The sequence below is a fragment of the Mesorhizobium sp. M0106 genome (assembly GCF_040322715.1).
Taxonomy (GTDB): Bacteria; Pseudomonadota; Alphaproteobacteria; order Rhizobiales; family Rhizobiaceae; genus Mesorhizobium.
The window spans coordinates 57,672-156,669 of sequence record NZ_JAMYUA010000013.1 but is presented as its reverse complement, the minus strand read 5'-3'; the positions used below and the strand labels follow the sequence as shown (position 1 = coordinate 156,669).

Below are 98,998 nucleotides of genomic sequence, written 5' to 3'. Positions count from 1 at the left end.
CTTCGAGGTCGACCTCCATGATCTGCAGCGGCTTTCCGGCGGCAACGGCGACAGCGGCGCGCGTTTTCATCAGGCAATCCTCCCATGACGACCCATAGAGTTTCTCATTCCGCCATTGCTGCGGATGAGACCGCAATACGCTCATTCATCGCCGTATCCCCGCGAAAAGGAATAGGACTAAAGCAGACACGTAAGTCCACTTGCAGGGCTTTGATAAATCTTGTGGCGTCCGCTAAGCTCATTGTGGGCACCTTGAATTCGCGCTGGTCCGGGAACAATCGGACTTTAGTGCAAGAATAGGCAGTTTTATCGATGACGAGCGCGGTGCCAGGCACTCTCGCGGCCTTTTTGTGCTTTTTTTTCCAGACCGCCAACGTTACAGGCGTGATGGCCCAGGAAGTGACGGGCAAGCAACCGCTCGCTGCCGACAGGCCGGAAAGAAAGATAGCCGAAATCAGAATAGGTTATTTGCGGGCCTACGCGCCGCAACTGGCGCTTTCCCTGCTGGACCTGCCGCCACGCGACGAAGGTGTCGCCGGCGCCAATGTGGCGATCGGCGACAACAACACGACAGGAAAGTTCCTCAGCCAGAAATTCAGCCTCGACATAGCCGAGGTCAAGCCGGACGCCGACGCGGTTCAGGCGTTCAACGATCTGATTGCCAAAGGTGACCGCTATGTTGTCGCTGACCTCTCGGCCAGGCAATTGCTGTCGATCGCCGACATCGCCCGCGACAAGGGCGTTCTGGTCTTCAATGTCGGTGCCACAGACGACAGCCTGCGCGAGGAAGACTGCCGCATAAACATTTTCCATGTGGCGCCGACACGAAGCATGCTGGCTGACGCGCTGGCGCAGTATCTCGTGATAAAGAAATGGCCGAATTGGGTGCTGCTCTATGGTTCGCATGAGCGGGATCATCTCTATGCGGCCGCGTTGCGCCGCGCGGCGGCTCGCTTCGGCGGTCAGATCGTCGCCGAGAAGGAGTTCAAAGACACCGGCACGGCGCGCCGCACCGACACCGGCGCCACGCAGATACAGCAGCAGATTTCCGTGTTCACGCAGGATCTGCCGGAGCATGACGTGGTGCTTGTCGCCGATGAGAGCGAGGTGTTCGGAACCTATGTGCCCTACCGCACCTGGACACCGCGGCTGGTCGCCGGCACGGCCGGTCTTGTCGCATCGTCCTGGCATCCCGCGAGCGAGCAATGGGGTGGCATTCAAATGCAAAGCCGTTTCCTGAGGACGACCGGCCGGCGAATGCTGTCCAAGGATATGTCGGCCTGGACGGCGGTGCGGGCGGTGGGCGAAGCGAGCACACGGACCAATGGCGACGATCCGAAGAAGATCAGCGACTACATCCGCTCGGACGATTTCTCGGTCGCCGCCTTCAAGGGACAGAAGCTGACCTTCCGCAAGTGGAACCATCAGCTTCGCCAGCCAATCCTGCTCGGCGACACCAAATCCGTGGTCTCGACATCGCCACAGGAGGGTTATCTCCACCAGATCTCCGAGCTCGATACGCTCGGCGTCGATCAGCCGGAAACGAAATGCGTCCTTAAGTAGAACCAATCGGGAGGAATTTTCGTGCAGAGACGAGCTTGCGCACTCACCATTCTCGGCTTCATGGCCAATCCGGCGTGGGCTTACACCGTTTATGTCTCCAACGAGAAAGACAATACGATAACGGTCGTCGACACGGCGACGATGCAAGTGGTGAAGACCGTCGAAGTCGGCCAGAGGCCGCGCGGTATCACCATCTCGCATGACGGCAAGTTCATCTATTTGTGCGCCAGCGATGACGATACGATCGAAATCATCGATACCGCGACGCTGCAGATCGTTGGCACGCTGCCATCGGGCCCCGATCCCGAACTGTTCGTGCTTTCGCCCGACGGCAAGACGCTCTACGTCGCCAACGAGGACGACAATCTCGTCACCGCGATCAATGTCGAGAGCAAGCAGGTCATGACCGAGATTCCCGTTGGGGTGGAGCCTGAAGGCATGGCCGTCAGTCCCGATGGCAAAACCATGGTCAACACCTCCGAAACCACCAGCATGGCGCATTTCATCGACACCGACAGCCATGAGGTGACCGACAACGTCCTGGTCGACACGCGTCCGCGCTTTGCGCAATTCAAGCCCGACGGATCACAGATCTGGGTCAGTGCCGAAATCGGCGGTACCGTCAGCGTCATCGACAGTCTCAAACGCGAGGTGGTGAAGAAGATCCAGTTCGCGATTGCGGGACTGCGGCCCGAAACCATCCAGCCGGTCGGCATCGCAATCAGCGCGGACGGCAAGAAAGCCTATGTCGCGCTCGGCCCAGCGAACCACGTCGCCGTCATCAACACCGAAACCTACGAGGTGGAAAAATACATCCTGGTCGGCCAGCGCGTCTGGCATCTCGACTTCACCCCCGATCAGAAGACGCTGATCACCACCAACGGCAATTCCAACGACATCACCTTCATCGACACGGCGACGGACGAGCCGGTTCAATCGGTTACGGTGGGCCAGCAGCCTTGGGGCGTGGCCATATCGCCCCACTAGACCGCAGCAATGATCAGGGAGGCCGACGTGATGAATATATGCCGCGGGGATGTTGCAAGTGCACTAGATAAGCAGCGCGCCCCGAAGGAGCCAGCGGCATGCAGCATGTGAGGACAAGCGGAGCTGGAGAGGAGGTGGCAGCGCTCGATGTTGCCGGCATCAGCCATTCCTATGGTCCGAAGCGAGCGCTCCAGGACGTCTCATTCTCGATCGCGCCGGGAACTTTCACCGTTCTGCTCGGCCTCAATGGGGCCGGCAAGACAACTTTGTTTTCACTGATCAGCCATCTTTACGGCACCCGCCGCGGATCGATCCGCATCTTCGGCCATGACGTCGGCCGCGCTTCGGGCGAAGCGCTCAGGCGTGTCGGCATCGTATTCCAGGCACGCACGCTCGACCTCGACCTCAGCGTCCACCAGAACCTCTCCTACCACGCCTCGCTGCATGGCATTGGCGGACACCAAGCCCGGCAGCGCATTGCCGCGCTGCTCGATACAGTCAACATGCAGGGCCGTCAGCATGACAAGGCACGCAGTCTTTCCGGCGGCCAAATGCGGCGCATCGAGATCGCGCGGGCGCTGCTCCACCGCCCTTCCCTGCTGCTGCTCGACGAGGCGACGGTCGGTCTCGACATCCAGTCGCGTGCGGGCATTTTGGCCACCATCCGCAAACTCGTCGAAACCGAGGGCATCGGTGTGCTGTGGGCGACGCATCTGATCGATGAGGTCGAAGACGGCGACCATGTCGTCGTGCTGCGGCAGGGCGACCTGGTTGCCAAGGGTAAGGTGGCCGATGTCGTTGCGACGAGCGGTGCCAGTTCGATCCGCGACGCCTTTTCCAGGCTCAACCGCATCGAAACAAGCGGCATCGCGGAGATGTCGCCATGAGCGCTCCCGCAATGCCGGCAAAAGTCGCCACCCTCACGCCGGTGAAGTTCGAACAGTTTGGGCTCCACCACTACCTCGTTTGCCTCAAAGGGATCGTCGTGCGGGAGTGCCTGCGCTTCCTGCATCAGCGCGAGCGCTTTATATCCTCGCTGGTTCGGCCGCTCGTCTGGCTGTTCATTTTTGCCGCCGGATTCCGGCAGGTGCTCGGCGTATCGATCATCCCACCCTACAAGACCTACGTGCTCTACGAGGTCTACATCACGCCGGGCCTGTGCGGCATGATTCTGCTGTTTTCGGGCATGCAGTCTTCGCTGTCGATGGTCTATGACCGCGAAATGGGCAACATGCGCACTCTGCTGGTCAGCCCCTTCCCGCGTTGGTTTTTACTGATCTCGAAGATGCTCGCCGGTGTCGCCGTGTCGATCGCGCAGGTTTACGCGTTCCTGATCGTTGCCTGGTTCTGGGGCGTCAAGGCGCCGCCGCTTGGCTATCTCACCGTGCTGCCGGCGCTGTTCCTGTCAGGCATGATGCTGTGCGCGCTCGGCATGCTTCTGTCCTCAATGATCAAGCAGCTCGAGAACTTCGCTGGCATCATGAACTTCGTCATCTTTCCCGGCTATTTCGCTTCTCCGGCACTCTATCCCTTGTGGCGTATCCAGGAGGCTAGCCCCCTGCTCTACAAAATCTGCCTCGCCAATCCATTTACTTACGCCGTCGAACTGATCCGCTTCGCCTTCTACGGCCAGGTTGACTGGCTGTCGCTGGGCGTCGTTGCCGGCTGCACGCTGCTGTTCCTTGCCGCCGCCATCATCGCCTACGACCCTTCGCGCGGCCTGATGACCCGCAAACAGGACACGGGAGGAAATGCCTGATGGCGCGAATAATCCATGTTCGCAGCCTGGCTGTGATTGCCATGCTCGCGCCGGGCGTCAACGCCATGGCAGCCAACCCCGATCCGGACTGGCCCTGCATGCAGCGCAAGGTGCCGCAACTCTCGCTCGGCCAGATCTGGAGCGGACCGGATCTTCCTTCAGCCGCCAAGGACTGGTCGAAGGACCCCACCATCTCCGCCCTGATCGAGGAAGTGGCAGCTCGCCGGATGCCGATTGCGGAAGCTCAAAAGAAGATCAGGGATTTCGCGGCCTCCTTGCCGGCCGAGCAACTTGCACCCAAAATGGCGATGATGGTGCAAGGCATGTTCGACCACCTGGACGCCGAGCGCTCGCAGGTGATCTCCGGCATTTCCCGCTACGCCCACAAGCAGCTCGAAATGGCCGCCGCGTTGCGCAAGGAAGCGTCCGATGTCGATGCATTGCGGGCAAAGCCGGATGCAGATCCCGAAGAGATCGATCGGCGAACCGAACAGCTGAAATTCGCAACGCGAATTTTCAATGAACGCGTCCAATCACTGACCTACGTCTGTGAAGTGCCGACGATAATCGAGCAGCGGCTTTATCAATTGTCCAAGGCCGTCTCGGAAACGCTCGCCGCGAAGAAATAGAACCTCATTCGATCTTCGCGGCGGATATCACGATCCACGGCCGGGCAGCACGCGCCAGCGCTGAACGAAATAACCGGGATGCGTCTCGATCCACTGGGCTACCAGCGATTGCGCCTGCATGAAGGCGGTCCCGGGATTCATCGCCAGGCCGTCCACCATCTGTTCGCGTTGTTCACAGGTCTGCGGCACATCCGTCAGGCAGACCATCATAACGAGCGTGTAGAGCATTACCCCTTGTCCCCTTCGATTCCCGAACCCCATGCCCGGGAGTTTCCGTGATACCGACCAGTCTGCAGGGATCGCACATACGGATCACTTACGGGTCTGAAAGGAACGTGGCCCCCGCTCTTTCGCGCCGCAATATAACATGGCGCTAATCTAACGCCAACGACCGCAGGGCTCGGTCGCGGACGCGCGCGCATCGAAGATGCGCGTCCGGCTGTGCCAGTGCCAAAAAATGTGAACTCCTGGAACGCGCTCTCGCATGGGCTCGACCGAAACAGGAATATCATTGTTGTCGACCTCAGACCGGCAGTCCGTTCTGCTTTCGCAGGCTCTTGTCGAAAGCGGATGCGGGGACGAAACGGCGCAGGAAACTGACCTGGCGCGCCATTTTTCCAGCCGCATAGCGCCTCTTCGGAGCGGGATCGGTCGCAGCTACCAAAACGGTCCTGGCCACCACTTCCGGCGCATCGCCTTTTTCCATCGCTTTCCGCACAGCTGCATTCATGCCGGCGCGCGCAGAGTCATAGATGTCAAGCAACTGATCCGGCCTGGCGAGATTTTCTTCAAATGAGGTGCGGGTATAGGCGGGCTCCACCAACACGACGCGAATTCCGAAAGTACGCAGTTCGTGGTCGAGCGATTCGGAATAGCCCTCAACGGCATGCTTGGTCGACGAATAAAGCGCGAAATAGGGAGCTGGAATGAACCCCTGCACCGAGCTCAAATTGACGATTCTGCCCTCGCCTTGGCGGCGCATTGTCGGCAACACCGCTTTGGTTACTCGCATAACGCCAAAGACGTTCACGTCAAACAACGACTTGGCCTGGGCCATCGAGGACTCCTCCGCGCCACCAAGCAGGCCAACGCCGGCATTATTGACAAGCAGGTCGATGCGCCCGGTCTCGGCCAGCACGTCGTGGACAAGTTTCGCCACGGATGTGTCATCGGTCACGTCACAGGCCAGCATGGTAATGCCATCGGATCGGTCGAGGACCGCGCGACGGCTGGTTCCGAACACGCGAAAGCCCGCGTTCTGCAGGGCTTTGGCCGTTGTGTGCCCGATACCGCTGGATGCCCCCGTCACCAGGGCGACGCCTAGATTGGTCTTGTTCATGGAGGTCACTTCTTTCTTCGTTTTGGATTGGCGTGGGAGAAGCACGACAGATCAGAGCGAAAGGCGTCAATCATGAGCGCCTCCGGTACTCGCGCCGGCCAGATCATCCGTCCAGCGCCGGAACAGCGCGCTGGCATTAACGCCTCCGAAGCCGAAGCCATTGGCGATTGCATAGCCCATCGCCATCGGCCGGGCCCGGTTTGCGACAAAGTCGATCCCGTCGCCGGCCGGATCGGGAGCGCCCAGATTGAGGGTCGGCGGTGCGATCTGATCCCTGAGCGCCAGGATTGCGAAGATTGCTCCGAGCCCGCCGGCGGCTCCGAGCAGGTGTCCGGTTGCCGATTTCGTTGCACTGACAGCTATCGCGAAATCGCGCCCGAACACGCTCTTGATCGCTTCGATCTCACCCAGGTCGCCCACCGGCGTGGAGGTCGCATGGGCATTGAGATGACGAACCTCGCGGGGCGAAATCCCTGCTTGGGCGATTGCGATCTCCATGGCCCGGCGCGCACCGTCGCCGTCCTCGGGACCGGAGGTGACGTGATGAGCATCCGCCGTCGTGCCGTAGCCGACAAGCTCGGCCAGCGGTCTTGCGCCGCGCGCCAGCGCGTGGCTCAATTCCTCGATGACCAGCATGCCCGCTCCTTCGCCCATGACGAAGCCGTCCCGCGACTTGTCGAACGGTCGGGAGGCCTCATCAGGACGGTGATTAAAGGACGTCGAGAGAGAGCGTGCCGCGGCAAATCCACCGAGGCTGACAAGATTCATGCATGCTTCCGTCCCGCCGCACACGGCAATATCGGCCTCGTTGGCGCGGATTAGGCGAGCCGCATCGCCGATCGCCTGAATGCCGGCCGCGCACGCCGTCACGGGTGCACCGAGCGGACCTTTGAAGCCATAGCGGATCGAGACGTGGCCTGCCGCGAGGTTCACCAGGAAGGACGGCACCGTAAAAGGTGATAGACGGCGGACGCCGCGCCGGTCGACCGTGCGCACCGCCTCGGTTATGGCCGGGAACCCGCCGACGCCCGAGGCGATGATCGTGGCCGTGCGCAAGCGATCCGCTTCCGAGACGGGGGCCCATCTTGCTTGGGCGAGCGCCTCTTGTGCCGCGGCCAGCGCAAAGAGAATGAACCGGTCTACCTTGCGCTGATCCTTCGGCGGAAGGATGGCTTCCGGATCGAAACCAGCGTCCGGATCTTCTTCTGTGGAGGGCACCACCCCGCCGACCTTCGCCGGCAGGTCGCCCACCACATCATCCGCAAGCCTCCGGATGCCCGAGCGGCCGGCCAGGAGACGCGACCAGGACGTTTCAACATCGGCAGCAAGGGGCGTAACCGCTCCCATGCCCGTAACCACAATCCGTCGCATCTATTTTCCTGTCAGCTTGGGCGCGCCGCAGGCGCCGCGACGCCGTTCAAGTGCCGGCTGATTCACGAACCTGATTGGCCGCCGCATCCAGAAAGGCCTGCGCGAGGTCAGGATCGTTGATGAGGCGCGATAACATCAGCGCACCGACCATCGTCGAGAGAATGGCCATGGCCCTGCCATCGAACTCCCCGCCACTGGTCTCAGCAATGAAACGGCCGAGGATCTCGAGATGCTCCTTGATCCCGGCTTCGAACGGCGCTTTCACGTCCTTGCCCTGTCTGGCGGCATCCGAGCCGAGCGCCACGATCGGGCAGCCGTCCATCTTTTCTCCGCGATGGTCCATACTGAGGTAGAACGCGATCACCGCGCCAAGCGGATCATCAGGGTTTGCCGCAGTCGCGGCCGACCATCGACGGGTGGCGCTCTCCATCGCCCGCCTGGACGCCTGCGCCGCCAGGTCGTCCTTGGATGCGAACTGCTTGTAAAACGCGCCTTGGGTCAGTCCGGCACCCTTCATCAGATCCTTAAGGCCGATACCATCAAAGCCGCGCTCCCGAAAAAGGCGGCTTGCCACGTTGATTACGGTTTCTCGGTTTTCCGCGGCCTGGGTACGACTTACGCGCATTTTTGACCTCTTTTTTAGATTGCGTTCGTAATCTATAGCCTATATAGAGTTCGAACGCAATCTAAAAAAGGAGATATGAAATGATCCGCAAAACCCTGAGCGCATCGCTCCTGGCCGCGCTGTTTCTTGCGACCCCGGCTTTTGCCGAGGAAGCCACCATCGGACGCCCGATCGAGGGCGGCAGCCTGCACGAGGGACACCTTGACATGGTTGTCTACTACGTCCCGGTCGACGGCGGCCTCCTGGAGGTCACCGCCACCTTCGCGCCGAAGACGGGGGGCGATCCGCTGCGCATCGTCATGGGTCTCGCCGACGATGACTCCGTGGCTTTTTCCATGCCGGGCCACCGAGGCTCGCTCTACGCGTTCTCAAGGTCCGGGGATGAGGTGACGGTGTCGACCGAGACTGACATGCATCTGCGGGCCGACGCGACAATACGCTGAGCCAGAGTTCAGACCGCAGCCGGCGTGCTGCTGGCCGTGGGCTCTCGCGTCCGCTCGGCTCGCCGCACGGTGCCTCGATCACGCCATCGAATAAGCTTGAGGAGAGGTCAATGCTATACAGTTATTTTGTCGAGAAATCGATCCGAGAGAGCTTCGACCACGTCAACGACCATCGCTGGGATGAGGCGGTGAAGGCACTCGCGCTGCATGTCCATCACCGCGTTTCCGGCGCCCACGCGCTTGGTGATGAGCGCCGCGACAAAGAAGCCATGCGCCGCTGGTTTGAGCGCCTCGGCCGCGTCCTGCCCAATCTCCATCTCACGGTCATCCACATCTGGGTGAAGGGCTGGCCGTGGCATACCACCGTGTTTGCCCAGTGGGACGGCACCGCAACGCTGCTCAATGGCGACGCGTCGTACGTCAACCGTGGTCTCCACGTGTTCACCCTGCGGTGGGGCAGAGTCTATGCACTTGAGGAATTTTACGATTCACAAGCAGCGGCCCGCGGTCTTGCCGCCCAAGCGGCAGCTGGCCTCGAAGAAGCTGTCGCCGAACCAATTGTAGGCTAGCAGACGCTCAGTCAAAGCCCACCCGTTCCGTGAACGCGGGGGCGCTACCCCGTGGCCCAGCGCTTGGAGGGCGGTCGCCTCGGCTCCGCAAATGCGTGCCACCAGCGATGCCTCGGCTCGTGAACATCGGTCAGGAGGTCACAGCCGATCAGCCGCTGATACACACCATCGTTTGTCTGAAGCGTTTGCCTGGACCGCGCGCCCTAACTCGCGCGACCTCTACTGTTCAGTTCCTCGTGCGGATAGAGCTTGCCGAACAGTGGCAGGTACATCGCGCCCTTGCGCATCAGGAAATCGTGGAAGGTCGCCATCGCCGGCGAGATCGCGTGATCGCTGCGCATCACCGAAAACCATTGCCGGCGGATCGGCATGCCGACGACGTCGAGGATGACCAGCCGGCCAGCCTCGATTTCCGCGGCGATGGTGTGGGCAGAGATGAAGGCGATGCCGAGCCCGGCCATCACCGCCTGTTTGATCGTCTCGTTCGAGCCCATCTCGACGCCGAGATCGTCGATGCGGCCAGGCACGTCGCTCAAAAATATTTCCAGCGAGATGCGCGTGCCGGAGCCGGACTCGCGAATGAGGAAATGCTCCTCGGCGATCCGCTCCTTGGAAATGTCGCGTGCCGACGCCAGCGGGTGGTCGGGCGGTGCGATGATGACCAGCGGGTGATCGCCGAAGACCGAAGCACGCACCGGGACTTCCTTGGCCGGGCGTCCCATCAGCGCGATATCGATGTCGTGGTTCTTCAGATTGTCGATCGTCTCGGCGCGGTTGCCGATGGCAAGGCGCATGTCGATATCGGGATGTTCCTTCATGAAGGCGGCCATCAGCCGCGGTGCGAAATATTTGGCCGTGGAAACGACGCCGAGCCGCAAGCTGCCGGCGCGCACGCCCTTGATTGCATCCATCTTGTCTTCGAGCAGACGAAGCCGCTCCTCGATGGCCTGTGCCGTCTCGACGAAGGCCAGACCTGCGGCAGTGGGACGCATGCCGTCCGACGTCCGGTCGAACAAGGCCAGTTGGAACTCCTCCTCCACCTGCCGCAACTGGATCGTTACCGCTGGAGGAGACAGGCCTAACACCTTGGCCGCGCTGACGATTTTTCCGTGGCTGATGATTGCCTGAACGGTCTTGAACTGCTTGAGCGTGAGGTTTCTCATTGGGCATACTAAAATTTTTTTATTGCCTGAGTAAAGTTATTGAATTTTACTTATCCAGCGTCGTTTGTTCTCCTTTCCCAATCCGGCCGACCCGAGGAGAGGCGGCTGGATCGGGAGGTTACGATGCCAGCGGCAACGCTCGACGCTTTTCTGAACTCCTATCTTGGCGAGCCGGACGAACTGCGCTCCGCCGTCGTAGCGACCATCCGTCAGCTGACGCAGGCGGCCACCACGATCCGCAACACCATCAATCAAGGGGTGCTCGGCACGGCCTTTGCCGGAGCCCGCGGCGCCAATGCTGACGGCGACATCCAGAAGGATCTCGATGTCTTCGCCGATGACATCTTCCTCGACGCCATGCGCCGCGCTCCGGTCGCGCTCTACGCTTCCGAGGAACTGGAGCAGCCGGTGCTGCTCGACAGGCAAGCGCCTCTTGCCATCGCCATCGACCCGCTCGACGGCTCATCCAACATCGACACCAACGTGTCGATCGGAACGGTCTTCTCGCTCCTCCCTGCAATTGGTGCGCCGGATGCGAATCCGGCCGCCTCGTTTTTGCAGGCAGGCGTGAACCAGCTGGGCGCCGGTTTCTGCATCTACGGCCCGCAGCTGGCGCTGGTTCTGTCGCTCGGCAGCGGCACCCATGTCTTCGTTCTCTCGACCAGGCTCGGCACCTTCGTCCAGGCCTATGAGAGCCGGATCATCCCACAGCGAACCCAGGAGTTCGCCATCAACGCCGCCAACTACCGGCATTGGGACGAGGCGGTGCGGCTCTACATCGACGACTGCCTTGAAGGCACCGAAGGCCCACGCGAGAAGGACTTCAACATGCGCTGGATCGCCTCCCTGGTCGCGGACTGCTACCGCATATTGATGCGCGGCGGCGTATTCCTGTATCCAGGCGACAAGCGCAAGACTTACCGCCAGGGACGGCTGCGCCTCGTCTATGAGGCAAACCCGATCGCCTATCTCGTCGAACAGGCGGGCGGTGCCGCCACCGATACGATCACCCGCATCCTCGAAATCGAGCCCGAGAGCCTGCACCAGCGCGTGCCCATGGTTTTCGGATCGGCGCGGGAAGTCGCGCGCATCACCCGCTACCACACCGAGCCGAGCGCCATCGGCGAGCGCGCGCCGCTGTTCAGCCGCCGCGGCCTTTTCAGGGCCTGAAGACCATGTCGGCAAAGCACCCCATCATTACCATCACCGGGTCGTCGGGCGCAGGCACCACCTCTGTCAAGCGCATCTTCGAACTGATCTTCCGGCGCGAGAACATCGGGGCCGCCTTCATCGAAGGCGATGCTTTCCATCGCTACGACCGCGCCACGATGAAGGCGAAGGTGGCCGAGGAGGAAAAGGCGGGCAATCCGAACTTCACCCACTTCCACGCCGAGGCCAATGAATTGGCAATCCTCGAAGAGGTATTCGAGGAATATGGCCGCCGGGGAACCGGAAAGACCCGCACCTACATCCATGATGAGGATGAGGAGAAGCAGTACGGCACGCCGCCGGGACATTTCACCGAATGGCGCGAATTTCCTCCGAGCGACCTGCTCTTCTACGAGGGCCTGCATGGCTGCGTCGTCACCGACAAGATCAACCTGGCCAGGCACGCGGACCTCAAGATCGGCGTGGTGCCGGTCATAAATCTCGAATGGATCCAGAAGATCCATCGCGACCGCGCAACGCGCGGCTATTCCACCGAGGCGGTGATGGACGTGATCCTGCGCCGTATGCCGGACTATGTCCGCTACATCGTCCCGCAGTTTTCGCAGACCGCCATCAACTTCCAGCGCGTGCCGATCGTCGACACGTCCAATCCATTCATCGCGCGCTGGATTCCGACGCCCGACGAATCGATGCTGGTTATCCGCTTCGCCAATCCCCGCGGCATCGATTTCCCCTACCTGCTTTCGATGATCCACGACTCGTTCATGTCGCGGCCGAATTCCATAGTGGTGCCCGGCAACAAGCTCGACCTTGCCATGCAGCTGATCCTGACGCCGCTCATCCTGCAATTGATCGAACGCAAGAACCGTGTGTCGTGAGGAGGACGCCATGAACAGCCAAGCAGCAGCACTGAAGCCCGTCGCCGCCGTCTCGGAACGGGACATGGCCAACGCCATTCGCGCACTGGCGATGGACAGCGTCCAAAAGGCCAATTCCGGTCATCCGGGCATGCCGATGGGCATGGCCGATGTCGCAACGGTGCTGTTCAGCCGCTTCATCAATATCGATCCGTCGGCCCCCAACTGGCCCGATCGTGACCGCTTCGTGCTGTCGGCCGGGCACGGCTCGATGCTGCAGTATGCGCTGCATTACCTGCTAGGCTTTGAAGACATGCCTATCGAAGAATTGCAGCGGTTTCGCCAGCTGGGCAGCCGCACCGCCGGACATCCGGAATATGGCCATGCGCTTGGCATCGAGACGACGACCGGCCCGCTTGGACAAGGCATTTCGACTGCTGTCGGCATGGCGCTGGCGGAGCGCATGCTGGCGGCCCGCCACGGCGCCGATCTCGTCGACCATTTCACCTACGCGATCGCCGGCGACGGCTGCCTGCAGGAAGGCATCAGCCACGAGGCGATCGATCTTGCCGGTCACCTGAAGCTCTCCCGGCTGATCGTCTTTTGGGACGACAATGCGATCTCGATCGACGGGCCCACTTCCCTGTCGACATCGATGGACCAGCCGGCGCGGTTCAAAGCCGCTGGATGGCATGTCCAGTCGGTGAACGGCCACGACACCGAAACCGTTGCGGCGGCAATCGAAGCGGCGCAGCAATCGGACCAGCCGTCTCTGATCGCCTGCCGCACGGTGATCGGCAAGGGAGCGCCCAATCTGGGCGGTTCGGAAAAGACGCATGGCGCGCCGCTGGGCGATGCGGAGATCGCCGCGACGCGCGAAAACATCGGCTGGGCCTTCGCGCCGTTCGAGGTGCCGGACGATACCCTTTTCGCCTGGCGCGAGATTGCCGGCCGCGGTCAAGCGGCACGCCGCGCCTGGGAGCAGCGGCTTGCCGCCTCGCCGCGGCGCCAGGCCTTCGAGGGCGCGGTCGCCGGCGCCCTGCCCGACGCGGTATTCGAAGCACTCGGCGCCTTCCGCAAGGAGCATGTCGGGAAGGCGACCAAGGTTGCAACGCGAAAAGCCTCGGAAATGGCACTCGCTGCGATCAATGGCGCAACCGAACTGACCGTCGGCGGCTCCGCCGATCTGACGCATTCGAACCTGACGATCACCAAGGGTATGAACCGCATCGCGCCGGGCGACTACGCCGGCCGCTACATCCACTATGGAATCCGCGAGCACGGCATGGCCGCAGCCATGAACGGCATCGCACTGCATGGCGGCTTCGTGCCTTATGGCGGCACGTTCCTGTGCTTCGCCGACTATGCGCGCGGCGCGATGCGGCTCTCGGCGCTCATGGGCCAGCGCGTCATCTATGTGATGACGCATGATTCCATTGGTCTCGGCGAAGACGGCCCGACCCACCAGCCGGTCGAGCACCTGGCGATGCTGCGGGCGACGCCAAACCTCAACGTCTTCCGTCCGGCCGACATCATCGAAACGGCGGAATGCTGGGAACTGGCACTGAGAAGCCAGAAGCGGCCGAGCGTGCTGGTGCTCTCGCGCCAGAACCTGCCGATGCTGCGCCAGGGGCACGGCGACGAGAACCGGTCGAGCCGGGGCGCCTACATCCTGCGCGAGCCAGCCCGGCACCGCGCGGTGACGCTGATCGCCACCGGCTCGGAGGTCGAGATCGCTATTGCCGCCGCCGAACGGCTGGAGACCGAGCACGGCATCGCCGCCGCGGTCGTCTCGATGCCGTGCTGGGAGCTCTTTGAGGAACAGGATGCGGACTTCCGCAAAGCCGTCCTCGGCCTGGCGCCGCGCATCGCCATCGAAGCCGCAGCACGGCTCGGCTGGGACCGCTGGATCGGCGACACCGGCGCTTTCGTCGGCATGGCTGGTTTCGGCGCCAGCGCCCCTGCCCCGGATCTCTACCGGCATTTCGACATCACGCCCGAAGCCGTCGCCGCAGCGGCGCTGAAGCTCACCATCTAGGAGAAACCGACAATGGCCCGCATCACCCTTCGCCAGCTTCTCGACCATGCCGCCGAGCACGGCTACGGGGTGCCGGCATTCAACATCAACAACATGGAACAGGGCCTCGCCATCATGGAGGCCGCCAGGGCCTGCGATGCGCCGGTTATCATCCAGGCCTCGCGCGGCGCCCGTTCCTATGCCAATGACATCATGCTGGCCAAGATGATGGAGGCGTTGACCGAAATCCATCCGGCCATTCCGCTCTGCATCCATCAGGATCACGGCAACAACGAGGCCACCTGCCTGTCGGCGATCCGCCACGGCTTCACCTCGGTGATGATGGACGGGTCATTGATGGCGGACGCCAAGACGCCGGCGAGCTACGATTACAACGTCGCCATCACCGAACGTGTCACACGCATGGCGCATTGGGTCGGCGCTTCGGTCGAAGGCGAGCTCGGCGTGCTCGGCTCGCTGGAAACCGGCCAGGGCGAGGCCGAGGACGGGCACGGCGCTGAAGGTGCGCTTTCCAACGACCAGCTTTTGACCGATCCCGACCAGGCGGTCGACTTCGTCACCGCCACCCGGGTCGACGCGCTGGCGATCGCCTGCGGTACCTCCCACGGCGCCTATAAATTCAGCCGCAAGCCTGACGGCGGCATCCTGGCCATGCAGGTGATCGAGGCGATCCACGAAAAGCTGCCCAACACGCATCTGGTCATGCACGGGTCTTCCTCCGTGCCGCAGGAACTGCAGGACATCATCAACAACTATGGCGGCGAGATGCCCCAGACCTTTGGCGTCCCGGTCGAGGAAATCGAGCGCGGCATCCGCTACGGCGTGCGCAAGGTCAACATCGACACCGATTGCCGAATGGCCATGGCCGGGCAGTTCCGCCGCGTTGCGACGGAGGACCCGCGCGAATTCGATCCGCGTAAATTCCTGAAACCCGCCATGGACGCCCTGCGCGACCTTTGCCGCGATCGCTTCGAACGCTTCGGCACCGCAGGCCACGCGTCGAAGATCAGGGTGATCGCCATGGATGAGATGGCGAAACGTTACGCCGCAGGAAAGCTCGACCCCCAAATCGCAACCGCGAAAGCCGCCTGAGCGGCAAACAGGAGACCTGCCATGAACAAGATCGACATGCCCTCAGCAGGCACGCTCAAGGAAGGCAAGGAACGCTACAGGTCGGGCGTCATCCCCTACAAGAAGATGGGCTACTGGGAGCCGGACTACCGGCCCAAGGAGACCGACCTGATCGCGATGTTTCGGATCACGCCCCAGCCCGGCGTCGACCACGAGGAGGCGGCCGCCGCCATCGCCGGTGAATCCTCTACCGCGACATGGACCGTGGTGTGGACCGACAGGCTGACCGCCTGCGAGCTCTACCGCGCCAAGGCATTCAAATCCGAGCCGGTGCCGAACACAGGTCCAGGCACCAGGATCGAGCAACAATACTTCGCCTATATCGCCTACGATCTCGACCTGTTCGAGCCCGGCTCCATCGCCAACCTGACTGCATCGATCATCGGCAACGTGTTCGGCTTCAAGGCCGTCAAGGCCTTGCGGCTCGAGGACATGCGCATCCCGGTGGCTTACCTCAAGACCTTCCAGGGCCCGGCGACCGGCATCGTGGTGGAACGCGAGCGGCTCGACAAGTTCGGCCGGCCGCTGCTCGGCGCGACGACGAAGCCCAAGCTTGGCCTGTCCGGCCGCAACTACGGCCGCGTCGTCTACGAGGCGCTGAAGGGTGGCCTCGACTTCGTCAAGGACGACGAGAACATCAACTCACAGCCCTTCATGCATTGGCGCGACCGCTTCCTCTACTGCATGGAGGCTGTGAACAAGGCGTCGGCCGCCACCGGCGAAGTCAAGGGCCATTATCTCAACGTCACCGCCGGCACGATGGAGGACATGTACGAGCGCGCCGAATTTGCAAAACAGCTTGGCTCCTGCATCGTCATGATCGACCTCGTCATTGGCTACACGGCGATCCAGTCGATGGCCAAGTGGGCACGCCGCAACGACATGATCCTGCACCTCCACCGGGCCGGCAACTCGACCTATTCGCGCCAGAAGAACCACGGCATGAATTTTCGCGTCATCTGCAAATGGATGCGGATGGCCGGCGTCGATCACATCCATGCCGGCACGGTGGTCGGCAAGCTGGAAGGCGACCCGCTTATGATCAAGGGGTTTTATGACACGCTGCGCGAGGAGCGCACGCCGCAGAACCTCGAAACCGGGCTGTTCTTCGATCAGGACTGGGCCTCGCTCAACAAGGTGATGCCCGTCGCCTCCGGTGGCATCCATGCCGGCCAGATGCACCAGTTGATCCATTATCTCGGCGAGGACGTCATCCTGCAGTTCGGCGGCGGCACGATCGGCCATCCGGACGGCATCCAGGCCGGCGCGACGGCCAATCGCGTCGCGTTGGAGGCGATGATCCTCGCCCGCAACGAGGGCCGCGACTATCTGCGCGAAGGGACCAAAATCCTCGAACAGGCGGCCAGATGGTGCACGCCGCTCAAGGCGGCCCTGGAGACGTGGAAGGACGTCACCTTCAACTACGAATCGACCGACACGGCCGACTTTGTGCCAACCGCAACGCCGAGCTTCTAGACGAAAGGAACCGTCGCCATGATGACCAATCCCGGAAACAAGGTCACGCAGGGACAGTTTTCGTTCCTGCCCGAGCTAACCGATGAGCAGATTTCGGCGCAGATCAAATACGCACTGAAAAACCACTGGGCGGTCAGCGTCGAGTACACGGACGATCCACATCCGCGAAACACCTATTGGGAAATGTACGGCAACCCGATGTTCGACCTGCGGGACCCGGCGGGCATCCTGCTTGAAGTCAACAATTGCCGGAAAGCCATGCCCAACATGTATGTCCGGGTCACCGCCTTCGATTCGACCAAGGGCTGGGAAGCACCGCGCATGTCATTCATCGTCAACCGGCCACCCAATGAACCCGGGTTCCGGCTGCTGCGCCAAGAGCGTGACGGCCGCAGTCAGGGCTATTCGATCGTGCCTTATGCGACCGACAGGCCCGAAGGCGAACGGAGCTAGGCGAACCATGCTGGACGCGATAGCTAAGAGCGCTGCCGCGCAGGGCGAATCGGTTGATCTACAGGCCGAGTTCGAGGCGTCCAACATCGACGAGGTGATGGACAAGCTCGACCGCGAACTCGTCGGCCTGAAGCCCATCAAGACCCGCATCCGCGAGATCGCGGCGCTGCTTCTGGTCGACCGGCTTCGCCGCAAGTTCGGGCTGACCTCTGGCGCGCCGACGCTGCACATGAACTTTACGGGGAATCCCGGTACCGGAAAGACCACCGTGGCGCTCAGAATGGCCGAAATCCTGCATCGTCTCGGCTATGTCCGCGAAGGGCACATGGTCGCGGTGACGCGCGACGATCTCGTCGGCCAGTATGTGGGCCACACCGCGCCCAAAACCCGCGAAGTGATCAAGCGCGCCATGGGCGGGGTGCTTTTCATCGACGAGGCCTACTATCTCTACAAGCCCGAGAACGAACGCGACTACGGCCAGGAATCGATCGAAATCCTGCTGCAATGCATGGAAAACAACCGTGACGATCTGGTTGTGATCCTTGCCGGCTATAAGGACAAGATGGACCGCTTCTTCGACAGCAATCCCGGCATGCGCTCGCGCATCGCCCATCACCTCGATTTTCCGGACTACGGCGTCAGCGAACTCAAATCAATCGCCGAGATCATGCTGGCGGAACAGAATTACCGTCTCAGCGAAGCAGCGGCCAAGGCGCTCGAAGAGTATCTCCCGATCCGCATGCGGCTGCCGCATTTCTCCAACGCCCGCTCCGTTCGCAATAGCCTCGACCGGGCGCGGCTTCGCCAGGCCAGCCGGCTTTTCGCATGGCGCGACCGGGCGTTGACGAAAATCGATCTTATCACCATCGAGGAATCCGATATTCGCGGCAGCCGCGTGTTCGCGGAAGGTAAGCTCGAAGGCGAACCGGAGACGAAGGCGCGCTGACAAGATGACTGCGGTTGGTGTGCAGCGACCGGAAACGGACGACAGAATGGGAGCCGACGACCATGGATACCAAGACAATCATCGCGCCCTCGGTGCTTTCCGCGGACTTCTCGCGGCTCGGCGACGAGGTCGAAGCGGTCGTCCGGGCGGGTGCCGATTGGATCCATCTCGATGTGATGGATGGCCATTTCGTGCCCAACATCACCTTCGGTCCGCCGGTGGTCAAGGCGATCCGTAATCGAACGGACAAGATCTTCGACTGCCACCTGATGATCGCGCCGGTCGACGCCTATCTCGGCGCCTTCGCCGATGCCGGCTGCGACATCATTACGGTGCATGCCGAGGCCGGACCGCATCTCGACCGTTCGCTGCAGGCAATCAGAAATCTCGGCAAGAAGGCCGGCGTGTCGCTGAATCCGTCAACGCCGGAAAGCGTCATCGAATATGTACTTGACCGGCTCGATCTGGTGCTTCTGATGACGGTCAATCCGGGCTTCGGCGGCCAGGCCTTCATTGCGGCGGTCGTCGACAAGGTCAGGCGGGTCAAGGCGCTGGTCGGCCATCGTCCGATCGACATAGAGATCGACGGCGGCGTCACGCCCGAAACCGCTCCGCTTGTCACCGCGGCCGGTGCCAATGTGCTGGTCGCCGGCTCGGCCATCTTTAAGGGCGGCACCGAGGCGGCCTACCGCGCCAATATCGGCACCATCAGGCAGGCGGCCGACGGGGCGATCCGGAAAGCGGCGTAAACCATTTCATCGGAGGAAATCTTGGCGGCAATCCCACCTGTCTGCGATTTCGGCTGGCGAGCCATCGACGCCGTTTTGCCCGGTGTCGACGGCACATCGCATTCGATCTTAAGCCACGCCGGCCCGAACGGGCTGGTGGTGGCCTTCATCTGCAACCACTGCCCCTATGTGAAGGCGGCGATTTCACGGATGGTGCGCGACGCCAATGACCTCAAGGCCGAAGGCATCGGCTTTGTCGCGATCAATTCAAACGATGCCGGGGCCTATCCGGATGATTCCTTCGACAACATGAAGCTCTTCGCCAGGACGAACGGCTTCACTTTCCCCTATCTCCATGACGAGCACCAGACGGTGGCGCGTGCCTACGGAGCCGTTTGCACCCCGGATTTCTTCGGGCTCAACAGCGAGTTGACGCTGCAATATCGCGGCCGGCTGGACGCGTCGCGACGCGACGCCGACTTGCCCGGGCTGAGGCGCGACCTGTTCGAGGCGATGAAGCAGGTTGCCCGAACCGGCGACGGACCGCTTGACCAGATCGCTTCGATCGGCTGTTCGATCAAGTGGAAGGATGCTGCATGAACGTCGGCGCAGGCAGGCCGTTTCGCTCGCCCAAGGCGATCCTGTTCGATCTCGACGGCACACTGGTCGATTCGGCGCCTGATATAGCGGCCGCCGTCAACGAATTGCTGGCCGGACGCGATCTGCCGCCGCTGCGGCTGGATCAGGTCAAGGCCATGATCGGCGGCGGCATCAGGAAACTGGTCGAACGAGCCTTCGCGGCTTCCGGCACGCAGCTCCTCGGCATCGCGCTCGATGAGGCCAACCGGGTCATGGCGCCGATCTATCGCAGGCATCTGACCGGCCGCACGAGGCTGATGCCTGGCGTCAGGGAGGTTCTCACGCACTTGCATTTGAGCGGAATAGCCATGGCCGTGGTGACCAACAAGCCGCAACTGGCGGCTCGCGAAATCCTGCTGCATTTTCGGCTGACGGAATATCTCGGCGCGATCGTCGGCGGAGACGCGGTGACATACTTGAAACCGGCGCCAGACGCGCTGTTGCTGGCGCTCGACCTGCTTCAGGTCGAACCTCGTGACACGCTGATGGTCGGAGACAGCAGCGCCGACGTGGCCGCCGCCCGCGCCGCCGGCATGGCAGTCATTCTGCTGCGTGGCGGATACAGCCAAATTCCCGTTGAAGAGCTTGGCGCCGACCTCGTTTGCGACAGCCTGTTCGATCTGCCGTCCGCGATGCAGAGGCTGCAAGACGCTGCGTGACCCCAAGCGCAGCCCAGCCAACGCCGGCCGAGCGCAGTCCAACGGCCGGCAGTACCGCGTTATTTTGAGAATTGTTTCAGATAAGCAATGACGTTGGCGATGTCCTCGTCTTTCTTGAGGCCGACAAACGCCATCTTGGTTCCTTTGACCATCGCCTTGGGATCGCGAAGGTAGGTCGTCAGCGTGGCCTCATCCCATTTGACGCCGGACTTGCCGGCCTCGGTCATGGCCTTGGAATAGCTGAACCCCGGATGCGTCCCGGCCGTTCGGCCGATAACGCCGTTCAAGGACGGACCGACCTTGTTCTGGTCCTTGTCTGCGACGTGGCAGACCTTGCATTTGGCGAAGACCTTCTCACCCGCCGCGGCATCCTGTGCCTGAGACTGGGTAGTGACAAAGGTGGCGACGGACACGGCGGCGAAAAATGCGACTGCGCGCATGGCATTTCCTCATTGATCGTGTGAGTGCCCGGGACACTTTACACGTGTCGATGCCTTGATCGCCGGCATTCGTGTTTAAGCGGGAGAGCGAACTATTCGTCCTTCCTCCCCGGACTGGCAGCACCTGCACGCCTCGAAAAGCTAGACTGCCGATGAAGGAAGTCAATCGTACAAAGGTCCTGTTTCGTTTCCCGACTGCGCGAAGGGAGGTGTGTAGCGACACGCGGTCCACATCATTGACGCCTGTTGGCCGAACGCGTAGCCTCACTCCAACCGGTTTGCTGTTTGGGCACCTTCAGGAATCCGCGCAACTCCAAAGCACGAACTCTGGAGAGTTCGCCGCGCAGGCGACGATAAGTGCCAAATGGACATGGTCGATCTCATATTAACGGTGTGCCTTAGCGCCAATCCGGGCAATTGCCGAGATGAACATCTCTATTTCGAGAGCCGCGGCTCTCTGTTCCAATGCATGTTCCTGGCGCCCGCCGAGATCGCAAAATGGTCTCAGGAACATCCGAGTCTCAAGGTCGTGCGCTGGAAATATGCCCTTCCGAGCAGGGAACGAGCGATTTGATCGACATTCCTGGTTCGTCCACGACCCTAAAAGAGGAGACGCCATGATGATTTCGCGGCGCACGACGCTGCGCTTGGCGGCTCTGGGGGCCATCCTCGCCTCAAAGCCGGTTGCCGTCTTTGCGGCCGCTAAGGTCCGAATTGGTGTCCTGAAGTTCGGCACCGTGAGTTGGGAACTCGATACGTTGAAACGCCACAAGCTCGACGAGGCCAACAGGATCGATCTGGAAATTGTCTACTTCGCCGGGGAGGATGCGACCAACGTTGCGCTGCTGGCCGGCGCGATCGACATGATCGTGACCGACTGGCTGTGGGTCTCGCGCCAGCGCTCCGAGGGCGGCGACCTTACATTGGCCCCTTATTCGACCGCCGTGGGGGCAATCATGGTGAAGGAGGAATCGCCGATCCGGACGCTCGCCGACCTCAAGGAAAAGAAAATCGGTGTCGCCGGCGGCCCGCTCGACAAGAGCTGGCTACTGGTCCAGGCGCTTGCCAGACGCGATCACGGCCTCGACCTGCCGACAGCCTGTGACGTCGTCTTTGGCGCGCCGCCGCTGATTTCTGAAAAGGCGATGCAAGGCGAACTCGATGCCGTGCTCAATTTCTGGCATTTCTGCGCCCGGCTCGAGGCCAATGGCTTTCGTCGGTTGATCGGTGCGGATGACGCGACGAAAGCGCTTGGTGCCTCGGGCCCCGTGTCGGCACTCGGCTACGTCTTCCACGACCAATGGGCGAGCGACAATCCGGATGCCGCCCGGGGCTTTTTGAAGGCATCCAAGCAGGCCAAGGACTTGCTGGCCAGATCCGATGATGAATGGCTGCGCCTGGCGCCGCTCATTCGCGCAGAAGGCAAGGAGCTGGAAAAACTGCGCGACCGCTATCGCCAGGGCATCCCCAGACGGCCGGTCGCCGAAGAAGCGGCCGATGCGGGCAAACTCTATCACGTGCTGGCCGCGATAGGCGGCGAGAAGCTGGTTGGCAGGGCACCCGAGATGGCGCCCGGCACGTTCTGGCCGGAACTCGCGAAATGACCGCAACGGAAGGCAAGTCGCGTCGATCCGGCTTTGCGACGGCGCTGAGGCCAGCGCTGACGGTAACGCTTTCCCTGCTGGGACTTTGCCTGCTGTGGAGCCTCGCGGCCAATCTGTGGCAAAGCCGCGCTTTCCCCTCACCAGGGCAGGTCTGGCAGGTGCTGCTCAGGGAAGCGGCGAGCGGCGACCTTTTTTATCACCTTGGCGCGACGCTCGGACGGGTTGCTGCGGCGTACGTCGTCGCAATGATTGTCGGCTCGGTCATCGGCGTCATCCTCGGCAGCTACCGCGGTGCGGACCGGTTCTTCAGTCCATGGGTGGTCCTGTTTCTCAACATTCCCGCGCTGGTGGTCATCGTGCTCGCCTATATCTGGTTCGGCCTCAACGAGGCGGCGGCGATTGGCGCGGTTGCCGTGAACAAGATCCCGAATGTCGTGGTGACGATGCGCGAAGGCGCCAGGGCATTTGATCCGCGTTATGCCGAAATGGCCGCCGTCTACCGCTTCGGCCCACTCGAGCGCATCCGCCATGTCCTGCTGCCGCAACTGCAGCCCTATTTTGCCGCGGCCTCGCGGTCCGGCATCGCTCTCATCTGGAAGATCGTCCTGGTGGTCGAACTGCTCGGCCGCTCCAATGGTGTCGGCTTCCAGATCTATCTCTATTTCCAGCTCTTCGACGTCGCCGCCATTCTTGCCTACACGCTGGCTTTCGTGGCGGTGATGCTTGTCATCGAACTCCTCCTGGTGCAGCCCGTTGAACGACATGCAACCCGTTGGCGCGGCCGTCCCGCTTAGGGTCGACATCGCTGAAAAGACCTTCAGGTCCGCGCAAGGCGTGTCGATCACGGCGCTTCAGGGTCTGTCCTTCGAGGTCCGGCCGGGCGAATTCGCTTGCCTGTTTGGGCCGTCGGGCTGCGGCAAGACCACGACGTTGCGCATCCTGCTTGGACTGGACAAAGACTTTTCCGGCTCTTTCCAACTGCCGCAAGGCGGCTCGAACCGCATCGCCGCCGTGTTCCAGGAGCCGACTTTGCTGCCATGGCGGACGGTGGAGCAGAATGTCAGGCTGGCGCTGCCGAAAAGCCTAAGAGCGAAGAGTCTCGACGAGCTGTTTGACACTCTCGGCCTCGCCGGCATGCGCTCGCTCTATCCGGCGGAGCTTTCGCTCGGCCTTGCGCGCAGGGCAGCGCTTGCCAGGGCCTTCGCCACCGAACCGGCGGTACTTTTCCTGGACGAACCCTTTGCCTCCCTCGACGAACAGACCGCCGAGCGGCTTCGGCAATTGCTTTTGACCGTCTGGTCAGCGCGGCCTACGACCGCCTTGATGGTAACGCACAATCTGCGCGAGGCACTGATGCTGTCGGACCGCATCATCGTGCTTGAGCAGCGCCCAGCCCACGTGCTCGGCATGTTCGACGTAAGCCTGCCGCGACAACATCGCAATCCACAGGTGATGAGCGACCTTTTGCGGTCATTCCAGCAAAAATTTCCGGGTGTGGCCTGATCGCCTTACGGCTCGAATACGGATGGCAAGGTATTTCGCAGCCAATGGCCAATAGAAACGGCGGGACTGTGAGGCGCACGGCCACGCGTGCCTGTTCCGCCTGACTAAAAGCAACGTACGTCGGCTTCAGCCTGCGCGCGTTTCAGTTCCGTGCGCGCCGCCTTCGCTGGCGCGCTTTCGCGAAACAACCCTGCCGCCTCCCCTGTCGTCAGCGACATGCTTTTGAAGGTCTCCGCCCTCTCATAGTGATCGTAAGGAAGGATCGAGGCGATAACATCGATCGAGCAGGAACAGCTTTCAAGCGCCTGACGTGTCTGGCCATTTGTTTGCATGCAGCCGAGCACGTAGTCGGCAATCGTTGCCGTCGGGTAGTCTCCCGCGGCGTTGGCCAAGTTCGCAAAGGCCAGCGTCGCCGCAAAGGCCACCGGCAAGGTGAGAGATCCAACAGACCTTATCATGAGGAACCTCCAGTTGGCCTGGACACCATGCATCCAGACGGGATCATCGCTCCAATTGGCGACGTGCCGCAAAGCCAGTCAAGCTCCCATGGCCTGCGTATAGGACCAAAGGAGGAATGCCCTATCGACCGACAAGAGCCCGCTTCATGACCCGCTGCGCACCCTCCTTCATGCGTTCATTTCATGCTTCGCTCACTATCGGCAACGAGCGATAAGCACGCATACTTACTCAGAGGTGCCCGGCAGAATATATCGAAATAAAGTCAAATGTGTATCACCTCGAGAATACCTGAACAATATGGTTGCTATATATATCGCTGCTGGCGGTCATCCTCTTATTAGTTTTTCATACGGTTCTTATTTTACTTGTTTCTAAATATTGCATCGCACCATATCGATATTGCAGCGCAGCGACCCATTGTAGGTTTTTGCTTGCCTGGCCTTTTACGATGACATAGCTTTTTCCTGTTTCCGGCTTCAAGAGCGCCACCGTCATCAGGGAGCGGCGGCAGTCTTTCGAAGACCAAGGGGGGCGGGCGGTAACGGTGCCCTCTGCTTCGGGGTAGGTCGTGACAGCTGCCGGAAAATAACTTCCCAACATGAATTGCTTGGGCAAGCCCTTGTGGGGCTTGACGGTCGATTCTTCACTGCGAACCCGGGAGGATTTTGGATGCGTGTACTTGCGAAAACTACCTACATTCTGACGACCGCGGCGTTTTTATCGCTCGGCGCTGCCTATACGGCTTCGGCCAATGAAGACCTTGCAAAGCTCGCATCGGATGCGAAGAACTGGGCGATGCAGACGGGTGACTACGCCAACACCCGCTATTCCAAACTCAACCAGATCACTGCCGACAATGTGAAGAACCTGCAGGTCAAATGGAGCTTTTCCACCGGCGTGCTGCGCGGTCACGAAGGCGGGCCGCTGGTCATCGGCGACGTGATGTATGTCCACACGCCTTTCCCAAACAACGTCTATGCTCTGGACCTCAAGAATGACGGCAAGATCCTGTGGAAATACGAGCCCAAGCAGGACACGAACGTCATTCCGATCATGTGCTGCGACACGGTCAATCGCGGTGTTGCCTATGGCGACGGCAAGATCATTCTCAACCAGGCCGACACCACCGTCGTCGCGCTCGATGCCAAGACCGGCAAGGTCGTCTGGTCTGTCAAGAACGGAGACCAGACCGACGGCGGAAAGGGCGAATCCGGCACGTCGGCACCCGTAGTCATCAAGGACAAGGTGCTCGTGGGCGTCTCCGGTGCTGAATTCGGTGTTCGCGGCTGGCTGGCCGCCTACAATCTGAAAGACGGCAAGCTCGCCTGGAAAGCCTATTCGGAAGGTCCTGATGCAGACACCCTTCTCGATCCCGAGAAGACCACCCATCTCGGCAAGCCTGTCGGAAAAGATTCCGGCACGAACACCTGGGAAGGCGAACAGTGGAAGACGGGCGGCGGCACGACATGGGGATGGTATTCCTATGATCCCAAGCTGAACCTGGTCTATTACGGCACCGGCAATCCCTCGACGTGGAACCCGGTCCAGCGCCCAGGCGACAATCGCTGGTCCATGACAATCATGGCTCGCGATGCGGATACCGGTGTTGCCAAATGGCTCTACCAAATGACCCCGCATGATGAGTGGGACTATGACGGCATCAACGAGATGATTCTCGTCGATGGCATGGAGGTCAACGGCGCCAAGCACGACGTGCTGGTGCATTTCGACCGCAACGGCTTTGCCTACACAATGGATCGAGCCACCGGCGAACTTCTCGTCGCCAAGAAATACGATCCGGCAGTGAACTGGGCGACGGAAGTCAACATGGATCCCAAGAGCGACCAGTATGGCCGCCCGCAGGTCGTCGCCAAGTATTCGACCCAGCAGAACGGCGAAGACACCAACTCGACCGGTATCTGCCCGGCCGCGCTTGGAACCAAGGACCAGCAGCCGGCTGCCTACTCGCCGAAGACCGGGTTGTTCTACGTGCCGACCAACCATGTCTGCATGGACTATGAGCCTTACAAAGTGAGCTACACCGCCGGTCAGCCCTATGTGGGCGCCACCGTGTCGATGTATGCGGCGCCCGGCGGTGACGGCAACATGGGCAACTTCATTGCCTGGGATGCAGCCAAGGGTGAGATCGTCTGGTCGAAGCCCGAGCAGTTCTCGGTGTGGTCGGGCGCATTGGCGACAGATGGCGACGTCGTCTTCTACGGTACCCTCGAAGGCTACATCAAGGCGGTCGATAAGGACGGCAAGGAACTTTACAAGTTCAAGACCCCGTCCGGCATCATCGGCAACATCACGACCTATGAGCATGACGGCAAGCAGTACGTCGCCGTTCTGTCCGGCGTCGGTGGATGGGCGGGTATCGGTCTGGCAGGGGGGCTGCTTTCGCCCGATAACGCCGCTGCCTGGCATGGCGCCGTCGATCAGGGCCGTGCGCAGGGCGACGAGACCGCGGTCGTTGGAACCGCTGGTCTGGGTGCCGTCGGCGGTTACGCGGCACTTGCCGACTATACGACGCTGGGCGGCCAGCTCACCGTCTTCGGCCTCCCGGACTGATAACCGGGAAGAGCCTTACGACTAGGTTCGAAAACGAGAGCCCGGGTCACCCGAAGCCGGGAACCGGGCTCTCGATTGCGCGCCCACCCAACACCGATTAATGCCGAGCACGACGGCAGCCAGTGTCCCTGGCAAATGAAGGAAGAGTCTGAATGATCGTTCGCATTGCAGTTTCCGCTCTCGCCCTGGTCCTGCTGCCTCTGGCCAGCTCAAGTCTGGTACGGGCCGAAGACAGCATGGAGAAAGCCAAGGCGGTGAAGCAAGAAGGAGGCAAATATTTAGATGCGGACGGAAATCCGACCTACAAGATCGAAAACGGAACCGTCGATTGGTACACCTTCAGCGGGTACCGCCGGTATCACTCAGATTGCCATGTCTGTCACGGACAGGACGCCACAGGTTCGAGCTATGCGCCTGCCCTAGCTAATAGCCTGAAGAACATGGATTACGCCACGTTCCTGTCGATCGTCGCCGAGGGCCGCAAGAATGTCGGCGGCGGCAAGGAAAACGTCATGCCTGCCTTTGGCGACAACAAGAACGTCTATTGTTACCTTGACGATCTCTACGTCTATCTGCGCGCGCGCGCCGATGGCGCGGCACCCCGCGGCAGGCCGCCCAAGCACGAAAACAAGGCTCAGGCAGCCAAGGATGCCGAAGCATCCTGCATGGGTGGATGATATGACCGGCTGCACTGCATCGAAGCTGCGCGTCGTTCTGCCGATCCTCGGCGCGCTCGCCTTGCTGCCGTCGAATGTTCTGGCGCAAAATGCCGGGCTTGGCGCTGCGGGCGAACTGGTCGATCCCGACATTCTGCGCGTCTGCGCCGATCCCTCGAACATGCCCTTTACCGACAAGAACGGCCAAGGCTTCGAAAACAAGCTGGCTGAACTGGTTGCCAAGAAGACGGGTCGGAAATCAGTCGCTTACACGTGGTTTCCCACTGTCACCGGCTTTGTGCGCAACACGCTGGGGGCCAATCGATGCGACATCATCATGGGCTACGCCCAAGGCGATGAACTGGTGCAGAACACCAACGCCTACTACCGCTCCGCCTATGTGCTCGTATACCCCAAAGGCAACGGCATGGAAGGCATCGAGACGATCGAAGACCCGAAACTTTCCGGCAAGAGAATCGGCGTCGTCGAAAGCACGCCGCCAACCGCCAACATGGCCGCCAACAAGCTTCTGCGGACCGCCAAGATCTACCCGCTGGCGGTGGATACGCGCGTCACCCCTTCCATGGGGGAGGTCATGATCAAGGACATGCTCGCCGGCAAGATCGACGCGGCGGTCCTGTGGGGGCCGATGGCGGGTTACTATGCCAGGGAACTCGGAGCCGACGTCACCATTGTTCCGCTGCTGAAGGAAAAAACCGGCTCGCGCATGTCTTATCGCATCACCATGGGCGTACGTCCGTCCGACCAGGAATGGAAACGGACGCTCAACCGGGTGATCAGGGAAAACCAGGCGGAGATCACCAAGCTTCTGCTGGGTTACAACGTGCCGCTGATCGACGAGCACGACAATCCGATCACGCAATAGTCGGGATGGGTCAGGAGGAGGAAAAACCTACGCGATGAACAATTGAAGAGAAGACTACAGCTACTTTCGATAGTTTTGTTTTTCGGTCTTTCAAAACCTTGCGTTCATTTGTCCATTTTGAGAACGTGATGGACGAGCCATTGCTTCGGTGCCCTGCAATGGTTGGCTAACCACCGGATCGGCCCCTTCGGGCTGGTAGAAGAGGAGAAATGTTATGAAGAAGAGCTGGACTAAACCGACCATGTGTCAGGTTGCTGCGGGCTTTGAAATTTCGCGCTATCTGCCTGCTGAAATTACTCCCAAGAAGTAGGCCGCAGAGGTGCGTGTCCCTGGCAACAGGGGCACGCATCCCCTTGCCGTATGGGATTTTCGTGAAAGAGTTTGAGGCGCGCAAAGTGGGCGGGCCGTTTTTTGCGGCTGCAAATTGGCTGTTGGTCAGAGAAGCCGCGGGGCGGGCGTTTTCATGCGCTTGAAAATCATCGGATCGGCGGCCGGCGGCGGCTTTCCGCAATGGAACTGCAATTATCGTCTGAGCCGTGCGGCTCGCTCCGGGGTAGCTGGTGTGCATTCACGAACCCAATCGAGTGTCGCCGCGTCGGCGGATGGGCTTGGCTGGGTTCTGTTCAACGCCTCGCCCGACATTCGCCAGCAGATCGCGGCAACGCCTGAATTGCAGCCCGCGCACGATGCGCCGCTGCGCTCGACACCTATTCGCGCGGTGGTGCTGACCAATGCCGATGTCGATCATGTGGCCGGCCTGCTCAGCCTGCGTGAGAGGCAGCCTTTCGCTATCTATGCAACGACACAGGTTCTGGCGACGCTGAAGGCGAATTCGATTTTCAATGTCCTCGATCCGGCGCTCGTGCCGCGACGCATCTTGCCGCCGGCGCAAGAACTGTCGATCTGCGACGCAGACGGCCACGACACCGGGGTGGCTGTCGAGAGCTTTCCCGTGCCCGGGAAGATAGCCCTCTATCTCGAAGAAAGAGGCCAGCCGGATGCCAATTTCAGCTCCGATGCCGGCGACACGATCGGCGTCCGTATCGCCGGTGCCGGCAGTCGCGGCTCCGTCTTCTACATCCCCGGCTGCGCCCGCATCGATGCGACCCTGCGCACGCGTCTAGCCGATGCCGCATGCCTTCTGTTCGACGGCACGGTCTTCGCCGACGACGAGATGATTGCTGCCGGCGTCGGCCAAAAGACCGGTGCGCGCATGGGGCATCTGGCAATGTCGGGAGACGCAGGGTCGATCGCCGGCTTGGCCGATGTGAGGATTGGCCGCCGTGTCTTCGTCCACATCAACAACACCAATCCTGTTCTGGACGAGAATTCTGCCGAGCATGCAGCAGTCGAAGCGGCTGGCTGGGAAGTGGCCCGCGACGGGATGGAGATGGACCTTTGAGTGATTTCCACGACGCAGCCAGCAACGGCCTGTCCTCAAGCGAGCTCGAAGCCGTGCTGCGGCAGGTCGGTGCCGAGCGCTATCACAACCGCCATCCTTTCCATCACAGGATGACCAGCGGTGCGCTGTCGAGGACCGAGATGCAGGCCTGGGCGCTGAACCGCTATTGCTATCAGGCTGTCATTCCGCGCAAGGACGCCATGATCCTCGCTCATGCCGAGGATCCGGCGTTTCGCGCCGCCTGGCGCAAACGCATCGAGGATCATGACGGCGAGGACGGCTGGAGCGGCGGTATTGCGCGCTGGTTGCACCTGGCGACCTCGCTCGGTCTCGATGCCGACGCGGTGAAGAGCGAGAGGCTGGCCCTGCCGGCGACACGTTTTGCGGTTGGCGCTTACCTCTCCTTTTGCACGAACCGGACCCTGCTGGAGGCGGTCGCGTCGTCGCTGACCGAGATGTTCTCGCCGCTCATCATCGGCGAGCGGGTACCCGCGATGCTGGCCAGATACGATTATATCACCAAGGACACGCTGGCCTATTTCACCCGACGGCCCGAACAGGCCTCGCGCGACGCCGACTTCGCCCTCGCCTATGTGCTCGAACGTGCCGACACGGCAGAACGCCAGCAGCAGGCGATCGATGCACTGGTGTTCAAATGCGATATACTCTGGGCCATGCTCGACGCGCTTCAACACGCCTATGGCGAGCCGGGCAATATCCCGCCCGGCGCCTTCCGCCCGGAGGCAACCCAATGATGGCACTGCGCGAAAGAGCCATAGTGTCGCTGCAGTCGGTTCCATCGCTGCCGAAGCACGTGCGCATACAGTATGACCCCGTGCGCCAGGCGTTCGCCGTGCTGTCGCCCGAAAAGGTGTTCTGGCCAAACGACATCAGCCTCGACATATTGCGCCGCTGCGATGGGCGGTCCACGGTCGGCCACATCATTGCCGGCCTTGCCGCAGATTATGATGCCGAACAGGAGGCTGTGGCAGCCGATGTCATCGCCTTCCTGCAGGAATGGTCTGACAAGCTGCTGGTGAAGCTATGAGCGAGCCCCCTCTCCCCCCGATCGGCATGCTTGCGGAACTGACGCATCGCTGCCCGCTGCAATGCCCCTATTGCTCCAATCCGCTCGAATTGCTGAAGGCTAATTGCGAACTCGACACGCAGAGCTGGCTCGACTTGTTCTCGCAGGCGGCCGACCTTGGCGTTCTCCAGGTGCATCTGTCCGGCGGTGAACCGACGCTGCGTCGCGATCTCGAGCAATTGATCGCCGGGCTTTCGGCGCGCGGCGTCTACACCAACCTGATCACCGCCGGTGTCGGCATTGCGGATGGCCGCATCGAGGCATTTGCCGAAGCCGGGCTCGACCATCTGCAACTGAGCTTTCAAGGTGCACGGCCGGCGACCACCGAGCGCATCGGCAATCACAGGGGCAGCCACGAAAAGAAGCTGGAAACGGCACGCCGCACTCGCGCGGCCGGCTTGCCGCTTACCATCAACGCGCCGATCCATCGCCACAATATCGAGGAGGTACCGGAATTCATCGATCTGGCCCTTTCGCTGGGTGCGGAGCGTCTCGAGATCGCCAACGTGCAGTACGCCGGCTGGGCGCTGACCAATCGCGATCAACTGATGCCCGAGCGTGCTGCCGTCGACCGCCAGGCGGAGATCGTCGCGGCGGCGCGCGAACGGCTCACCGGCATCATGAACATCGATTTCGTCACGCCGGATTATTTCGCCATCTATCCCAAGCCGTGCATGGGCGGCTGGGCGCGCGACGCCTTCATGGTGACGCCAGACGGCACCGTACTGCCATGCCATGCCGCCCAGACCATACCGTCGCTCGGCTTCGAGCGTTTTGGATCAGGCAGCCTGGCCGCGATCTGGACCGATTCCCCGGCATTTAATGCCTTTCGAGGCACGGACTGGATGCAGGAGCCCTGCCGCAACTGTGAGCGGCGCGAGATCGACTGGGGCGGCTGTCGCTGCCAGGCGATGGCAATCGCCGGCGATGCCGCCGCGACGGACCCGGCTTGCGCGAAATCGCCGATCCATGCGCGCATGGCAATGCTGATCGACGAGGCCCAGCGCGCTGCGACGGTTCCTTCGAAGGACGAACCATTCGTCTACCGGCGCATCGGCGTCGTCACCGAGCCCGCCTGACTGCCGACCTATTCCTACGGCCTACCCTCGTGAAAGCCGTTCGGCATGCCACGTCATATGGTCATGCATGAATGTCGAAATGAAAAAATAGGAGTGATCGTATTCGTCCTGCATCCGCAATTTCAACGGAATGCCTGCCTTGGAGCAGGCGTCTTCGAGCAGCCAAGGCCTGAGGCCCTCCTGGAGGAAACCGTCTGACGTTCCCTGATCGACCAGGAATTCCGGGAAACGGTGTCCATCCTCGATGAGCGAAGTGGCATCGTAGCGCCGCCACGAGGCCTCATCCAGGCCGAGATATTTTTCGAAAGCCGGCTTCGACCAGCCGGCTGTGCTTGGCTGCACGATCGGCGCAAAGGCCGAGCAACTTCTGAAACGCGCGGGATTGTTCAGTGCGATCGTCAGCGCGCCATGCCCGCCCATCGAATGGCCGAAGATCGACTGGCGCGCCATATCGGCGGGAAATTCGCGCCCGATCACGGCTGGCAGCTCCTCGACGATATAGGAATACATGCGATAGTTCTTGGCATACGGCTCTTGCGTCGCGTCGAGGTAGAAACCGGCGCCGCTGCCGAACTGCCAATTGTCCTTTTCATCCGGAATGTCGGCACCACGCGGGCTGGTGTCGGGACAGACAACGATCAAGCCAAGTTCGGCGGCAATACGTCTGTATTCGCCTTTTTCCATTACATTCGCATGGGTGCAGCTGAGCCCGGAGAGGTACCACACCACGGGGCAACGGCTTTCCCGTGCCTGCGGAGGCACGAAAATGGCAAACGTCATTTCGCACGAGCAGCTCGTCGAAAGATGAGAGTAAACATGCTGGGCGCCGCCATGCGACTTGGCAGTCGAGACGAGTTTCGGGTGCTCTGGCATATATTCTTCTCCACCAATTTAACCGCCGACCGTAGGCTCTACGACATCAAGGGTGATCGCGGCAACCTTGGTGGGCCGGCTGGCGCGCGGGGCTCTTGATCGGAGCCGGGATGGCCTGCCTTCGCCGACCTTCTTGGCGCAGCAAGGCGCGAGAGGCCACTCGGTGGCGCAGCGTTGCCCAGCAAGCCATACGGGCCAGGCTGGGCGATTGTTGACGATGCTGGCTATAACAAGGACGCAGTCACTGCGCAGGCATCGGCGATGCTTCCGGGACGCCGAACTCTGCGCAAATGCACTTGCCCTGGCTTTCAGTGGCGACAGCCGCTTCGACGCGGCTATGGCGGACGAGCACGCACGCGTCATCGCGTGGGCTCGCAGCAAGCGCGCCAGGGTACCGAGCAAGAACTTGTGAGCCGACGGCTATTCCCGACCGTCGAAAGCCACGGACAGGCCCAGGGCCTAGAAATAGCCGAGTATGGATTTTACCTCGAGATACTCCAACATGCCCTCGATCCCATATTCGCGTCCGTTTCCGGACTGCTTGAAACCGCCAAACGGGGCGTGCGGATCCCAGGCCGGGTAGTTGAGATGCACCTGACCGGAGCGGATCCGCGAGGCCACGTCCCTGACGGCGTCCACATCCTGGCCCTGCACATGGGCCCCCAGACCGTAGACCGTGTCGTTGGCGATGGTGACGGCCTCCTCGATTGTGTCGTAGGGGATGATGCAGAGAACTGGCCCGAAGACCTCTTCCTGGGCAATGCGCATGGTCGTGCGCACGTCGGAAAAGATGGTCGGCCTCACATAGAACCCGACGTTCAGATCGTGCGCACGGCCCGGTCCGCCGGTGAGAAGCCTGGCGCCCTCAGAAATGCCGACGCCGATCATGGTTTGGATGCGGTCGAATTGGGCACGGTTTGCGATTGCACCATGAGTTGTGGCTTCGCAAAGCGGATCGCCAATGACGATCTGGGCTGCGGCCCTTTTGGCGATTGCCTCGATCTCGGAGAGCAGCGCGCGTGGCACGATCATGCGCGTCGGGGCGCTGCATGACTGGCCGAGATTGCGGAAGGCGGCGGCTACGCCCAGAGAAACGGCGCGATCGAGATCTGCGTCCGGCAGGATCACGTTCGGCGACTTGCCGCCGAGCTCCTGCGCGACACGCTTGACCGTCGTCGCTGCCGCCTGGGCCACCGCAATGCCCGCGCGGGTGGACCCGGTAATGGAGATCATGTCGACATCCGGATGGGAGGCGAGACCCATACCCACGCCTGGACCATCACCTTGCAGGAGGTTGAAAACCCCGGCAGGGAAGCCGGCTTCCTCGATTGCCTCGGCGAACAGCAGGGCGTCCAAGGGAGAAAGCTCACTCGGCTTCAGCACGACCGTGCAGCCTGCAGCGAGCGCCGGCGAAACCTTGGCGGTGATCTGGTAAAGTGGCCAGTTCCACGGAGTGATCAAGGCACAGACACCGATCGGTTCGTGGGTGACGGCGGTTTGCCCCCGTTGCTTGACGAAGCGAAAGTCTGTCAGCACATCGCGAGCGACCTTAACATGCGTGATCGCCAGCGGCACCTGGGCGCTGCGCGCATAGCCGATCGCCGCGCCCATTTCGAGGCTCAGGCATTGAGCCAGCAGTTCGCCGCGCGCCTCGAGCAGCGCTTGCAGGCGATCGAGCAGACCCGCGCGGTCTTCTGGCGTGGTCCGACTCCAGGAGGCGAATGCCCTGCGAGCCGCTGCAACGGCCGCGTCAACGTCCTCGCCATTTCCTAGCGGAAACTGGCTCACAACCTCTTCTGTGGCGGGATTGACGACGACGCCCGTCGCGGTGCCGCTCGGCTCAACCCATTGACCGTCGAAGAAGAACTTGTCCAGGTGGCCGTTGCGGGCCAGGTGTTCGAGGGGCGTCATCACCCTACAAGGTCCTTCATGCGGTAATAGGCGCCGAGAATCGGTAGGAACCAGGGGCGCCCGAAATAACCGGGGATCGCTGGCCAGTCGAAATCCTTCCAGGGATTGAGCTCGGGGCGCCCGTCCATGACGTCGGCCATGATGGTGCCCATCAACGTCGACATCTGGGTCCCGTGTCCGCTATAGCCCATCGAGTAATAGATGCCATCGCGCTCTCCGGCGCGCGGCAGGCGATCGCGGGTCATATCGACCATGCCGCCCCAGCAGTAGTCGATGCTGGTGCCGGCCAGTTCCGGAAAGACCTCGACCATCGCCGCCTTGAGTATCCGGCCGCTTTTTTCGTCGGATTGAGGGTTGGACACGGCAAAGCGCGCCCTCCCGCCGAACAGAAGGCGATTGTCCGGCGTGAGCCGCCAGTAGACAACGAGATTGCGCGTGTCGACGACCATGCGCCCAGTCGGCATGAGACGCCTAAGGTGGTCGGGCGACAGCGGCTCGGTCACGATCAGAAATGCGCCGACCGGGATCATGCGCCGGCGGATCCAGCCGAGCGGGCCAACCTGGGAAATGCCGCTTGCCAACAGGACCTGCCGCGCGACGATCTTGCCCTTTGGCGTCGTTACCTCATGCACGCCTGAAACCTTGCGCATCGCCATGACGGGCGAGCGTTCATGGACCTCTGCGCCACGCCGGGCAGCGGCGGTCGCGAGGCCCCGGACGAACCGGCCGACATGCATGCCCGCGCTCTTGGGAAAGAGCAGCCCGCCATGGTAGCGGTTGGTGCCGACTTCGGTTCGCAGGTCCTCACGCGCAATCATCCTGGTGTCGGGATCGACATTGGCAGCCAGTAGTTCCTGGCTGCGCGCCAGCACGTCGTAGTGCTCGGGCTTGGCGGCAAGCTTGAGCTTGCCGACGCGGGAGAAGCTGCAGTCGATCTTCTCTTCCTGCACCAGCCGCTCGACCATATCGACGCCGGTGTCAAAAGCCTTGTAGAGCGCATTTGCGGCCGGCTTGCCGTGCTTGCCAGCCATGATTGCATAGTTCTGGGCAAAGCCGTTGTTGCACATGCCGCCATTGCGGCCGGACGCGGCATTGCCGATCGTTTCGGCCTCCAACATGGCAACCCGGGCGCCCTTTTTGGCAAGGGCCAGCGCGGCGGAGGAGCCGGTCAAGCCGCCGCCCACAATCGCCACGTCGTAGTGGCCTTCGAGCGGTCTGGACGACCCTTCATTGAACGGCTGAGACGTATCCAGCCAGTAAGAGGTAAACTTCATTTTCTTGACCACCAGTGTTGATTGAGTGGGGCGACATCCGAGCGTAGTCGCGCGCCTACCAGCCGCGCATCCGCTCCCAACGCGCTTCAATCTTGGGGCTGTCCCCGTTGACAACGCTGTAGAAATCATGCTGGGCGGCCATCGCACACGCATGGTTGGGCAGAATGCGGACCCGAGTCCCGAGCGGCAACTCGGGCATGGACTTTCCAGAGCCGGCACGAATGGCGAGAATACCGTGTTCCTGGCTGGCCTGGGCCACGATCACATCTTCAAGCACCCGCCCCTTTTCGTCGCAGACCACGCCGTAACCCTGGTCGATCTGCTGGTTTGCGGTTCCCCGGTCGCGCGAAAGCGCCATCCATCCAGCGTCAACCAGCACCCATCCCTTTTCCGGCTTGGACCCGATCACCGTGGCCAATACGGAAATCGCGATGTCGTCGAGTTCGCACACCCCAACGCCGTGCTGGACCAGGTCGAAGAACATGTAGACCCCGGCGCGCAGCTCCGTGACCCCCTCAAGATTGCTGGCGAAATGCGCTGTCGGCGTTGAGCCGACGCTGACGATCGGGCAGGCATGGCCATGGGCGCGCAGGATTTCAGCGGCGCGCACCGTGGCTGAACGCTCGTTCTCGCCTGCCTTGACCAGCGCATCGGGCGTGTTCAAGCCATAGGATTCGCCTGCATGGGCGAGAACGCCGACGAGTTTGGCACTGGCCGCGACGACACTGCCGGCCACGTCGAGCAACTTCGGGTCGTCTGGCCTCAAGCCACCGCGATGGTCATCGCAGTCCAGTTCGATGAAAACAGATGGGGTCATACCGGTGGCTTCGCGGACGCTGGCCAGGGCATCGGCCTGCCCGACCGAATCGAGCAACAGCTTCACATCAGCGCCGGTGCGGCGACAAAGCTCCATGGCCCGCTTGGCCGAGGCCGGCGAGATGCCGACCGCGTAGGTCATGTCTCGAAAGCCATGGCCCGCGAAATACTCTGCCTCGGCGATGGTCGAGACCGTGATCGGACCGCGTTCGTGATGGAACGCGTATCGGGCGACATCGATGCTCTTGGCCGTCTTCATATGCGGGCGCAGCACCACGCCAAGCTTCCTGGCGCGCTCAGCCAGACCCTTGATGTTGCGCTCGAGCCGCCCACGGTCGAGAAGCAGCGCCGGGGTGACCAAGGCGTCGATCGTCCTAGCCGTCTCGCTCACCGCCAGGTTTGCCGCCATCTTATTCATAGTCTCGTTTCCTAAGTGAACGACTGGTTTGCCAACGCATACATATGGGCTGGCCCCTCGGCGACGGGTCGTTGTCCTTTGACCATGGCGGTCGCAGTGCCGGACCGCTGCAGGCCAAGGCTCGCAAGCCAGTCGCCCAATCCATCCTCGGCATAGACGTCGATGCGAACGAATTGATTGTGAAGCTTCGAAAGCTGGGCCAGGATCAGAAGCCGCGCGTCGTGGTCGCTCTCGGCTGCACAAGGGCCGACGACATAGCCGCGGCCAAACCTCCTCGCGACAGCGTAGCCTGCAATCCGTCCCCTGCGCTCAATGACCAATGCGTTGCCCACATCGGCGAGCGCAGCCACCATCGGCAGCCGGGGCATGCCCGTGGCCCGTTCGTCGAAGGCCTGGATTGCCGCGAGGTCAGAGGCTGTCGCTTGACGGATGTCGTCGCGGGTACTCCGCGTCACGGCGACAGCCAGCGAGCCCTGGTGCTGAAGCACCGTGCCCCAGGCAGTGAAGCCGCGTCGCTTGTAGAGCGCCAGCCCCTCCTCGGTTGAGTTGAGCAGCAGGTTGCGACCGTGTGTCGCCTCAAGCAATCCATCAAAGAGCCGGGCGCCGTTGCCACCGCCTTGCGCGGACCCAGTAACTATGATCATCCCGGCCGAGGCATAGGACTGTCCGTAATACCAGGACATGGCCGTGCCAATCACCTGTCCTGCCCGCTCAAGGACCAGGCCATTGCCGACCATCAGGGCAAATTCCCAATCCTCCTGACGGTAGGGCCAGGCGATCTCCTGCGACAGCTTCAGTGCGCCCGGCAAATGGCGGGTTTCCAATTTCATCAGCTCGATCGGGGCGCTGACGACATCTCTGTCATGCTCAAAAGCCATAAGGTGCAACGCTGTCAGTTGATCCAGAATCGGATTGAAGTCGGATCTTAGAGTCGCGCCCGGCGGACAGATTTCGCTGCTGTTTTGCCCCTGCAAATCAGCGGTATTATTCGTTTTATGCAGTTCCTCGGCATGCCAAATCGTGCAAATCGGGCGAGGAATACCTGGCACCTTGAATCGCCGCTTCGTGGTTGCCCGCGATCGCCGATGCCCAGGAGGAATTTTGGATGATCTACATCAGCGAAGAGGAGACAGCCGACCTCGTCACGCATGAACTTGCTTTCGAGGCGGCGCGCGAGGCTCTCGTGGCGGCAGCATCGCGGCAGAGCTGGGTCTTTCCGGCCGTTCTCGGGCGCACACAGGAGGTGACCAATACCTTCTCAATCAAATCCGGTTCGTCGGGCGAGCTGACCGGCGTGAAAATTGGCTCCTTCTGGTCGGGCAACCCGACACGTGGCCTTCCCCGCCACAACTCGACCATCGTGCTGCTCGATCAGCATACAGGTCGGCTCGGCGCCGTAGTCGAGGCCGGGAAGGTCAACGCCTACAGGACGGCCGCCGCCGACGCGGTTGCGGCCGATCTTCTTGCGCGCAAGCAAGCCAAGGTTCTGGCGATCTTCGGGGCCGGCAACCAGGCGAGCTTCGAAGTGATGGCGCTGGCACGCATCCGCCCAATCGAAACCGTGCTGGTCGTGGCCCGGCCTTCGCCGCGGCGCGACGCTTTTGTCGATCAGATCGGCGAAAGGGGACTGAAGGCGCGCGCTGCCTTGCCGGAAGAAGCCGTGCGCACGGCCGACATCGTGGTGACGGCGACACCCGCACGCGAACCGCTGTTCGATGCCGCTTGGGTGGGACCCGGAACCCATATCGTCAGCATCGGGTCGGATGCTCCGGGTAAACGCGAATTGCCGAGCGAATTATTTCCGAAGGCACGTCTGTTTTGTGATCTGCTTTCCCAGTCCGTCCAGATCGGCGAGTTCCAATACGTGCGCGACGAAATCGACGCCGGCGTGCTCGCGGTAACACCAATCGGCGACGTTATTGAAAGGCGTGCGCTCGGCCGCCGCTTCGACAATGAGATCACGGTCTTCGACAGTTCCGGCATCTCCCTGCAGGACCTCTACATGGCCGACGCGCTGATCCGCGCAAAGGCGTCCCACCGCTGATCAGTTTCGCACCAGGCCCAGTCCCGACGGATTTTTCGACACTCTCCGGCAACAAGGTGACCTCGCGCGATCCTGCAGTCGTGTCAGCGGCGGGCGCGCCAAAGGGTTGCCCGCATGAACCACGGATCGCCCCGGATGTCGGCGACTAGCGTCTGGCGCGCCAGAAGGCGATACGGTCCTGCAACCGATAGCCCTGGATAATCGCCGGCATGAACCACGGATTGCCACGATAGAGCGGGACGGCCGAAGGCGGTCGAAAGTCGAACGCAGTGCGCGACTGCTCGCCATGCCCCATCAACTTGTGGGCCGCACGCATGCCAATCCATGGCGCCCAGACCACGCCCGAACCGCAGAAGCCGGAGGCATAGACCACACCGCCCTTCTCGAAGATGCGGGGCAGCATGTCTCGGTTCATCGCCACGTTGCCGAACCAGCAATGCGAAAGGCGCACGTTCTCCAACTCCGGGAAAAGGTTCACCAGGCCCTTGCGAAGGAGAAGTTTCGGCGCCGCCGGATCGCCGACGCGGGAACTGTCACGGCCCCCCAGCAGGATACGTTTCCCGTCGGGCGAGGGACGATAATAGAAACCGAGTTGCCGGTTCTCGGTGATCGTCATCAGCTTCGGCATCAGCCGCGCCATGATATCGCGCGCAAGTTCTTCGGTCACGATGATCCGGCTGCGAACCGGAACCAGGCGGCGGCGCAGGAAGGGAGCGGCGCCGTCGGTATAGCCGTTGGTACAGACCAGAACCTGCCGTGCATCCACCGTCCCTGCCGAAGTCGCGACACGGAACCCCGAACCGTTCCTCTCGATCGACTTGACCACTGTATGCGAATGAACCGTCAACCCGGATGCGAGCGCCACCCGCAGGAGCTCAGCATGGAATTTTGCGGGGTGCAGCCCGCCAATGTCCATCCGAACAGTCCCGCCGCGGTAGAAGTCGGTGCCGATATAATTTCGCTGCTCGGCATGCGGAACCGCGTAGGACTCGATCCCCAGTTTCTTCGCCAGCGTCTCGGCGCCCCGTGCCATCTTCTCATACTGTTCATATCCGAAAGCGCCTTTGAACTGGCCAACCAGTCGGAAGTCGCAGTCGAGCCCTTCGGTCTTGATGAAGTCGTAGAGGAATTCGCGTGCGACCTTGCCCTCGGCCTCGATCGCCATGGCCTTCTCTTCCCCAAAGCGCCGGGTGATCGTGGCATAGTCCGGCCGGATGGTCCCGCTCGTAATCCCGCCGTTGCGGGTGGAAGCACCCTCGCCCGGATTCATCGCATCAAAGGCTGCGACCGAGCGTCCTTCGCGCGCCAGCGCAAGCCCGGCCGAAAGCCCGGCATAACCGGCGCCGACAATTGCCACGTCAAGGTTCTTTGCGACCGGCTGCCGCGGCAGCGGCATGACGGGCGCTGCTTCCCACCAGTAGGGTGTGTTCTTGTCGGCGATATGAGGCTCTTGCACGTGGCTGACTTCTCGCTGCATTGCAGGGGTAATCTACGGTCGGTGAAACTTCAGATGTGGTCGTCTCGGACGTCGAGCGCATCACGCAGCCCGTCACCGATGAAATTGAAACTGGTTACGGCGATGGTGATTGCAGCTCCGGGAATGATTGCCAGCCAAGGTGCGCTGCCCAGATATTGCTGGGCGCCATTGAGCATGTTGCCCCAGCTGGGCAGTGGCGGCTGGATCCCGTAGCCGAGGAAACTGATGTAGGCTTCCATGAGAATGGCGCGCGCGACCGTCAAGGTGGAAGCGACGATAATCGGCCCCATGGCGTTGGGCAGTATCTCGCGGAACATGATGTGGGTGCCGCTCAATCCCAGCATTCGCCCGGCTAGGACGAACTCGCGTTCGCGTAACGAGCGGACTTCCGCTTCGACTATGCGGGCAACCTCCATCCAACTGGTGAGAGCGATAATGACGGTGATCATCACAGGACTGGGCTTCAGTGCGGCAGCCAGCGCCAGCAGCAGAAAGATCGATGGGAATGACAGGAATCCATCGACCGTGCGCATCAGCGTGGCCCCGACCCAGCCGCCGCGATAGCCGGCAATTACGCCGACCAGGGTGCCGATGAGTGTCGACAAAACCATGGCAAAGAAACCGACCAGCAGCGAGATTCGTCCCGCCATCAAAAGCCTTGCCGCCACGTCGCGGCCAAGCGGATCGGTACCTAGAAAGTGGTAGCCCGTCAGCGGAGGGGCAAAGCGGGCCCGCAGATCGATGTACAGTGAGTTATAAGGCAGGAGATGGGGGCCGAGGACGCAAGCGAGGCTCAGGAAGATGATCATCGCTAACCCGAGCAGCGCCAAGCGATGCCGCATGAAACGACGTGCCGCGCGGTTGTTTCCCCATCGGCTTGGAGCTGCATTTGCGGTGAAAGCGGTCATATCGGCTGTCTCCTGTCGGGGAAGTTGCGCGCTCAAGCCAGACGAATGCGCGGATCGACAATAGCGACGACAATGTCGGCGATCAGGTTTCCAATCAGAACGAGAATGGCGGAGAACATCAGCAGCCCCATCACAACCGGATAGTCGCTGTAACCAAGGCTATCGAGGAACAACCGTCCCATTCCTGGCCAGGTAAAGACGGTTTCGGTCACGAGCGCGCCAGTGAGGACACTGGGAAGCTGCATCCCGGCCAAGGTAATCATCGGCAAAAGTGCGTTGCCGACGACATGCTTCATCAGAATCCGGCGTTCACTCAACCCCTTGGCCCGAGCGGTCTTGACGAAGTCCTGGCTAATGGCGTCGAGAGTGGCCGTCCGCATGTAGCGGCTCCAGATCGCGACATGGACCAGCGACAGCACGATACTTGGCAGGATCAGATGGTGGAGGTAGCCCAGGATCGAGGCGTCGCCGATCTCGGACATATTACCCGCAGGCAGCCAACCCAACTTCAGGGAAAAGACGTAGATGCCGACGAGTCCGAACCAGAAGGTGGGGACCGACAACGCAACCATGGCCCCGACAGTTGCAAGATAATCGAACAGCGAGTAGCGGCGCGTGGCGCCTCGGATCCCAATCCAGGCGCCAATGGAGATCGCAATTGCGGTTGAGGACCCCATCAGCAGCAGCGTGGCAAAGAGATGGCTGCCGATCACCTCCAATACCGGCGCTCCGTCGCGGAAGGAGTGACCCCAGTCGCCCCGCACCAGCCGCCATGCCCAGTCCAGATATTGGATCCATATGGGTCGATCGAGGCCCAGCAGCCCCTTGAGACGCTCGATATCCTGCTGGGTCATTCCGGGATCGAGCCCGAATTGCGCCAGCGGGCCGCCGGGAAGGAGGTTCAGAATGCCGAAGCCGATGATCGAAACGATCACAAGCAGCACCAGGCTCTGCGAGAGGCGATTGAGCAGGAAGCCGCGCATTCGAGTCCCTCCATTGTGGGTTGATGATTTTAGTCTGTTGCCGCCGCCGCGGCGGAATCGGCGGGGCGGCGGCAACTGCGTGGATTAGGCCTTCCACTGCCAGGCTGCGGCATCCCACGACGCGGTGCGGGTGTTGGCGTTGGGCTCGAAGCCGTCCAACCCTTTCTTGCGCCCGAGGACGATTGTGTACGCGAACAGCGGCAGGAAGGGCAGATCATGGCGCACCACTTCCTGCACGCGATTATAGATCCCGCGTCGTTCTTCCGGATCGAAGCTGCGAGCGCCCTTTTCGAGCAGGGCATCGACCTCAGGGTTGGAATATTGCCCGGTGTTCGAACCGTGTCCGCCTTGAGCGGCGATTGCCTTCGTATGGAGCCGGTTTGTGGCGTCGGGGTCCGCTGCAATCAGATAGGTGACGCCCACCATTGCGGTGTCGAATTGCGACTTCAGCCAGAACTCGCCCCACATAACTGCAGCCGGCAAATTCGAGATCGTCATCTCGACGCCGATCTCGGCAAACGTCTGCTGCAGGAACTGCTGCGTCTGCTCGCGGAGGTTGTTGCCAGAAGTTGTCGAGTTGGAGAAGGACAGTCGCACCCCATCCTTGGCGCGGATTCCATCCGGCCCCGGCGCCCAGCCGGCCTCATCAAGGATTTGGCGCGCCCGGTCCAGATTGAACTCCTGAACCGGCAGGTTCGGGTCGTAGTAGTAGGACTCCTTCGGCATGAAGGTCTCGGTGAGAGTGCCCACGCCGTAATAGATCGTGTCGACGATCGCTTTCCTGTCCAAGGCGGCGTAGAGCGCCTGGCGCACTGCCAACTCCTTGAACTGCGGGCGGCCCAAATTGAGGTAGATCGACTCCAGGGATGACCCGGTCTCAAGTGTCACCACGCGGTCTGCTAGTTCGCGGGCTTCAGTATAATGGTCGGCGGTGATGTACGACTGATCGACCAGGTCCACGTCGCCGCTCTTGAACTGCGTGTAGAGCACCGTCATGTCGGGGATGTATTTGAAGATGAGCTGCTCGACATAGGGGCCTTCGCCCGCGTACTCAGGATTGGCGACGAGCTCGATGTGATCACCTGCGACGCGCTGGCTCCATTTGAATGCGCCGGTGCCGACCGGCGCCTGGTTGAAGGCGGCTGTATTCGGATCGGCCTCTTTCTCCAGAATGTGCTTGGGCACGATGAACGTTTCGGCCAAGAACGAAAGATAGGGCGCAAAAGCCTCCTTCATCCGCCATGTGATCTCGGTGGGCGAAACCACTGTGATGTCCTGCACGAGCGAATGGCCGCTCGTGCGCCAAGCGCGAAACTTCGGGTTCGTGATGAGTTCAAGGGTGAATTTCACGTCCTCGGCCGTGAAGGGCTCACCGTCGTGCCAGCGGGCATTGTCACGCAACCGGATGCGCCAGTTGAGACCGTCCTCCGAAATGCCGCCGTTCTTTTGGCTTGGCACCTCGGCTGCGAGGTTTGGATGTAGGCCACCTTGGGGATCCATGCGGACCAGCGCGTCGAAAACCGAGAAATGGACCGCGTCATCGACTTCGATATGCGCCATCAGCGGATTGAACACGGTCGGCTCTTGGGAGAGGCCGACGATGACGCGACCGGCCGGGCCTGCAGGAGGGGTCTTGGCAAAGGCGGGCTTGCCCAACAGATTGGGCGCGATGAGGCCTGCAGCCCCACCTATCGCCATCAGTCGCAGCGCTTCGCGCCTCGAGTAGTTGGACGTAGTCGATGAATTTTTGGTCATGGTAGTTCCTCTCTTGTTATTTCTTATGCGTTTGCTGCTACTGGACGGGCATTGCCCGGCCGCTCTCCTGGAATTGCCGCTACCAGTTGGCGCGTGTAGGTTGCTTGCGGGTTCAGGAATATTTGCGAGGGCGGTCCGCGCTCGACGATCCGGCCCTTCTGCATCACCGCGATTTCGTCGCAGATCTGGCTGGCGACGCGCAGGTCGTGCGTGATGAAGACCATCGACACGCCCGTCTCGCGCTGGATCTGGTCCAGAAGCTGCAGGATCTGCGCCTGAATCGACACGTCGAGTGCGGAGACCGCCTCGTCGGCAATCAACAGCTTCGGCTTGAACATCAGCGCACGAGCGATGCCGATGCGCTGGCGTTGCCCACCCGAGAACTCGTGCGGGTAGCGGCCAAAAGCGCCGGCATCGAGACCGACATGTGCCAGAAGTGCACGCGCTTTATCGCGCGCTTGAGCATAAGGCATCCCGTGCGCCACCGGACCTACCGTCATGATGTGGCCGACCGTCGAGCGTGGATTCAGAGAAGCGAAGGGATCCTGGAAGATCATCTGGATCCGCGGTCGAAGCGGGCGGAACTTCGCTTCGGAAAGCTTGGCTATGTCACAGCCCTCGAACAAGATCCCGCCGCCGTCACTGTCCAGCAGCTTGATCAGGAGCCGGCCCAGCGACGATTTCCCCGAACCGCTCTCGCCTACGACCCCTAGCGTGCGGCCGGGCGCCAGTTCGAACGACACCTCGTTGACCGCTGTCACAATTCGTTGCGCGCCGAACAGCGCGCTGCCGCCGCGATAGGTCTTCACCAGACCCTCAACCTTCAGGATCGGCTCCTTGCTGACAGCCTCCGGACGAGGGCGATCTTCGCCGGTCAAATGCGGTACGGCTGCAATCAGGCGCTGGGTATAAGGGTGCTTGGGCGACTTCAGCACCTGTTCGGCGCTGCCCTGTTCGACGACATTGCCCTTTTCCATCACCACGACGCTGTCGGCGATCTCGGCCACCACGCCGAAATCGTGGGTGATGAACATCACGCTCATGCCCTTGCGCCGCTGAATGTCCCGGATCAGTTGCAGGATCTGAGCCTGGGTGGTGACGTCGAGCGCGGTGGTTGGCTCATCCGCAATCAGCACCGTCGGCTCGAGCGCCAGGGCCATGGCGATCATGACGCGCTGCCGCTGCCCGCCCGAAAGCCGGAAAGGGTACTGGTGATACATGAGTTCGGGATCTGGCAGGCCTACTTCAGTGAGCAGTTCGATTGCGCGGCTTCGACAGATTTGTGGCGTGCCGAAGCCATGCGCTGCCATGACCTCGTCAATCTGCGCGCCCACCGTCATCAGGGGATTGAGCGCCGAGAGCGGGTCCTGAAAGATCATCGACACGACCCGTCCACGCAGGTTGCGCAGCTTGTCGGGCGACATGCCGATGATGTTCATCCCCTCCAGCTGGATTATTCCCGATGAGAGGCGGATCACCTTGGGCAGTAGCCCCATGATCGCGTTCGCCGTGACCGACTTACCCGATCCGGACTCGCCTATGATGCAGAGGATCTGGCCGCGTTTCAGATCGAAGGAAATGTCCTTGACAGCATGGGTCCGTTCCATGCCTTGCGGCAAATTCACCGTGAGATCGCGCACCGAAAGCGCCACATCGTGGGGGGCTACAGCCTGGATGCTTGCGACCATCGAGATCACCTCCCCTTTCAACCGAGCGCGTCCACCCTATTGCGGACTGCATCATCGCCCTTTGAGCAGAAGCGCCTCACCGTAGCGGCCGCAGTCTGGCCTTCTCGACGCTTCGCGCGCTGAGGCTGCGAGAGACGGGTTCTGCTCATCCTGGCGGCTCCCTTATGAAATCCGGTCCGTGTACCGGACTCTGTTCCCTTTTTTTCTTGGAGAACTCTCCGACGGGGCAAGCCCTGCCTGTCGGATGTCCTCTGGAGCCTGCCTGCCATAAGGAAGGGTGGCTCCGTTCTTCCAGCCAGTTTGACTGTTCTGTTTCCGCAGAGTCTTCGAAACTTGGCCCTCGCGCGGCAGGAACTTCTGAAAAGAACATCCAGTTCGGCATTTCACTCTGTTCCCGTTTCGGCGCGGAAACCGGGATCAGGCAACCATATCCTTCATCCGGCAATATGCGCCCATGAGGGATAGGACCAAGGCTTTCCGGTGTACATCGGCACATGTGCAGGCCATGCCGCCGAGCGGATTGGTGACCGTGCGGCCCATCACAATGTCGGCCAAGGCGCTGCCGATCAAGCTCGACGACTGCGCCGTGTGCCGCCCATGCCGCAGATGACGCGACTGCATGAAGTTTACTCCCGCTTGCTCCGCGCAGCGAGCTTATCGCGCAATAATTGCCTGTCCTGGGGACTGCCAAACGCAGGAAATTCCGTCCAGGCACAAACTCCGCAGCCTGCCTCTGCGGGCTGCAGGTTAGGATGCTTCAAACTACCGGAGTCCCATCCATGCCCGCGCCGCTCATGCACATCGACTGCAGCCATTCCCTCCCTCGCGAGGCGGACGTCGTCGTTATCGGCGGCGGCGTGGTGGGCGTGTTCAGCGCATACTATCTGGCGCGCCGCGGCCTCAAGGTCGCCCTGGTCGAGAAGGGGCGTATCGCGGCCGAGCAGTCCAGCCGCAACTGGGGCTGGTGCCGCCAGCAGAACCGCGATGCGCGCGAGCTGCCAATGGCAACCAAGAGCCTCGATCTCTGGGAGAAGGTGGCACAGGAGACTGGCGAGGATACTGGATTTCGCCGTTGCGGTCTCCTCTATCTCTCTCAGGACGAAAATGAGCTGGCAGGCTGGGCGAAGTGGCGCGAATTTGCGAGAACGGTCGGGATCACCACGCACATGCTGAGCGCGGAAGAAGCCACCGAACGGGGCAAAGCGACGGGCCGCAAATGGAAAGGTGGCGTGTTCTCGCCAACTGACGGAACGGCGGACCCTTCCAAGGCAGTGCCGGTTGCCGCGCGCGGCATCATGGCAGCGGGCGGCACCGTACATCAGCATTGCGCGGCGCGCGGGCTGGAGCTAAGCGCCGGCCGGGTGAGCGCTGTGGTGACCGAAGCCGGCACCATCCAGACAAAGACTGTTGTCATGGCCGGGGGCGCGTGGGCTTCTTCCTTCTGCAACCAGCTTGGTGTGCGTTTCCCGCAAGCTGCCGTGCGTTCGTCCATTCTGGCCGTGGCACCCGGCGCAAACAGCCTGCCGGATGCGCTGCATACCACGCGCGTCTCTCTGACGCGGCGTAGCAACGGTGGATACGCGCTGGCGATCAGCGGGCGGGCGCGTGTCGATCCAACGCCGCAGCAGTTCAGGTTCGGCCGCGAGTTTGTACCTATGTTCGCCCGCCGCTGGCGCAATCTCGCCCCGGGCGCCTTAGAGGGCTGGCGTCAAGGCCATGAAAGTCTGCGCAAATGGGCCCTCGACGACATCACGCCAATGGAACGGAATCGCATTCTCGACCCGAAGCCCGACATGGGACAGATTCGGCTGACATATCGAAGAGCCTGCGAATTGATCCCCGAACTCCAACGCGTCGCGATCTCCGATGTGTGGGCGGGTTATATCGACAGTACACCCGATGGCATTCCCGCAGTCGGCGAAGTGGAGGGGATTCCGGGCTTCATCCTGGCGGCGGGATTCAGCGGTCACGGCTTCGGGATTGGCCCCGGCGCGGGGCATATGATCGCCGACATCATTACAGGCAGCGAGCCTATCGTCGATCCGCGTCCTTATAGGCCCGAGCGCCTGAAGACTGCTGCGTGGGGCAAGGTCGCTGAATTCTGAGAAGACCGTCTTGCCAACATACAATCGATCGCACACGAGATTGAGGTCACCAGGCGGCCAGCACCAAAAAACAGGGAAGTGACGATGCGCGAATATGAGATTGCCGCCATTCCGGCCGACGGGATCGGCCCGGAGGTGATTGCCGCAGGTCTCCAGGCGCTTGAGGCGCTGCAGCAGCGCTGCGGCGACTTCAAGCTCCGCGTCCAGCACTTCGACTGGGGCTCAGACTATTACAAGGCCCATGGTCGGATGATGCCCGAAGATGGGGTGGCGCAACTGAAGCGCTTCGACGCCATCTTCTTTGGCGCGGTGGGCGCCCCCGATCTGCCTGACGACATCACGCTCTGGGGCCTCCGGCTGCCGATCTGCCAAGGCTTTGATCAGTACGCCAATGTGCGGCCGACCAGGATATTGCCCGGGATTGTTTCGCCGCTGGCGGGCGTTGGCCCTGGCGATCTGGATTGGGTGATGGTGCGGGAGAATTCCGAGGGCGAGTATTCAGGCCACGGCGGCCGCGCCCATCGCGGACTCCCCGAGGAGGTCGGAACCGAGGTCGCGATCTTCACGCGCGTCGGCGTCACACGCATCATGCGCTATGCATTCCGGCTGGCGCAGTCACGGCCGCGAAAGCTCCTGACAGTAGTTACGAAATCCAACGCGCAGCGTCACGGCATGGTAATGTGGGACGAAATCGCAGCCGAGGTGGCGCGGGAATTCCCGGACGTCGCGTGGGACAAGATGCTAGTCGATGCTATGACAGTGCGTATGACGTTGAAACCTCGGAGCCTCGATACGATCGTCGCCACCAATCTTCACGCCGACATATTGTCGGACCTTGCAGGCGCGCTCGCGGGCAGTCTCGGCGTTGCACCGACCGCCAACATTGATCCCGAGCGGCGCTATCCCTCGATGTTCGAGCCAATTCACGGCTCGGCATTCGACATCGCTGGCAAAGGTATTGCCAACCCGGTCGCCACCTTGTGGACCGCTGCCCAGATGCTCGAACATCTGGGCGAGAGCGCAGCTGCCGTGCGGTTGATGAGCGCTGTGGAAGCGGTGACGAGTGAAGGCGTGCTGACGCCGGACGTAGGAGGGACAGCGACCACGCAGGAGGTGACGGACGCCGTCTGTCGGGCGATCCGCGGTTCGAACGTGTGACAGGTTTCCAATGAAGCTCGACAGGATCGACATCAAGATCTTATCCCAACTGCAAAAGAACGGGCGGGTCACGAATGTCGAGCTTGCCGACCTGGTCAACCTTTCGCCGAGCCCTTGCCTGATGCGGGTGAAGAAGCTTCAGGCGGAAGGCTTCATCACCGGCTATTCCGCCCAGATCGATGTGTCCAAGCTCGGACAGACTCTAACGATCTTCACCGAAGTCACGCTCAAGCACCATCAACAGAACGACTTCGCGAGATTTCTCACCGCAATTCAGAAAGTCGATTCTGTCATCGAATGCCATCTGGTTTCAGGCGGCTACGACTATCTTGTGAAGTTTGTCACAGCGGGCATCAGCGAGTACCAGACGATCATGGAGCGCATGATCGAATTGGATATCGGAATCGACAAATATTTCAGCTTCGTCGTGCTGAAGTCACCGATCGTGAAATCCCATTTGCCTCTCGACATCATTTTCGACAAATGAGAAAGCTGCTCCGGCTCGGTCCTCAAGCGGCGGCGCTCGTGCCAAGCTCCATCTTGTTGCGCGCGCGGCATTTGTCGAATGACGTGTCACGATTCGGCGGAGGCCGTCATTGCCACTCGCCTGAACGGCGCTTAGCCTAAAACTTCGACTGCATCTGGACATTTCCAGCGAACGCCTGTTTTCGCCTTGTCCTCGTCAAATGGCTTGAATATATCATACGATGATATATAGGCAGGTAGCACGCACAGCTTGCGGAGTTGCGACAATCTCGCCTCGGGTCACCAAAGGCAACAGGCGAAAAGATGAACAAGATCAACACTTTGATCCACCGAAGAGCTGACGATCGCCGGAAGACCGCGCGAGCCTGTGTATCGCGTATTCTCCGGAACGCCAAAGCCCGCGGCGTCGATATCTCCGTTGTCGGATCCCTCGCGAAAAACCGTTTCCGCGTCCACTCGGACGTAGATCTGCTGGTGCACGGACGCACTGATCCCGCGCGCCGGGCCATGGTAGAGCGCTTGGTCGCAGACCAGCTTCGGGGAACGAACATTCCTTGTGACCTGATCTTTGCCTCAGACGTTTCGTCCGAACGAGTGCAGGAATTGCTTAATGACAGCGTTTAAGCATCCGGCATTCGCAAAACTGTCGCCAAAAATCGACCGCGCTGCGAAGGAACTGCAGCAAATCGAGGAATATCTGGCGGCTCATCGGAGTGAGCTGTCACGCGGCGAATGGGGCGCGGTCGCAGCAGTTTCGCTGGGAGTCCACAATGTCTACAATGGCATCGAGGACATCCTGCTCAGCCTCTCCAACGACATAGACGGCCTCGTTCCCCAAGGGCCTACGATGCACCAGGACGTCCTCGATCAGATGTCGGCGGAAATTGCAGGCATCCGGCCGGCTGTGCTCGACCCCGAGCTTTGTCAGTCCTTGAGTGAGCTAAAGGGATTCCGTTACCTGGTGAGGCATCGGTACGGTTTTGACCTGAAAACAGACAAGGTGCAGGAAAGCCTCGACAGGGTAAAAGAGGCATTTCCGTCTTTCGTCGAGGCCATTGTTTACTTGGAAAGCACCCTTACTGAGGAAAACACGCACGACAGTGATGGCGGCGGCGACGGCTCAGGCGGCGGGGCATCTGGTGGTCCCTGAACCAATGGCTCAGTCGTGCGCGCCGGAAGAGGTTCTGCGGGCGTTGACCCCTGAGAATTGTCGGCTGGTGGCGCTGATCCATCGGTATCGACCGCAAAGCATCACGGAACTGTGCAGGTTGGCGGCGCGTCCGCAGCCGAACGTATCCCGCTCCTTGGCGGCCCTTGAGCGAGCGGGAATTGTCTCAATGGCGGGCTCCAGGCCGAAGAGACCCGAACTCGCCGTGCAACGAGTCACGATCGACCTCGCTGAGCTTCAGAATGGCCGATGCGAGGTCGACGATTCGTGGAGACAAATCGCCGGACCATCATCTTTGCTGCGCGATGGATGACAGGGGCAAAAGTCGATCAGTGGGATGCGAAACCGCCGCTGACCAGGTTTGGCAAGTATTGGACGTGAAGCCTCGGTGACGCCGAGCCGATCGCCAAGCTAGTCCCAAAAGGAGGGCCGGAGGTTTTAGCGGTTTTCATTTGGCCAGGAAGATATCACGACAGGTGCGTCCTGCCTGTAAGCGGGTTTCGCCGGAAATCTGGGGCCGGGCCACATGGCGTTGAATGTCGTTCTCGGAGCCGTTCGTATAGCGGAGAAAGAAGCGTCTGGGCCGATACTTAGGCGGGGGAAACATGCGAAAGACCCGGACGGCGTGAGTTTAGCCTTGGTCGATACAATGCGGCCGCTGATCAGCCCTTCATCGCTGCCCGCACATCCTTATCTTCGAGGGTTTGGTCCAGCGTCATCCGGGTGCGTTCGAGGATTCCATCAATATCGTCGTCCGTGCAGCAGAGCGGCGGCGCATAGCCGAGAATGCCGCTGTTGAAGGCGCGGATGACAAGGCCGTTCGCCCACGCGCGCTCGAAGATGCGGCGCCCCGGATCGGCCGCCGTGGGCAGCGGCGTTTTGCGCTCCTTGTCGACGACCAACTCGATTGCTGCCAGCATACCGCGACCGCGGACGTCGCCAACCAGCGGGTGGTCGGCGAGCGAGCGAAGGCCTTCCATCAAGCGCTTGCCCGCCTTGCGCCCATTCTCGAGCAAGCCATCTTCATAAAGACGCAGGCATTCGAGCCCAACTGCCGCGCTCACGGGATGGGCCGAATAGGTATAGCCATGGCCGACGGCCGCTTTGCCGGCTCCGTCCGCGATCGTATTGTACACGTGGTCCGACATGAAGACGGCGCCCATGGGCACGTAGCCCGAGGTCAGTCCCTTCGCCGTGGTCATGAAATCCGGCACGACCTCGTCTTCCTCACACGCGAAGAGGGGGCCGGTACGGCCAAAGGCAGTGATAACTTCGTCGGCAACGAACAGAATGGCGTGTTCCTTGCACACGGCGTGCAGAGCCTTCAGCCAACCTGTCGGTGGAACGAGGACACCGCCCGAACCCTGGATCGGTTCGGCGTAGAAGGCCGCAACGCGGCCGGCGCCGAGTTCCGCGATTTTGGCCCGCAGGGCCGCGACCGATGCATCGATGATCGCCTGCGGGTCGGAACCGACAGGATTGCGATAGGCGTAGTGCGAAGGAATTTTGTGCTGCCAGTCGTATGGCACGCCGAAACCCGCATGGAAGGCCGGGATCGCTGTCAGACCTGACCCTGCCGTCGAGGATCCATGGTAGCCATACTCAGCCGAGATGAACTGGTCCTTTTGCGGCGTACCCTTGGCATGGTAGTAATAGCGAATAAATCGGATCGTACTGTCCACTGCGTCGGAACCGCCAAGCGTGAAATAGACATGGTTCAAATCGCCGGGCGCCAGTTCGGCAAGCCTGGCAGCAAAGCGAATTGCAGGCTCGGATCCCAGCCCGAAATATCCCGTCGCATAGGGAAGCTCTCTTAGCTGCTTTGCGGCCGCCTCAACGACGCTTTCCTGGCCGTATCCGATGTTGACACACCATAGACCGGCGAACCCGTCCAGCAGGGTTTTCCCACTTGCATCGGTCACGGTTGCGCCTTTGGCGGATTTGAGCACCCGTACGCCCGTCTCCTCGTGGCTCCGATAGCATGAAAACGGGTGAACCAGATGTGCGCGATCGAGTTCGATCAGTGAGTGTGCCAGCATTTCTTCCTCCGATTCAGCGCAGTGCCTGACTGACGAGAGCATAAGTCCGGTGTGGTGTGGTTTCGTCCTTCAGCTCGTTTTCCAGCGTGATCTGCTGCGCGGTCATGGTTCATTCCGGGCCTGAATTCTCTAAGTCCAAGATAGGCTGCCGCGGGCAGCAGTTCCTCCCGACCAGAACCTGAGCGATAGGCGTTTTGACTTTCCTTTGCCGCTGGCACCGCATCTTATGCCACGCACGGCTGAGAGATCGCGCGCCCGCCGAAGCTCGAAACGAACTCAGGCGCAACTCTCTGCCAAAGCTCTCACGCAATACAAAACAATCTGCTTCAGGGCGCATCGAATGCGGCGACTAGTCTTCTCCGGTCCTCATTATGATCCTTGCTGTTAAAGGCACGCAGTGCCGACAGGATTGGAAGGATCGACGCTCATGACCCAGTTCAGACCGAAATACATCACCTTCGACTGCTACGGTACACTGACCAACTTCGACATGGCCGGCGCGGCGAGACGCGCATACGGCGCGCAGCTCTCCCCAGCTATGATGGCGCAGTTCATCAAGGATTTCTCGGCCTATCGCCTCGATGAGGTTCTTGGCGCCTGGAAGCCGTACAGCGAGGTCGTGCACAATTCCGTGGAACGGACCTGCAAGCGCAACGGCGTCGCATTCCGGCCCGAGGATGCCCAGCGCATCTATGCGGAAGTGCCGACATGGGGTCCGCACCCGGATGTCCCGGCGGGCCTGGCCAAGGTCGCCAACGAGATTCCGCTGGTGATCCTGTCGAACTCCATGAAGAGCCTGATCATGTCGAACGTGGAGAAACTCGGCGCACCCTTTCACATAGTCATCACGGCCGAAGAGACGGGCGCCTACAAGCCGCAGATGAAGAGCTTCGAATATATGTTCGACAAACTAGGCTGCGGCCCGGAGGACATTACGCACGTGTCGTCCTCATTTCGCTACGATCTCATGACCGCCTATGATCTCGGTATCAAGAGCAAGGTCTGGGTGAACCGCGGCCACGAGCCTGCGAACCCCTTCTACGAATATACCGAAATCAAGGATATCGGCGGTCTGGCCGGCGCCGTCGGACTGGAGCCCGTTCGGGAATTCGCCTGAACGTTTGTTTGCTGGCGCAGTCGCACCAGACTGAGGCGCTCCCAAAACGTTAATGCTCACTGATCGCAATAGAGAAAGGGACGGTTTTCACCGCCCCTTTCTTTGTTGTTCCAACGCTTTAGGGGCTGCAAGTGTTTCCACCTGCTTGCACGATAACTAGTGGTTAATATCTAACCATTGGACCCGATCGTAAGCGCGGCCACATCGCGAGCGCCTCCGTCTTCCTATCGGAAGAAATGTCTGACGCCATCTTGCCGCAAATGTTATCTCTAGCGATCCGTCCTCGATCGAAGAAGGATCACATCAATGGACGATTGGAGAATCGGGAATATCTGGGTAACCAGAATTCTGGAGATGTGCGACCCTCTGGGGACGCCGTCGGAATGGTTCCCCGACTGCACCGACGAAGCACTCGAACCGCATCGTCATTGGCTCACGCCCCGATTGATATCGCCGGCAACCGGCCGGCTTATTCTTCCCATCCAGAGTTTTCTGGTTCGTACCGGCCACCACACCATTCTGGTCGACAGTTGCGTCGGCAACGACAAGACGTGCGCATACTTCCCGCATTGGCATCGCCGCAATGACGGCACCTTTTTGGCGCGCCTGGCGAATGCAGGTGTTGCTCCCGAGCAGATCGACTATGTGCTGTGCACCCATCTTCATATCGACCATTGCGGCTGGAACACACGATTGGTGGACGGGCGTTGGATACCGACATTCCCGAACGCCCGCTACATCATGGCGCGGCGCGAGTTCGAGGCCGCACAGGCCGCCTCCGGCGATGCCGACGAACGGACCTATCAGGACAATGTGCTGCCAATCGTCGAGGCTGGTCGGGCTGTGCTTGTCGATATGGATTATGAACTCGATGGCGAAGTGTGGCTGGAGCCGACGCCGGGCCACACCTCGGGGCACGTAGCCATCGGCCTGAGATCTCGAGGCGTAGGGGCAGTGTTTTCCGGCGATCTCATGCATTGGCCGATGCAATGCATATACCCCGACTGGAGCTTTCGGTACGACACGGACCCTGACCAGGCACGTCGGACGCGGTGGGCATTCCTGGAGGCTTGCTCGGACAATGGACGTATCGTCATGACATCGCATTTTCCCTTGCCGTCGGTGGGAACTATCTCGCGACGCCAGTCATCATTCTGGTTCGAGGATCATCAGCCGCCGTAATCGCCGAGGACGCCGACCACGCGAACCCGAACGGCGGGGGCGATCGCGCTCGGCATGTCCGGCGCGCGGATCGCCGGGAGGGGCCGCGCTGGAGGCTTAGCAAATGCAAGGCTGGCTCGGGCTCGCCACGATGTGCATCGGCGTCGGACAGGGCGTGACATAAGAGTGGGGTGGGATTCCTTTTCACGAGTGCGCATGCGAGTCTGTTGCATGCGCGCAGGAATATCGTTCACCGTTTCGCCAACCGATCGCCAGCGACTGACGGCGCTCATCCGGGATCGCAATACATGTCTGGCGCGCCGAGATCATCCTGCTGAGCGTCAACGGCACCGGCACCGTCGAGATCATGCGGCAAACCGGCAAATCGAAGACCCTGCGTGTGGCGCGGGCAGGAGCGCTTCGCCACTGAAGGCTTCGAGGGGCTGTTGCGCGACAAGACGCGGCCCTCGCGCATTCCGCCTCTCGGACCCGAGGTGGCCGAGCGCGTGGTGGGCTGACGCTTGCCAATCTGCCGGGCGAGACGACGCACTGGACCGCCGACATGATGGCGCAAGCGGCTGGCATCAGCGCAAGCGCTGTGCGTCGCATCTGGAAGGCGCACGGGCTGCAGCCCAACCGCTGGCGCCAGTTCAAGCTCTCCAACGATCCCCAGTTCGTCAACAAAGCTGCGCGACGTCGTCGGCCTCTATGTCGATCCGCCGGCTCACGCCATCGTGCTGTCGGTCGACGAGAAGAGCCAGATCCAGGCGCTCGACCGCACCCAGCCCGGCCTGCCCATGAAGAAGGGAAGGCTCGGCACCATGACCCACGACTACAAGCGGCATGGCACGACCACCCTGTTTGCCGCCCTCAACGTGCTCGACGGCACCGTTATCGGCAAGAAACATGCAGCGGCATCGCCATCAGGAGTTCATCCGCTTCCTCAACGCCATCGAGACGCAAATGCCGGCCAGCAAGGCCGTCCACGTCGTCCTCGACAACTACGCCGCCCACAAGCACCCCAAGGTGCGCGCTTGGCTCGACCGCCATCAGCGCTTCACCTTCCACTTCACGCCGACGTCGTGCTCGTGGCTCAACGCGGTCGAGGGTTTCTTCGCCAAGTTGTCGAAGCGTCGCCTCAAGCGCGGCGTCTTCCATTCCGTTGTCGACCTCCAAGCGGCAATCAACCGCTTCCTCGCAGAGCACAACCAGCAACCCAAACCCTTCTCTTGGATCGCCGACCCCGACAAGATCATTGCCGCCGTCAAACGCGGGCACCAAGCGTTAGATTCCATCCACTAGTTAAGCCCGCCAACATGAAGCGCCTTGACCTCGAGATATTCCTCGATGCCGAGCTGCGATCCTTCGCGCCCCACTCCGGACTGCTTGACACCGCCGAAAGGCGCAACCTCGGTCGAGATCATGCCTGTGTTGAGCCCGACCATACCGAACTCCAGCGCCTCGGCAACACGCCATGAGCGCTTGAGGTTGTCGGTGTAGAAGTAAGCGGCAAGGCCGAACGGCGTACCGTTCGCGATGGCGATGGCCTCTTCCTCCGTCTCGAAGCGAAAAAGCGGCGCCACCGGACCGAACGTCTCTTCCGATGCCAGGAGCATCCCGGTAGTAGCCCCTCCCAGCACGACGGGCCGTGCATATTGCTTACCCTCCGGCACCGTCTCGCTTTGAGCGATGATCTGCGCACCTTTCGCCTGTGCATCCGCGATGTGACGCTCGATCTTGTCGATCGCGGCCGCGTTGATCATCGGGCCGATCTCAGTGCCCTCGTCGGTCCCTGCGCCAACCTTCATCCGCGTGACGCGCCGGCTCAGCTTTTCGGCGAACGCGTCGTAAACGCCTTCCTGCACAAGAATCCGGTTCGCGCAGACGCAGGTTTGACCGCCATTGCGGAACTTGGATGCGATCACCCCTTCAACTGCCTTATCCAGATCGGCGTCGTCAAAGACGATAAAGGGTGCGTTGCCGCCAAGCTCCAGGCTCAGCCGCTTGATACTATCGGCCGCACCACGCATGAGCAGCGCACCGACGCGGGTCGAACCGGTGAACGAGATCTTGCGCACCGTCTGATTGGCCATCAGTTCGTTGCCGATTTCGACGGGCATGCCCGTCACAATGTTGATCACGCCTGCAGGGATACCTGCCCGTTCCGCCAGAACGCCGAGCGCCAGCGCCGAGAATGGCGTAAATTCCGACGGCTTGATGACAACCGTACAACCTGCGGCCAGCGCCGGTGCTACTTTGCGTGCGATCATCGCGTTGGGGAAATTCCACGGCGTGATGATGGCGCAGACGCCGACGGGTTCTTTCAGCACCAGAATGCGGCGATCGGCCGTGGGTGACGGAATGGTCGAGCCACCGATCCGGCGCGCCTCCTCCGCAAACCATTTCACAAAAGATGCGCCGTAGCGGATTTCCGCCACCGCCTCGGCAAGCGGCTTGCCCTGTTCCAGCGTCAGCAGGAGCGCGAGATCCTGTTCGTGCTGGCGGATGAGGTCGTGCCAGCGCTCCAGAAATTCTGCACGCTCGGCATGGGTCCTTTTCCTCCAGCCTTTGAAGGCCTCGGCCGCGGCAGCGATTGCGGCTCTCGTCTCGTTCTCCCCCATTGCGGGAACGGTGCCGAGAACACTTTGGCTGGCAGGGTCAATGACATCGACCACGCCTTTGGTTTCGCCATCCCGCCAGACACCGCCAATCAGCGCCTGCTGGCGGAAAAGGTCGGAGTCGTTGAACATGCCAATCTTCGTCATCGCATTCATGGTCTTTCCTCTGCTCTTTCAGCTCAATCCTGCCAGCACGGCCTGCGTGATTGTTTCAGTCCTGTCCTTGCCCGCGATCGTGCCAATCCCCCGCGCGGTTGCGGACTCGATTGCCGACATCACTTCGACCGCAGCCTGCCCCTCGCCCAGATGCTCGAGCATCATCGCACCGGACCAGATCGCGGCGATCGGATTGGCGACACCGAGATGCGCGATGTCGGGCGCCGAACCATGGACCGGCTCGAACATGGAAGGCCCGCTGCGATCGGGATTGATATTGGCGGAGGCGGCGTAACCCAGCCCGCCCTGAATGGCCGCTCCAATATCCGTGAGGATGTCGCCGAAAAGGTTCGATGCGACGATTACGTCGAGGCTTTCCGGCGCCAGGACCATACGGGCGGCAATGGCGTCGATGTGGTAGTGCGAGACCTCCACATCGGCATAGTCTTTCGCCACCTCGCGCGTGACCTCATCCCAGAAAACCATGGAGTGTTTTTGCGCGTTGGATTTGGTGACAGATGCGAGCTTCTTGCGACGCGCCCGCGCCTGTTCGAAACCGAAACGGATGATCCGTTCGACACCCGTACGCGTAAAGATCGCAGTCTCAACCGCGACCTCATCGGCCGTGCCAGAATGAACGCGCCCACCGGCGCCGGAATATTCGCCTTCCGTATTCTCGCGGATGCACAGGATATCGAAAGCATCGGAGCGGAGGGGCCCCTGAACGCCCGGCAACAGCCGGTGCGGTCGTATGTTGGCGTACTGCGTGAACCCTTTCCGGATCGGCAGGAGCAGTCCGTGAAGCGATACTGAGTCGGGCACTTCCGCGGACCAGCCCACAGCGCCGAGATAGATCGCATCGAATTTTCGAAGTGTCTCGATGCCGTCTGACGGCATCATTGCACCGGTCTCCAGGTAGTAGGCGCACGACCACGGGAATCTTGTGTCATCAAGGGCGAAACCGCCCTGCTTAGCCGCCGCCTGCAGCACCTGCCATGCCGCCTGCGTGACGTCCTTGCCGATGCCGTCGCCGGGGATCAGCGCTATCTTGTAGGTCTTCATTGATGGAGGTCCTCATTCGCACTGGCGTCACCGGAACAGTAGTCGACCGCCCGCCGCATTTTCCGTCGAGGTTGAGCTCTCCGACGGCGTCGAATCGCGTCAGGCGGAACCTGGAAAGCCGATTGTTCTGGAACCGCCGCGCGCTATTCGGCCGGACCTTGAGCACTGAACTCAGTCATAAACGCAGACGTAGATTTTGCGCACGGTCTCGATAGTGCGCCAGACGCCGACGAAACCAGGCTTCATCACGAAACTGTCGCCGGCGCGGTAGGTCTTGGTCTCACCGCCCTTCTCCTCGATTTCGACGAGACCCGAAACGATGTGGCAGAACTCGTAGATCGTGCCCTTGATCGAATGCGTCTCGCCGGGCGTCGCCTCCCAGACACCGGTGAGCACCTTTTCTCCCTTCGAGGCATCCTGCGCCCAGGTCTTGAAGGATGGATTGCCGGAAATGAGCCGCTCCGGAGCCGGTAGTGCCTCCTTCGGCGCGAAGTCTGGAACTGTGTCGATCGTGATCAGAAGTGACATGTGATGTTTCCTGGTTAGTAGCCGAGTGTCCGATCGACGAGGCCGATCAGTTCTTCTCCGGCGCGGTGGCGCCGGATGTTGTCAACGACAGATTGTGCCGCCGTATGCGGTTGCGTCACCGAGGCGATGTGCGGCGTTATCATCACCTTCGGATGCGACCACAGCGGATGGTCTTCCGGGAGCGGTTCTGGATCGGTGACATCAAGCATCGCCGCAGATACGTGACCGGTGTCGAGCGCGTTGATCAGCGCGGCCTGGTCCAGTTGCGGACCCCTGCCGACATGCAGCAGCTGCGCCCCGACGGGCAGTAAGTCGAAGAACTCTGCATCGAGCATGCCGTGCGTTTGTTCCGTGAGCGGAAGCAGGCAGACGAGAATATCCGTTTGCTTCAAAAAGCCCGCGAGTTGGTCCGTGCCGTGAAAACAGGCGACGTCCTCTATCCGCTTTTCGCTGCGGCTCCACCCGGCAAGCGGAAACTGGAAGGGCTTCAAGCGCTCGATAGCCGCCTGGGCCAGCATGCCAAGGCCGAGGAAGCCAACCCGGCGTTCGGCCGCCTGTCGAGCGGCAATCGGTTGCCAGAGGCATCTTTTCTGCTGCTCAAGATAGGCGGGCATCTCGCGGTGGAGAGTCAACACGCCGAGCGCGATGTATTCCTGCATCATGCGTATGATGCCGTCCTCGACCATGCGCACAAGCTTCACATGGCTTGGCACCACGTCCTGCTCGAACTGGTCGACGCCCGCTCCGATGGAAAACAGCACTTCCAGATTGCGGTAGCGCGAGATCTCGTCCGGCACCGTCCAGGTGATGAGATAGCGCACCTTCTCCGGCTCCATCTCGTCGCCGGAATGGACGAATTCCAGATCCGGGAGCTGGCGCGCGAAGATCTCGCGGAAGACCGCAGCACGCGCCGCATCGGAATTGAAAAGAAACGCCATGGTGACCGCCCTTCCTTCAGGCCGCAAGACGCGCGCCGAGCCCATCGATCATCTTCCGGCAAGCGGCGAGTTCACCGATCTCGATATATTCGTCGGGACGATGGGCACGGCCGATATCGCCGGGTCCGCAAACGACCGCATCGATGCCGGCCTGCTGATAAAGTCCGGCCTCCGTGCCGTAACTCACAGCTGTCAGCGGCTCCTGCCCCGTCAGCTCCGTCAGAACGGCCGCTAGCTCGCTCCCGTTGGCGGGCGCAAGAGCGGGATAGGTACTCAACTCATGCCACGCCACATCGAAGCCGCTGTCTCGCAGAGCGAAAAGCCGGGCCTTGACCGGCTCAAGCAGGGAGGCTGGAGAAACGCCGGGCACGGCACGCGCCTCGATATCGGCTGTGCAGTGGCCAGCGATGATGTTGACCGCCTGTCCACCGGCGATGACGCCCACCTGCAAGGAAGAATAAGGGGGCTCGAAATTGTCATCGAGCGGCCCGTCGGCGAGGGATCGGCCGTAGGCCACGGCGTGCGTGATGACGCCGGCCATGGCATGCACGGCATTGAGTCCGAGATCGGGGCGTGAGGAATGGCCGGATCGCCCGATCACCTCGAGCCGCGCGGCGGCCTTCCCCTTGTGCGCGCGCACAGGCTGCATCCGGCTCGGCTCGCCGACAATCGCGCCAAGCGGCCTCTCGCATAAGCTCGGCAACGCGGCTAGGAGATGCGGCACGCCACGGCACCCCGCCTCTTCGTCATATGAGAATGCGAGATGAACCGGCTGCCGCAGGTTCATCGCCGCAAGTCCTGGGAGCGCCGCCAATGCGCAGGCGAGGAAGCCCTTCATGTCGGAGGTGCCGCGGCCGTAAAGCCTGCCGCCCTCGCGGCGCAGAACGAACGGGTCCGAGCTCCATTCCGGCTCGCCGGCCGGGACGACATCCATATGCCCGGAGATGATGTAGCCCCGACCCTGGCGCGGGCCGATCGTGAGGAAAAGGTTGGACCGGTCGCCCTCGGGACCGGGGAGAACCGTCACCTCGGCTCCGGCTGCCTGACAGTAGTCGCGGATCCAATCGACGATCGCGCCGTTTGGCGTGCCCACAACAGAGGGAAATGCAACCAGGGTCGCGAGGATTTCTTCCACGTTCATGGCGGTCCGCTCTGCTTGCACACTATCACCGGGTGCAACCAGCCTATCCGCAGGCAGCAGTGTTCCCTGCCGAATTGCATCGTGCTTTGGCCGAAGATTGCGAAAAAGCACCTCGAACCAGCGAAACCTGCTGGCTTTCCCGTATAATGCTGCGGCAAAAGAGGTATGTCGCGACATGGCGATCGATGACAGGATCAACACCGCTTGCCTTGCGCATTCGTTGAAGGAGCGGATCGATTGAGATGCAGAGATCAGTACGCCTGAAATCCTTCGAACTGGTCGCGCGGGACATTGATGATGTCGACGTCAAGCTACTGCACGCGCTGTCGATCTCAGTCCGCTGGCCTCATCGGCCGAAGGATTGGGACTTTCTGCGCCGTGCCGGCCGCGGCATTGTTGCCGTTGATGGTATTGGACGCGTTTTCGGGAGCGCGATGTGGTTTCCCCACGGGGGCGACTTTGCCACCATTGGCCTGGTGATCACAACGCCACGCACACAAGCGCAAGGAGGCGGCCGATGGCTCATGGACCTAGTCCTTGAGCAGTGCGGCGATCGCAATTTGGCACTCAACGCGACCCATGCTGCCTACCCCCTCTACGTTTCACTCGGCTTCACGACCGAGGCGATCGTATACCAGCGCCAGGGGGAGGTCCCACAAACACTCCCGACTATGCCGGCCTTGAACGGGGAATTGCAGGCGCTGTCGAGCGACAGGCTTAAGGACATCACGCCGCTGGATACGCGCGCGTTAGGGATAAACCGCGAGAGGCTGCTCGCGTTGCTCGCAGCGGATGCCTCAATCTGCACTTTGAGCCGCGGCGGCGAAATCGTCGGCTATTCCATGTGTCGCGAGTTCGGACGTGGCCATGTGATCGGCCCCATGGTCGCGCGCAGCGATCTCGACGCGGTCCACCTCACAGCCGTGCATCTGAAGGAACTGGCAGGACGATTCGCCCGCGTCGACACCCGCGAGAAGGATGGCGTGTTTGCCGCGTTTCTCCAGCAGAGCGGCCTCGGCATTGCCGAGACCGTTACGACCATGTCCAAAGGGCGCCGCTTCCTGAACCGCCAAGACAATGGGCCTTGGGTCTATGGATTGGCCGGCCACGCCTTGAGCTGAATGCAAGCATACTGTCGCCTTCAACCAGCGGTCAGAGAATCAGGTCGATCAGTGCGCGCGTCGATCAACCGGCATAATGCGGTTGCCGTCACGCGGCCGGAACGGCTGCCGCTTCGAATCTGCTCCTAATCCCGGATTCGGCTTCCGCTGCCGACATAATGGCCGTCCGGCGCCCATCCGCCACGCCATCCACGATGACATGGCCGATGCCGCGCGAGCACGGCTCGATGCGCGCGTTGAGGTGATAAATGTCCCGCAGCAGATCGGATGTGATGACGTCCGGCGATGACCCGCATGCGACCAGCCGGCCGTCCGCGATGACCATTGTCTGATCGCTGAAGCGCAGGGCGTGATTGAGGTCGTGCAGGGCGATCAGCACGACCATGCCTCGCGCCTGAGCAAGTTGCCGCATGAGACCGAGCACTTCCACCTGCCGCGATAGATCGAGTGCTGATGTCGGTTCGTCCATCAGCAGGAAATCGGCGATTGTCGGCTCTCACCGCGCCATTCTTGATCTGACATCCGTACCGCAGACAGAATCCGATTGCTCGCAGCGGCCTCTAAAGGCAGCACAGGGCGAAAGACCACCGCGGAAAGACTTAGAAAAGAAGCTGTACGGATTGTCCCCGCGCCGAGAGCAGTTTGACGGCCCTCCGGTCAAACGAGACGAAAGTCTCCCCGCCAACCAGCCGCAGTCAAAAGCGATCACGCCGTCCGCGAAATCGCCGCCGGCATCGAGGACTGGCAGCCCTGCCTCAACTGCCGGCCGGCTGACGACAACATTCGCGGTGTTCAGCAACGCCCGGATCGCCGCGGCAATATCTTCGCGCTCTGTCTGGTACTGCCGGGCCAGAACCCAGGCGAACTCGCACAAGGCCTGCAAGCTCACCGCCACGATGTCCGCTTTGGCCAGCAGGTCGACGGCAATGGCCGCCTGCCCCTCATCATCGGCGACAGAGGCGCGCAGCAGCACATTCGTGTCGGCCGTAACCCTCATTCCTCGCCGGACCCGGCCACAGCGCCCGCTTCCGATATCGCCTCGTTGATCTCCTCGATGCTGAGCACCCGGCCGTTCGTCTTGCCTCTGAGGAACCCGTGGAGGTCCCGGAACGACCCCTTCGACCGTGCAGCCCTCAATTCCGCCCGACCGTCGGGCAGCAGATCAAGCTCGATCTTCTCGCCCGGTTTGATGCCCAGATGTTGCAGCACGTCCTTGCGGAACGTCACCTGTCCCCTTGTCGTCACTGTCAACGTTGTCATCTTAAACATTCCTGTTCATCGCGATAAGACAATGCAAATCTGCATTATTATCAATGCAGATGGGTCGGGGCCAAGCTTGGCGTCCATGCGGCGACTGAATCGCGACCAGCGCTCTGCCAGAGTGAAGTCGCCAAACATCACCTGGAGGTCAGCATGCAAGCCAACACCACGGCCGCTATCCGCGTCGATCTTGCCGCAATGTTTGTCTCGTTAGAACTGTCTCGTTCAAAATCGCTCGTCACTTCGCTTCGGCTGGTGTCGGGAATGGCGCGACCGCCGCCGGGAAGCGAGGGAAGGCAGCGTCAAGTTCGAGCCAGAGATTAATAAGAACGAAGCCATCGCCGCATAGGCGTCTGCCTGCGTGGGTATGGACGGACTCACTCGTGCGCAATATGAATTATGAATGGAGATGAGGCCTGCCGTGGCGCTCACGCGTCGCTGAGGCAGGTGACGCTCGTGCAATGACGCTGCGCAGGGCGGGTTGGCCTTCTGGTCTAACGCCGCCCGCAGAAGTGTCGATATCAGGGGAACTGGTCAATGACCGACAACAAGCCAGACGTTACCAAGGATTGGCAAGCGACGCAGGGCCAGAAGTCCTCCGCCACGCGTCTTCGCCTTTTCGCCGCACTCTCGTGGGTCGTCGCCATTGGCGGCGAGATCTACGGAATTATGCTGCTTCGCCAGAACAAGTTCGACCAGGGACACCTGCCGCTGGTCATCGGCCTTCTGGTCGGCATCGCGATTTTCGCAATCGCCGGCAACTTGCTATGGAAGGCGGCCAACAGGCACGATCCGGCTCGTGCATCCGACGCGGCCAGGTTCTTCTTCCAAAACCAGCTCGGCGCAATTATCACACTGATTGCCTTCCTCCCGCTGGTTTTCCTGATTCTCACCGACAAGAACATGGATCCGCGGACCAAGAAGGTTGCTGGCGGCGTCGGCGCTGCGCTGGCCGTGCTCGCGACGGTCATGGGGATCAGTTTAAAACCCCCGTCGGTCGAACAGTACACCCAGGATATGAACGCATGCGCAGCCCAGATCAAGTCGGGGCAGCCCACCACCGCCTGTTCGCCCGATGTCGCCGCTCAGGCGCAGGCGATCGCGACGGACACCGCCGCCGTGGCGGCGGCGACGCGGGACGCGAGCCACCCCGGCGGTCAGGATGTCGTCTACTGGATCGCGCCCGAAAACGGAGCCGCGAAATCCACCGAGCCGCATGTTTTCCACCTCTGCGCCGGCGTGAGCCCGCTGAAGGACAAGACTGTGAATAGTGGCTCCGTGACGGAGGCCTACGCACAGAACGCCGTCCGCATCACGAAGCAGATCGATATGGAACAGAAGCAGTGCGGGTTCACCGCCACAACCAGCACCAACTGAACCCGTCTGCACCCGATCGGGTCCAGCCGTTGGTCTTTTGTCGAGAAGGATGGCGCGTAAGCGCAGCCTCAGTATTGACTCGCCGAAGCAACGCCAAATGCCGGGATCGCCCGGCTGGCCAATATTGTCCAGCTGCAAATTTATCGGCGGCGAGCAATGACCTGGCGTCTTACGCACGGCAGCTTCCGGCCTGAGCGCTTCGAATGGAGAATGACGTTAATGAAGCGCATTGCCGCCCGGCAGCATTATGGGCGGGAAGCGAACCGGGAACTTCTGGCGCCCAAAAAACGATAGCGGATATTTCTCCTGGTGGGCCGCATCGACCAGAAGCGGATTGGGCAAGCGTTCCATGGTATGTAGCGTCGGGTATCGCGCACCTGCTGGACCCCTGTTGATGACTGACCGATGCCGGCCTGCTGGCTTGGAGTTTGGGGAGTGGGGAGTCTCGGCGCGAACGACTATTTCATTCCGCCGAGGGCATTCGGCAGCGGCACGGCCGGCCTTCAAAGTCCTTTGGCCGGGAAGTTGGTACGGATAGTCGGAATCAGGCAACACCCCTGTTTTCCGAGCTGGATTTTGAAGCCGTGAACGAGCGGCTATGATGAACGCGCCGAGTGCAAGTAAGGTCACGAAGGCCCTACAATAAGCTTTAGAGGAGACTACGTCGATGACGAACGTGCGCGCCCTTGTCCTTGAACGCCAACACGAACTCAAGCTGCGTGACATCGATCTGCCACAGACCGTCGGCCCGGGCGAAGTTCGCCTCAAGATCCATACGGTGGGCATCTGCGGCTCCGACGTGCACTACTACACGCATGGCCGCATCGGCCCGTTCGTGGTCGAAGCGCCGATGGTCTTGGGCCATGAAGCCGCCGGCAGCGTCGTCGAAACGGGGGAAGGTATCGAGCATCTGAAGGTCGGCGACCGCGTCTGCATGGAGCCGGGTATCCCCGATCCCAATTCGCGGGCGAGCCGGCTCGGCCTCTACAACATCGATCCAGCGGTCAGGTTCTGGGCAACGCCGCCGATCCACGGCGTGCTGACGCCCTATGTCGTCCACCCCGCCAACTACACTTTCAAACTGCCCGACAATGTCAGCTTCGCCGAAGGCGCCATGGTGGAGCCCTTCGCCGTCGGAATGCAGGCGGCTGCCAAAGCAAAGATCGCGCCGGGCGACACGGCGGTGGTGATTGGCGCAGGGCCGATCGGCACGATGGTGGCGATCGCGGCGCTCGCCGGCGGCTGCGCCCGCGCCGTTGTTGCAGATCTCGCCCAACCCAAGCTCGACATTGCCGGCGGCTATCAAGGCGTGATCCCGGTCAACGTCCGCGACAAGAACCTGGCGGCGGAGGTAAAGCGCCTGACCGATGGCTGGGGCGCCGACGTGGTGTTTGAATGCTCGGGCTCGTCCAAGGCATGGGAGACCCTGCTCGATCTGCCGCGGCCCGGCGGCGCGGTAGTGGTGGTCGGTCTGCCGGTGGCGCCGATCGCATTCGATGTCGCCACCGCCTCGACCAAGGAAGTTCGCATCGAAACGGTGTTCCGATATGCCCACCAATATGAGCGGGCAATCGCGCTGATGGGGTCGGGCCGGGTCGACCTAAAGCCACTCATTTCGGCGACCTTCCCCTTCGAAGATTCCATCACCGCCTTCGACCGCGCAGTCGAAGCCCGGCCCGCGGACGTAAAGCTTCAGATCCTGTTGCCGGATTAAGGGGAGTTCCAAAAGCGCCCGGGTTGTCCTCCCGATCTCCTCGATGCTTTCGTAGGCTTCCGAGCTGCCAAAATTGGCGGCGGCCCTGAGCGCGTTTGAGGCTGGTGCACGGCATTTGCCGGCGGCGTTTCCTCCAAAAACAACTCCATACCCGGCGATCACGGCATCCTCTGGGACCACGAGCAAATCCCTTGAGCACTGACGGAACCGACTTGACAAATCGGCGGGCGTCCGACACGTTCTTAACAAAAGGCACAACAAACTTACAAAAGTTCAAGTTGGCACAATCTGGCCGATAGGGAGAAGGCCGATGCGTCTGTGTGACCGAGCGGAGATTTGCGCGTGAGCGCGGTGACCGTGACCCGCGAAACGCCCAGATGGGCCCTGCCCCGGTTCATGACGGCCGAGCATCCTTTCCCCTGGCTCGCGCCGATCACTGTGATGCTTCTCGTTTTCGGCATCTATCCCCTCGCCTATTCAGTCTGGCTGTCGTTTCACAAACGCAATGTCGTTTCCCGGCAGCTCGACTTCGCCGGGCTCCACCAATGGACGCGCGCCTTCTCGGATGCTCGTATGTGGCATTCGCTGGAAACCACGCTGATCTATACCTTCGTCGCGCTTGCGGTTCAGCTTGCGCTCGGCATCCTCATCGCGCTTCTGCTTGACACCGATCGCAAAGGTTACGGCGTGCTGCGGGCGCTGATGACACTGCCGCTGGTGGTGCCGCCGGCGGTGACCGGAATGATGTTCCTGCTGATGCAGGACGGTTCTTTCGGTGTCCTGTCGTTCTACCTGTATGCCCTCGACCTGATCTCGCCGGCACAGCCGATCCTGACGCAGCCCGGAACCGCATTGGCGGCGATCCTGCTGGCAGACATATGGCAGTGGACGCCGTTCATGGTGCTCATCATCCTGGCAGGGCTCAGGGCGCTGCCGAAGGAGCCTTTCGAGGCAGCCGCGATCGACGGCGCCAACGGCATCCAGACGTTCTGGCGCCTCACATTGCCGATGCTGCGCAAGGTGATAGCGGTCGCGGTGCTGATCCGCGGCGTCGATCTCTTTCGCATCTACGACTACGTCTACATCATCACCGCCGGCGGGCCTGGCACGGCCACCGAGACGCTTTCGTTCTACGCTGGCCGTATCTACTTCACCGGAGACTTCCCCTATGCCGCGACCCTGTCGCTGATCGTGCTTGTCGTCTTGATCGTCGTGTCGAACCTCTTCGTCAGGCTGTTCAAGGTGAGGTTCTGATGGAACCGTCGCGCGCCCAAACGATCGCCCGCGACGTCCTCGCCGTCCTGGTGGTGGCGATCTTCATGTTCCCGATCGCGTGGTGGGCGCTGTCGTCTATCAAACCTTATTCGGCGATCTTCGACCGCAGCGGACCGGTCTACGTCGGATTCGCACCGACGCCGGACAATTACCGCGTGACGTTGCTTGGCGTCTCACGCGTCGACATCGGCATGGAACAGGGCGGCGAGGCGGCCGGGGTGATCAAGGGTGGCGCCAGTTCCTACGATTCCCGTCAGTCGTTGCTCGATAGCGCCATCATAGCCGTCGGATCGACGGCGCTGACGCTGCTGCTGGCAACTCTGGCCGCCTATTGCCTGTCGCGAATGCAGTTCAGCGGCCAGCAGTCCTTCCTGTTCTGGATTCTCTCGCAACGCTTCATGCCGCCAATCGCGATCGTCATTCCGATCGTTTTCATGTTCCGCGATCTCGGCTTGCGCGATACCTATACGGGGCTCATCCTCGTTCACAGTTTGATTAACCTGCCGCTGGCGGTTTTGCTTTTGAAGTCGTTCTTCGACGATGTTCCGCGCGAGGTTGACGAGGCGGCGCTGATTGACGGCGCGACGCGCTGGCAGACGTTTCGACGCGTCGTCCTTCCCATGGTCAAGGGCGGCATCGCTGCGACGGCCGTGCTGTGTTTCATCTTTTCGTGGACCGAGTTCCTGCTCTCACTGTTCCTGACAACGTCGATCCGCACTGTGCCGGTGAAGATCTCGACCTTTGTCACCTCGACGGCGACCGAGTGGGGCTACATCACAGCGCTCGGCACATCCGCGATCATACCCAGCTTCATCTTTATCCTGCTGGTTCAACGACATCTGGTCCGCGGCCTCACCCTCGGATCGCTGAAGGAGTGAGGCGCAGACGAGAAGAACGACGACAAAAACGCAATGGAGGAACGATCATGAGCTTCAGTGAACACGACAAGAAGACATTCGTCGCCGATACCTGCAATGACTTTACGGCGCGCCGGATAACCAAACGCGACTTCATGAGGAAGATGGCGCTCGCTGGTGTCGGCTTTTCGGCCTTCGGATCGGCCATGCTAGGTGGTGGCCGCACCAATCGGGGGATGCTGGGCCTCGGGGTTGAAGAAGCCCGCGCCCAGGACGCCGATATGCTGAAGTGGCTGGCCGACGTCGGCAAACCATATGCCGGCACCAAAATCCGCTACACCTCGGAGGCGACGCCGCCAACGATTGTTGCCAACCAGCTAGTCGCGGGTGAATTCACCAAGGCAACCGGCATTGAGGTGGAAGTCGAGATCGTGCCGCTGGAGCAGGTTCTCGCCAAGGCGACGCAAGACGTACAGGGCCAGCTTGGCACCTACGACGTCTACTATCTCGACCAGTCCTGGATGGCGACGTTTGCCCAGGATGTCGTCGATCCTCGCGAGTATTATGACCAGAACAAAGACCTGGCGATGCCCAACTTCGACTGGGACGATTTCTCCAAGCCGCTGGTCGACGGCATCGCCATGTACAACGGCAAACAGTGCGGAATTCCATTCGATATTCCGATCTTCATCCTGATGTACCGCAAGGATCTTTTCGACAAACACAACATTGCCCTGCCGACAGACCTCGACGCCTACCTCAAGGCCGTGCAGGCGCTCACAGAGGCAGAAAAAAGCAACGGCATCTTCGGCACAGCATGCCAGGCGAAGTCCGGCCACTATTCGCTGGAATGCGACTGGACTTTCGCATTGTGGGGCCATGGCGGTTCTGTCTTCAACAAAGACAAGAAGTTTGTCGGCAATGACGAGCGCGGCGTGGCCGGGCTCAAATTCTATCAGGAGCTGGTCAAGAACTCGCCGCCGTCGGCGACGACGTGGACCTGGGACGGGCAGGGACAGGCACTGACGCAGGGTCAGGCCGCCATGGCAATCACCTGGGGCGAAGATTTCCCCGGCTTCGACGCCAACGATTCCAAGGTCAAAGGCCTGTTCGAGGCCCTGCCCGCGCCCAAGGAGGTTCCTGGTCGTCGCGCCGCCGCCGATTGCGGCTTCAACGAGATCCCGGCCGTCGGTCACCAGGGCGGCTCGACGATTTCGCTGTCGCAATATTCCAAGAACAAGGAAGCGGCATGGCTGTTCATGCAGTGGGTCTGCTCGAAGGATGTCATGGCGCGGGTATCGACGCTCGGCGGCGGCGCCTCGCCGATGCGCAATTCCTCTTTTACAGATCCTCGGGTCAAGGCAAAGGCCGTTGTCGGGCCCGGAACGACACGCCATTTCGATGCGATCAAATACACGATCGACAACCAGATGGGATCGGAGCCGGACATGCCGATCTGGGCGGATTTGTCGAACAACGACATTCCGGTTGAACTCGGCAAATTGCTTACGGGCCAAGACTATGGCGGCGATGCCAAGGCATGCCTCGATGCCATTGCCGGCATTGTCGACGGCAAAGTCAAGGACGCCGGTCTTTAGCGGCTAGTCGGTGATTTGGGCGAAGGCGGCTTCGGCCGCCCTCGCCGTTTGGCAACGTGGCGGCAATGGTTCCGGATCTCGTCATCGGCATTGATTCCTCGACCTCGGCAACCAAGGCGATCGCCTGGGACCGCAATGGTCTGGCCGTGGCTGAAGGTCGTGCACCGCTTGCAATGTCCAACCCGCGTTCGGGCTATTTCGAGCAGGATCCGGCCGAGTGGTGGACCTCGACGGTCGCAGCGCTGCGCGCCGTGACCTCAACGGTTTCGCCGGCACGCATTGCCGCCCTTGCGATTGCCAACCAGCGCGAAAGCTTCGGACTTTTCGACGAGCAAGGCGAAGCGGTCGGGCCGGCGACGCTCTGGCTCGATGAGCGCGCCCGTGGGAAAGCACGCCGCTTCGGCGAGAGTTTCGGTGCGGCACGCGTCCACGCAATATCCGGCAAGCCGCTGGACGTCATTCCTTGCCTTTACCGCATGATCTGGTTCCGCGAGCAAGAGCCCGAGATTTTCGCCCGGGTGGAGCGGATGGCCGAAGTCCACGGCTATCTGGTCTTTCGCTTGAGCGGCCGGTGGGTGACGTCCACCGCATCCGCCGACCCGATGGGCATACTCGATATGCGGGCTATGGACTGGTCGAACGATATACTGGAGGCAGCGGGCGTTGCCCGGCGCATGATGCCGGACCTGGCGCGGCCCGGCACCGTTCTGGGCCAACTAACTTCGGAAGCGGCCATTTCGACGGGCCTGCGCGAGGGCACGCCGATCGTCGCCGGCGGCGGCGACGGTCAATGCGCCGGCACGGGCGCTGGTGTGTTGCAGCCGCGATGCGCTTACATCAACCTCGGCACGGCGGTCGTCTCCGGCAGCTTCGGCACGGACTACGTCCACGACCAGGCCTTCCGCACCGAAACGGCGGTCGCCGACAATGGCTATATCTATGAGACGTGCCTTCGCGCCGGCACTTTTCTTGTCGACTGGATGGCACGCGAAATGCTTGGCGTCGATCTGCATGGCGCAAGCGATGCCCTGGAGGCGCTCGAGGCCGAAGCCGCTGCCAGCCCGATCGGCGCAGGCGGCATAATGCTCCTGCCCTACTGGCAGGGCGTCATGGACCCACACTGGGATAGTGCGGCCCGTGGTGTGGTTGCCGGGCTTTCGGGCTCGAGCCGCCGCGGCGACATCTATCGCGCCGTGCTGGAAGGCATAGCGCTGCATCAGGCCGCGACAAGTCAGCGGGCGGTTGCGGCTGCCGCCCAGACCATCGACCAGTTCATAGCGATCGGCGGAGGAGCGAAGTCCGACCTGTGGATGCAAATTCTGGCGGATGCACTCGATCGTCCCATAAAGCGTTCGACGACCGTCGAAGCCTCCTCGCTAGGCGCGGCGATGGCGGCGGCAAAGGGGGTGGGCTGGTTTTCCACCATCGCCGAAGCGTCGCTCGCAATGGCCAGCGAGCCGGCCAAAACCTTCGAACCGGACACGAAACGGGCCGCGCTCTACGCCGAACTTCTTGCGATCCATGCTGATCTTTGGCCAACGCTTGCAGCCTGGAACCAACGCCTCGCGGCCTTCATGGAGGCCGATCATGGCTGAAACGACCAACTGGAACGCGTTGATCGAGGACGTTGTCGCTGGACGCTGGACAGATCCCAAGACAGGCGCGGCCGCGGTCCTGCCGTTCCAGACGATCGAATTGCTGGAGACGACGGAAGGCCGCGAGGCGGATCTCGTTGCGCCGCTGAAGCTAGGCAGCCGCATCGCCGTGGTCTCCGATATCAACACCGTCGATGTGATGGGCAGGCGCGTCGCGAAGGCGCTGCGTGCCATCGCCGACATCGACGAAATCGTGCTGCCTGACGGCCTCGACTGTGATGAGGCGACGATCCAGATGGTCAGGGAGAAGACACGTCACGCCGAAGGGGTCGTGGCCGTCGGGTCGGGCGTCCTCAATGACAGCTGCAAGCATGCAACCTTCCTCGACGAGCGACCCTATGCCGTCTTCGGCACGGCCGCCTCGATGAATGGCTACGGCGCCTCGACAGCGTCGGTGACCTTGGCCTCCGGGCTCAAGATCTCGCTGCCTTCACACGCGCCCCGGGGCATCTTCCTGGACCTTGGCGTGTCGGCCGCAGCGCCCGCCTGGCTCAGCGCCGCCGGGCTTGGCGACAGCCTCTGCCGCTCCACGGCCCAGATCGACTGGTGGGCTTCGCATCGGCTGTTCGACACTTACTATTCCGAGGTGCCCTACCAGCTGCAGGCGGGCGATGAGGAGCCGATGCTGGCCCATGCGCCTGGCCTTGCCAGGCATGACGTCACCGCTGTCGGGCATCTCCAGCGCGTCCTGACGCTGTGCTCGATGGGCGTGTGCTTTGCCGGCGTTTCCCATCCCGGGTCCATGGGAGAGCACCAGATTTCCCATTGGGTCGACATGTTCGCGCAAGACCATCATCCCGGCACCACGCACGGCCAGCAGGTGGGGGTTGCCTCGTTGGTTATGGCGCGGCTGCAAGCGCGGCTGCTGGACATGAAAGAGCCGCCGCAGGTGAAGCCGACCGCCATCGACGAGGCGGCGATGCTGGCCCGTTATGGCGCGCAACTTGGACCACTTTGCATTGCCGAGATGAAGAAGACGGCACTCGACGCCAGCCAGTCGGAAATCTTCAACCGCAGGCTTGCGGAAATCTGGCCGGCGCTGCGCCAGGAGGTTCGGCCCATGGCAATGCCGGTCGCCCGCATGGAGGCAGCACTCAAGGCTGCGGGAGGGCCGGTCACCGGCGCGGAACTAGACCTGCCGCGCGCGCTTTGGCACGACGCCATTCGCTATTCGCGAGAAATCCGCGGCCGATGGTCCTTTGTCAACCTGGCCGCCGATGCGGGACTCTTGGAAGAGTTTCTGGAGAGCGAATGGTGAGAGCGCATCCGATCGCCAATCGCTCGCATGGCGAAAATGCGATCCAACCGGCAAGGGCAATCGAAGGGTAGCAATTTATGGCGTCTGTCACCATCAGCAGCATAAAGAAGGACTATGGCGCCCTCTCGATTATCGATGGACTCGATCTCTCGATCGAGGATGGCCAGTTCGTCGTTCTGTTGGGGCCGTCCGGCTGCGGCAAATCCACGCTGTTGCGCATGATAGCCGGTCTCGAGCCCATCACATCCGGTGAGATCGCCATAGGCGACAGGGTCGTCAACACGCTCCATCCCAAAGACCGCAACATCGCGATGGTCTTCCAGAATTACGCGCTTTATGCGCACATGACCGTCTTCGACAACATGGCCTTTTCCATGCAGTTGAAGAAACGCCCAACCGAAGAAATCAAACAGAAGGTCGGATGGGCGGCATCGATCCTCAATCTGACCCCCTATCTGGAACGGTACCCTCGCCAGCTTTCGGGCGGTCAGCGGCAGCGCGTCGCCATGGGCCGCGCCATCGTGCGGGACCCAACTGTGTTCCTGTTCGACGAACCGCTGTCCAATCTCGATGCCAAGCTGCGGGTGCAGATGCGCACCGAAATCAAGGAGCTCCACCAGCGGCTGAAGACCACCACCGTCTATGTCACGCATGACCAGATCGAGGCCATGACCATGGCCGATGTCATCGTCATTATGCGCGACGGCCATATTGAGCAGATCGGGCGCCCGCTCGATGTCTACGATCGCCCGGCAAACCTCTTCGTCGCCTCCTTCATCGGCTCGCCCGCAATGAACATGTTCCATGGCGAGGTGGCTTCCGAGCGCGACGCCTGGGTGGTGCGGACCGACGAGCTATCCCTCCCGCTCCCGCCAGGGGCTGCGGTCCGGCCCGGCCAAAAGGTGATCTACGGCATTCGCCCCGAACATCTTCGACCCGTGGCCGACGGGCGCGGCATTCCGGCGAGGATTACGGTTGTCGAGCCGACTGGCCCCGAAATCCACATCTTTGCCAGCATGGGCAACGCCGCAATCTGCTCGGTGCTGCACGACCGTATGGAAGTCTCTCCTGGAACTGTGATCCATCTGGAGCCGGCGCCTGAGCGAATCCACCTGTTCGACCAAGGTAGCGGCGAGCGGCTGGACAAGGGAAGAAGCTGAATGGCGCGGATCATCATCCTCGGCGCCGGCGTCATGGGCACTGCCATGACGCTTCCGGCCGCTCACGCTGGTAACCGCATCACTCTTGTCGGGACCCATCTCGATGGGGAGATCGTCGGCTCGGTGGCCAGCACAAGTCATCACCCACGCCTCAACATCGCTCTGCCTGATGTGGTAACCGCCTGTTCCTGGACCGAATTCGCTGCGGCGATGAACGATGGACCCGATCTGCTTGTACTCGGCGTCTCGTCGGCCGGCATTCCTTGGGCGATCGACCGCATTGCAGAAAACATCAAGTCGCCCGTGCCGATACTGATGATTACGAAAGGGCTTGCGGCAAGCGACGAAGGCGTGGAAATCCTGCCACATCTGCTTGCCCGCGAGATCGAGCAACGCACTGGCTTGTCGGTCCCGGTGATGGCCGTCGGCGGACCGTGCATTGCCGGCGAACTGGCGGCGCAGCGCGACACCTCTGTGATCATGGCCGGGCACGATCCCGACCAGGTCGCCGCGGCGTCCCGCATTCTGCGCGCGCCTTTCTATCATGCGCGATCGTCATCCGATCTCGTCGGCGTCGAGATCTGCGCTGCGTTCAAGAATTTCTACACACTCGCCGTTGGGGCTCCCGTCGGGCTGCTCGAGCGCGACGGCAAGGCGCCCAATGGCGCGCTCATGCACAACCTAGCCTCGTCGCTTTTCTCGCAGTCCCTCGCCGAGATGGCGATTCTGGTCGAAGCTCTGGGTGGAAAGGTCGAAACAGTGCTGGGGCTGGCCGGCTCCGGCGATCTTTATGTGACCTGCCAGGCGGGCCGTAACGGTCGCATGGGGCGCCTGCTCGGCCGCGGCCTGCCCTATTCGGTGGCGAAGCGCGAACATATGAGTTCGGACACGGTCGAGGGCGCGCAACTGGCGCTGGACCTTGGTCCGACTTTGAAGAATATGATGGCCCGGGGTGTACTTCCCCACGATCGCCTGCCGCTGACGAGGGCCATCATCGACGCAATTTGCCATGATGCTCCGCTGGTTTTGTCCTTCGACCGCTATCATCGAGGCTAGCGGAGCCGGGAGACTCGATTGATGCCTCACATCGATGAGCACATGGCTCCGCCGAACCCGCTCGGGACCCGCTGCCGCGGAGTGGACAGGATGATCTGATGGAGAAACCAGCACGAAAGAAACGCGACGGCCGCCAAGCCGTAACGAGTTCCGTCACGGCCGATCGCGAGGAAGGGCTGCTCGTGCGCGCCGCCTGGCTTGCTTATGTCGGTGACCTGACGCAGGCGCAAATCGCCAAGTCTCTTGGCCTGACCCGCCTTCGCGTCAACCGGATGCTGGCGCATGCCCGTCAGCGGGGGATCGTTCAGATTCGCATCAATTCCAAGGTAGCGAACTGCATCGAGCTGGAGCACCGGCTGCGGGACGCCTATGGCGTTTCCGACCCAATCGTGGTTCCGACACCGCCCGATCCCGCCCTGGTGCCACAGGTGATCGCAGCCGCTGCCGGTGAAGCCCTGTCGCATAGAATCCGTGACGGGATATCGGTGGGCGTGGGATGGGGACGGACGCTCCAGCTTAGTCTGCGGTCAGTGACCGTACGCCCCGTCAGAGGGATGTCGGTCGTTTCCCTGCTTGGCGGGCTCACGCGTGGATCGGCGATCAACATCTATGAAATCGCCTCGCGGCTCGCGGCGCTTTTCGATGCGGAATGCTTCTACATCGCAGCACCGGTATTCACGGATACGGAGGCCACGCGCGATCTGCTTATGCGCCAGTCCATTCTCGAAGACGCCTTCACCCATGCCCGCGACGTTGACGCCGCTTTCGTTTCGGTGGGCGCGGTGCACAAGGACGCCACCATCTTTCGGATCGGACTGGTAGGAGACGATGATCTCAGATCGCTCCGCCAAGCCGGAGCCGTCGGCGATATTTGCGGCCACTGGATCGGCCCCGACGGACAACTCGTCGATCACCCGCTAAACAGCCGTGTCATCGGCCTCGCCCCCGAACATCTGCGCGACGTCGACACTGTGATCTTGCCCTCCGGCGGCCTCGACAAGGTTCCGGTGCTGCGCGCCGTGTTGCGTCTGGGAGTCGTCGATGTGCTGATCACCGACGAGAAAACCGCTGAGGCGATCCTTGCGGAAAAGCCGTAGCGCAGACTGACCTCTACCAGCAGAGCGGCTCGCGAGTGATCGCTTCTTCGCGTCACAGAACCTCGTGGATTTCCTCGATCGAAGTCTCGCCGATCCGCTTGTCGAGAACGATCTCGCCGCGCGCCATCGCCACGACCCGGTCACAGCATTCGAAAACATGATGCATGTTGTGGCTGATGAAGACGCTGGTGATGTTCTGGGCCTTGAGGGCGCGAACGAAGCCGATCACCTTCCGCGTCTCCTTGACCGAGAGATGATTGGTCGGCTCGTCGAGGATCATGACTTTCGACTTGAAGTGCATGGCCCGGGCGATCGCCACGCCTTGGCGCTGGCCGCCCGACAGTTCGCCGACCAGCGCGTCGGGTGACCTCAGATGCAGATCGACGTCGGCGATCGCCTTGACGCTTTCGTCACGCATGCGCTTCTGGTCCAGGATGCCGATGCCGAAAACCGAGCCCTTCACCGGCTCGCGTCCGATGAAAACGTTGCGGGCGATGGTCATGGTCGGGACCATCGAATTGTACTGGTAGATCGTCTCGATGCCGCGATCCATGGCGTCGCGCGGGTTCGAGAAACGGACCGGTTCACCTTCGATCCTGATCTCGCCGCCATCGGGCTTTTGGGTGCCTGACAGGATGTTGATCAGCGTCGATTTGCCGGCGCCGTTGTCGCCGACAAGGCCCAGCGCCTCGTCTGGATAAATGTCCAGAGTGACGTTCTTCAAGGCGTGGACGCCGGAATACCATTTCTGGAGTCCCTTGATCGCGATGATGGGTGCCGCCATGATCAGGTCTCCACCTTCATTGCCCTGCCCCGCTTTCGAAGCCAGGCGTTCACGACGACCGCGAAGATAGTCAGGAAGCCGATTGCCATCTTGAACCAGTTGGCGTCAACCTGGCTCAGCACCAGTCCGTTGTCGATGACGCGGATCAGGGCAGCCCCGATGATGCCGCCGAAGATGGTGCCGATGCCGCCAGTCAGCGAGGCGCCACCGATGACGGCAGCCGACACAGCTTGCAACTCCAGCCCCTCGCCGATCGAAGGCAGCGGCGCGCCGAGCCGCATCACCTGAATGGTGCCGGCAAAGCCGGCGAGCACCGAACAGATCATGAAGCAGGCGACCTTCACCCGGGCCGTCGGGATGCCCATCGATTGCGCGGCGGGCAGAAAGCCGCCGGTGGCGCGCACCCAGTTGCCGAAATTCGTGCGCGACAGAAGCACCGTCGCCAGGATTGCCACGGCGAGAAACCAGAAGAACGACATGCGAAAGAGGTCGCCCGGCCCCACATAGATCGTAAACAGCCATTTGGGCAGAGCGTTGGCCGGGATGACAGGAGGGAAGCCACCGGAGATTACCACCGTCAGCGAACGCGCGATGAACAGCATGCCAAGCGTGGTGATGAAGCTTGGTATCGCGAAACGAATCGTTATGAACCCGTTGAAGAAGCCAATCAGGGCGGCAATGGCGAGCCCGGCGGCAAAGGCCGGCGCGAACGGCACGCCTGCCGCCAGCATCACCGCCATGGTCATCGGGGTCAGCGCAAATACCGAGCCTACGGAAAGATCAAACTCGCCGCATATCATCAGCAGGGTCACACCGATCGCGACCAGCCCCATTTCAGGCAGCAGCCCAAGCATTCCGCGCACGTTCTGTGTGTTCAGAAATACGCCGTTCGAGCGAATCTGAAAGACGAGGAGGAGGAGGAGCAGGAACACGACCGCCGCAAGCTCCGGCTTCTCCAGATAAATCTTCATCAAGCGCTTCATCATTCGCTCCGGCTTGGGATTGTTTGCGCTGGCTTGTCGCATCGGCAAGGGGATGGCGGCAGTCTGTCGTCTACCGCCCTCGACAAGGGAGATGCCGTTGGAGGATGGGACGGAGCCGACGCCCAAGGCCTTGCTCCCTGGCCCCGGCCCTCGCCCTCTCCGCGTAAAGAACGAGGAGAGGACGCCGGCTTCGCGCCTACCGCACGCCTTGTGCGGCCAGTTCCTTGAGTTTCGGCACGTCTTCCTTGACGATGATGCCCTTGCCGGTGTCGATGTCTGCCGGCAGCAGACCGACGTTCTTGGCGAGATAGGCTTCCATCACGGGCATGAAGCCCTGCATGTAGGGCTGCTGGTCGACCTGGACCTGGATGTAACCCGCTTCCATCTGTTGCAGGACTTCCGAGACGATGTCGAAGCCGCCCATCAGCACCTTGCCCGGCTCGATGCCGCGATCGATCAGGACCTGGGCCACGTAGGCATGCCAAAGGCCGGTGTCGAAATACACCGTGGTGTCCGGATGGGCAGACAGATAGGCGCCAACACGATCGGCGACGACGGCGCCATCTGTGCCGGTGTCGAGCCGTTCAATGACCACTTCGCGTCCGGCATTCGCGGCCTTGTATTCCTCAAGGAACTTCATGACGCCGGCAGCGCGCTGTTCCGACCAGTTCTGACCGGGCGCGGAGACGCCGACGAGCGCCCTGATCTTGCCTTCCTTGGGGAAGAACTCGGACATCTTCTTGCCGAGTTCGTAGCCGGCGGGAATGAAGCCCTGGCCGATGAAAGCCTGGCGGGCATTGCCGGCTGCACCCTCGGTGTCGTCGACGTTGGACGCGATGACCGTGACGCCGGCAGCGCGGGCGTCGGCGATGATCTGGTCAAAGGCATTGTTGTCGACGATCGAGGTGATCAGCGCGTCCGGTTTTGCCGCGAGTGCCGCCTGCATGTTGGCCGATTGTTGCTCGATCGAGCCTTCGGTCTGCGTGAAGACCATCTGGCAATTGGCCTGGATCTTGGCGCAGGCGTCGTCAAACCCCTTCTTCACCGCCTGCCAGAACGGGTTCGACGCCGACGAATGATGCGTGAAGACGATGTTCATCGGCTCCTGTGCGCGTGAGCCGATTGCCGAGCCTCCAGCCAGTACTGCTGCCAAGGCTGCCGAGATAAGTAGCTTCTTCATGGTTCTCCTCCTCCGTAGAAAGCTGCTTCAGGTTCATTTTCAGAGAGTAGATGCATCGCTCACCCGTCGAAGCGCCGTGAAGGCGCGATCGATCTCCGGGTTCAGTTCCATGCCGAGGCCCGGTCCGGGAGGCACGGTGATCATGCCGTTCTTCACCTGCGGCAAAGCGGTCACAAGATCGCGGTACCAGGTCTTGTAAAAGGCCCTGACACTCTCCTGGACAAGCGCGTTCGGCGCATTCAGCGACAGGTGGGTCGATGCGCCGAGCACCACTGGACCGGTGCAGTCGTGTGGCGCGACCGGCAGATGCCATGCTTCAGCCATGGCAGCGATCTTGCGCGCCTCCGAGAGCCCGCCGCACCAGCTGATATCAAGCATGATGACACCGGCCGCTCCGGTTTCGAGAAGGTCGCGGAAGGCCCACCGGGAACCGAGCGTTTCAGAAGCCGATATCGGCGCCAGCGAAGCCTCGGCATAGCGTTTCAGGCTGGACAGGCTGTCCATCCTGATCGGATCTTCGTGCCAGAAGGTCTTGTAGGGGGCAAGCTCGCGAGCGATCTGCATGGCCGGCAGCAGCTGCCACATTGAATGGAATTCAACCATGATGTCCATCTTGTCGCCGACCGCATTGCGGATTTTCTCGAATGGCGCCAGCGCGGAATTCAAGTCGGGCTGCGATATGTACTGGCCGCGCGTTTTCTCGGCGGCCATGTCGAAGGGCCAGATCTTCATGGCCGTGATGCCTTCCTCCAACAACGAATGCGCTAGTTCGTCGGCGCGGTGAAGGAAGCCGTTCAGATCATCATAGGCGTCGCCGGGCTTGTCGAGCCCGTAGTTGGCCGTCGTCTGCCCGGTGGCCTTCTTGATGTATTCGGTTCCGGCACAGGTGTTGTAGGTCCTGATCTCGTGCCTGGTGAACCCGCCGAGGAGTTGTGCGATCGGCTGACCGGTCGCCTTTCCGAACAGATCCCAAAGCGCGATGTCGAAAGCGGAATTGCCCCTGACTTCCGCGCCCGTCGATCGGAAACCGAGATACCCGACGAGGTCGGCGGCAAGCAGGTCGATCTGCAAGGGGTCGCGCCCGATCACGCTCGGCGCGACATATTCGTGCAGATAGGTCTCGACGGTTTCAGCCATGAAGAAGGTCTCGCCGAGTCCGACGAGGCCTTCGTCCGTGTGAACCAGGACCCAGAGAAGGTTCGGCCGCTCCTTGAGCCGCAGCGTTTCCAGTTTCGTGATCTTCATTGCGCCCCTGCTCCTCAGGCGATGCCGGCCGCCAGCAGGGCCTTGACGCTCTCGTCAAAATGCCTCGCCATCAGGTCACGCGCCGACTGGGGATCACCGGTCTCGATGGCTTCGGCGAGGTCGATATGGATCTGGATCATCGCCAACTGCTCGGCATCCGAAGGGCGGCTCCGCCAGCCGATCGGCCAGGTGTGGCGCGATACGCGCTCGAACGCGCCGACGATGAGGCTGAAAACCGGATTCTTCGCAGCCTTGGCGATTTCGAGGTGAAAGGCGAGATCGTGCTCCATGACCTGTTCCGGCCGCTGGAAATTCTCGCGCATGGCGAGCGCGTGCGTCCTGATCCTTTCCACTTCGTCAGCTGTTCTGCGCAAGGCCGCCAGCATGGCGGTGCGGGTCTCAATCGTGCGGCGCACGTCGTAGATTTGCTGGACCGTGATCTGCTCGGTGTGGACGCCATGCTCGATCACCAGTGACATGGCGCCATAATCCAGCTCGGCGACGGTAGCCCGTCTGCCCGCCCTCAGGTCGATAAGCCGCATGGCGGCGAGCGAGCTGAAGGCCTCGCGAACCACGGTACGCGAGACGCTCAATTGTCTCGAAAGCGCGGCCTCGCTGGGCAGCCGGTCGCCGGGCCCGAGCTCATGCGCGCGGATATGGCGCGTGATCTCGCCGATCGTGTTGCTGACCAGACTCGCTGCGTCGGAATGTTTTGCGGATACGGCCGTGCTCACGCAATCTCCAGTTCAGGAGTGGGCAAACCTGTATGGCAGGTTTTCCAGATATGTTGATAGTACTTAGGAAAGCTGTAAGTCAATCGAGTCTTCGCCGGGAACCTCGGCATCATCGCCGGGGACATCGATGACCACTGGCTTGCATGAGCGATGCTGTTGACGCGACCGATGCCGGTCGGCCGGGTGCGGGAGCCTGCGTGGTCGAACAGCGATCATCGCGCTTGGGTAGGGCAGGCATTCTCGTCGTGAACACCGGCGGGCGGCCGACCATGCCGCCCGAAAATATCTCGGCGGACGATTCACTGATATTTCGATCGACGCACCCCATATGGGCGGAAAGAGTGTCACTTGAGGACTTGCCTATGCTGATTTCGCGTTGGGGACGGTTTGCAGTTTTGTTTGCGGGGTTGTTCCTGGCATTTTCCATAGTCGCTGTGGATCACGCCGATGCGCGCCGTGGCGGCAGCTTCGGCAGTCGCGGCATGCGCACTTTCCAGCCGGTCCCGCCGACCAGAGTTGCGCCGCAACCGGCCGCACCGGTCGAGCGCTCGATGTCGCCCAATGCGACCGCGAACAATGCGGCCCGTCAGCCGCAGGCATTTCAGCGTCCAGGGTTTTTCAACGGCCTCGGCGGATCGATGATGCGTGGGCTGCTTCTCGGCGGTTTGATCGGCGTTCTTCTGGGCCATGGGTTCGGCGGCTTGGCCGGCATGTTGGGTCTTTTGCTCCAAGTACTGCTGTTCGGCGGCGCGATCATGCTGGCGATCCGCTTTTTCCGCTCGCAGGCGGCGCAAAACCCGGCACCCGCTATGGCCGGTGCCTCGCGAGGCACCGGGACCTTTGGGCGAAGCGCTGCAGCCCGGCCTGACCCGAGCAACACCGCAGCGTTCCCCATTCCAGGCATTGGGTCAGGATATGGCGGAACGAACCAAGACAATGCTTCCGATGAGATCACTCTCACCCAAACCGATCTGGACACGTTCCAGCACCGGCTGACGGAAGTTCAGGAAGCATTCGGGCGCGAGGACCATGCTGCATTGCGCCGGGTGGTGACGCCCGAGATGGTGTCCTATCTGTCCGAGGAACTTGCCGACAATGCCAAAAAGGGGCTCAGGAACGACGTGTCGGACGTCAGCCTGCTGGAGGCCGATATTGCGGAAAGTTGGCGGGAGGGTGATCGCGACTACGCGACGGCTGCTTTGCGCTATGAGTCTCGCGACGTGACCCGCGACCGCATCAGCGGCAAGATCGTTGAGGGCCAGGCCGATCAGCCGACGGAGACGGCCGAACTGTGGACCTTTACGCGGCAGAACGGCGGTGACTGGAAGCTTGCCGCAATACAGCAGCCTGGCTGATGTGCTTGCCTTCATTGAGATGTCTGCGCAGAGGCTGTTCAGGTTTCGCGCTACCACTCGAAGGCCAGCGCCCTTTTCGCGCGCTTGATCAATCCGTCACGGACTGATGCGGTGGCTCACCAGCGCGCGCCGGCCTCACCTTGAGCCCGATGGACTTGGCCAGTGCCGAGCGACAAACGGCATATGCAAGATCATTTGCCGCAATTTCTGCGGTGAATAGACCAGCTAAACACCGCATGGTCACGGCTTATTATTCCCCATTATCAGCTTCTTCTCTCAAAGATATGCCATTTTGACGCTATATCTCGTCAGGTTATGAGGCATTTTGTGATTAGGCAGTGAGAATGGCACTGGTCCCAGTACTCCGACAATGGCTTCTTCGCTCCGCGCACGATTGCGGACGTCTTTCGCACGACGAGCGACGAAGTCGGCCGACCTGCCGGGCAGGGCAAGGACGCCGTCCAGCACATGCTGCGGGTCCGGTCGGACAAGACCCATGGCCGATGTGGTCCACAAGATCGAGCCGTGCTTCGGTTCAACCCTTCGCAAGATCGCCCGCCTTGCCGCTAAGAATTGAGATCTGTGGCTCGGCCATATCGGATTCCTTCGCCAGTCGCTTCGCCCCCAGCCAAGCTCATGCAGCCGCAGCATCGCTGCCACCTCTTCAGGCTCAAGCATCTCCTCTCCCTGCATCGTTCTCGACAATGCAGGAATCGCCGAAATCCCAATCGTCATCCATGCCTCCTCTCATAACCGAGGGGGGGGCAGTTCTTCATTTCGTCAGGGGGTCAGTTTCTCAATTCGGCCGACACTCCCTTTGCCGCCATGATGCAAGCATCAACATCTGAGCCTTCCATGCTCAAATCGCCGAGGGTTGTTGAGAACTTCGGATGACCCGTATCGCAACCTTTAACGTCAACGGCGTGAACGGTCGCCTGCCCTTGCTCATCAAGTGGCTGGGTCAGACCGACTATGACATCGTGTGCCTTCAAGAACTGAAGACTTCGGATGAGAAATTTCCCGCGGAAGCCGTCAGGAACGCCGGTTATGGCGCGATCTGGCACGGGCAAAAGTCCTACAACGGTGTAGCTATACTCGCACGGGGAAAGGAGCCCCTGGAGCGTCGACGCGGCCTGCCGGGTGACCCTGACGATACTCACAGCCGGTATATCGAGGCAGAGGTGGATGGGATCGTCGTGGGGTGCATCTACCTGCCCAACGGCAATCCAGCGCCCGGCCCGAAATTCGACTATAAGCTCCACTGGTTCGACCGTCTGATCAGCTACGGCCAGCTACTGCTCAAGGAGGGGATCACAAGCGTTCTGTGCGGCGACTACAACGTCGTGCCAACGCCGATCGATGCCGTGGTGCCGAGACGTTGGATGGGCGACGCAGTCTACTTTCCGGAGAGCAGGCAGGCCTACGCCGAAATGCTAGACAATGGCTGGATGGATGCCGTCCGCTGCATTCATCCGGAGAAAGGCATCTACACGTACTGGAACTTCTCCTACCGAGGCGGTTATGATCCGAATTCCGGCCTGCGGATGGACCACCTTCTCGTCAGCCCATCACTTTCGAACAGGTTACGTGACGCGGGCGTGGATGCTGACCTGCGAGGCTGGGAAAAGCCGAGTGATCATGTGCCCGCCTGGATAGAGATCGACCCGTCCGGCAAGTAGTTGACATGATCGAATGTTCGGCGGAATCGCTGGGCGTCTTCGCCCACTGCTATAGAATGCGCTGCGAGATTGCTCACGCTGCTTTTCTGGCAGCCGCCCTAAACGGACGGTCAATGGTGAACGCATCCGGACGGATGGCTGCCTCCACCTGGCTCCAGGTCACGGGACGGGCGATTGGGAAGCCGGGTCGCGCTCGTGGGGAGAAGGCGCCGACCGCCGTGTTGCCGCGCCCATTGCGAAGGTAGTCGATGAAGATGCGGCCCTTTCGGGCTGCAGGCGCGGCGGAGAGCAGATAGCGATCAGGATGGGCTTCAGCGAGGCGCTTGGCGAACGATCGGGCAAGGAGCCGGGCATTGTCGTGCGTGATCTTCGTCTCAAGTGGGGCCATCAGGTGAATTCCCTTGCCGCCCGTCACCTTCGGCCAGCTCTGCAGACCTTCCGCTTCCATGATGTCGCGGAGCGTTAGCGCGGTCTCGATCACTTTGTCCCACTCGACCCCCTCGCCCGGATCAAGGTCCAGAACAACCCGGTCGGCATGTTCGATGTCGTCAACAGTAGCGTTCCAGGGATGCAGCTCTACCGCATCCATCTCGACCAGCCCCAGCAAGCCGGCAAGGTCGTCCACCCATACGCGCACACCTTCGCCACCATCGCGCTTTTGAACGCGCAACTGATGCACTGCTGCGGGGATCTTCGGCAGCGCGGCCTTGTGGTAGAAGGTTGCCCCGAGAGCATGGCGGACCAGCTTCAGCGGTCGGTGGCCGAGATGGACAAGTGCGTAATCGGCAACCCTCTGCCAGTAGCGCGCAAGCTCTTCCTTGGAGGGCGAGACCGCGTCGGGCAGCAATTGCAGGATGTTCTCCCTGGGAATGCCATGTTCCTGGGCTGGCCCACGTCGCTTTGAGGGCGCCGGAGGCTTGGCCGGGATCGCCACCAGGTCTTCTCGCAGACCCTTGAATACTGCCTCGCGCAACACGCCGCGATCAGTGACGCCGCTGAACTGTACCTCGGCCAGCACCTCTGGTCTGACCCACGTCGCCTTCGGCTTCACGATGGGCTCTGACAGAGGCGACTTGCTGATGATCAGCGGGTCGAGCCGCTCTCGAACCACTTGAGCAACGCTCAAGGTGTAGCCGCTGCGGGCCTTCCCGGCATAGAGCAGTCGGTCGCCCTCGCGGCGACCGATGTAGAGGGATGCGATGCGGCGCGGGTGAGCGCCCAGCTTCTCGACAAATGCCACGATGGGGAAAGTGTCGCTCTTGATGCACTTCACCTTGAGCCAACTGGTCTGGACCCCTGAGCGGTAGGTGGCATCGGTGCGCTTGGAGACGATGCCCTCCAACCCCATACGGCAGGCATGTTCAAACACGTCCGTGCCGCCCAACTCCAGATGTTCGGCGTAGGTCAATGTCGGGGCTGAGTTCTTCAGCAGCTTCTCTAGGGCTGCCTTACGCCTTACCAGCGGCTGCTGCCGCAGATCGCGCCCGTTGAGGTGCAGCAGGTCGAATGCGTAGAAGATGAGCCTCGGCGAATCTGGGTTGCCCAACTCCCGTTCCAACGCTTGGTAGTCCGGCAGGCCAGTGTCGCCGAGAACGACAGCCTCCCCGTCGATGATCGCCGACTTCACCGGCAAGCCCGCCGCCGCTTGAACAATTCGTCGGTATCGGTGCGACCAGTCGTAGCCACGGCGCGTGAAGGCTCTCGCTTTGCCGCCCTCAATGATCAGTTCGGTGCGGTAGCCGTCGTACTTGATCTCATGAAGCCATTCACCGCCCTCGGGCGCATTCTCGACCAGCGTCGGCGACTGGAACTCAATGAAAGAAAGCCCGTCTGTGGCGTTACGCATGCACCCTCCGACGGCGACTCAAGACGCAGAGCAGCAATAGGTTCCGGGGCATTTTAGCGAAATTGTATGTTGGGGCAGTTTATGGTTCCGTTGGAATTAGCATCAATTATCAAGCCGCGCACATAGCAAGGACTGGCGCGAGCTGGAGGCGGATTTGCTATGGCTCGATCTGCCGCCAGCCAAAATGCAATGACAATAGCCAGCGGCTTGGGAGGCTTGCGTGGCGCGGATCGTAGTCGCACCGCAATTGCACCGCCGTGTAGTCGTAGTCGAGGTGTCGGGGTCCGCCGAGCCTCCTTGCACCATCCTGATCTGATGTGCGTCCTGACATGGACTCTCCTTTCATGGCTGCATCGGGGCAAGCGGCAATTTCTGTCCTCACCAAAGGTCCGCTTTGTGAATAGCCGTTCATTGCGGCTGCCATGGATGAGCAACGGTTGGGTGGAAGCCTCACATTGCTGCGATCGATTTGAACCGGAACGGGCGCGCCATGAGCAGAAATTGAGAGACACATTCCGAAGTGGACATTCGGCTGATGCACTAGGCACGGAAGCAAGGAGGCTCGTGCATTCGGGGCGCGCCCTCTTTAAAGCCGTCACGGGGCTTGCAATTCGGTGGCGCATTGCGACACTTGTTGCATGAGCACGTCCGCACAACCAGTGCGTCTGGCCCGCCCCGAAAAGAAGCGGCGTCGCATCCCTATTGCGGTCATCATGGCGTTGAGTTTTGGCAGCCTCATATTCCTGTCGGTCGGGGGCGTGCTCGCGTTGTCGGTCGGCGCCAATTTTCGCAACACGTTCGACTTGCTCGGCGCCCAGTCGACACTCCTGATCGATGCGATGGAGGACTCGCTGCGCGCAGAGATGGGGGACGCCGAGAACGCGGTCGACGGCATCGCGCAGCTGTATGCCCAGGGCGAGTTCCAGATCGACGACGAGGCGATGTCTGCAGCCGTTGCCGGTGCTCTGGCTACCGCCTCGGGGGTCGAGGCGATGCTGATCTGCACCCCCGACCTGGTCTGCCGTGGCGCCGCGCGCTCAGTCGAAAACAACGTTGCAACGGGCGCCATCGAGCATTTTCCGGCCAAGCCCGAGAAGTCGCCCCAAGTCCGCGCCGCCCTCGAACAACGCAGACGGGTCGGCGGCAGGCAATGGGGGGCATTCGTAGCCAACGAGTTCGGCCTGTACGCGCATGTCTCAGTGCCGCTGGCACGTGATGGCGTGACGCAGGCCTGGGTGATCGCGGCGGTCGAATTGCAGAAACTGTCCGATATCACGCGGGAGCTATCATCGCGATTTGGCACGCATGCCTTCATTCTCGACGGCGAAGACCGCGTGCTCGCCGACCAAAGGCTGGCCGATCCCGACGCTCTGAAGAACGGCGTCCTGCCGCTGACGCCGCTGGCCACGTATGGCGATCCGGTATTGACCGCCTATAGCGCGCGGAAGGTAGAGCGGGATTTCGACACGCGCCGCGCCCGCGACATAGAAATCGCCGAGATCGACCGCAGCGTGGACAATGCGTCCGAGTGGAGCGGCGACGCCACCTACATCGCCATCACCCGCAAGATCGCAGGCTATGGCAACGAGCCCTGGACGCTCGGCGCGTATTTCGAGACCAGTCAGATCAGCAAGGAGATCGAGCGCGTGTTGGGATCGGCCCTGCTCGGTCTTGGGGCGATGGCCGTGGCGGTCATCGTCGCGATCCTGCTTGGCAGCCGCCTGTCGCGACCGATCCAGGCGATCGCCGGCCAGGCCATGCGCGTTGCCGATTTCGATCTCGACGGCGTGACTCCGCTGCCGCGCAGCAGGGTTCTGGAGTTGGACAACCAGGCTTCGGCCTTCAACGCCATGCTGATCGGTCTGCGTGCATTCTCGACCTATATTCCGCGCTCGCTGGTGGCCAAGCTGGTGCGCACCGGAGAGATCGGCATCGCCGAACCGCGCGAAGCGGTCGTCACCGTCATGTTTACCGACATCGTCGGGTTCACCACGCTGTCGGAGCAGATGGACGCCGCAGCCGCGGCCAGGCTGCTGAACCACCACTTCGCGATCCTGTGCGGCGCGGTCGATGCACATGGCGGTACTGTCGACAAGTTCCTGGGCGACGGCATGCTGGCGTTCTTCGGCGCGCCGGATCGTCTGAAGGGCCATGCCGCCGCGGCCGTCCGCGCCGCCGCGGCGATCCGCGAGGAGCTGGACAAGGACAATCTGGAAGCGGCTGGCGAAGGCCGGCCTCCGCTTCACGTCCGCATCGGCATCCACACGGGCTCCGTCATCGTCGGCAATATCGGCGCATCCGATCGCGTGAACTACACAATCGTCGGCGACACCGTGAACATCAGCCAGCGGCTTCAGGAACTCGGCAAGTTGCTCGCACCAGATACCGCGACCGCCATCGCGATTTCCGGCGAGACTGTTTCGCGGCTCGACGAAAAGTTCGAAACGATCCCGGCGGGCAAGCACAGGTTGCGCGGGCGCGGCGAAGCGACGGAAGTCTTTCAGCTTCGCAAAGTCGCAACGTCAGCACCGCCCCGTATGGACGTTCGCCACGCCCAAGCAGGCTAGGGCCATGCCGCTTCCATGCCGTTGATCGGCGGCTTGGAGAAGCCGGCGCGAATGCTGGTTCCGGCTAATGTCGACTTCCAAAAAGAGAATTCGGCTCCGCAAGGTCTCGAAAGGGTCATCGGCGTGAATTCGTCCTGCGCGAACGACCTTCCCCTCGGGGTCGCTCAAAGACTCCCATCTTGCGGACCAACCTCACCAAGGCGTCTGGGCTCAAAAAGGTCCCGCTCGAAGCCGGCTGCCGGTGTTGGTCAGGATGATGTCGCTGGCGACAGCACCTCTTCGAGCAGGGCTGTTGCAATGGCAAGGCTATCAGCAGCCATCTCCTCGTAGTCTGGCATGATCATGAGCTGTGCGATCGTCCGTCTGACGAACTCCGGATTCAGCTCTGCAAGCCGCTCCCTTGTTCGAGCGACACGATCCGGAAATGCCCGGAGGACGCCGGGCCCCGGCCACGATGAAGTCAATCTCGCCCAGGCCCTCGAACGCGAATTTCTGAAACCTCGTCCCGTCGCCGTCATATGCGGCAGGGCCCGTGCTGAAGCTCAGTTGGCTCTTGGATGGGTCAATGAAGCCGAGTAGCTGAGGGTCGTCGAGGAAGATATCGACGTCGTGGCTTTCGCGATGGTTGATCTGGATCATCATCGCCGTGCCGCCGCCAAACGACCATTCGAATTCAAAACCTCCGGCCTTCTCCCGGAGTTGGTCGATCAGATCGGCAGCAATGGCGAAAAGCCGCCGCCATTCGGACGGACGACGGCTATGGACCTCGATCATCAGGCAGCGAGTTGATAGCTCTCGCCGGACCAGGCAGAGAAATGGGCCGCGAAAGCCTTCAGATCATCGACCGCTATCTGGTGCGCGGCGGCGAACTCCATCTGCTGCTTGACCGGCACTTCTCCAAGGAAGGCACTGACCTGCCCAGGATACTGCTTCGCCAGATCTAGATCCGAAAGACAATGAGCCAGCGCCACCCCGTCGAGCTGTTCGCTGTAGGGCGCGTTCACTGTCGTCAGAACCAAGGCCAGATGCTCACTCGTAGTCATGCAAAATAGTCAATTCGTGGATCGGGCACAAGCTGCGAGACTCGGGCACTGCAAATGGCTCGCGAGACTCACAATCGCTACAGAAGCGCGCGGGATCGAGCAGAACGTTGGTGTCGACCAGCGTCACGCTTCGCCGCGCGTCAAAGCTATGATCGCCTCGGTGCTCAGCCCCTTGCCGGCATGGCCGCGCAGCTTGGCAAAGCGGCTCGCCGGCCGTTTTTCGTCCGCACGAACCAACACCACGCTGCCGTCGGCGGCGCGGCGAAAATCCACTTGGCTGCCCGGTGCGATCCCCAAGAGATCGCGCACGGGCTTGGGAATGGTCACCTGACCTTTTGCGGTTACGGTCGTTGTCATTGCAGCCTCTGTAAGGACACTTGGAAATACGGTATTACCTCCGCGCGATGGATTCAAGTATCGGGAGTTGCCTGAGCGGTTAGCCGCGAACGGGACATCCGCAGATCCTTCGCCGCTGACCTTCGGAACGCGGCATCGCCGCGACCATCTTGAGTTCATCTGGACTGGGGCAGGGCCATCCTCGCAAAGTGACTAGCAACAGTTCCGAACGTCCGCTTCACCAACTGTGCGCGAAGTCATTCCGAGCCGCTGCAAGTCCGCTTCCCGCCTTCTCACTCCTCTTTTTCGAGTCCCAACAACTGACTGCTTTCTGAATTAGACCGAGAACCAGGGGACGTCCGTCTTTGGACGTGCGTCGGCGATTGTCGTGTGGCGCTTTTTTGATCATCCTATCGAGCGGTTGGAAACTCGTTCGCTTCGAAAACATGGTGATGCACACGGCCGGTGAACATCTTGAGCAGCTCTCCAGTCACATCGCGGCTCTGAAAGCGAACATCGGACTGCAGCGCCTTCTTGCAGGCGTCCATGTCGGGATAACGGATGGCGAGCGCCATGGCATAGACGGGGGCGCCCTCATCCCGTGCCGTGCCATCCAGAACGCGCACCTCCTCGGCTCCAGGAAATTGCGTCCACAACGGCACTAGCCTTTCCCTGACAAAGCGCCGGAATTCGCTCTCGCGTCCGGGGTGGATTTCGCCTTCGAACAGGGCGTAGCGAATGATCATGGCGAGGGTTTCCTGATTTTCTGCGCTGGGATGGCCGCCGGGCGGCAAGGGCAGGTCGCGGTGCAATTCGTGGATTTGTCGTGCGAATGCGATGCGGGCGCATCGCGTATTGCGCCCGCATCGCCGGGCTCCTATTTGCCCCAGATCTTCTTGTATGCGTCGCGGTAGCCATTGCCGGGGTCGAATGCGTTATTCGGCCCACCGTCGAACTCGACATTGTCGGCCGTCACCACATGCAGCGGCGACAGATAGCCCGACCATTTTTCTCCAGCGATGGCGCGGTTCAGCTCGTCGACCAATTGCCAGCCCTGCAAGTTGAGCGGTTCGGCGACGGTCACCTTCTGGAACTGACCGGCGCGAATGCGCTGATAGGCCGATTCCGAACCGTCGCCGGCGGCGACATTGATCGGCGCGTCGGTACCGGCTTTGCCGGCGGCGGCAAGTGAGGGTCCCATGAAGTCGAAATAGAGATCGTTGATCGCCAGCGAATGCGTCCAGGCATCGCCGTATTTCTGCAGCAGCGAAGTGGTCAGCTGCGGCATGCGCTGCGAAGTCTCGGCGATCGGCGTGTCGACATATTCGAGCACCTTGCCGCCCAGCCGCTCGATCTCCGCCTTCATCTTGTCGGCTTTGGCGATGGCGATGGCATAGGTCGAATCGGTGAAGATGACGACGCCGGGCTTGCCCTTGGCATCGGCGTAGGCCCAGTCGGCCGCGGCCGTGGAGACTTGCATGGCATCCGTCGACACGTTGGCGAACACGCCGCTTTTCTCGTCGGGCCCGATCACCGGTCCGGCATGCCAGGAGACCAACGGGATACCTGCGGCCTTGGCCTGTTCCAGCGCCGGCGCCTGCTCGACCGCGTCAAAACCGTTGATGACGATGCCATTCGGCTTCAACGCCATGGCTTGGCCGAAGGCAGCGGTGCGGCCGCCGATCGAGCCGGCGCCGTCAATCACCTTGACGTCCCAGCCGATCGCCTTGGCTGCTTCCTCGACGCCGTTGGTGACGCCCAGGATGCCGCCGTTCTTGAGGTCGCCGGCGAGCACGACGATCGTCTTGCCTTGCTGCGCCTTCGGACCGGTGGTCGGGCCATCCCAGGCCGTGACCTTCTGCGCATATTTCTGGACCACCGCCATGGCGTCGGCTGTGGCGTCCGCCCGTGCCTGGCCGGCGAACAGGACAGGAGCAGCGATTGTCATGGCCATCAAGGCGACGGATGATTTCAGGAATGTTCTGCGTTGCATGTTGGTACCTCCCTTGGTTTCAAGAAATTGCATGGTCTTTCAAAACTCGGCTTTCGATTGGAGTTGACGACATGTCACCGGCTGATGTCGCCCGCCACCGGACCAACGCCGGCCGGATGTGCGTTGACGTAGATGGAGTAAAGGGATGTCTGCGCAGTGATGTAGAGGCGGTTGCGCTTGGGACCGCCGAAACAGACATTGGAAACGAGCTCGGGAACCAGGATACGGCCGATCAGGGTTCCGTCCGGCGCATGGACGCGCACCGAGTCGGCGCTGGAGGCCCAGATGTTGCCGTCGCGATCGACGCGAAAACCATCGAAGAGGCCTGCCCCGCACTCGGCGAAGATGCCGCCTGCGCGCGCCGACCGGCCATCGGCGGCAAGGTCATAGGCCTTGATCGCGCGCGGCAGGCCGGGCACATGGCTGGCACCGCTGTCCGACACGTAGAGGATCGTCTCGTCGGGCGAAAAAGCCAGGCCGTTCGGCTGCACCATGTCGGTGACAACGGCGCTCACCTCACCCGAAAGCTCGTCGAACCGGTAGACATGGGAGCCGCCGACCTCCGCTCTGGCGATCTTGCCCTCGTAGTGGCTTTCGATGCCGTAGACCGGGTCGGTGAACCAGATCGTACCGTCGGATTTGACCACCACGTCATTGGGTGAATTGAACCGCTTGCCTGCAACGGTTTCGACAAGCGTCTGCCAACGCCCGTCATGCTCGAGCCGGGAGACACGGCGCCCGCCATGCTCGCAAGCAACGACGCGGCCTTCGCGATCGAGTGTGTGGCCGTTCTGGTAGTTACAATGGGCCTCGAAGATGCTGACGGAACCATCGCTTTCGTCGTAGCGCAGCAGCCGATCGTTCGGGATGTCCGACCACAGCAAATGCCTTGCGGCGGGGACATACACCGGTCCTTCCGCCCAACGGCTACCGCTCCATAGAAGTTCGAGCTTGGCATGCCCGATCATCAGCTTGCCGAACCGATCGTCGAGAACCTCGTAGTCGTTCATTCCATGATCCACGGGTTTGGCTCGATTTGTCACTTCGAGGGCTGCGCGACGGTCTTGGTCCTGTTTCTTTGCGCTGCGCCGCGCTTGCGCTGGGCGTAGCCGGCAATGCCTATGGCGACGAGCAGCGTGACGCCGTTGAACAATGGCTCGACGAAGAACGAGCCGCCGAACTGCTGGATGCCGGAAATGCCGACCGCCAGGATGATGACGCCCGTCATCGTGCCCCAGACGTTGACTCGTCCAGGCTTGATCGTGGTCGAGCCGAGAAAGGCGCCGACGAGAGCCGGCAGCAGATACTCCAGTCCGACGCTGGCTTGGCCAATGCGAAGCTTGGAGGCGAGCAACACTCCTGTCAGCGCCGTCAGGAAGCCCGAGGAGATGAACGCCCCAATGACGAAGCGGCGCACCGGAATGCCATTGAGAGCAGCCGCCTTCGGGTTGGCGCCGATGGCATAAACGTAGCGGCCGATCGGCAGATATTCGAGAATGATCCACAGTGCGACGGCGATGCCAAGCACGTAGAGGCCGGTGATCGGCAGCCCGAACACCATCGTGCCGTTGAGCGCGTAGAAGCCGTTGGGCAACACGCCGACAACCTGCCGGCCGCCAGTGTGCCAAAGCGCCAAGGAATAGAGCACGGTGCCGGTGCCCAGCGTGGCGATGAAAGAGTCGATGCGGGCGACTTCGACCAGCAGGCCGTTGAGGAAGCCGGTCGCGGCGCCGAGAACCAGCACTATCATCACTGCCAGCGGCCACGGAATGCCGAACATGGTCTGCAGACTGATGGCCAGGATGTGCCACAGCACAATGCCGTAGCCGACGGTGAGGTCGATGCGTCCCGACGCCATCGGGATCATCGCCGCCAGCGACAACAGCGCAATAATCGCCTTGTCGGAGATGATCGAGCGCAGGTTAAGCAGCGTCGGGAACGTGTTCGGCAGCAGGATCGAAAACAACAGGATCAGCAACACCGTCAGGATAACCAGCCCGTAGACCGGCAGCAGCCGGATGACCTTCTGCCCCATGGACAAATCAGCCATCTCGCCGCGGGTCGGTTCGAGGGCGCTGGATTCGATCGATTGCATGAGTTCGCTCCCAGAAAGATCAGGCGGCTTCGGAAACCGATGCCGCGGTGATCACGGCGGATGTGGTGAGGTCTTTGCCGGTGAGTTCGCGAACGATCTGTCCTCGCGAAAACACCAAAGCGCGGTGGCAGATGTGGGCAATCTCCTCGAAATCGGTCGACACCACGACGACGGCGAGGCCGGCTTCAAGCGCGCGGCCGATCAGCCGGTAGACCTCAGCCTTGGCGCCGACATCGACGCCGGCCGTCGGATCCTCGGCGATCAGCAACGTACGCCCGGTGTGCAGCCAGCGCCCGACGACCACCTTTTGCTGGTTGCCACCCGACAGCGCCTCTATCGGCAGGTTCGGATCGTTGGGGCGCAGCCCGACGGAACTGCCGATCGCCTGCGCCAGCGCAGCCTCCTTGTGAGGCGCAAGGAAGGAAAACAGGCCGCGCTTGCCGGCGCCGGGATTGAGGAAACTGTTCTCACGGATCGACAAGGATCCAGCGATTGATTCTTCGGTCCTGTCACGCGCGATCAGGCCGATGCCGGACGACATCGCCGCGATCGGGCTGGACAGGTCCGGCGCAGCCCCGCGGATCGTCACCGTGCCGGAAAAGGCCTGGCAGCCAAACAGCGCCCGGCCAACCAGTTCCTGCCCGGCGCCGCGCAGGCCGACCAGGCCGAGCAACTCACCCTTGCGCACGTCGAAAGACACCGGGCCGGCACCGGCGCAGACCAGGTCGCGCACGGCGCAGATCGTCTCGCCGGCCTGCGTTTGAGCCTTGCTGAAAACCTGGCTGACCGGACGGCCGACGATCATCTCGACCAGTTCGTCCGGTTTTGTGTCGGCGACCTTCTTCTCGCCGACCAGCCTGCCGTCGCGCAGCACGGCGACGCGATCGGCGATGCGGAAAATTTCATCCAGGCGGTGCGAGACATAGATCATGCCGACGCCGCGCTGCTTGAGCGGACGGATGGCGTCGAACAGCCGCTCGACCTCGTCGGCGGGAAGGCTGGCGGTCGGCTCATCGAGCACCAGCACATCGGCCTCGGTAGCCAAGGCGCGAGCGATGGCGACCAGCGATTTTTCTGTACGCGTCAGATCCTGAACGCGTGTCGTCGGGTCGAAGTCACAGCCGACCAGCTTTAACGCCTCATGCGCCCTCGCCTCGGTCGATCGCCAGTCGATGAGCCCGGAGCGCAGCGAGAAGCCTTGGGCCAGACCGACATTCTCGCCGACCGTCATCCATTCGATAAGACCGAGATCCTGGTGAATGAAGGCGACGGGCTGGCGCTGGTTCGGCCGCGGCGGGCGATGATGGTAGGGCTCGCCGCGAAACAGGATTTGGCCGCCATCCGGCCGATAGATGCCGGCGAGCGTCTTGATCAGCGTCGACTTGCCGGCGCCATTCTCGCCGAGCAGCGCCAGGATCTCGCCCTTGTGCAGATCAAGCGTCACGTCGGAGAGCGCGCGGGTGCCGCCGAACTCCTTCGTAATTGCCTTGAACTCGATCAGTTTTTGCTCGGTCACAATCGGTTCCTCCCGAGATCGCCCAAATTATGTTATCGATAACATTTCTAGGCGTCAAGCATCAAAGAATAAGGCCATCGGATCAGCTGGTCTTGCCGTCGAGCAGACGCATCATCTCGGCCGAATCGTTCGGCCCCAATCCAGCGGCGCAGAGCAGGCGATGGATCTCGACCACCTGCCCGGTCATCGGCATCGGCGTCTTGGTTTTCAGCGCGAAGGCCTGCAGCGAATCCAGATCCTTCAGCATGTTGTCGATGCGGCCGGTGGCCGAAAAATCCCGGGCAGCGAATTTTGCCATGAATTCCTGCATGATGCTGGAATCGGCCCGCCCGCCCTTGAGTGCCGCGGGGATTGCCTTCGGGTCTACGCCGCCGGCTTCGGCAAGCTTCACGGCTTCGGCGACAGCCTGGAACAGTACGGCGCAGAACAGCTGGTTGATCAGCTTTGTCGTCTGCCCTGCCCCACTCGGCCCCATCAGTGTGTAGTTGGTGCAGAGATGCCGCATCACCGTGCGCGCCTGTTCGAAGTCTTCAGCCTCGCCACCCGCCATGACGGTCAGCCTGCCGGCCAGCGCGCCGGGAACGCCGCCCGAAAGCGGGCAGTCGAGCCATTTCATGCCGGTCTCGGCAGACAGCTTCCCGGCCATCCCAGCGGTGTCGGCCGGATCGATAGACGACATGTCGATCAGCAGCTTTTCGGGCGACGCAGCGGCCGCAACACCGGCGTCCCCGAACACCACCGAACGCACGATATCGGCATGGTTGAGACTGAGGATGACGAAGCTGCTCGCCCGCGTTGCTTCGGCAACCGATGCGGCGGCAGCCGCACCCTTGGCGGTCAGGGCGGCGACCTTGGCCTTGTCCAGATCGAATACCGTTACGGCTTGCCCAGTCTCGATCAGGCGGGTGGCTATCGCCGACCCCATGATGCCGGCACCGACAACGGCGACTTTTGTTGGTTGCGTCATTTCAACGTGCCTCTCTTTGATCTGGCAGGGCCGACCCCAAATGCACCAAGACCCTGCAACACTTTATCGGCAATCGTGTCGACAGGCGCGTCGATGTCCACTGTGACCACCAGCGGTTCTTCGCCGGGATGCTCCAGCGTAGCGAACTGGCTGTCGAGCAGCGCCGGCGGGAAGAAGTGGCCGCGGCGCTCGGCGAGCCTGGCTTGCAGCACCGCACGTGAACCGTTCAAAAATACGAAAAGCACCGGCCCGATAGCACCATGGCGAAGGCGATCGCGATAGGATTTCTTCAGCGCCGAGCAACTCGCGACGAGCCCGCGTCCTTGCTCATGTGCATGGCGCAAGGCTGCGCCCAACAGGTCCAGCCAAGGCCAACGATCCTCGTCGGTCAGCGGTATGCCCGCCGACATTTTCTCGACATTCCCGCGCGGGTGCAGCGCGTCGCCTTCGACAAAAGCGAGCCCTAGACGAGCCGCGATCGCGATGCCAATGCTGGTCTTGCCGCAGCCGCTGACACCCATTACGACGATGGACCAGGACTCAGAGGCAGGTTGTGATGCCGCCATCGACATAGAGCGTGTGTCCATTGACAAAGGATGAGGCCCGTCCAGCCAGAAAGATCGCCGCGCCGACCAGTTCGCCGACATCGCCCCAACGACCCGCCGGTGTGCGGTTGGTCAGCCAGGCTGAAAACTCGGGATTGTCGACCAGCGCCTGGTTGAGCGGCGTCTTGAAGTAACCCGGCGCAATGGAATTGATCTGCAAGCCATGCTTCGCCCAATCGGCACACATTCCGCGCGTCAGGTTGCGCACAGCGCCTTTCGTGGCCGTATAGGGCGCGATGTTCGTCCGTGCCAGTTCGCTTTGCACCGAGGCGATATTGATGATCTTGCCGCGCCGCCGCGGGATCATGTGCCGCGCCACCGCTTGTCCCACGAAGAACACGCTGGAGATGTTGGTGCGCAAGAGTTCCTCCCATTTGTCGGCGGGGAAATCCTCGAGCGGCATTCGGAACTGCATGCCGGCATTGTTGATAAGGATATCGATGGCGCCGATCGTCGCCTCGATATCGGCGACGCCGTTCGCCACCGCAGCATGATCGGTGACGTCGAAGACGGCGCTATGGACCTTGTGTCCCTTCGCTGTCAGTGCATCCGCAGCCGTTTTCATTTTTTCGGCGCTGCGTCCGTT

The 98,998-nt window shown here is 61.5% G+C and carries 95 protein-coding genes and 4 pseudogenes (1 of these 99 running past the window's edge); 53 read left to right on the top strand and 46 right to left on the bottom strand.

Going from position 1 to position 98,998, the window contains the following annotated elements:
* Nucleotides 1-387: 387 nt before the first annotated feature.
* The 5 genes from NKJ55_RS15655 to NKJ55_RS15635 all read left to right on the top strand — a co-directional run bounded on the left by NKJ55_RS15655 (nt 388) and on the right by NKJ55_RS15635 (nt 4,938).
* On the top strand, nt 388-1,563 hold the full coding sequence (locus tag NKJ55_RS15655) for a lanthanide ABC transporter ABC transporter substrate-binding protein PedA1 (RefSeq protein ID WP_352450695.1): 1,176 nt from the start codon (nt 388-390) through the stop codon (nt 1,561-1,563).
* Nucleotides 1,564-1,623: 60 nt separating this feature from the next.
* Complete coding sequence (locus tag NKJ55_RS15650; RefSeq protein WP_352450694.1) at nt 1,624-2,550, top strand: YVTN family beta-propeller repeat protein; 927 nt, start codon at nt 1,624-1,626, stop codon at nt 2,548-2,550.
* Between the two features lie 98 nt (nt 2,551-2,648).
* Nucleotides 2,649-3,437 (top strand): lanthanide ABC transporter ATP-binding protein PedB/LutE, encoded by a 789-nt coding sequence (locus tag NKJ55_RS15645; RefSeq protein ID WP_352450684.1) that lies wholly within the window; start codon nt 2,649-2,651, stop codon nt 3,435-3,437.
* 11 nt (nt 3,438-3,448) lie between these two features.
* Nucleotides 3,449-4,309 carry a lanthanide ABC transporter permease protein PedC gene (locus tag NKJ55_RS15640; protein ID WP_352450693.1) on the top strand — a complete coding sequence of 287 codons (861 nt, stop codon included), beginning with the start codon at nt 3,449-3,451 and terminating at the stop codon, nt 4,307-4,309.
* Complete coding sequence (locus NKJ55_RS15635; protein WP_352450683.1) at nt 4,309-4,938, top strand: hypothetical protein; 630 nt, start codon at nt 4,309-4,311, stop codon at nt 4,936-4,938. The genes NKJ55_RS15640 and NKJ55_RS15635 overlap by 1 nt, the downstream gene beginning before the upstream one ends.
* Before the next feature lie 27 nt (nt 4,939-4,965).
* Here the strand turns inward: NKJ55_RS15635 and NKJ55_RS15630 are convergent, their stop codons facing one another.
* The 4 genes from NKJ55_RS15630 to NKJ55_RS15615 form a co-directional block, all read right to left on the bottom strand.
* The gene (locus NKJ55_RS15630) at nt 4,966-5,166 is read right to left on the bottom strand and encodes a hypothetical protein (protein WP_023678847.1); all 201 of its coding nucleotides are present in this window, start codon (nt 5,164-5,166) and stop codon (nt 4,966-4,968) included.
* Nucleotides 5,167-5,461: 295 nt separating this feature from the next.
* The gene (locus NKJ55_RS15625; RefSeq protein ID WP_352450682.1) at nt 5,462-6,277 is read right to left on the bottom strand and encodes an oxidoreductase; all 816 of its coding nucleotides are present in this window, start codon (nt 6,275-6,277) and stop codon (nt 5,462-5,464) included.
* 66 nt (nt 6,278-6,343) lie between these two features.
* Entirely contained in the window at nt 6,344-7,648 is a 1,305-nt protein-coding gene (gene fabF, locus NKJ55_RS15620; RefSeq protein ID WP_352450681.1) for a beta-ketoacyl-ACP synthase II, read from the bottom strand.
* Nucleotides 7,649-7,694: 46 nt separating this feature from the next.
* Nucleotides 7,695-8,273, bottom strand: coding sequence for a TetR/AcrR family transcriptional regulator (locus NKJ55_RS15615; RefSeq protein WP_352450680.1), 579 nt, complete (start codon nt 8,271-8,273; stop codon nt 7,695-7,697).
* An 80-nt stretch (nt 8,274-8,353) separates the two neighbouring features.
* On the opposite strand from NKJ55_RS15615, the gene NKJ55_RS15610 reads away from it, so the two are divergent.
* Together NKJ55_RS15610 and NKJ55_RS15605 are read left to right on the top strand one after the other, a co-directional pair.
* Nucleotides 8,354-8,716, top strand: a complete 363-nt coding sequence (locus NKJ55_RS15610; protein WP_352450679.1) for a hypothetical protein — start codon at nt 8,354-8,356, stop codon at nt 8,714-8,716.
* 110 nt (nt 8,717-8,826) lie between these two features.
* A complete protein-coding gene (locus NKJ55_RS15605; protein ID WP_352450678.1) occupies nt 8,827-9,285 on the top strand; it encodes a nuclear transport factor 2 family protein in 459 nt (152 codons plus the stop codon).
* 203 nt (nt 9,286-9,488) lie between these two features.
* Here the strand turns inward: NKJ55_RS15605 and NKJ55_RS15600 are convergent, their stop codons facing one another.
* Complete coding sequence (locus tag NKJ55_RS15600) at nt 9,489-10,448, bottom strand: LysR family transcriptional regulator (protein ID WP_352450677.1); 960 nt, start codon at nt 10,446-10,448, stop codon at nt 9,489-9,491.
* A gap of 123 nt (nt 10,449-10,571) precedes the next feature.
* On the opposite strand from NKJ55_RS15600, the gene NKJ55_RS15595 reads away from it, so the two are divergent.
* The 10 genes from NKJ55_RS15595 (at nt 10,572) to gph (ending at nt 20,545) form a co-directional block, all read left to right on the top strand.
* Entirely contained in the window at nt 10,572-11,618 is a 1,047-nt protein-coding gene (locus NKJ55_RS15595) for a class 1 fructose-bisphosphatase (protein WP_352450676.1), read from the top strand.
* A gap of 5 nt (nt 11,619-11,623) precedes the next feature.
* Nucleotides 11,624-12,496 (top strand): phosphoribulokinase, encoded by an 873-nt coding sequence (locus tag NKJ55_RS15590; RefSeq protein ID WP_023678839.1) that lies wholly within the window; start codon nt 11,624-11,626, stop codon nt 12,494-12,496.
* 10 nt (nt 12,497-12,506) lie between these two features.
* Nucleotides 12,507-14,513, top strand: coding sequence for a transketolase (gene tkt / locus NKJ55_RS15585; RefSeq protein WP_352450675.1), 2,007 nt, complete (start codon nt 12,507-12,509; stop codon nt 14,511-14,513).
* 12 nt (nt 14,514-14,525) lie between these two features.
* Nucleotides 14,526-15,605, top strand: a complete 1,080-nt coding sequence (gene fba / locus NKJ55_RS15580) for a class II fructose-bisphosphate aldolase (RefSeq protein WP_352450674.1) — start codon at nt 14,526-14,528, stop codon at nt 15,603-15,605.
* A 21-nt stretch (nt 15,606-15,626) separates the two neighbouring features.
* Entirely contained in the window at nt 15,627-17,120 is a 1,494-nt protein-coding gene (locus NKJ55_RS15575; protein ID WP_084641467.1) for a ribulose-bisphosphate carboxylase large subunit, read from the top strand.
* An 18-nt stretch (nt 17,121-17,138) separates the two neighbouring features.
* Entirely contained in the window at nt 17,139-17,573 is a 435-nt protein-coding gene (locus NKJ55_RS15570; RefSeq protein WP_023678835.1) for a ribulose bisphosphate carboxylase small subunit, read from the top strand.
* Between the two features lie 7 nt (nt 17,574-17,580).
* Nucleotides 17,581-18,519: a CbbX protein gene (cbbX, locus tag NKJ55_RS15565; RefSeq protein WP_352450673.1), complete on the top strand. Its 939-nt coding sequence runs from the start codon at nt 17,581-17,583 to the stop codon at nt 18,517-18,519.
* A gap of 62 nt (nt 18,520-18,581) precedes the next feature.
* Nucleotides 18,582-19,268, top strand: a complete 687-nt coding sequence (gene rpe / locus NKJ55_RS15560) for a ribulose-phosphate 3-epimerase (protein ID WP_352450672.1) — start codon at nt 18,582-18,584, stop codon at nt 19,266-19,268.
* Between the two features lie 21 nt (nt 19,269-19,289).
* Nucleotides 19,290-19,847, top strand: a complete 558-nt coding sequence (locus NKJ55_RS15555) for a thioredoxin family protein (RefSeq protein ID WP_352450671.1) — start codon at nt 19,290-19,292, stop codon at nt 19,845-19,847.
* Nucleotides 19,844-20,545: a phosphoglycolate phosphatase gene (gene gph, locus NKJ55_RS15550; protein ID WP_352450670.1), complete on the top strand. Its 702-nt coding sequence runs from the start codon at nt 19,844-19,846 to the stop codon at nt 20,543-20,545. Before NKJ55_RS15555 ends, gph begins: the two co-directional genes overlap by 4 nt.
* 59 nt (nt 20,546-20,604) lie before the next feature.
* On the opposite strand, the gene NKJ55_RS15545 is transcribed toward gph, so the two are convergent.
* A complete protein-coding gene (locus tag NKJ55_RS15545; protein ID WP_352450669.1) occupies nt 20,605-20,985 on the bottom strand; it encodes a c-type cytochrome in 381 nt (126 codons plus the stop codon).
* A 364-nt stretch (nt 20,986-21,349) separates the two neighbouring features.
* On the opposite strand from NKJ55_RS15545, the gene NKJ55_RS15540 reads away from it, so the two are divergent.
* Genes NKJ55_RS15540 through NKJ55_RS15525 form a run of 4 tightly spaced genes read left to right on the top strand, consistent with a single transcriptional unit; the run spans nt 21,350 to nt 24,092 of the window.
* Nucleotides 21,350-21,559, top strand: a complete 210-nt coding sequence (locus tag NKJ55_RS15540) for a hypothetical protein (protein WP_352450668.1) — start codon at nt 21,350-21,352, stop codon at nt 21,557-21,559.
* Between the two features lie 43 nt (nt 21,560-21,602).
* On the top strand, nt 21,603-22,589 hold the full coding sequence (locus NKJ55_RS15535; protein ID WP_352450667.1) for an ABC transporter substrate-binding protein: 987 nt from the start codon (nt 21,603-21,605) through the stop codon (nt 22,587-22,589).
* Nucleotides 22,586-23,383: an ABC transporter permease gene (locus tag NKJ55_RS15530; RefSeq protein WP_352450666.1), complete on the top strand. Its 798-nt coding sequence runs from the start codon at nt 22,586-22,588 to the stop codon at nt 23,381-23,383. The genes NKJ55_RS15535 and NKJ55_RS15530 overlap by 4 nt, the downstream gene beginning before the upstream one ends.
* On the top strand, nt 23,352-24,092 hold the full coding sequence (locus NKJ55_RS15525) for an ABC transporter ATP-binding protein (RefSeq protein ID WP_352450692.1): 741 nt from the start codon (nt 23,352-23,354) through the stop codon (nt 24,090-24,092). The genes NKJ55_RS15530 and NKJ55_RS15525 overlap by 32 nt, the downstream gene beginning before the upstream one ends.
* A 104-nt stretch (nt 24,093-24,196) precedes the next feature.
* Here NKJ55_RS15525 and NKJ55_RS15520 read toward each other — a convergent pair whose 3' ends face one another.
* Together NKJ55_RS15520 and NKJ55_RS15515 are read right to left on the bottom strand one after the other, a co-directional pair.
* Nucleotides 24,197-24,550: a hypothetical protein gene (locus NKJ55_RS15520; RefSeq protein WP_023678826.1), complete on the bottom strand. Its 354-nt coding sequence runs from the start codon at nt 24,548-24,550 to the stop codon at nt 24,197-24,199.
* 346 nt (nt 24,551-24,896) lie between these two features.
* On the bottom strand, nt 24,897-25,151 hold the full coding sequence (locus NKJ55_RS15515; protein WP_352450665.1) for a hypothetical protein: 255 nt from the start codon (nt 25,149-25,151) through the stop codon (nt 24,897-24,899).
* Nucleotides 25,152-25,346: 195 nt separating this feature from the next.
* Between NKJ55_RS15515 and NKJ55_RS15510 the strand changes: the two genes are divergently transcribed.
* From NKJ55_RS15510 to pqqE, 8 genes are all read left to right on the top strand, one after another.
* A complete protein-coding gene (locus NKJ55_RS15510; RefSeq protein WP_502894471.1) occupies nt 25,347-27,122 on the top strand; it encodes a methanol/ethanol family PQQ-dependent dehydrogenase in 1,776 nt (591 codons plus the stop codon).
* 152 nt (nt 27,123-27,274) lie between these two features.
* The gene (locus NKJ55_RS15505) at nt 27,275-27,799 is read left to right on the top strand and encodes a c-type cytochrome, methanol metabolism-related (RefSeq protein ID WP_023678824.1); all 525 of its coding nucleotides are present in this window, start codon (nt 27,275-27,277) and stop codon (nt 27,797-27,799) included.
* A 1-nt stretch (nt 27,800) separates the two neighbouring features.
* Nucleotides 27,801-28,664: a substrate-binding domain-containing protein gene (locus tag NKJ55_RS15500; protein WP_352450664.1), complete on the top strand. Its 864-nt coding sequence runs from the start codon at nt 27,801-27,803 to the stop codon at nt 28,662-28,664.
* Between the two features lie 214 nt (nt 28,665-28,878).
* The gene (locus NKJ55_RS15495) at nt 28,879-28,974 is read left to right on the top strand and encodes a pyrroloquinoline quinone precursor peptide PqqA (protein ID WP_101918690.1); all 96 of its coding nucleotides are present in this window, start codon (nt 28,879-28,881) and stop codon (nt 28,972-28,974) included.
* 153 nt (nt 28,975-29,127) lie between these two features.
* Nucleotides 29,128-30,066 carry a pyrroloquinoline quinone biosynthesis protein PqqB gene (gene pqqB / locus NKJ55_RS15490; protein WP_352450663.1) on the top strand — a complete coding sequence of 313 codons (939 nt, stop codon included), beginning with the start codon at nt 29,128-29,130 and terminating at the stop codon, nt 30,064-30,066.
* Nucleotides 30,063-30,821, top strand: a complete 759-nt coding sequence (pqqC, locus tag NKJ55_RS15485; protein WP_352450662.1) for a pyrroloquinoline-quinone synthase PqqC — start codon at nt 30,063-30,065, stop codon at nt 30,819-30,821. The genes pqqB and pqqC overlap by 4 nt, the downstream gene beginning before the upstream one ends.
* Entirely contained in the window at nt 30,818-31,114 is a 297-nt protein-coding gene (gene pqqD / locus NKJ55_RS15480; protein WP_352450661.1) for a pyrroloquinoline quinone biosynthesis peptide chaperone PqqD, read from the top strand. The genes pqqC and pqqD overlap by 4 nt, the downstream gene beginning before the upstream one ends.
* Nucleotides 31,111-32,232 (top strand): pyrroloquinoline quinone biosynthesis protein PqqE, encoded by a 1,122-nt coding sequence (pqqE, locus tag NKJ55_RS15475; protein ID WP_352450660.1) that lies wholly within the window; start codon nt 31,111-31,113, stop codon nt 32,230-32,232. The genes pqqD and pqqE overlap by 4 nt, the downstream gene beginning before the upstream one ends.
* 21 nt (nt 32,233-32,253) lie before the next feature.
* Here the strand turns inward: pqqE and fghA are convergent, their stop codons facing one another.
* From fghA to NKJ55_RS15450, 5 genes are all read right to left on the bottom strand, one after another.
* The gene (gene fghA / locus NKJ55_RS15470; protein WP_352450659.1) at nt 32,254-33,105 is read right to left on the bottom strand and encodes an S-formylglutathione hydrolase; all 852 of its coding nucleotides are present in this window, start codon (nt 33,103-33,105) and stop codon (nt 32,254-32,256) included.
* A gap of 459 nt (nt 33,106-33,564) precedes the next feature.
* Complete coding sequence (locus NKJ55_RS15465) at nt 33,565-35,019, bottom strand: aldehyde dehydrogenase family protein (protein ID WP_352450658.1); 1,455 nt, start codon at nt 35,017-35,019, stop codon at nt 33,565-33,567.
* A complete protein-coding gene (locus tag NKJ55_RS15460; RefSeq protein WP_352450657.1) occupies nt 35,016-36,290 on the bottom strand; it encodes an NAD(P)/FAD-dependent oxidoreductase in 1,275 nt (424 codons plus the stop codon). The genes NKJ55_RS15465 and NKJ55_RS15460 overlap by 4 nt, the downstream gene beginning before the upstream one ends.
* A gap of 55 nt (nt 36,291-36,345) precedes the next feature.
* Nucleotides 36,346-37,524, bottom strand: a complete 1,179-nt coding sequence (locus tag NKJ55_RS15455; protein WP_352450656.1) for an alanine racemase — start codon at nt 37,522-37,524, stop codon at nt 36,346-36,348.
* A gap of 11 nt (nt 37,525-37,535) precedes the next feature.
* The gene (locus NKJ55_RS15450; protein WP_352450655.1) at nt 37,536-38,573 is read right to left on the bottom strand and encodes a GNAT family N-acetyltransferase; all 1,038 of its coding nucleotides are present in this window, start codon (nt 38,571-38,573) and stop codon (nt 37,536-37,538) included.
* Nucleotides 38,574-38,629: 56 nt separating this feature from the next.
* Here NKJ55_RS15450 and NKJ55_RS15445 point away from each other — a divergent pair, with 56 nt between their 5' ends.
* Nucleotides 38,630-39,568: an ornithine cyclodeaminase family protein gene (locus NKJ55_RS15445; RefSeq protein ID WP_352450654.1), complete on the top strand. Its 939-nt coding sequence runs from the start codon at nt 38,630-38,632 to the stop codon at nt 39,566-39,568.
* 145 nt (nt 39,569-39,713) lie between these two features.
* Here NKJ55_RS15445 and NKJ55_RS15440 read toward each other — a convergent pair whose 3' ends face one another.
* The 6 genes from NKJ55_RS15440 to NKJ55_RS15415 all read right to left on the bottom strand — a co-directional run bounded on the left by NKJ55_RS15440 (nt 39,714) and on the right by NKJ55_RS15415 (nt 47,000).
* A complete protein-coding gene (locus NKJ55_RS15440; protein WP_502904483.1) occupies nt 39,714-41,045 on the bottom strand; it encodes an NAD(P)/FAD-dependent oxidoreductase in 1,332 nt (443 codons plus the stop codon).
* A 29-nt stretch (nt 41,046-41,074) separates the two neighbouring features.
* The gene (locus NKJ55_RS15435; protein ID WP_352450652.1) at nt 41,075-41,953 is read right to left on the bottom strand and encodes an ABC transporter permease; all 879 of its coding nucleotides are present in this window, start codon (nt 41,951-41,953) and stop codon (nt 41,075-41,077) included.
* A gap of 32 nt (nt 41,954-41,985) precedes the next feature.
* On the bottom strand, nt 41,986-42,936 hold the full coding sequence (locus NKJ55_RS15430) for an ABC transporter permease (RefSeq protein WP_352450651.1): 951 nt from the start codon (nt 42,934-42,936) through the stop codon (nt 41,986-41,988).
* Between the two features lie 84 nt (nt 42,937-43,020).
* The gene (locus tag NKJ55_RS15425) at nt 43,021-44,691 is read right to left on the bottom strand and encodes a peptide ABC transporter substrate-binding protein (protein WP_352450650.1); all 1,671 of its coding nucleotides are present in this window, start codon (nt 44,689-44,691) and stop codon (nt 43,021-43,023) included.
* Between the two features lie 23 nt (nt 44,692-44,714).
* Nucleotides 44,715-46,379: an ABC transporter ATP-binding protein gene (locus NKJ55_RS15420; protein WP_352450691.1), complete on the bottom strand. Its 1,665-nt coding sequence runs from the start codon at nt 46,377-46,379 to the stop codon at nt 44,715-44,717.
* A 417-nt stretch (nt 46,380-46,796) separates the two neighbouring features.
* Nucleotides 46,797-47,000 (bottom strand): hypothetical protein, encoded by a 204-nt coding sequence (locus NKJ55_RS15415; RefSeq protein WP_352450649.1) that lies wholly within the window; start codon nt 46,998-47,000, stop codon nt 46,797-46,799.
* A gap of 158 nt (nt 47,001-47,158) precedes the next feature.
* Here NKJ55_RS15415 and NKJ55_RS15410 point away from each other — a divergent pair, with 158 nt between their 5' ends.
* The 6 genes from NKJ55_RS15410 (at nt 47,159) to NKJ55_RS15385 (ending at nt 51,609) form a co-directional block, all read left to right on the top strand.
* Nucleotides 47,159-48,484: an NAD(P)/FAD-dependent oxidoreductase gene (locus NKJ55_RS15410; RefSeq protein ID WP_352450648.1), complete on the top strand. Its 1,326-nt coding sequence runs from the start codon at nt 47,159-47,161 to the stop codon at nt 48,482-48,484.
* Between the two features lie 84 nt (nt 48,485-48,568).
* Nucleotides 48,569-49,642: a tartrate dehydrogenase gene (locus NKJ55_RS15405; protein ID WP_352450647.1), complete on the top strand. Its 1,074-nt coding sequence runs from the start codon at nt 48,569-48,571 to the stop codon at nt 49,640-49,642.
* Nucleotides 49,643-49,652: 10 nt separating this feature from the next.
* Nucleotides 49,653-50,129 carry an Lrp/AsnC family transcriptional regulator gene (locus tag NKJ55_RS15400; protein ID WP_023678802.1) on the top strand — a complete coding sequence of 159 codons (477 nt, stop codon included), beginning with the start codon at nt 49,653-49,655 and terminating at the stop codon, nt 50,127-50,129.
* A 302-nt stretch (nt 50,130-50,431) separates the two neighbouring features.
* Entirely contained in the window at nt 50,432-50,752 is a 321-nt protein-coding gene (locus tag NKJ55_RS15395) for a nucleotidyltransferase domain-containing protein (protein WP_352450646.1), read from the top strand.
* A complete protein-coding gene (locus tag NKJ55_RS15390) occupies nt 50,739-51,278 on the top strand; it encodes a ribonuclease toxin HepT-like protein (RefSeq protein ID WP_352450645.1) in 540 nt (179 codons plus the stop codon). Before NKJ55_RS15395 ends, NKJ55_RS15390 begins: the two co-directional genes overlap by 14 nt.
* Complete coding sequence (locus NKJ55_RS15385; protein WP_352450644.1) at nt 51,232-51,609, top strand: HVO_A0114 family putative DNA-binding protein; 378 nt, start codon at nt 51,232-51,234, stop codon at nt 51,607-51,609. Before NKJ55_RS15390 ends, NKJ55_RS15385 begins: the two co-directional genes overlap by 47 nt.
* A 349-nt stretch (nt 51,610-51,958) precedes the next feature.
* Here the strand turns inward: NKJ55_RS15385 and NKJ55_RS15380 are convergent, their stop codons facing one another.
* Nucleotides 51,959-53,335 carry an aspartate aminotransferase family protein gene (locus NKJ55_RS15380; RefSeq protein ID WP_352450643.1) on the bottom strand — a complete coding sequence of 459 codons (1,377 nt, stop codon included), beginning with the start codon at nt 53,333-53,335 and terminating at the stop codon, nt 51,959-51,961.
* A gap of 427 nt (nt 53,336-53,762) precedes the next feature.
* On the opposite strand from NKJ55_RS15380, the gene NKJ55_RS15375 reads away from it, so the two are divergent.
* From NKJ55_RS15375 to NKJ55_RS15365, 3 genes and pseudogenes are all read left to right on the top strand, one after another.
* Complete coding sequence (locus NKJ55_RS15375) at nt 53,763-54,452, top strand: haloacid dehalogenase type II (protein WP_352450642.1); 690 nt, start codon at nt 53,763-53,765, stop codon at nt 54,450-54,452.
* Between the two features lie 306 nt (nt 54,453-54,758).
* A complete protein-coding gene (locus tag NKJ55_RS15370) occupies nt 54,759-55,634 on the top strand; it encodes an MBL fold metallo-hydrolase (RefSeq protein WP_352450641.1) in 876 nt (291 codons plus the stop codon).
* 210 nt (nt 55,635-55,844) lie between these two features.
* Nucleotides 55,845-56,915: pseudogene (locus NKJ55_RS15365) on the top strand (IS630 family transposase).
* On the opposite strand, the gene NKJ55_RS15360 reads toward NKJ55_RS15365, so the two are convergent.
* The 5 genes from NKJ55_RS15360 to argE all read right to left on the bottom strand — a co-directional run bounded on the left by NKJ55_RS15360 (nt 56,912) and on the right by argE (nt 62,056).
* Nucleotides 56,912-58,387, bottom strand: coding sequence for an NAD-dependent succinate-semialdehyde dehydrogenase (locus NKJ55_RS15360; protein ID WP_352450640.1), 1,476 nt, complete (start codon nt 58,385-58,387; stop codon nt 56,912-56,914). The pseudogene NKJ55_RS15365 and the gene NKJ55_RS15360 overlap by 4 nt on opposite strands.
* A gap of 18 nt (nt 58,388-58,405) precedes the next feature.
* Nucleotides 58,406-59,449, bottom strand: coding sequence for a tartrate dehydrogenase (locus NKJ55_RS15355; RefSeq protein ID WP_352450639.1), 1,044 nt, complete (start codon nt 59,447-59,449; stop codon nt 58,406-58,408).
* A gap of 171 nt (nt 59,450-59,620) precedes the next feature.
* Nucleotides 59,621-59,977: a cupin domain-containing protein gene (locus NKJ55_RS15350; protein ID WP_023678793.1), complete on the bottom strand. Its 357-nt coding sequence runs from the start codon at nt 59,975-59,977 to the stop codon at nt 59,621-59,623.
* 14 nt (nt 59,978-59,991) lie between these two features.
* Nucleotides 59,992-60,915, bottom strand: coding sequence for a 2-hydroxyacid dehydrogenase (locus NKJ55_RS15345; protein ID WP_352450638.1), 924 nt, complete (start codon nt 60,913-60,915; stop codon nt 59,992-59,994).
* A gap of 16 nt (nt 60,916-60,931) precedes the next feature.
* Complete coding sequence (gene argE / locus NKJ55_RS15340) at nt 60,932-62,056, bottom strand: acetylornithine deacetylase (protein WP_352450637.1); 1,125 nt, start codon at nt 62,054-62,056, stop codon at nt 60,932-60,934.
* Between the two features lie 242 nt (nt 62,057-62,298).
* Between argE and NKJ55_RS15335 the strand changes: the two genes are divergently transcribed.
* The gene (locus tag NKJ55_RS15335; protein WP_352450636.1) at nt 62,299-63,177 is read left to right on the top strand and encodes a GNAT family N-acetyltransferase; all 879 of its coding nucleotides are present in this window, start codon (nt 62,299-62,301) and stop codon (nt 63,175-63,177) included.
* An 88-nt stretch (nt 63,178-63,265) separates the two neighbouring features.
* Here the strand turns inward: NKJ55_RS15335 and NKJ55_RS15330 are convergent.
* The 3 genes and pseudogenes from NKJ55_RS15330 to NKJ55_RS15320 all read right to left on the bottom strand — a co-directional run.
* Nucleotides 63,266-63,658, bottom strand: a pseudogene (locus NKJ55_RS15330) (ATP-binding cassette domain-containing protein); the annotation flags it as partial.
* Between the two features lie 118 nt (nt 63,659-63,776).
* Nucleotides 63,777-64,174, bottom strand: a pseudogene (locus NKJ55_RS15325) (type II toxin-antitoxin system VapC family toxin).
* Nucleotides 64,171-64,437, bottom strand: coding sequence for an AbrB/MazE/SpoVT family DNA-binding domain-containing protein (locus tag NKJ55_RS15320; protein ID WP_352450635.1), 267 nt, complete (start codon nt 64,435-64,437; stop codon nt 64,171-64,173). Before NKJ55_RS15320 ends, NKJ55_RS15325 begins: the two are co-directional and overlap by 4 nt.
* A gap of 537 nt (nt 64,438-64,974) precedes the next feature.
* On the opposite strand from NKJ55_RS15320, the gene NKJ55_RS15315 reads away from it, so the two are divergent.
* From NKJ55_RS15315 to NKJ55_RS15270, 10 genes are all read left to right on the top strand, one after another.
* The gene (locus tag NKJ55_RS15315; protein ID WP_352450634.1) at nt 64,975-65,814 is read left to right on the top strand and encodes a succinate dehydrogenase/fumarate reductase transmembrane subunit; all 840 of its coding nucleotides are present in this window, start codon (nt 64,975-64,977) and stop codon (nt 65,812-65,814) included.
* 667 nt (nt 65,815-66,481) lie between these two features.
* Nucleotides 66,482-67,528 carry an NAD(P)-dependent alcohol dehydrogenase gene (locus tag NKJ55_RS15310; protein WP_352450633.1) on the top strand — a complete coding sequence of 349 codons (1,047 nt, stop codon included), beginning with the start codon at nt 66,482-66,484 and terminating at the stop codon, nt 67,526-67,528.
* Nucleotides 67,529-67,870: 342 nt separating this feature from the next.
* Entirely contained in the window at nt 67,871-68,782 is a 912-nt protein-coding gene (locus NKJ55_RS15305; protein ID WP_352450632.1) for a carbohydrate ABC transporter permease, read from the top strand.
* On the top strand, nt 68,782-69,681 hold the full coding sequence (locus tag NKJ55_RS15300; RefSeq protein ID WP_352450631.1) for a carbohydrate ABC transporter permease: 900 nt from the start codon (nt 68,782-68,784) through the stop codon (nt 69,679-69,681). Before NKJ55_RS15305 ends, NKJ55_RS15300 begins: the two co-directional genes overlap by 1 nt.
* A gap of 47 nt (nt 69,682-69,728) precedes the next feature.
* On the top strand, nt 69,729-71,258 hold the full coding sequence (locus tag NKJ55_RS15295; RefSeq protein ID WP_352450630.1) for an ABC transporter substrate-binding protein: 1,530 nt from the start codon (nt 69,729-69,731) through the stop codon (nt 71,256-71,258).
* A 65-nt stretch (nt 71,259-71,323) separates the two neighbouring features.
* Nucleotides 71,324-72,853: a xylulokinase gene (locus tag NKJ55_RS15290; protein WP_352450629.1), complete on the top strand. Its 1,530-nt coding sequence runs from the start codon at nt 71,324-71,326 to the stop codon at nt 72,851-72,853.
* On the top strand, nt 72,846-74,171 hold the full coding sequence (locus NKJ55_RS15285) for an iron-containing alcohol dehydrogenase (protein WP_352450628.1): 1,326 nt from the start codon (nt 72,846-72,848) through the stop codon (nt 74,169-74,171). Before NKJ55_RS15290 ends, NKJ55_RS15285 begins: the two co-directional genes overlap by 8 nt.
* Before the next feature lie 77 nt (nt 74,172-74,248).
* Nucleotides 74,249-75,331, top strand: coding sequence for an ABC transporter ATP-binding protein (locus tag NKJ55_RS15280; RefSeq protein ID WP_352450627.1), 1,083 nt, complete (start codon nt 74,249-74,251; stop codon nt 75,329-75,331).
* On the top strand, nt 75,332-76,387 hold the full coding sequence (locus tag NKJ55_RS15275; RefSeq protein WP_352450626.1) for a hypothetical protein: 1,056 nt from the start codon (nt 75,332-75,334) through the stop codon (nt 76,385-76,387).
* A gap of 182 nt (nt 76,388-76,569) precedes the next feature.
* Nucleotides 76,570-77,484, top strand: a complete 915-nt coding sequence (locus NKJ55_RS15270; RefSeq protein WP_352450625.1) for a sugar-binding transcriptional regulator — start codon at nt 76,570-76,572, stop codon at nt 77,482-77,484.
* Nucleotides 77,485-77,536: 52 nt separating this feature from the next.
* On the opposite strand, the gene NKJ55_RS15265 is transcribed toward NKJ55_RS15270, so the two are convergent.
* The 5 genes from NKJ55_RS15265 to NKJ55_RS15245 form a co-directional block, all read right to left on the bottom strand.
* Nucleotides 77,537-78,268 (bottom strand): ATP-binding cassette domain-containing protein, encoded by a 732-nt coding sequence (locus tag NKJ55_RS15265; RefSeq protein WP_254819755.1) that lies wholly within the window; start codon nt 78,266-78,268, stop codon nt 77,537-77,539.
* 2 nt (nt 78,269-78,270) lie between these two features.
* A complete protein-coding gene (locus NKJ55_RS15260) occupies nt 78,271-79,251 on the bottom strand; it encodes an ABC transporter permease (protein ID WP_352450624.1) in 981 nt (326 codons plus the stop codon).
* A gap of 196 nt (nt 79,252-79,447) precedes the next feature.
* Nucleotides 79,448-80,431 carry a sugar ABC transporter substrate-binding protein gene (locus tag NKJ55_RS15255; protein WP_502895713.1) on the bottom strand — a complete coding sequence of 328 codons (984 nt, stop codon included), beginning with the start codon at nt 80,429-80,431 and terminating at the stop codon, nt 79,448-79,450.
* A 39-nt stretch (nt 80,432-80,470) separates the two neighbouring features.
* Nucleotides 80,471-81,676, bottom strand: a complete 1,206-nt coding sequence (locus tag NKJ55_RS15250; RefSeq protein WP_352450623.1) for a mandelate racemase/muconate lactonizing enzyme family protein — start codon at nt 81,674-81,676, stop codon at nt 80,471-80,473.
* A 14-nt stretch (nt 81,677-81,690) separates the two neighbouring features.
* Nucleotides 81,691-82,410, bottom strand: a complete 720-nt coding sequence (locus NKJ55_RS15245; RefSeq protein ID WP_352450622.1) for a FadR/GntR family transcriptional regulator — start codon at nt 82,408-82,410, stop codon at nt 81,691-81,693.
* Between the two features lie 365 nt (nt 82,411-82,775).
* Here NKJ55_RS15245 and NKJ55_RS15240 point away from each other — a divergent pair, with 365 nt between their 5' ends.
* Nucleotides 82,776-83,765, top strand: a complete 990-nt coding sequence (locus NKJ55_RS15240; protein WP_352450689.1) for a Tim44 domain-containing protein — start codon at nt 82,776-82,778, stop codon at nt 83,763-83,765.
* Between the two features lie 601 nt (nt 83,766-84,366).
* Here NKJ55_RS15240 and NKJ55_RS35640 read toward each other — a convergent pair.
* Nucleotides 84,367-84,500: pseudogene (locus NKJ55_RS35640) on the bottom strand (IS21 family transposase); the annotation flags it as partial.
* Between the two features lie 155 nt (nt 84,501-84,655).
* On the opposite strand from NKJ55_RS35640, the gene xth reads away from it, so the two are divergent.
* Complete coding sequence (gene xth, locus NKJ55_RS15230; protein ID WP_352450621.1) at nt 84,656-85,444, top strand: exodeoxyribonuclease III; 789 nt, start codon at nt 84,656-84,658, stop codon at nt 85,442-85,444.
* Between the two features lie 73 nt (nt 85,445-85,517).
* On the opposite strand, the gene ligD is transcribed toward xth, so the two are convergent.
* Complete coding sequence (ligD, locus tag NKJ55_RS15225) at nt 85,518-87,290, bottom strand: DNA ligase D (protein ID WP_352450620.1); 1,773 nt, start codon at nt 87,288-87,290, stop codon at nt 85,518-85,520.
* A 638-nt stretch (nt 87,291-87,928) separates the two neighbouring features.
* Here ligD and NKJ55_RS15220 point away from each other — a divergent pair.
* Complete coding sequence (locus NKJ55_RS15220) at nt 87,929-89,857, top strand: adenylate/guanylate cyclase domain-containing protein (protein ID WP_352450619.1); 1,929 nt, start codon at nt 87,929-87,931, stop codon at nt 89,855-89,857.
* Nucleotides 89,858-90,166: 309 nt separating this feature from the next.
* Here the strand turns inward: NKJ55_RS15220 and NKJ55_RS15215 are convergent, their stop codons facing one another.
* From NKJ55_RS15215 to NKJ55_RS15165, 11 genes are all read right to left on the bottom strand, one after another.
* The gene (locus tag NKJ55_RS15215; protein WP_352450618.1) at nt 90,167-90,631 is read right to left on the bottom strand and encodes a nucleotidyl transferase AbiEii/AbiGii toxin family protein; all 465 of its coding nucleotides are present in this window, start codon (nt 90,629-90,631) and stop codon (nt 90,167-90,169) included.
* Complete coding sequence (locus NKJ55_RS15210; protein WP_352450617.1) at nt 90,631-90,861, bottom strand: hypothetical protein; 231 nt, start codon at nt 90,859-90,861, stop codon at nt 90,631-90,633. The genes NKJ55_RS15215 and NKJ55_RS15210 overlap by 1 nt, the downstream gene beginning before the upstream one ends.
* Nucleotides 90,862-91,023: 162 nt before the next feature.
* Complete coding sequence (locus NKJ55_RS15205) at nt 91,024-91,257, bottom strand: AbrB/MazE/SpoVT family DNA-binding domain-containing protein (protein WP_352450616.1); 234 nt, start codon at nt 91,255-91,257, stop codon at nt 91,024-91,026.
* A 389-nt stretch (nt 91,258-91,646) separates the two neighbouring features.
* Nucleotides 91,647-91,982: a hypothetical protein gene (locus NKJ55_RS15200; protein ID WP_352450615.1), complete on the bottom strand. Its 336-nt coding sequence runs from the start codon at nt 91,980-91,982 to the stop codon at nt 91,647-91,649.
* Between the two features lie 131 nt (nt 91,983-92,113).
* Complete coding sequence (locus NKJ55_RS15195; protein WP_352450614.1) at nt 92,114-93,229, bottom strand: ABC transporter substrate-binding protein; 1,116 nt, start codon at nt 93,227-93,229, stop codon at nt 92,114-92,116.
* 74 nt (nt 93,230-93,303) lie between these two features.
* On the bottom strand, nt 93,304-94,239 hold the full coding sequence (locus NKJ55_RS15190; protein ID WP_352450613.1) for an SMP-30/gluconolactonase/LRE family protein: 936 nt from the start codon (nt 94,237-94,239) through the stop codon (nt 93,304-93,306).
* Nucleotides 94,240-94,268: 29 nt separating this feature from the next.
* Nucleotides 94,269-95,324 carry an ABC transporter permease gene (locus NKJ55_RS15185; protein ID WP_352450612.1) on the bottom strand — a complete coding sequence of 352 codons (1,056 nt, stop codon included), beginning with the start codon at nt 95,322-95,324 and terminating at the stop codon, nt 94,269-94,271.
* Nucleotides 95,325-95,343: 19 nt separating this feature from the next.
* Entirely contained in the window at nt 95,344-96,840 is a 1,497-nt protein-coding gene (locus NKJ55_RS15180) for a sugar ABC transporter ATP-binding protein (protein ID WP_352450611.1), read from the bottom strand.
* Between the two features lie 82 nt (nt 96,841-96,922).
* A complete protein-coding gene (locus NKJ55_RS15175; protein ID WP_352450610.1) occupies nt 96,923-97,807 on the bottom strand; it encodes an NAD(P)-dependent oxidoreductase in 885 nt (294 codons plus the stop codon).
* Nucleotides 97,804-98,379, bottom strand: a complete 576-nt coding sequence (locus NKJ55_RS15170) for a gluconokinase (RefSeq protein WP_352450609.1) — start codon at nt 98,377-98,379, stop codon at nt 97,804-97,806. The genes NKJ55_RS15175 and NKJ55_RS15170 overlap by 4 nt, the downstream gene beginning before the upstream one ends.
* A protein-coding gene (locus tag NKJ55_RS15165) for an SDR family oxidoreductase (protein ID WP_352450688.1) crosses the window boundary here: on the bottom strand, nt 98,348-98,998 show its 3' portion. Its footprint extends 87 nt past the window's final position; 651 of the gene's 738 nt are visible here — the last part of the coding sequence; its start codon lies beyond the right edge, outside the window; it ends in the stop codon at nt 98,348-98,350. Before NKJ55_RS15165 ends, NKJ55_RS15170 begins: the two co-directional genes overlap by 32 nt.

Excerpts from the sequence above, each read along its gene's own strand:
- NKJ55_RS15280 (WP_352450627.1), top strand. The coding sequence starts at position 74,249 with ATGGCGTCTGTCACCATCAGCAGCATAAAGAAGGACTATGGCGCCCTC.
- NKJ55_RS15625 (WP_352450682.1), bottom strand. The coding sequence starts at position 6,277 with ATGAACAAGACCAATCTAGGCGTCGCCCTGGTGACGGGGGCATCCAGC.
- NKJ55_RS15320 (WP_352450635.1), bottom strand. The coding sequence starts at position 64,437 with ATGACAACGTTGACAGTGACGACAAGGGGACAGGTGACGTTCCGCAAG.
- NKJ55_RS15405 (WP_352450647.1), top strand. The coding sequence starts at position 48,569 with ATGCGCGAATATGAGATTGCCGCCATTCCGGCCGACGGGATCGGCCCG.
- NKJ55_RS15430 (WP_352450651.1), bottom strand. The coding sequence starts at position 42,936 with ATGCGCGGCTTCCTGCTCAATCGCCTCTCGCAGAGCCTGGTGCTGCTT.
- NKJ55_RS15345 (WP_352450638.1), bottom strand. The coding sequence starts at position 60,915 with ATGGCGTTTCTTTTCAATTCCGATGCGGCGCGTGCTGCGGTCTTCCGC.
- gph (WP_352450670.1), top strand. The coding sequence starts at position 19,844 with ATGAACGTCGGCGCAGGCAGGCCGTTTCGCTCGCCCAAGGCGATCCTG.
- NKJ55_RS15255 (WP_502895713.1), bottom strand. The coding sequence starts at position 80,431 with ATGAAGAAGCTACTTATCTCGGCAGCCTTGGCAGCAGTACTGGCTGGA.
- NKJ55_RS15390 (WP_352450645.1), top strand. The coding sequence starts at position 50,739 with ATGACAGCGTTTAAGCATCCGGCATTCGCAAAACTGTCGCCAAAAATC.
- fghA (WP_352450659.1), bottom strand. The coding sequence starts at position 33,105 with ATGCCAGAGCACCCGAAACTCGTCTCGACTGCCAAGTCGCATGGCGGC.
- NKJ55_RS15545 (WP_352450669.1), bottom strand. The coding sequence starts at position 20,985 with ATGCGCGCAGTCGCATTTTTCGCCGCCGTGTCCGTCGCCACCTTTGTC.
- NKJ55_RS15440 (WP_502904483.1), bottom strand. The coding sequence starts at position 41,045 with ATGCAGCGAGAAGTCAGCCACGTGCAAGAGCCTCATATCGCCGACAAG.
- NKJ55_RS15460 (WP_352450657.1), bottom strand. The coding sequence starts at position 36,290 with ATGAAGTTTACCTCTTACTGGCTGGATACGTCTCAGCCGTTCAATGAA.
- fba (WP_352450674.1), top strand. The coding sequence starts at position 14,526 with ATGGCCCGCATCACCCTTCGCCAGCTTCTCGACCATGCCGCCGAGCAC.
- NKJ55_RS15525 (WP_352450692.1), top strand. The coding sequence starts at position 23,352 with ATGCAACCCGTTGGCGCGGCCGTCCCGCTTAGGGTCGACATCGCTGAA.
- NKJ55_RS15170 (WP_352450609.1), bottom strand. The coding sequence starts at position 98,379 with ATGTCGATGGCGGCATCACAACCTGCCTCTGAGTCCTGGTCCATCGTC.
- NKJ55_RS15630 (WP_023678847.1), bottom strand. The coding sequence starts at position 5,166 with ATGCTCTACACGCTCGTTATGATGGTCTGCCTGACGGATGTGCCGCAG.
- NKJ55_RS15655 (WP_352450695.1), top strand. The coding sequence starts at position 388 with ATGGCCCAGGAAGTGACGGGCAAGCAACCGCTCGCTGCCGACAGGCCG.
- NKJ55_RS15205 (WP_352450616.1), bottom strand. The coding sequence starts at position 91,257 with ATGACAACGACCGTAACCGCAAAAGGTCAGGTGACCATTCCCAAGCCC.
- cbbX (WP_352450673.1), top strand. The coding sequence starts at position 17,581 with ATGCTGGACGCGATAGCTAAGAGCGCTGCCGCGCAGGGCGAATCGGTT.
- NKJ55_RS15445 (WP_352450654.1), top strand. The coding sequence starts at position 38,630 with ATGATCTACATCAGCGAAGAGGAGACAGCCGACCTCGTCACGCATGAA.
- NKJ55_RS15410 (WP_352450648.1), top strand. The coding sequence starts at position 47,159 with ATGCCCGCGCCGCTCATGCACATCGACTGCAGCCATTCCCTCCCTCGC.
- NKJ55_RS15615 (WP_352450680.1), bottom strand. The coding sequence starts at position 8,273 with ATGCGCGTAAGTCGTACCCAGGCCGCGGAAAACCGAGAAACCGTAATC.
- NKJ55_RS15400 (WP_023678802.1), top strand. The coding sequence starts at position 49,653 with ATGAAGCTCGACAGGATCGACATCAAGATCTTATCCCAACTGCAAAAG.
- NKJ55_RS15435 (WP_352450652.1), bottom strand. The coding sequence starts at position 41,953 with ATGACCGCTTTCACCGCAAATGCAGCTCCAAGCCGATGGGGAAACAAC.
- NKJ55_RS15595 (WP_352450676.1), top strand. The coding sequence starts at position 10,572 with ATGCCAGCGGCAACGCTCGACGCTTTTCTGAACTCCTATCTTGGCGAG.
- NKJ55_RS15575 (WP_084641467.1), top strand. The coding sequence starts at position 15,627 with ATGAACAAGATCGACATGCCCTCAGCAGGCACGCTCAAGGAAGGCAAG.
- NKJ55_RS15275 (WP_352450626.1), top strand. The coding sequence starts at position 75,332 with ATGGCGCGGATCATCATCCTCGGCGCCGGCGTCATGGGCACTGCCATG.
- NKJ55_RS15380 (WP_352450643.1), bottom strand. The coding sequence starts at position 53,335 with ATGCTGGCACACTCACTGATCGAACTCGATCGCGCACATCTGGTTCAC.
- NKJ55_RS15515 (WP_352450665.1), bottom strand. The coding sequence starts at position 25,151 with ATGTTGGGAAGTTATTTTCCGGCAGCTGTCACGACCTACCCCGAAGCA.
- NKJ55_RS15315 (WP_352450634.1), top strand. The coding sequence starts at position 64,975 with ATGACCGACAACAAGCCAGACGTTACCAAGGATTGGCAAGCGACGCAG.
- NKJ55_RS15215 (WP_352450618.1), bottom strand. The coding sequence starts at position 90,631 with ATGATCGAGGTCCATAGCCGTCGTCCGTCCGAATGGCGGCGGCTTTTC.
- NKJ55_RS15285 (WP_352450628.1), top strand. The coding sequence starts at position 72,846 with ATGGCTGAAACGACCAACTGGAACGCGTTGATCGAGGACGTTGTCGCT.
- NKJ55_RS15265 (WP_254819755.1), bottom strand. The coding sequence starts at position 78,268 with ATGGCGGCACCCATCATCGCGATCAAGGGACTCCAGAAATGGTATTCC.
- NKJ55_RS15195 (WP_352450614.1), bottom strand. The coding sequence starts at position 93,229 with ATGCAACGCAGAACATTCCTGAAATCATCCGTCGCCTTGATGGCCATG.
- NKJ55_RS15635 (WP_352450683.1), top strand. The coding sequence starts at position 4,309 with ATGGCGCGAATAATCCATGTTCGCAGCCTGGCTGTGATTGCCATGCTC.
- NKJ55_RS15290 (WP_352450629.1), top strand. The coding sequence starts at position 71,324 with ATGGTTCCGGATCTCGTCATCGGCATTGATTCCTCGACCTCGGCAACC.
- NKJ55_RS15495 (WP_101918690.1), top strand. The coding sequence starts at position 28,879 with ATGAAGAAGAGCTGGACTAAACCGACCATGTGTCAGGTTGCTGCGGGC.
- NKJ55_RS15600 (WP_352450677.1), bottom strand. The coding sequence starts at position 10,448 with ATGAGAAACCTCACGCTCAAGCAGTTCAAGACCGTTCAGGCAATCATC.
- NKJ55_RS15385 (WP_352450644.1), top strand. The coding sequence starts at position 51,232 with ATGGCGGCGGCGACGGCTCAGGCGGCGGGGCATCTGGTGGTCCCTGAA.
- NKJ55_RS15200 (WP_352450615.1), bottom strand. The coding sequence starts at position 91,982 with ATGATCATTCGCTACGCCCTGTTCGAAGGCGAAATCCACCCCGGACGC.
- NKJ55_RS15510 (WP_502894471.1), top strand. The coding sequence starts at position 25,347 with ATGCAGACGGGTGACTACGCCAACACCCGCTATTCCAAACTCAACCAG.
- NKJ55_RS15310 (WP_352450633.1), top strand. The coding sequence starts at position 66,482 with ATGACGAACGTGCGCGCCCTTGTCCTTGAACGCCAACACGAACTCAAG.
- NKJ55_RS15260 (WP_352450624.1), bottom strand. The coding sequence starts at position 79,251 with ATGAAGCGCTTGATGAAGATTTATCTGGAGAAGCCGGAGCTTGCGGCG.
- NKJ55_RS15350 (WP_023678793.1), bottom strand. The coding sequence starts at position 59,977 with ATGTCACTTCTGATCACGATCGACACAGTTCCAGACTTCGCGCCGAAG.
- argE (WP_352450637.1), bottom strand. The coding sequence starts at position 62,056 with ATGAACGTGGAAGAAATCCTCGCGACCCTGGTTGCATTTCCCTCTGTT.
- NKJ55_RS15415 (WP_352450649.1), bottom strand. The coding sequence starts at position 47,000 with ATGCAGTCGCGTCATCTGCGGCATGGGCGGCACACGGCGCAGTCGTCG.
- pqqD (WP_352450661.1), top strand. The coding sequence starts at position 30,818 with ATGATGGCACTGCGCGAAAGAGCCATAGTGTCGCTGCAGTCGGTTCCA.
- NKJ55_RS15375 (WP_352450642.1), top strand. The coding sequence starts at position 53,763 with ATGACCCAGTTCAGACCGAAATACATCACCTTCGACTGCTACGGTACA.
- NKJ55_RS15355 (WP_352450639.1), bottom strand. The coding sequence starts at position 59,449 with ATGAAGACCTACAAGATAGCGCTGATCCCCGGCGACGGCATCGGCAAG.
- NKJ55_RS15360 (WP_352450640.1), bottom strand. The coding sequence starts at position 58,387 with ATGAATGCGATGACGAAGATTGGCATGTTCAACGACTCCGACCTTTTC.
- NKJ55_RS15520 (WP_023678826.1), bottom strand. The coding sequence starts at position 24,550 with ATGATAAGGTCTGTTGGATCTCTCACCTTGCCGGTGGCCTTTGCGGCG.
- NKJ55_RS15640 (WP_352450693.1), top strand. The coding sequence starts at position 3,449 with ATGCCGGCAAAAGTCGCCACCCTCACGCCGGTGAAGTTCGAACAGTTT.
- NKJ55_RS15425 (WP_352450650.1), bottom strand. The coding sequence starts at position 44,691 with ATGACCAAAAATTCATCGACTACGTCCAACTACTCGAGGCGCGAAGCG.
- rpe (WP_352450672.1), top strand. The coding sequence starts at position 18,582 with ATGGATACCAAGACAATCATCGCGCCCTCGGTGCTTTCCGCGGACTTC.
- NKJ55_RS15190 (WP_352450613.1), bottom strand. The coding sequence starts at position 94,239 with ATGAACGACTACGAGGTTCTCGACGATCGGTTCGGCAAGCTGATGATC.
- NKJ55_RS15370 (WP_352450641.1), top strand. The coding sequence starts at position 54,759 with ATGGACGATTGGAGAATCGGGAATATCTGGGTAACCAGAATTCTGGAG.
- NKJ55_RS15590 (WP_023678839.1), top strand. The coding sequence starts at position 11,624 with ATGTCGGCAAAGCACCCCATCATTACCATCACCGGGTCGTCGGGCGCA.
- NKJ55_RS15605 (WP_352450678.1), top strand. The coding sequence starts at position 8,827 with ATGCTATACAGTTATTTTGTCGAGAAATCGATCCGAGAGAGCTTCGAC.
- NKJ55_RS15420 (WP_352450691.1), bottom strand. The coding sequence starts at position 46,379 with ATGGTCGCAAGCATCCAGGCTGTAGCCCCCCACGATGTGGCGCTTTCG.
- xth (WP_352450621.1), top strand. The coding sequence starts at position 84,656 with ATGACCCGTATCGCAACCTTTAACGTCAACGGCGTGAACGGTCGCCTG.
- NKJ55_RS15335 (WP_352450636.1), top strand. The coding sequence starts at position 62,299 with ATGCAGAGATCAGTACGCCTGAAATCCTTCGAACTGGTCGCGCGGGAC.
- NKJ55_RS15455 (WP_352450656.1), bottom strand. The coding sequence starts at position 37,524 with ATGAATAAGATGGCGGCAAACCTGGCGGTGAGCGAGACGGCTAGGACG.
- NKJ55_RS15610 (WP_352450679.1), top strand. The coding sequence starts at position 8,354 with ATGATCCGCAAAACCCTGAGCGCATCGCTCCTGGCCGCGCTGTTTCTT.
- NKJ55_RS15500 (WP_352450664.1), top strand. The coding sequence starts at position 27,801 with ATGACCGGCTGCACTGCATCGAAGCTGCGCGTCGTTCTGCCGATCCTC.
- NKJ55_RS15535 (WP_352450667.1), top strand. The coding sequence starts at position 21,603 with ATGATGATTTCGCGGCGCACGACGCTGCGCTTGGCGGCTCTGGGGGCC.
- NKJ55_RS15300 (WP_352450631.1), top strand. The coding sequence starts at position 68,782 with ATGGAACCGTCGCGCGCCCAAACGATCGCCCGCGACGTCCTCGCCGTC.
- NKJ55_RS15505 (WP_023678824.1), top strand. The coding sequence starts at position 27,275 with ATGATCGTTCGCATTGCAGTTTCCGCTCTCGCCCTGGTCCTGCTGCCT.
- NKJ55_RS15650 (WP_352450694.1), top strand. The coding sequence starts at position 1,624 with ATGGCCAATCCGGCGTGGGCTTACACCGTTTATGTCTCCAACGAGAAA.
- ligD (WP_352450620.1), bottom strand. The coding sequence starts at position 87,290 with ATGCGTAACGCCACAGACGGGCTTTCTTTCATTGAGTTCCAGTCGCCG.
- NKJ55_RS15185 (WP_352450612.1), bottom strand. The coding sequence starts at position 95,324 with ATGCAATCGATCGAATCCAGCGCCCTCGAACCGACCCGCGGCGAGATG.
- NKJ55_RS15540 (WP_352450668.1), top strand. The coding sequence starts at position 21,350 with ATGGACATGGTCGATCTCATATTAACGGTGTGCCTTAGCGCCAATCCG.
- fabF (WP_352450681.1), bottom strand. The coding sequence starts at position 7,648 with ATGCGACGGATTGTGGTTACGGGCATGGGAGCGGTTACGCCCCTTGCT.
- NKJ55_RS15645 (WP_352450684.1), top strand. The coding sequence starts at position 2,649 with ATGCAGCATGTGAGGACAAGCGGAGCTGGAGAGGAGGTGGCAGCGCTC.
- NKJ55_RS15395 (WP_352450646.1), top strand. The coding sequence starts at position 50,432 with ATGAACAAGATCAACACTTTGATCCACCGAAGAGCTGACGATCGCCGG.
- tkt (WP_352450675.1), top strand. The coding sequence starts at position 12,507 with ATGAACAGCCAAGCAGCAGCACTGAAGCCCGTCGCCGCCGTCTCGGAA.
- NKJ55_RS15295 (WP_352450630.1), top strand. The coding sequence starts at position 69,729 with ATGAGCTTCAGTGAACACGACAAGAAGACATTCGTCGCCGATACCTGC.
- NKJ55_RS15175 (WP_352450610.1), bottom strand. The coding sequence starts at position 97,807 with ATGACGCAACCAACAAAAGTCGCCGTTGTCGGTGCCGGCATCATGGGG.
- NKJ55_RS15250 (WP_352450623.1), bottom strand. The coding sequence starts at position 81,676 with ATGAAGATCACGAAACTGGAAACGCTGCGGCTCAAGGAGCGGCCGAAC.
- NKJ55_RS15530 (WP_352450666.1), top strand. The coding sequence starts at position 22,586 with ATGACCGCAACGGAAGGCAAGTCGCGTCGATCCGGCTTTGCGACGGCG.
- pqqE (WP_352450660.1), top strand. The coding sequence starts at position 31,111 with ATGAGCGAGCCCCCTCTCCCCCCGATCGGCATGCTTGCGGAACTGACG.
- pqqB (WP_352450663.1), top strand. The coding sequence starts at position 29,128 with ATGCGCTTGAAAATCATCGGATCGGCGGCCGGCGGCGGCTTTCCGCAA.
- NKJ55_RS15220 (WP_352450619.1), top strand. The coding sequence starts at position 87,929 with ATGAGCACGTCCGCACAACCAGTGCGTCTGGCCCGCCCCGAAAAGAAG.
- NKJ55_RS15570 (WP_023678835.1), top strand. The coding sequence starts at position 17,139 with ATGATGACCAATCCCGGAAACAAGGTCACGCAGGGACAGTTTTCGTTC.